90 protein-coding genes and 3 pseudogenes are annotated in these 96,985 nt (G+C 65.9%); 52 read left to right on the top strand and 41 right to left on the bottom strand.

Annotated elements, in window-relative coordinates; genetic code table 11:
• Positions 1-127: 127 nt before the first annotated feature.
• The 7 genes from U5A58_RS34970 to U5A58_RS34940 form a co-directional block, all read right to left on the bottom strand.
• Complete coding sequence (locus tag U5A58_RS34970) at positions 128-682, bottom strand: phosphonate degradation HD-domain oxygenase (RefSeq protein ID WP_321916004.1); 555 nt, start codon at positions 680-682, stop codon at positions 128-130.
• Positions 683-752: 70 nt separating this feature from the next.
• Complete coding sequence (locus tag U5A58_RS34965) at positions 753-1,409, bottom strand: GntR family transcriptional regulator (protein ID WP_321964795.1); 657 nt, start codon at positions 1,407-1,409, stop codon at positions 753-755.
• A 109-nt stretch (positions 1,410-1,518) separates the two neighbouring features.
• Positions 1,519-2,394 (bottom strand): 2-aminoethylphosphonate ABC transport system, membrane component PhnV, encoded by an 876-nt coding sequence (phnV, locus tag U5A58_RS34960; RefSeq protein WP_321964791.1) that lies wholly within the window; start codon positions 2,392-2,394, stop codon positions 1,519-1,521.
• A complete protein-coding gene (locus U5A58_RS34955; protein ID WP_321964790.1) occupies positions 2,384-3,298 on the bottom strand; it encodes a 2-aminoethylphosphonate ABC transporter permease subunit in 915 nt (304 codons plus the stop codon). The genes phnV and U5A58_RS34955 overlap by 11 nt, the downstream gene beginning before the upstream one ends.
• Positions 3,276-4,385, bottom strand: coding sequence for a 2-aminoethylphosphonate ABC transport system ATP-binding subunit PhnT (gene phnT, locus U5A58_RS34950; RefSeq protein ID WP_415764330.1), 1,110 nt, complete (start codon positions 4,383-4,385; stop codon positions 3,276-3,278). The genes U5A58_RS34955 and phnT overlap by 23 nt, the downstream gene beginning before the upstream one ends.
• A gap of 28 nt (positions 4,386-4,413) precedes the next feature.
• A complete protein-coding gene (phnS, locus tag U5A58_RS34945; protein ID WP_321964789.1) occupies positions 4,414-5,496 on the bottom strand; it encodes a 2-aminoethylphosphonate ABC transporter substrate-binding protein in 1,083 nt (360 codons plus the stop codon).
• A 433-nt stretch (positions 5,497-5,929) separates the two neighbouring features.
• Positions 5,930-6,685, bottom strand: coding sequence for a DeoR/GlpR family DNA-binding transcription regulator (locus tag U5A58_RS34940; protein ID WP_028202504.1), 756 nt, complete (start codon positions 6,683-6,685; stop codon positions 5,930-5,932).
• A gap of 213 nt (positions 6,686-6,898) precedes the next feature.
• Between U5A58_RS34940 and U5A58_RS34935 the strand changes: the two genes are divergently transcribed.
• Both U5A58_RS34935 and U5A58_RS34930 read left to right on the top strand, forming a co-directional pair.
• A complete protein-coding gene (locus U5A58_RS34935) occupies positions 6,899-8,473 on the top strand; it encodes an ABC1 kinase family protein (protein WP_321964788.1) in 1,575 nt (524 codons plus the stop codon).
• A 200-nt stretch (positions 8,474-8,673) separates the two neighbouring features.
• Positions 8,674-9,594 (top strand): DMT family transporter, encoded by a 921-nt coding sequence (locus U5A58_RS34930; RefSeq protein ID WP_321964787.1) that lies wholly within the window; start codon positions 8,674-8,676, stop codon positions 9,592-9,594.
• A 47-nt stretch (positions 9,595-9,641) separates the two neighbouring features.
• Here the strand turns inward: U5A58_RS34930 and U5A58_RS34925 are convergent, their stop codons facing one another.
• Complete coding sequence (locus U5A58_RS34925; protein WP_415774339.1) at positions 9,642-10,895, bottom strand: L,D-transpeptidase; 1,254 nt, start codon at positions 10,893-10,895, stop codon at positions 9,642-9,644.
• A gap of 155 nt (positions 10,896-11,050) precedes the next feature.
• On the opposite strand from U5A58_RS34925, the gene nadE reads away from it, so the two are divergent.
• The gene (nadE, locus tag U5A58_RS34920) at positions 11,051-11,941 is read left to right on the top strand and encodes an ammonia-dependent NAD(+) synthetase (RefSeq protein WP_321964786.1); all 891 of its coding nucleotides are present in this window, start codon (positions 11,051-11,053) and stop codon (positions 11,939-11,941) included.
• A 33-nt stretch (positions 11,942-11,974) separates the two neighbouring features.
• Here nadE and U5A58_RS34915 read toward each other — a convergent pair whose 3' ends face one another.
• Both U5A58_RS34915 and U5A58_RS34910 read right to left on the bottom strand, forming a co-directional pair.
• Positions 11,975-12,250 carry an RNA-binding protein gene (locus U5A58_RS34915; RefSeq protein WP_321916012.1) on the bottom strand — a complete coding sequence of 92 codons (276 nt, stop codon included), beginning with the start codon at positions 12,248-12,250 and terminating at the stop codon, positions 11,975-11,977.
• Positions 12,251-12,598: 348 nt separating this feature from the next.
• Entirely contained in the window at positions 12,599-13,195 is a 597-nt protein-coding gene (locus U5A58_RS34910; RefSeq protein WP_321916014.1) for a hypothetical protein, read from the bottom strand.
• Between the two features lie 335 nt (positions 13,196-13,530).
• Here U5A58_RS34910 and U5A58_RS34905 point away from each other — a divergent pair, with 335 nt between their 5' ends.
• Positions 13,531-14,037, top strand: a complete 507-nt coding sequence (locus U5A58_RS34905) for a DUF1993 family protein (RefSeq protein WP_158759413.1) — start codon at positions 13,531-13,533, stop codon at positions 14,035-14,037.
• Positions 14,038-14,112: 75 nt separating this feature from the next.
• Here U5A58_RS34905 and U5A58_RS34900 read toward each other — a convergent pair whose 3' ends face one another.
• Positions 14,113-14,739 carry a LysE family translocator gene (locus tag U5A58_RS34900; RefSeq protein ID WP_201697519.1) on the bottom strand — a complete coding sequence of 209 codons (627 nt, stop codon included), beginning with the start codon at positions 14,737-14,739 and terminating at the stop codon, positions 14,113-14,115.
• A 136-nt stretch (positions 14,740-14,875) separates the two neighbouring features.
• Between U5A58_RS34900 and U5A58_RS34895 the strand changes: the two genes are divergently transcribed.
• From U5A58_RS34895 to U5A58_RS34885, 3 genes are all read left to right on the top strand, one after another.
• Positions 14,876-15,340 (top strand): Lrp/AsnC family transcriptional regulator, encoded by a 465-nt coding sequence (locus U5A58_RS34895; RefSeq protein ID WP_254320690.1) that lies wholly within the window; start codon positions 14,876-14,878, stop codon positions 15,338-15,340.
• A 38-nt stretch (positions 15,341-15,378) separates the two neighbouring features.
• The gene (locus tag U5A58_RS34890; RefSeq protein WP_321916017.1) at positions 15,379-15,612 is read left to right on the top strand and encodes a hypothetical protein; all 234 of its coding nucleotides are present in this window, start codon (positions 15,379-15,381) and stop codon (positions 15,610-15,612) included.
• A gap of 99 nt (positions 15,613-15,711) precedes the next feature.
• Entirely contained in the window at positions 15,712-16,128 is a 417-nt protein-coding gene (locus U5A58_RS34885; RefSeq protein WP_321964785.1) for a nucleotide triphosphate diphosphatase NUDT15, read from the top strand.
• Here U5A58_RS34885 and U5A58_RS34880 read toward each other — a convergent pair.
• Positions 16,125-17,312, bottom strand: a complete 1,188-nt coding sequence (locus tag U5A58_RS34880) for a pyridoxal phosphate-dependent aminotransferase (RefSeq protein ID WP_321964784.1) — start codon at positions 17,310-17,312, stop codon at positions 16,125-16,127. The genes U5A58_RS34885 and U5A58_RS34880 overlap by 4 nt on opposite strands.
• Before the next feature lie 201 nt (positions 17,313-17,513).
• Here U5A58_RS34880 and U5A58_RS34875 point away from each other — a divergent pair, with 201 nt between their 5' ends.
• Positions 17,514-18,260, top strand: a complete 747-nt coding sequence (locus U5A58_RS34875; protein ID WP_321964783.1) for an IclR family transcriptional regulator — start codon at positions 17,514-17,516, stop codon at positions 18,258-18,260.
• Positions 18,261-18,290: 30 nt separating this feature from the next.
• Here the strand turns inward: U5A58_RS34875 and U5A58_RS34870 are convergent, their stop codons facing one another.
• Positions 18,291-19,286, bottom strand: a complete 996-nt coding sequence (locus U5A58_RS34870) for a LacI family DNA-binding transcriptional regulator (RefSeq protein WP_321916021.1) — start codon at positions 19,284-19,286, stop codon at positions 18,291-18,293.
• Between the two features lie 300 nt (positions 19,287-19,586).
• Here U5A58_RS34870 and U5A58_RS34865 point away from each other — a divergent pair, with 300 nt between their 5' ends.
• Positions 19,587-20,420 (top strand): isocitrate lyase/phosphoenolpyruvate mutase family protein, encoded by an 834-nt coding sequence (locus U5A58_RS34865; protein ID WP_321916022.1) that lies wholly within the window; start codon positions 19,587-19,589, stop codon positions 20,418-20,420.
• A 32-nt stretch (positions 20,421-20,452) separates the two neighbouring features.
• Here U5A58_RS34865 and U5A58_RS34860 read toward each other — a convergent pair whose 3' ends face one another.
• On the bottom strand, positions 20,453-21,418 hold the full coding sequence (locus U5A58_RS34860) for a LysR family transcriptional regulator (RefSeq protein ID WP_321964782.1): 966 nt from the start codon (positions 21,416-21,418) through the stop codon (positions 20,453-20,455).
• On the opposite strand from U5A58_RS34860, the gene U5A58_RS34855 reads away from it, so the two are divergent.
• Positions 21,373-22,218, top strand: a complete 846-nt coding sequence (locus U5A58_RS34855; RefSeq protein ID WP_321964794.1) for an NADPH-dependent F420 reductase — start codon at positions 21,373-21,375, stop codon at positions 22,216-22,218. The two genes, U5A58_RS34860 and U5A58_RS34855, sit on opposite strands and share 46 nt — an antisense overlap.
• 195 nt (positions 22,219-22,413) lie before the next feature.
• Here the strand turns inward: U5A58_RS34855 and U5A58_RS34850 are convergent, their stop codons facing one another.
• Together U5A58_RS34850 and U5A58_RS34845 are read right to left on the bottom strand one after the other, a co-directional pair.
• Positions 22,414-22,848 (bottom strand): hypothetical protein, encoded by a 435-nt coding sequence (locus U5A58_RS34850; protein WP_158759403.1) that lies wholly within the window; start codon positions 22,846-22,848, stop codon positions 22,414-22,416.
• Positions 22,849-23,017: 169 nt separating this feature from the next.
• Positions 23,018-24,499 carry a methyl-accepting chemotaxis protein gene (locus U5A58_RS34845; protein WP_321964781.1) on the bottom strand — a complete coding sequence of 494 codons (1,482 nt, stop codon included), beginning with the start codon at positions 24,497-24,499 and terminating at the stop codon, positions 23,018-23,020.
• 264 nt (positions 24,500-24,763) lie between these two features.
• Here U5A58_RS34845 and U5A58_RS34840 point away from each other — a divergent pair, with 264 nt between their 5' ends.
• Positions 24,764-25,345, top strand: coding sequence for a cytochrome b (locus tag U5A58_RS34840; protein WP_321964780.1), 582 nt, complete (start codon positions 24,764-24,766; stop codon positions 25,343-25,345).
• 12 nt (positions 25,346-25,357) lie between these two features.
• Here U5A58_RS34840 and U5A58_RS34835 read toward each other — a convergent pair whose 3' ends face one another.
• Positions 25,358-26,257, bottom strand: a complete 900-nt coding sequence (locus U5A58_RS34835; RefSeq protein WP_321964779.1) for a LysR family transcriptional regulator — start codon at positions 26,255-26,257, stop codon at positions 25,358-25,360.
• Between the two features lie 130 nt (positions 26,258-26,387).
• Here U5A58_RS34835 and U5A58_RS34830 point away from each other — a divergent pair, with 130 nt between their 5' ends.
• Both U5A58_RS34830 and U5A58_RS34825 read left to right on the top strand, forming a co-directional pair.
• Positions 26,388-27,821, top strand: coding sequence for a M20 family metallopeptidase (locus tag U5A58_RS34830; protein ID WP_321964778.1), 1,434 nt, complete (start codon positions 26,388-26,390; stop codon positions 27,819-27,821).
• A 25-nt stretch (positions 27,822-27,846) separates the two neighbouring features.
• Complete coding sequence (locus U5A58_RS34825) at positions 27,847-29,127, top strand: MFS transporter (protein WP_321964777.1); 1,281 nt, start codon at positions 27,847-27,849, stop codon at positions 29,125-29,127.
• A 5-nt stretch (positions 29,128-29,132) separates the two neighbouring features.
• On the opposite strand, the gene argE is transcribed toward U5A58_RS34825, so the two are convergent.
• From argE to U5A58_RS34805, 4 genes are read right to left on the bottom strand one after another with little or no spacing between them, the layout of a single operon-like run.
• Positions 29,133-30,293: an acetylornithine deacetylase gene (gene argE / locus U5A58_RS34820; protein WP_321964776.1), complete on the bottom strand. Its 1,161-nt coding sequence runs from the start codon at positions 30,291-30,293 to the stop codon at positions 29,133-29,135.
• Positions 30,286-30,963, bottom strand: a complete 678-nt coding sequence (locus U5A58_RS34815; RefSeq protein WP_321964775.1) for a DUF1028 domain-containing protein — start codon at positions 30,961-30,963, stop codon at positions 30,286-30,288. Before U5A58_RS34815 ends, argE begins: the two co-directional genes overlap by 8 nt.
• 10 nt (positions 30,964-30,973) lie before the next feature.
• The gene (locus U5A58_RS34810) at positions 30,974-31,405 is read right to left on the bottom strand and encodes a RidA family protein (protein WP_321964774.1); all 432 of its coding nucleotides are present in this window, start codon (positions 31,403-31,405) and stop codon (positions 30,974-30,976) included.
• Positions 31,405-32,745 (bottom strand): NAD(P)/FAD-dependent oxidoreductase, encoded by a 1,341-nt coding sequence (locus tag U5A58_RS34805; protein ID WP_321964773.1) that lies wholly within the window; start codon positions 32,743-32,745, stop codon positions 31,405-31,407. Before U5A58_RS34805 ends, U5A58_RS34810 begins: the two co-directional genes overlap by 1 nt.
• A 172-nt stretch (positions 32,746-32,917) precedes the next feature.
• On the opposite strand from U5A58_RS34805, the gene U5A58_RS34800 reads away from it, so the two are divergent.
• A complete protein-coding gene (locus U5A58_RS34800) occupies positions 32,918-33,844 on the top strand; it encodes a LysR family transcriptional regulator (protein ID WP_321916035.1) in 927 nt (308 codons plus the stop codon).
• Between the two features lie 27 nt (positions 33,845-33,871).
• Here the strand turns inward: U5A58_RS34800 and U5A58_RS34795 are convergent, their stop codons facing one another.
• The gene (locus tag U5A58_RS34795; RefSeq protein ID WP_321964772.1) at positions 33,872-35,281 is read right to left on the bottom strand and encodes a cytosine permease; all 1,410 of its coding nucleotides are present in this window, start codon (positions 35,279-35,281) and stop codon (positions 33,872-33,874) included.
• A gap of 291 nt (positions 35,282-35,572) precedes the next feature.
• Here U5A58_RS34795 and U5A58_RS34790 point away from each other — a divergent pair, with 291 nt between their 5' ends.
• The 4 genes and pseudogenes from U5A58_RS34790 to U5A58_RS34775 form a co-directional block, all read left to right on the top strand.
• Positions 35,573-35,896 carry a metalloregulator ArsR/SmtB family transcription factor gene (locus U5A58_RS34790; RefSeq protein ID WP_321964771.1) on the top strand — a complete coding sequence of 108 codons (324 nt, stop codon included), beginning with the start codon at positions 35,573-35,575 and terminating at the stop codon, positions 35,894-35,896.
• A gap of 114 nt (positions 35,897-36,010) precedes the next feature.
• Positions 36,011-37,072: an alkene reductase gene (locus U5A58_RS34785; protein ID WP_321964770.1), complete on the top strand. Its 1,062-nt coding sequence runs from the start codon at positions 36,011-36,013 to the stop codon at positions 37,070-37,072.
• Positions 37,073-37,334: 262 nt separating this feature from the next.
• Positions 37,335-37,532 (top strand): DUF3562 domain-containing protein, encoded by a 198-nt coding sequence (locus U5A58_RS34780; protein WP_158760939.1) that lies wholly within the window; start codon positions 37,335-37,337, stop codon positions 37,530-37,532.
• Positions 37,533-37,822: 290 nt separating this feature from the next.
• A pseudogene (locus U5A58_RS34775) lies at positions 37,823-38,053 on the top strand (DUF2866 domain-containing protein); the annotation flags it as partial.
• A gap of 179 nt (positions 38,054-38,232) precedes the next feature.
• On the opposite strand, the gene dapA reads toward U5A58_RS34775, so the two are convergent.
• From dapA to U5A58_RS34755, 4 genes are all read right to left on the bottom strand, one after another.
• Positions 38,233-39,087, bottom strand: a complete 855-nt coding sequence (gene dapA / locus U5A58_RS34770; protein ID WP_321964769.1) for a 4-hydroxy-tetrahydrodipicolinate synthase — start codon at positions 39,085-39,087, stop codon at positions 38,233-38,235.
• 322 nt (positions 39,088-39,409) lie between these two features.
• On the bottom strand, positions 39,410-39,859 hold the full coding sequence (locus tag U5A58_RS34765) for a polymer-forming cytoskeletal protein (RefSeq protein ID WP_321964768.1): 450 nt from the start codon (positions 39,857-39,859) through the stop codon (positions 39,410-39,412).
• Between the two features lie 55 nt (positions 39,860-39,914).
• Positions 39,915-40,271: a hypothetical protein gene (locus tag U5A58_RS34760; RefSeq protein WP_321916042.1), complete on the bottom strand. Its 357-nt coding sequence runs from the start codon at positions 40,269-40,271 to the stop codon at positions 39,915-39,917.
• Entirely contained in the window at positions 40,264-41,214 is a 951-nt protein-coding gene (locus U5A58_RS34755; RefSeq protein ID WP_321964767.1) for a M23 family metallopeptidase, read from the bottom strand. The genes U5A58_RS34760 and U5A58_RS34755 overlap by 8 nt, the downstream gene beginning before the upstream one ends.
• 300 nt (positions 41,215-41,514) lie before the next feature.
• Between U5A58_RS34755 and U5A58_RS34750 the strand changes: the two genes are divergently transcribed.
• Entirely contained in the window at positions 41,515-42,807 is a 1,293-nt protein-coding gene (locus U5A58_RS34750) for an aspartate carbamoyltransferase (protein WP_321916044.1), read from the top strand.
• 81 nt (positions 42,808-42,888) lie between these two features.
• On the opposite strand, the gene U5A58_RS34745 is transcribed toward U5A58_RS34750, so the two are convergent.
• Positions 42,889-43,959: a zinc-binding dehydrogenase gene (locus U5A58_RS34745; protein ID WP_321964766.1), complete on the bottom strand. Its 1,071-nt coding sequence runs from the start codon at positions 43,957-43,959 to the stop codon at positions 42,889-42,891.
• Positions 43,960-44,030: 71 nt separating this feature from the next.
• Here U5A58_RS34745 and U5A58_RS34740 point away from each other — a divergent pair, with 71 nt between their 5' ends.
• The 8 genes from U5A58_RS34740 (at position 44,031) to U5A58_RS34705 (ending at position 53,710) form a co-directional block, all read left to right on the top strand.
• Positions 44,031-44,999, top strand: coding sequence for a LysR family transcriptional regulator (locus U5A58_RS34740; RefSeq protein WP_321964765.1), 969 nt, complete (start codon positions 44,031-44,033; stop codon positions 44,997-44,999).
• A gap of 195 nt (positions 45,000-45,194) precedes the next feature.
• Positions 45,195-46,847, top strand: coding sequence for an FAD-dependent oxidoreductase (locus U5A58_RS34735; RefSeq protein ID WP_321964764.1), 1,653 nt, complete (start codon positions 45,195-45,197; stop codon positions 46,845-46,847).
• Between the two features lie 363 nt (positions 46,848-47,210).
• Positions 47,211-47,927 carry a (2Fe-2S)-binding protein gene (locus tag U5A58_RS34730; RefSeq protein WP_321964763.1) on the top strand — a complete coding sequence of 239 codons (717 nt, stop codon included), beginning with the start codon at positions 47,211-47,213 and terminating at the stop codon, positions 47,925-47,927.
• A gap of 17 nt (positions 47,928-47,944) precedes the next feature.
• A complete protein-coding gene (locus U5A58_RS34725) occupies positions 47,945-48,961 on the top strand; it encodes a xanthine dehydrogenase family protein subunit M (RefSeq protein WP_321964762.1) in 1,017 nt (338 codons plus the stop codon).
• On the top strand, positions 48,958-51,189 hold the full coding sequence (locus tag U5A58_RS34720) for a xanthine dehydrogenase family protein molybdopterin-binding subunit (protein WP_321964761.1): 2,232 nt from the start codon (positions 48,958-48,960) through the stop codon (positions 51,187-51,189). The genes U5A58_RS34725 and U5A58_RS34720 overlap by 4 nt, the downstream gene beginning before the upstream one ends.
• Positions 51,190-51,344: 155 nt before the next feature.
• Positions 51,345-51,932 carry a nucleotidyltransferase family protein gene (locus U5A58_RS34715; protein WP_321916051.1) on the top strand — a complete coding sequence of 196 codons (588 nt, stop codon included), beginning with the start codon at positions 51,345-51,347 and terminating at the stop codon, positions 51,930-51,932.
• A 127-nt stretch (positions 51,933-52,059) separates the two neighbouring features.
• On the top strand, positions 52,060-52,209 hold the full coding sequence (locus U5A58_RS34710; RefSeq protein ID WP_167337693.1) for a hypothetical protein: 150 nt from the start codon (positions 52,060-52,062) through the stop codon (positions 52,207-52,209).
• 271 nt (positions 52,210-52,480) lie between these two features.
• Entirely contained in the window at positions 52,481-53,710 is a 1,230-nt protein-coding gene (locus tag U5A58_RS34705; protein WP_321964760.1) for a PepSY-associated TM helix domain-containing protein, read from the top strand.
• Positions 53,711-53,816: 106 nt separating this feature from the next.
• On the opposite strand, the gene U5A58_RS34700 is transcribed toward U5A58_RS34705, so the two are convergent.
• From U5A58_RS34700 to aepX, 3 genes are read right to left on the bottom strand one after another with little or no spacing between them, the layout of a single operon-like run.
• Positions 53,817-54,884, bottom strand: coding sequence for a 2-aminoethylphosphonate aminotransferase (locus tag U5A58_RS34700; protein WP_321964759.1), 1,068 nt, complete (start codon positions 54,882-54,884; stop codon positions 53,817-53,819).
• Positions 54,885-54,894: 10 nt separating this feature from the next.
• Complete coding sequence (gene aepY, locus U5A58_RS34695; protein WP_321964758.1) at positions 54,895-56,094, bottom strand: phosphonopyruvate decarboxylase; 1,200 nt, start codon at positions 56,092-56,094, stop codon at positions 54,895-54,897.
• Positions 56,091-57,779: a phosphoenolpyruvate mutase gene (gene aepX, locus U5A58_RS34690; protein WP_321964757.1), complete on the bottom strand. Its 1,689-nt coding sequence runs from the start codon at positions 57,777-57,779 to the stop codon at positions 56,091-56,093. The genes aepY and aepX overlap by 4 nt, the downstream gene beginning before the upstream one ends.
• 437 nt (positions 57,780-58,216) lie before the next feature.
• Between aepX and U5A58_RS34685 the strand changes: the two genes are divergently transcribed.
• Positions 58,217-59,764 carry a methyl-accepting chemotaxis protein gene (locus tag U5A58_RS34685; protein WP_321916086.1) on the top strand — a complete coding sequence of 516 codons (1,548 nt, stop codon included), beginning with the start codon at positions 58,217-58,219 and terminating at the stop codon, positions 59,762-59,764.
• Between the two features lie 219 nt (positions 59,765-59,983).
• Entirely contained in the window at positions 59,984-61,768 is a 1,785-nt protein-coding gene (locus tag U5A58_RS34680) for a penicillin-binding protein 2 (protein ID WP_321964756.1), read from the top strand.
• Positions 61,769-61,776: 8 nt separating this feature from the next.
• Here the strand turns inward: U5A58_RS34680 and U5A58_RS34675 are convergent, their stop codons facing one another.
• Both U5A58_RS34675 and U5A58_RS34670 read right to left on the bottom strand, forming a co-directional pair.
• A complete protein-coding gene (locus U5A58_RS34675; protein WP_321964755.1) occupies positions 61,777-62,163 on the bottom strand; it encodes a DUF4148 domain-containing protein in 387 nt (128 codons plus the stop codon).
• A gap of 119 nt (positions 62,164-62,282) precedes the next feature.
• Positions 62,283-63,035 carry a Crp/Fnr family transcriptional regulator gene (locus U5A58_RS34670; RefSeq protein WP_321964793.1) on the bottom strand — a complete coding sequence of 251 codons (753 nt, stop codon included), beginning with the start codon at positions 63,033-63,035 and terminating at the stop codon, positions 62,283-62,285.
• A gap of 223 nt (positions 63,036-63,258) precedes the next feature.
• On the opposite strand from U5A58_RS34670, the gene U5A58_RS34665 reads away from it, so the two are divergent.
• The 5 genes from U5A58_RS34665 (at position 63,259) to U5A58_RS34645 (ending at position 69,130) form a co-directional block, all read left to right on the top strand.
• Positions 63,259-64,929, top strand: coding sequence for an acyl-CoA synthetase (locus U5A58_RS34665; RefSeq protein ID WP_321964754.1), 1,671 nt, complete (start codon positions 63,259-63,261; stop codon positions 64,927-64,929).
• Between the two features lie 311 nt (positions 64,930-65,240).
• Complete coding sequence (locus U5A58_RS34660) at positions 65,241-65,558, top strand: hypothetical protein (protein ID WP_321964753.1); 318 nt, start codon at positions 65,241-65,243, stop codon at positions 65,556-65,558.
• Positions 65,559-66,352: 794 nt separating this feature from the next.
• Entirely contained in the window at positions 66,353-66,946 is a 594-nt protein-coding gene (locus tag U5A58_RS34655; RefSeq protein ID WP_321964752.1) for a YigZ family protein, read from the top strand.
• A 157-nt stretch (positions 66,947-67,103) separates the two neighbouring features.
• Positions 67,104-68,543, top strand: a complete 1,440-nt coding sequence (gene fliD, locus U5A58_RS34650; RefSeq protein ID WP_321964751.1) for a flagellar filament capping protein FliD — start codon at positions 67,104-67,106, stop codon at positions 68,541-68,543.
• A 341-nt stretch (positions 68,544-68,884) separates the two neighbouring features.
• The gene (locus U5A58_RS34645) at positions 68,885-69,130 is read left to right on the top strand and encodes a DUF2964 family protein (protein WP_321916061.1); all 246 of its coding nucleotides are present in this window, start codon (positions 68,885-68,887) and stop codon (positions 69,128-69,130) included.
• Between the two features lie 36 nt (positions 69,131-69,166).
• On the opposite strand, the gene U5A58_RS34640 is transcribed toward U5A58_RS34645, so the two are convergent.
• Both U5A58_RS34640 and U5A58_RS34635 read right to left on the bottom strand, forming a co-directional pair.
• A complete protein-coding gene (locus U5A58_RS34640) occupies positions 69,167-69,775 on the bottom strand; it encodes a hypothetical protein (protein WP_321964750.1) in 609 nt (202 codons plus the stop codon).
• Between the two features lie 62 nt (positions 69,776-69,837).
• Positions 69,838-70,236 (bottom strand): hypothetical protein, encoded by a 399-nt coding sequence (locus U5A58_RS34635; protein WP_321916063.1) that lies wholly within the window; start codon positions 70,234-70,236, stop codon positions 69,838-69,840.
• An 808-nt stretch (positions 70,237-71,044) separates the two neighbouring features.
• On the opposite strand from U5A58_RS34635, the gene U5A58_RS34630 reads away from it, so the two are divergent.
• Positions 71,045-71,449: a helix-turn-helix domain-containing protein gene (locus tag U5A58_RS34630; RefSeq protein ID WP_028202557.1), complete on the top strand. Its 405-nt coding sequence runs from the start codon at positions 71,045-71,047 to the stop codon at positions 71,447-71,449.
• 44 nt (positions 71,450-71,493) lie between these two features.
• On the opposite strand, the gene U5A58_RS34625 is transcribed toward U5A58_RS34630, so the two are convergent.
• Complete coding sequence (locus tag U5A58_RS34625) at positions 71,494-73,119, bottom strand: diguanylate cyclase (protein ID WP_321964749.1); 1,626 nt, start codon at positions 73,117-73,119, stop codon at positions 71,494-71,496.
• A 161-nt stretch (positions 73,120-73,280) separates the two neighbouring features.
• On the opposite strand from U5A58_RS34625, the gene U5A58_RS34620 reads away from it, so the two are divergent.
• Entirely contained in the window at positions 73,281-74,870 is a 1,590-nt protein-coding gene (locus tag U5A58_RS34620; protein ID WP_321964748.1) for an inorganic phosphate transporter, read from the top strand.
• A gap of 69 nt (positions 74,871-74,939) precedes the next feature.
• Here U5A58_RS34620 and U5A58_RS34615 read toward each other — a convergent pair whose 3' ends face one another.
• The 5 genes and pseudogenes from U5A58_RS34615 to U5A58_RS34595 form a co-directional block, all read right to left on the bottom strand.
• The gene (locus U5A58_RS34615; RefSeq protein ID WP_415764697.1) at positions 74,940-75,209 is read right to left on the bottom strand and encodes a helix-turn-helix domain-containing protein; all 270 of its coding nucleotides are present in this window, start codon (positions 75,207-75,209) and stop codon (positions 74,940-74,942) included.
• 4 nt (positions 75,210-75,213) lie between these two features.
• A complete protein-coding gene (locus tag U5A58_RS34610; protein WP_415774338.1) occupies positions 75,214-75,483 on the bottom strand; it encodes a type II toxin-antitoxin system RelE/ParE family toxin in 270 nt (89 codons plus the stop codon).
• A gap of 93 nt (positions 75,484-75,576) precedes the next feature.
• Positions 75,577-76,506: a polyphosphate kinase 2 gene (ppk2, locus tag U5A58_RS34605; protein ID WP_321916089.1), complete on the bottom strand. Its 930-nt coding sequence runs from the start codon at positions 76,504-76,506 to the stop codon at positions 75,577-75,579.
• A gap of 110 nt (positions 76,507-76,616) precedes the next feature.
• Entirely contained in the window at positions 76,617-77,000 is a 384-nt protein-coding gene (locus tag U5A58_RS34600; protein WP_321964746.1) for a VOC family protein, read from the bottom strand.
• A 228-nt stretch (positions 77,001-77,228) separates the two neighbouring features.
• Positions 77,229-77,882: pseudogene (locus U5A58_RS34595) on the bottom strand (FadR/GntR family transcriptional regulator); the annotation flags it as partial.
• Between the two features lie 230 nt (positions 77,883-78,112).
• On the opposite strand from U5A58_RS34595, the gene U5A58_RS34590 reads away from it, so the two are divergent.
• From U5A58_RS34590 to U5A58_RS34540, 11 genes are all read left to right on the top strand, one after another.
• Positions 78,113-78,904 (top strand): (Fe-S)-binding protein, encoded by a 792-nt coding sequence (locus U5A58_RS34590; RefSeq protein WP_321964745.1) that lies wholly within the window; start codon positions 78,113-78,115, stop codon positions 78,902-78,904.
• 11 nt (positions 78,905-78,915) lie between these two features.
• Positions 78,916-79,635 carry a LutC/YkgG family protein gene (locus tag U5A58_RS34585; RefSeq protein WP_321964792.1) on the top strand — a complete coding sequence of 240 codons (720 nt, stop codon included), beginning with the start codon at positions 78,916-78,918 and terminating at the stop codon, positions 79,633-79,635.
• Positions 79,632-81,098, top strand: coding sequence for a LutB/LldF family L-lactate oxidation iron-sulfur protein (locus U5A58_RS34580; protein ID WP_321964744.1), 1,467 nt, complete (start codon positions 79,632-79,634; stop codon positions 81,096-81,098). The genes U5A58_RS34585 and U5A58_RS34580 overlap by 4 nt, the downstream gene beginning before the upstream one ends.
• 92 nt (positions 81,099-81,190) lie before the next feature.
• Positions 81,191-82,900 (top strand): lactate permease LctP family transporter, encoded by a 1,710-nt coding sequence (locus tag U5A58_RS34575; RefSeq protein ID WP_321964743.1) that lies wholly within the window; start codon positions 81,191-81,193, stop codon positions 82,898-82,900.
• 187 nt (positions 82,901-83,087) lie between these two features.
• Positions 83,088-83,561 (top strand): carboxypeptidase regulatory-like domain-containing protein, encoded by a 474-nt coding sequence (locus tag U5A58_RS34570; protein WP_321964742.1) that lies wholly within the window; start codon positions 83,088-83,090, stop codon positions 83,559-83,561.
• A 168-nt stretch (positions 83,562-83,729) separates the two neighbouring features.
• Positions 83,730-86,531: a monovalent cation/H+ antiporter subunit A gene (locus U5A58_RS34565; protein WP_321964741.1), complete on the top strand. Its 2,802-nt coding sequence runs from the start codon at positions 83,730-83,732 to the stop codon at positions 86,529-86,531.
• Complete coding sequence (locus U5A58_RS34560) at positions 86,531-86,884, top strand: Na+/H+ antiporter subunit C (protein WP_321964740.1); 354 nt, start codon at positions 86,531-86,533, stop codon at positions 86,882-86,884. Before U5A58_RS34565 ends, U5A58_RS34560 begins: the two co-directional genes overlap by 1 nt.
• Positions 86,881-88,545: a monovalent cation/H+ antiporter subunit D gene (locus tag U5A58_RS34555; RefSeq protein WP_321964739.1), complete on the top strand. Its 1,665-nt coding sequence runs from the start codon at positions 86,881-86,883 to the stop codon at positions 88,543-88,545. Before U5A58_RS34560 ends, U5A58_RS34555 begins: the two co-directional genes overlap by 4 nt.
• 1 nt (position 88,546) lies before the next feature.
• Positions 88,547-89,041, top strand: a complete 495-nt coding sequence (locus U5A58_RS34550; RefSeq protein ID WP_321964738.1) for a Na+/H+ antiporter subunit E — start codon at positions 88,547-88,549, stop codon at positions 89,039-89,041.
• Complete coding sequence (locus U5A58_RS34545) at positions 89,035-89,310, top strand: K+/H+ antiporter subunit F (protein WP_069261755.1); 276 nt, start codon at positions 89,035-89,037, stop codon at positions 89,308-89,310. Before U5A58_RS34550 ends, U5A58_RS34545 begins: the two co-directional genes overlap by 7 nt.
• Positions 89,311-89,322: 12 nt before the next feature.
• On the top strand, positions 89,323-89,706 hold the full coding sequence (locus tag U5A58_RS34540) for a Na+/H+ antiporter subunit G (RefSeq protein WP_321964737.1): 384 nt from the start codon (positions 89,323-89,325) through the stop codon (positions 89,704-89,706).
• Positions 89,707-89,793: 87 nt separating this feature from the next.
• Here U5A58_RS34540 and U5A58_RS34535 read toward each other — a convergent pair whose 3' ends face one another.
• A complete protein-coding gene (locus U5A58_RS34535; protein WP_321916078.1) occupies positions 89,794-90,702 on the bottom strand; it encodes a LysR family transcriptional regulator in 909 nt (302 codons plus the stop codon).
• A gap of 161 nt (positions 90,703-90,863) precedes the next feature.
• On the opposite strand from U5A58_RS34535, the gene U5A58_RS34530 reads away from it, so the two are divergent.
• From U5A58_RS34530 to U5A58_RS34510, 5 genes and pseudogenes are all read left to right on the top strand, one after another.
• Entirely contained in the window at positions 90,864-92,987 is a 2,124-nt protein-coding gene (locus tag U5A58_RS34530; protein ID WP_321964736.1) for a 3-hydroxyacyl-CoA dehydrogenase NAD-binding domain-containing protein, read from the top strand.
• Positions 92,988-93,001: 14 nt separating this feature from the next.
• The gene (locus tag U5A58_RS34525) at positions 93,002-94,198 is read left to right on the top strand and encodes an acyl-CoA dehydrogenase family protein (RefSeq protein ID WP_321964735.1); all 1,197 of its coding nucleotides are present in this window, start codon (positions 93,002-93,004) and stop codon (positions 94,196-94,198) included.
• A gap of 10 nt (positions 94,199-94,208) precedes the next feature.
• Positions 94,209-95,345 (top strand): acyl-CoA dehydrogenase, encoded by a 1,137-nt coding sequence (locus tag U5A58_RS34520; protein ID WP_321964734.1) that lies wholly within the window; start codon positions 94,209-94,211, stop codon positions 95,343-95,345.
• Between the two features lie 57 nt (positions 95,346-95,402).
• On the top strand, positions 95,403-96,617 hold the full coding sequence (locus U5A58_RS34515) for a CaiB/BaiF CoA-transferase family protein (RefSeq protein WP_321964733.1): 1,215 nt from the start codon (positions 95,403-95,405) through the stop codon (positions 96,615-96,617).
• Positions 96,618-96,640: 23 nt separating this feature from the next.
• A pseudogene (locus U5A58_RS34510) lies at positions 96,641-96,985 on the top strand (electron transfer flavoprotein subunit beta/FixA family protein); the annotation flags it as partial.

Raw genomic sequence — 96,985 nt, 5'->3', positions numbered from 1 at the left:
GGGCTTCCCGTCTCCCCGCGCCTTCATCGAAAGCGCGAAAGACCGGAATTCTAGTCATGCAGATGACATCTTGCAAGCGGTTTTTTGACGCTCGTGAATTCCGGAAAAACGCGTAAGCGCAATCGCCTCAAACGTGGCGTTGCATGACGCGTTCGACGAGCTGCAGATAGTGGTCGAGGCCCGGCGTCGGTTTGCCGGCCACCTTCGCGAGATCGTCCCAGCGGCGCAGGCGCACCGCGTCTTCCGCGTGAGGGCGCGCAGCGAAATCGCGCGCCTCATCTGCACTGAAGATGCCGCCCTGCAATTCGAGGCTGCGCACCGAATCTGCCGAGAGGCAGCCGAAATACGCTTCATCGACTGCGCAAAGATAGCGCTTCGCATCGACGTGCAGGCGGATCGGCTCCAGCACGCTATCTGGCAACACCGGCCGCAGGAACGGCAGCGCATAGTACTGGTGCAGATCGTCGATGCCGCGCTCGGTCGGCGTTTCGCCCTGACGATTGAGCAGGTGACCCAGATCGTGCAGGAAGGCCGCCGCGGTCAGTTCTTCACTCGCCCCGTCTTCTTCCGCCAGCGCGCCGCTTTGCAGCGCGTGCTCGAGCTGCGTGACCGGCTCGCCGCTATAGGCCAGCGCGCCGTACGTCTCGAACAGCCCACGAATGTCCGCGAGGCTCAGTGCCATCTTCTACTCCTCAGCTATGTGAATGCGGCGACGGCCCGCACCGGGCCGCCACTCATCGTTCCTGCCGCGCTCAGTCGCCACAGGATTCGCGCATGCGATTGGCCGATTCATCGGCGTCGCGCGAGGCGAGCGCGCTCAACAGCGCCCGATGCCCCGCGTACGATGCGTCCATTGCGCTGTGCGCCGGCGCGGCACACTGCAACGAGAGCCGCAATTCGCTCACGGTGCGCTCATAGGTCTCGCGCAACCTGGCGTTGCCAGCCGCCGTGACGAGCGACGCGCGAAACGCGTCGCGCGCTTGCAAGAAGGCCTCCGCCTTCTCGGCGACCACCGCGTCCCGCATCGCGTTCAGGTGCTCGCGCAACTCGGCGACCTGTGCCGCGTCGATGCGCGGCGCCAGCATCCGGCACGCCGCTTCGCGCAATGCCGCGCACACTTCAGCCAATTCCAGGGCCTCCGCCGCGCCAACGCTGCGCACGAACACGCCACGATGCTTCTCGTTGCGCACGAGGCCCGCCTGCTCGAGCGCGCGGAACGCCTCGCGAACGGGTCCGCGCGATACGGCCAGACGAGCCGCCCAGTCGGCTTCATTGAGCTTGTCGCCGGGCGCCAGCACGCCTGCCGCGATGCGCCGCTCGATCTCGTCGCGCACCAGCGCCGTGAGCGAATGCTGGCGCACCATCGCAAGCGGCGTCGTGTCGGACAACGCCTGAGGATCGCGGCCCATATCGCCCGCAGCGCCACTCCCCTGCTCATTGGTCATCGAATCTTGCACGTCCCGCCTTGCCCGTCTGTTACGCGCCTGCGGCGCATCGAACCGCATGGCATCCACCCACTCAGTCCTGCCGCCGGCGCGGCGCACGCGCTGCGATGAGCAGCAGCGCCGCCAGCGAAACGAGCAACAGGACCAGCGAGAGCGCCGAAGCCGGCAGGTAGTACCCACGCTCGACCGCGCCCACCACGACGATCGGCACCGTCGCAAAGCCCGGCGGATACACCGTGAGCGTCGCGCCCAGTTCGCCGAGCGACAGCGCAAAACCGAGCGCGAGACTCGCACGGATAGCCGGCACGAGTTGCGGCAGCACCACGCGGCGCAGCACCATCGAAGGCGGCGCGCCGAGACTCGCTGCCGCTTCGCGCAGCACGGTCAGCTCGGGACGCAGCGCTGCGGCCGCACACCGATAGCAAAACGGCAGTACGAGTGCGAGCTGCACGAACACGACGATCGCAGCCGAGCTCGATAGATCCACAGGCGCCTTGTGATAGGCGATCAGCACCGCAAGGCCGAGCACCACGCTCGGCACGCCGTTGGGCACCATCGCAAGCGTGTCGACGACCGCGCCCAGTCCACGCCGGTCGCGCCCTTCGAGCGCGAGTGCGAGCCACAGACCGAGCGCCGTGCCGAGCACTGCAACGCCGAAGCCGATTTCGAGACTCGTGGCGAGCGCATCGAAGTCGGAGGAGCCGAGGCGCTCGAACCAGCGCGTGCTGAAGCCATCGGGCAGGATCGTGCCCGACCAGTGCGATGCGACGCTCGACAACGCGACGACGATCACCGGCAACACGAAGAGCCAGAAGCACAACAGCGCCGCGAAGCCAAGCAATGCCGCGCTCGCAAAACGCGCAAAGAGGCTGCGCTCCACGGGCCGCGCACGAAGATGCTTGGGCGGGAGCGCGATGCGTTCGGAACCGGCGGCAGGATTAGTTGACATTGCGCGCGCCTCCATGACTGCGGCGATTCACGCGCCGATACAGCGCATACAGGGAAAGCGACATGGCAAGCATGACCACGGCGCCAGCCGCGGCCGTCGGCAGATCGAGATCGACCGTGGCCGAGCTGTAGATCGCCACCGGCAGCGTGATGAGGTGCGCGCTGCCGAGCACGAGCAAAATGCCGAACTCGTTGAACGTCAGCAGGAAACACAGGATCGTGCCCGCGGCGATGCCCGGCCACGCGAGCGGCAGGATCACGCGCAGGGCGACCATCCGTGTGTTCGCGCCGAGACTGCGTGCGGCTTCGATCAGGCGCATGTCGAGCAGCGCGAACGCAGCGAGCGTCGGGCGCACGACGAATGGCGCGTAAAACACCACTTCGGCGAGCACGACCCCGCCGATGCCGAACAGGAAGTCGAGCGGCGGCGCCTGCAAATGAAAGAGCCGCTGCAGCCCGATGCTTACGGAGCCCTGCGAGCCATACAGAAAGATCAGCGTGAACGCGACGAGAAACGACGGGAACGCCACGAACAGTTCCAGAAAGCGCGTGACGAGCCCTGCGCCCGGAAACGGCTTGAAGAACAGCAGCGCCGCCAGTGCGACGCCAAGCACGGAAGCGAGACCGGCACTCAGAAACAGAATCCACAAGGTCGTGGCGATCACGCCGCGCGAATCGGGATTGCCGAAGAACGTCTCGTACGCGTGGAAGCTCAGGCCGTGCGCGCCCGAAAGACTCAGCAGCACGAGGCGCACGAGCGGATAGACGACGAGCGGCCCGAGCACAAACACGAGCAGAAACGCGATATGCCATTGCGCGCGCCGTTCGCGGCGGCGCACGGCGGCCGCGTGCGCTTCGGCGCCGGGCAGCGCCAGGCGGGAATCAGGGGTTGATAAGGACGACATCGTCAGCCTCGTAACGCAGGGACACACGCATGCCTTTCGCCGGCGTCATGCCGTGGCCGCGCTGCATGGTGACGAGCACCGGTTCGTTCGGCATCGCGTCGAGCAGCACCGGCACCGAAAGCACGGAGCCATACCATTCGACCGATTCGATCGTGCCGTGCAGCGAGCCTTCGCCGAGCGGCACGACGCGCAGGCTTTCAGGCCGCAGGCACGCGAGCTTGTCGCGCACGCCGTGGCGCGCGTCGCCCACCGGGAACGCGACGTTCGGCGGCAGCAGGTTCGCCGCGCCGAGATAACGCGCCACGTAAGCGTCGTTGGGCGTGTCGTAGAGTTCCTGAGGCGTGCCGAGCTGGGCGATATGGCCATCGCGCATCAAGAGCGTGCGGTCGGAGAGCACGAGCGCGTCGTCCTGATCGTGCGTTACGCACACGATCGTCAGATCGGGCAAGCGCTCGTGCAGCGCCTTCAATTCGGAGCGCACCGAAGCACGCAGATTGGCGTCGAGCGCCGAGAGCGGTTCGTCGAGCAGGAGCACGTCCGGCTCGATCACGAGCGCTCGCGCGAGCGCCACGCGCTGCTGCATGCCGCCCGAGAGCTGCGCGGGCATGATGTGCCCCGCGTCGCCGAGCTGCACGAGCTTGAGGGCCTCAGCCACGCGGCGCGCGATGTCGCGCGACGGCACGCGGCGCGCCTTCAAGCCGAACGCGACGTTCTCGAACACCGAGAGATGCGGAAAGAGCGCATAGCTCTGGAACAGCAGACCCAGGTTGCGCTGATGCGGCGGCACATGGGTCAGGTCGCGGCCCGCCACGGTGAGCGAGCCCGCGAGTCCATCGGCTTCGATGAACCCGGCGATGAAACGCAGCAAGGTCGTCTTGCCGCAGCCGCTGCGGCCCAGCACGGTCAGCAGTTCGCCGCGGCGGATCGTGAGCGACAGATCGTCGAGGACAGTGCGCGCGCCGAAGCGCACGCTCAGGTGGTCGATCTGCACGCCCGCGGCGCCGGGCGCGTCCGTGGCATCAGTCAGTCCGGACGCATCCGGCAGCGCGCGGGCCATGCCGGCCGGCGCGAGGCTTGCGGTATTCACCGGGTTCATCTCCTGCAAGTACGGTTGCTTACTTCGGCTTCACGACTTCGAGCTGCTTGTCCGACGAGCCGATCACTTCGCTCTTCCAGCGCGCCGTCCAGTCGGCCTTCTTCGCCATCACCTGGTTCCAGTCCACCGGAATGAGCTTCACACCCTTGATGGCCTGCTTGACCGCTTCGCCGTTCTTGCCCGTGAGCGCCACGTCCGTGCGGCCCGGAATGCCGAAGATGTCCGGGACCTTCGACTGTACGTCCGTCGACATCAGGTAGTCGATCAGCTTCTTGCCTTCCGCCTGGTTCGGGCCGTTCTTGATCAGGCCGATGGCGTACGGCAGCTGGAACGTCGTGGGATGACCGCCAGCGTCGGCCGCGAGGAAGATCGGCTTGAGCGAGAGGCCGCCGTTGGCTGCGTCGTCGAGATCCATCTGCAGGTCGCCGTTGGCCACCGAGATTTCGTTGCGCGAGAGCAGCACGTCGAGGTAGCCCGTGCCCTTGGTGTGGAACTTCGCGCTCTGTTCGAGCTTCTTGAGGTAGTCGAACGCCTTGTCTTCGCCCATCAGCGAGGTCGTGAGGATGATCACGGCCATGCCGTCGCCAGCCGTGGCCGGGTTCGAGTACGCGACCTTGCCCGAGTAGTCCGGGTGCAGCAGGTCAGCAAACGTCTTGGGCTCGTTCTTCACGACATCGGGATTGATCGCGAACGAGAAGTAGTTGTTCACGAATGTGGCCCACGAACCGTCCGTCGCTTTCGCGATCGCCGGCACGTTCTTGTAGTTCACGCTCTGGTACGGCTGCAGCAGGCCGCTTTGCTGCGCCGTCTGGATGAACGGCGGCAGCGTGACGATCACGTCGGCCTTCGGCGAGTCCTTCTCGACGTTCGCGCGGTTCACCACTTCGCCGCTGCCCGCCGTCACGATGTTGACCTTCACGCCTTCCTTCTTTTCGAAGGCCGGCAGCACGTCCTTGTAGAGATTTTCGAGGCCGTCGGCCGTGTACAGCACGACGGCGTCGGCAGCGTGCGCGCTCGCGGCAGCGCCCAGCAGCGCCGCGGCGGCCGCGATCGGCAACAGCTTGCGTGCAAAACCCGCGCGATGGGAATTCGTGTGGTTCATGTCACTCTCCGAAGGCAAAACCAGATGCTCGGGATACCCGATGCGTTTGTGATTGAATGGATCGAACTGAGCTGAACAATCCGAACTTCGGCGGACTGCGCCGCCTGTCATTGCCCGCCTCCCGGTGGTCTCGCGTCGCGGATTGCAGATTGTCTACAATCCGACACTTTCCACCTGAACCAGCTGGCCTGGCGAAGGCTTGGCGTTGCCGCTCGCCTCGCTTTCCGGCCCATCTGGACGGGCCCCGCAAGAATCACAGGTTTTGATGACACGCGCATGACGATTGTGGCGTTTGTCAAAAAATTCCACAATTCGCCAATATTCGACAAGCCACATAGCCGAGCAGATTCCGCCGCTCGCGCGTTGGCGGCTGGCATAGGCTTTGTCTACATGTGCAAAAACAAACGCGGCGCGCGCGGCGCCGCAAGAAGACTCAGGCGATGACGAGTTCGGGCCCGCGCGCCGTGATGGCGCGAGCGACGCTCTTTTCGGGCGCCAGCTCGGTGATGACGTAGCGCGCCTGCTCGAAGCCGTTGATGCGCACGGGCGTCACGCGCCCGAACTTCGAATGGTCCGCGACGACGATCGCGCAGGCCGTGGCCGCGAGCATGCGGCTGCGCACCTCGGCGACCATGCGCGAGTAGTCGGTGAGCCAGCCGTCGGCGGTGATGCCGCCCGCGCCAACGAACGCAAAATCGGCGTGGTACTGGGCGAGCTGCTGCACGGTGTCGAGGCCGAAGGTCGCTTCCTCGTGATCGGACAGCTCGCCGCCGAGCAGCGTGACGCGGTTCTCGTTGCGGCGGCCGAGCAGGAGCGCAATGCGCCAGTCGTTGGTGTAGACCGTGAGCCGATGACGGTCGGTGAGCGCACGCGCGAGCGCATGCGTGGTGCTGCCCGAATCGATGATGACCGAGGCGCCGTCGGGCACGAACTCCGCCGCGCGTTCGCCGATCGCGCGCTTGGCGCTCGCGTTGGCGGCTTCGCGCACGTCGAGATCGGGCTCGCGGCGGTCGCTGGAAAGCGCGCCGCCGTGAGTCGTGACGAGCAGCCCGCGCTCCGCGAGCGTATTGAGGTCGCGCCGGATCGTCTCGCGGGAAACGCGCAGTTCGCGCACGAGATCCGCCACGGAAAGCGCGCCCGTCCGGTTCACTTGCGAGAGGATGTATTGGTGACGTTGTTCGGCGAGCATCTCGGTGGGCGCGGGTCGTGCGTGGATAAAGACGCGGGTAATGAAGTGGATCCGGCGTGCATTCGAAGTGCATCCGACGCGAATCCGGAAAAGCCGCCGTATTGTATTACGCATGCGCGCAACGAGCCTGCGCTGCCATCTCGCTAGCATCCCTGCTAATCTCGTGGAGACCGCGCGCTCACGCGACGCCCGCTTTGCCGACCATTGGAATTCATGCGTTCACGACTTCGTCAATTGCGTCTGCTGTTTTGTGCACTGCGTTATGGCTTCAGGCTGATCTGGCTCGCAGCGCCGGAGCATCACAAGCTGCACTGGTTCCTCACGCTCGCCTCGAGCCTGCACGGCGACCCGCGTCTCGCCTCGCGCCTGCATGGTTCGCTGCCGCGTCTCGCCCCGCTCGCCACGGCCTTCGCGCAAACGCTCGCCACGCGCCCCGAACTCGCGGGCGCGACCTTGCATGACGCGATCGACGCCATCGAGCATTTCGAAGAACCCCTCGCGGGCGAGGCGCTCAACACCACGCTGCGCGCCGCGCTCGGCAAGCCGCCTGAAACGGTGCTCACGTGGATCGACCCCGCGCCGGCCCACAACGGCTGGTGCGAGCAGACGCATCTCGCGCGGCTCGCGCTACCGGTGAACGGACACCAGACCATCACGCTACGCGTGCTGCGCACGAAACAGGTCCAGGAAGTCGACGATGACGCCGCGCTCCTGTGCGGTGTAGCCCGCTGGATCGAGCGCTTTTCGCGCGCCGCGCGCAAGCTGCAGCTGCACGCGCTGGCGCAGGCGCTGCGCGAGGATCTGCAACGGCGCTTCGACCTGCGCGCCCAGGCCGCGAACCTGAGCCAGAGCGGCCATCAGCTCGGCGACGACCCGCGCATCGTCGTGCCCGACGTGATCTGGGACCTCTGCACCCCGCAGACGCTCGCGGTGCAGCACATCGACACCGTTCGCGCGAGCGATATCGCCGGACTTGCCGAGCATCACATCAACGTCACGCAGGTGGCGGCGCATCTGATCGAAGTGGTCACGCGCCAGGCGTTCGAACATGGCTTCTTTCATGCGGCCCTCGACGCAAGGCGGGTTGCGGTGAGCGTCGAGCCCGAGACGCGCGGGCGCCTCGTGCTCGCGGGCGCGGCGCTGATGACGAGCCTTTCCTCGCCTGAACGCGAATTCTTCGTGCACGGCGCAACGGCGTTGTTCGAACAGGACTATGGCCGGCTCGCGACGCTGCATCACGTGGCGGGCCACGTGCCCACGCACGCGCGCACCGAACAGATCGAGGCGGAATTGCGTACGCGCAGCGAAGCGCATTTCGCGAGCGACACCGACGAGCGCAGCGCGGGCGCGCTGTTCCATCATCTGCTGCATTCCGTGCAGCCGTTCGGAGGCGAAGTCTCGCCGCGTCTCGTGGCGGCGCAGCGCGCGTTCGGCCAGGCAGAGGAGCTGGCGCGCTCGATTCATCCGGGCGTGGATGCGTGGGGCATTGCGCGGCACACGCTCGCCGACATCGCGCGCCAGGATCTCGGTCATCACGGCTGGATCCGGCGACTCTCGCAGGAGCTGCCACACCTCGCGCAAATTGCACCGCGCGTGCCGCAGATGGTGTTTCGCTTCCTCGAGCACCACGCGAAGCCCGGGCACGGCAGCGCTGCGGGACACGCCGCGCAGCAGGCCGCGTTGCTCGATGCGTGGCGCCGCGAGCATCGGCGCACGCGCGCACTGCTGCTCGCCTGCGCGGTCTGCGGCGGCTTGATTGGCGTGACGGCGGTGTTGCTTGGAAGCTAGTTGCGGCTAGCGGGTCTGGTTACGCGTGGTTTGCGTTCGCGGTTGCCGATCGGGCCAGGCGGTTAGTTGCATTCGATACATCGATCGGCACGCCCCTAAGCGAGTGCAGTCCTGAACAAGACTGCAACCTGCGCATCGCGCGATACTCCGGGCCTTTCGTGTTTCTCTGGCGTTGCGTCAGCGCGCCCTTTTCGACACCGATGCTCGCCACTCTTGCCCCCGCCCTTTTCGTCGTCCTGTGGTCGACGGGTTTCGTCGTCGCGCGCGCCATTGCGCCTTACGCCGATCCCAACCTCTTCCTGCTGGCGCGCTTCACCGGCACGGCAGCGCTGTTTACGATCGTCGCGCTGGTAATGCACGCGCCCTGGCCGCGCGGACGCGAAATCGGCAAGCATCTCTTCGCTGGCGCGCTGCTGCAAGGCGTGTATCTGGGCGCGGGCTACTGGGCGGTCGCGCAGGGCTTGAGCGCGGGCGTGATGGCGCTCCTCGGCGCGCTCCAGCCGCTCCTGACGGCCGCCATCGCGGCGCGCATGTTCGGCGAGCGCCTGCCGCCGCGGCGCTGGTCGGGCATGTCGCTCGGCCTCGCAGGCGTCGTGCTCGTGCTGAGCCCGAAGCTGTACGCCGCCATGCACGCGGCCGGCGGCGCGATCGCCGACGCCGCTGCGGCTGCCGCTGCCACGCCGCCCCACGCTCACGTGAATCCGCTGCTCGTGGTGGTGGTCGCGGTGGTATCGGTCGGATCGATCACGGCGGGCACGCTTTACCAGAAGACCTCGCTCGCGCAAGCCGACATTCGCAGCGCAAGCGCCGTGCAGAACCTGGGCGCGGCCATTGTGGCCGCGGTGCTCGCGCTCGTGCTCGGCGAGACGCGCTGGATCGCCACGCCGACGCTGTGGTTCTCGCTGGCGTGGGGCATTGCGATGCTTTCCGGCGCGGGCGTGACGTTGCTCGTGTGGATGGTGCGCCACGGCGACGCCGCCCGCGCCACGGCGCTGCTCTTTCTCGCGCCGCCGCTCGCGGCGCTCGAAAGCTGGCTGCTGTTCGGCGAAACGCTCACGCCCATGCAGATGGCGGGCTTCGGCGTCGCGCTCGCGGGCGTGCTGATTGCGCGGCGCGCCTAGCGCGCTTCAATCGTGCGCGGGGGCCGCGCCCCCGCCGGATCGCGCGCTCAGTCTGCGGTGTCGGCGCCGGCTGGCACCTTCGCGCGCGCCTTGCCGCCTGGCGCGGGCGACCACGCCGGGCGCGTCTTGCGCTCCGAATCGACCACGACGATAAAGCGTCCCGCCCACGGCGTGATCTCGCGATCCGAGTGGAGCACCCATAGCGACTTGCCCGAGTCGACCAGCGCCTGGTATTCGGCGTCGATGATCCCGTTGTGGTCGATGAACGCATTGAGCGTGGCCGGAATCCGCACGCAGCCCTTCGAGTGGCGGATGCCGAGCAGCGGCTCGAGGCGGTCGGGGTCGGTGGCATGCATCTGGAAGCGCATCTGCGAATAGCCGCCCTTGCCCCAACCGCGTTCGCCGTCCACCCAGCCGAGGTCATAGATGCGCATGTCGCGCCGGCCGTACCCGCGTATGTTGTTCTGGTTCATGGTGCCTTCCGCGCGGAAGTCCATATTCTGCGGGGTGTGCTCGAACACGCCGAGCGGCGTGAGGAAGTGGTCGAACTCGCCGGGACGTCCGGTCGCGACCGGCGACGCGCCGATCATGAGCCAAGGCTCGTTGGGCATGGCCCGGAAGTAGATGAAGAGCGCCTGCACATTCGCGCTGCGATCGACGAGGATGACGAACTCGCCCGCCAGTGCGCCGAGGTCCTTCTCTTCGAGCGCCGCCTGCAAACGCTGGCCGTAGGCGCGCTGATCGGCGAGCGGCACACGCAGACGCCGGTTGACGTCGCGCGCGAAGCGCTTGCGCATTTCGAGCGCACCGCGGGTTTCTTCGGCGGCCTCCTCCGGCGTGAGCGTCCGGTGAACGGGTAGCACGAGCGCGGGCGGAGCGGATGCAGCCAACGCGGCGGCAGCCGAGGAAGCAGAAGACGCGGTCGACGCGCTCGAAGCGCCCGATGCTGCCGACACAGGCGCTGGCCCCGAAGGGGCGGAAGCGGCTTGGGCAACAGGCCGAGCCGCAGACGCGCCCGACGCCGCAGATGCGCCCGAAGCGACAGGCTTCGACGCTGCCCGCACCGGCGCGCTATGCAAGGTGCCGGAAGCAACGTGCGTGCTGGAGGCCGTCACGCCGTCGGCGGCGTAAGCCGTGCTTGCCGCCAACGCAGCGCAAAACGAGGCGCAGAGCGCGGCCAGCACTGCGCGGTGCGCCTGCGCGCCAAACCACTGCGCTCTATGATGGGGAAGGTTCGAGGCGTCGCCCCGGACGCCGCCTCGCAAGCGAGCGCCCATGCGCCGCAAAAATTCGTCGTTCATCGTGAGTCCGGCTGATTGTGCGTCTTCTATGAAGTCGGATACGTCGAGCGCCGTGCTATGCGGCGTCGCTCACAGCGCCACGACGACCCGACATTAAACCAGACAACGCAGACGGCGCGCGCAAGTCGCGTGCGCAGCCAACTGAGGAACTGCCCATGCCCGCCAAACCGGATGCCAAACCGCACACCAACGCCGAAGCCGACCGCCTCGCCCGCCAGCAACGCATCATCGCCGAACTGGACGTCGCCGAGCATTTCGACGCGCAAGCCGAAGTCGGGCGCCGCGTGCGTTTTCTCGCGCAGCGCCTTCAAGCGAGCGGACTGCAGACGTTCGTGCTCGGCATCAGCGGCGGCATCGACTCCGCGACGGCGGGCCGCCTTGCGCAACTGAGCGTGGAAAGCCTGCGTGCGCAGGGCCAGACGGCCGCACGGTTCATCGCCATGCGTCTGCCGTATGGCACGCAACGCGACGAAGCGGACGCCGCCGCCGCGCTTGCCTTCGTCGCCGCCGACGAAACCCTGACCGTTGACATGCGCCCCGCCGCCGACGCGATGCTCGCCTCGCTCACGGCGAGCGGCCTCGCGTTCGCCGACGAAAGCGCGCAGGACAAGGTTCACGGCAACATCAAGGCGCGCGAGCGGATGATCGCGCAGTACGCGGTGGCAGGCGCGCGCGCGGGACTCGTGATCGGCACGGATCACGCGGCGGAATCGTTGATGGGCTTTTTCACGAAGTTCGGCGACGGCGGCGCTGACGTGCTGCCGCTCGCGGGCCTGAACAAGCGACGCGTGCGCGCGCTCGCGCGTTTGCTCGGCGCACCGGCCACGCTGGTGGACAAAACGCCCACTGCGGATCTGGAAACGTTGCGCCCGCTGCATCCTGACGAAGACGCCTACGGGATCGGCTATGACGAGATCGATACCTTTCTGGAAGGCAAGCCCGTGAGCGAACACGCGTACGAGACGATCTTTCGCTTCTACGAGGCGACGCGCCACAAGCGCTCGCTGCCCTACACGCCGTACGACGCCGAGGACGACGCGCGCTGAAGCACGGTGCGGGCAGCTCAGTTGCGGGGGCGATCAGTTGCGTGGGTGTTTCGGCGGCTCGTCGTCTTCGAACGGCGGCGCGCTCACCTTTAGCGCGACGCCTGCGAGGCGGCGGGACTGAAGTTCGTGCGCCACGGCGTCGGCTACGTAGGGCAAGTCGGAGTCGAGTTCGAGGTCCGCGTGCGCGTTCGGCGTGCCCGCGTCATAAACGGTAATGCCCTTGGCGTACTTGCCGAGTTCGCGCTCGAAAAAGCTGCGCACGTCCTGCTCGCTGCAGGATTCGGGAACATTCCAGACGGTCACGTGCATGGCGACCTACCTCGCGAGAACTTCGGACCTGGCATGCCGCGCTCAGCGGAACCGGCGCGGTTGCGACGCGCGTACGCGTACGGGCTGCAGGCTCGCGCGAGCGCGCGAACGGGTCCACGCCACCTGGCCGAGCACGGCAGCGACGCCAAGCAGTAAAAGGCTGGAAGTAAGCATTGTTGTGACTCCCTTTTTTTGTTGATGAATGTCAGCATAGTCGCATTTGCTGAGCGGTGTGCTGCGGCATATTGTCTGGCAGCGGACGAGCAACGGATTGCCCACCGCGCATGCCCGACCCGGTTCGCAATCAGCGTGCCCGAGGCGGCGCTGATTGCGAATCGGTTCGGCGCTTCAGGACCCGTCGTCGCGGCTCGCCGAGGTCGTGTCGTCGGCGGATCCGCCGCAGTCCATGCGGGTGAGGCGATCGTACTGGTGCACCCAGTTGCCGGTGATTGCAGCCTGCGCCTCGGCGAGCGTCATGCGCCCCGCGCACACGCAACGCTTCAGGCGGACGGTCAGCAGCGACTTGCGCCGCTCGCCGGTATGGCCGCCCCACGGAATCAGGTCGAAATTGGCCGTGGCGTCCGGTGACCCGCCAAGGACGATCGGCACATGCCGGTCGAGCGCGTAGCCCACGCCGTCGTCGGCGTCAATGCCGCGCGCGGCGAGCATGCGGTCCTTCAGCGCCATGGTCTGGTCGAACGGCGGCGCCACGGTGTCAGCATAGCCCGGGCGGCAGATCGTGTCAGTCACCGACTCTTGCGTGACACGTGTATCGAGAAGCCGTGGATCTTGCGCGAATGCGCCCTGCGCCACGCTGCCCGTTGCGAGCGCCAGCAGCGTAATGCGCAGCACTCGTGTGCGCCACTGCGGCGCGCCAGTGCGACAAACAATGCCTTCTGCCATGCGGCGCGCGATGCGGCGTATTGCTGCCTTTTCTGCGTTCATGGTTGAGCGCATCGTGCTGCACGATGCGGAAAGGATGGTTGGTCCGGGGTTATTAGACCACAATCAATATTTGTCGGGGCAATTGCGCACATCGGCAAAGAGGCGCGCAGTGTCGCGCATCGCGCGCCGGCTTGCACGCCCTCCTCGCGAGCGCTCGCAATCTCAACGCTTCACAAGAAATTTTTGATCTGTAATCCCAGGTAATCTATGCGCCCGGCGAAGATGCCCTGGCCGTTAGGCCGATGGCAGCACGCGACGCGATAGCGCATAATGGGCCGCCCGGTCAGCTCCAAAGCGGAGCGCATCGCGCGCATTCGAAGAAACGAGGAAACCCCATGTCCATTTCCATGTATCAAGCATCGGTGCCCGTGCTCGTGCGCGGCCTCACCAATCTGCAGAACATCATCGGCAAGGCGCAGGCACACGCGGCGGAAAAGCAGATCGACCCTTCCGTGCTGACGGGCGCACGGCTCTTCCCCGACATGCTGCCGCTCACGCGCCAGATCTACATCGCCACCGACACGGCAAAGGGCTGCGCCGCGCGCCTCGCAGGCGTGGAGCCCCCGAAGTTCGAAGATGTCGAAGTCACCTTCGACGAGTTGCACGCGCGTATCCAGAAGACCATCGACTATCTGAATACGTTCAAGCCGGAGCAGATCGACGGCACGGAAGCGCGCAGCATCACGCTTAAAATGCGCACCGGTCCGATCGAATTCACGGGCCAGAGCTATCTGCTGGGCTTCGTGCTGCCCAACTTCTTCTTCCATGTCACCACGGCCTACGACATCCTGCGCCACAACGGCGTGGAACTGGGCAAACTCGACTACCTGGGCGCGCGCTAAAACACGAGCCACAAAAATCATGCGGCGCCTTGCGCGCCGCATGCCTTCACACAATCGTCCTGCACACCAGAAGCGTTAATCGAGCGAGAGCCGCAGCGCGAAGCCGATCAACGCGGACGAGAACGCCCACTTCTGGACCGTTTGCGCGAGCGGATGGCGGCGCAGCCATACGGCGATGCGCGCGGCGCCCAGCACGTAGATCACGTCGAAGAGCGCACATACGGCCACCAGCAACACGCCCAGCACCGAAACCTGCAGCCAGACCGAGCCCGCCTCCGGCCGGATGAACTGCGGCAGCAACACCGAGCAGAACAGCAGCGCCTTCGGGTTCAGCAGGTTTGTGAGCAAACCCTTGGTGAAATCGGCACGGCGCGGCCGCGCCACAGCCACCCCTTCCTGTTCCGGCATGGCGAACGCTGGCGCGCGGAAGATCTGCACGGCGATCCATGTGAGATACGCCGCGCCCACGTAGCGCACCACTTCATAAAGCCACGGCGCGTTGCGCAGCAAGGCCGCTAGGCCACAGGCGGAAAGCGTCACGTGGGTCGCGCGTGCGAGCGCGAGGCCGCAGGCCGCGGCGAAGCCACTGCGCGTGCCGCGGCTCATGCTGGTCTGCATCACGAGCGCCATGTCGGCGCCGGGCAGCGCGCAGACAATAATCAGGGCGACGATGAACATCAACAGCAGGTGGGCGGAAATCATGTTGGCCTCGCGTGAAAGAGGCTCTATCTTGCCGCTACATGCAGAGCGATTTCTGGCGTTTTTCATACCGTACACACCAGAGATTAGCGGAATGCGCTAAGATTTCCGAATCCTCACCAGAACTCCCCTCCTCGCCATGAGCGACCTCGACAAACTCGACCGGGCGATACTCGGCGCGCTGCAAACCGACGGTCGCATGCCGAACGCGCGGCTCGCCGAAACGGTCGGCCTGAGCGAAACGCCCTGCGCGCGGCGCCTCAAGCGCCTCGAACAGGACGGCTATATCGAGCGTTACCGGGCCGTGCTCTCGCGCCGTGCGCTCGGCTACGGCGTGGTGGGCTTCGTCTCGGTGCGCTTTGCCGTGCACGACCGCGCGCTCGCCGACCGCTTCGAGCGCGAAGTGCTGGCGATCGAGCGCATTCTGTCGTGCCACAACGTATCCGGCACGGCGGACTATATTTTGCAGGTGGTGGCCCGCGATCTCGACGACTACGGCACCTTCATGCGCGACCAGTTGCGCAGCTTGCCCGGCGTCACGTCGGTCGAATCGGCGCTGTCGCTGCGCGAAGTGAAGGCCGAGGGCGGACTGCCCCTGCCCTGAACACACCCAACATCAAACACGTAAGAACGGAGCTTTCGATGACCCCAGAACAGGCACGAGCCGAAGAAGCCGCCGCCATGGAGCGCGTGCTGACCGCGACCCAGCGCGTGAAGTCGGCGTTTACCTCGCTGCAGTCGCAGTTTCCGCCGGAAGGCGACGGCCGTCCATCGCAATTCGCGCTGCAGACCTTCGATATGGCGCTCCAGGAACTGGAAGACGCCCAGGCCGCCTTCGACGAAATGCTCAACGACCTGCTCGACGGCGAGCGCTGAATCGGCACGGGTTCGCTGCGCGCTCCGCAAGTTTGACGCGTGCGCAGCGAACGATCGATTTCCCAAACAATTCGGATTCCAAATCAATATCCACAAAACATGACTGATGACATCGACGTTGCCGTCACCGTGCTCGGCGTGGGTGTCGTCGTACGCAACGGCGATGCGTGGCTGCTCGGCCTGCGCAAAAGCGCATGGGGACGCGACACGTGGGCCTTCCCCGGCGGCAAGGTCGACCCCGGCGAAGATCCACTCGCCGCGGCCGCGCGCGAGCTGCGCGAGGAAACCGGCCTGGAACTGATCGAGGCGCACGCAGCGGGCTGGGCCAGCGGCTGGCTCGAAGCCGGCCGCGTGCGCCATGTGACACTGTTCGTCGAGGCTGCCGCGGCGGGCACGCCGGTTGTCGCCGAGCCCGACAAGTGCGCGCGGTGGGCGTGGTTCACGCGCGACGCGTTGCCTGCCGAGCTGTTCGAGCCCACCCGCCTGTACTTTGAAACCCGCTTCGAAGCCCGCTAGCGCGCCGCCGCTGCAGCGCGCTCCCGCACAAAGGCCGCGATACGCTCGCAGGCCTCGACGAGCCTCGCTTCGTCCACGACGAAACCAAGCCGCACATAGCCGTTTGCGGTTTCCCCGAACGCGCTCGCGTCGAGCACGGACACCTTCTGTGCCTCGAAAAGCTGCCAGGTGAACGCCTGCGTGTCGAGGCCCGTGCCGCGAATGTCGATCATCATGAACATGCCCGCTTCCGGCAACAGGCACTTGAGTCCCGGCACGCCCGCCAGCCGCTCGTAGACGATGTCGCGCCGGCGGCGATAGATCTCGCGCATCTGCGCGACAATCTGCGCGCGGTTGTCGAGCGCCGTGATCGCCGCCTCCTGAATGAAGCCGGGCAGCCCGTACAGCATACAGAGCGCGAGCCGCGCCAGATGCGCAATCATCGTTTCCGGCGCGATCACCCAACCAAGGCGCCAGCCTGGCATGGCATGCGACTTCGAAAGGCTGCCGAGCGTGACCGTGCGCTCCGCCATGCCGTCGAGCGCGGCTATGCTCACGTGCTCGCGCTCGAACGTGAGGTCGGCATAAACCTCGTCGGAAAGCACCCACAGGTCGTGGCGCCGGGCCAGGTGCGCAACGCGTTCGAGGTGCGCGCGCGGCATCACCGCGCCGGTGGGGTTGCACGGCGTCGCAAAGAAGATCGCGCGCGTGCGCGGCGTGACGGCGGCCTCGAGTCCGTCGCAGTCGAGATGGAAGCCGGTCTCCGGATCGACGGGCACCGGCACGAGCGTGGCGCCCGACGCGCGGATCGCGGCCTCGTAGGTCAGGTACATCGGCTCGGGCACGAGTACTTCGTCGCCGGCCTCCAGCAAACAGAGCGACGAGGCGAACAAACCGTTCTGCGCCCCCGCGCAGAGAATCACGTTCTGCGCACCGACCGCGCGCCCGCTTTGCAGTGCGTGCTCGCGCGCAATCGCCTCGCGCAGCGGCTCGCGGCCCATGATGGCCGAGTAGTGCGTATCGCCTTCGCGCAGCGCGGCCACGGCGCGCTCGACGATGGGCGCGGGCGTGCCGAAGTCGGGGTCGCCCACGCTCAGCACGATCACGTCCTCGCCCCGCGCGGCGGCCTGCACCGCCGCGTGATGGATCTCCCACGCCGTCGTGCGACGGCCCTGCAACCGCTCGACCAGATTCGAATACTTCATCTTCCGCGACTCTCCCGAACATGCGGCGCGCATCGCGCGCCTGGGCGTTCAAACCGTTCCTGTTGATTCGTGTGTGCAACGCGTCTGCAACGATACCAAGGAACGATGCCGCTGAGAAATGTCGACGCGCTCATGCAGGTGTCCAACGTGGTGTTAGTATTTCCAGCCTGCTGGATGATCTAATTTGCGGCGCGCAGCTCCATGTCCTCACCTTACGAAGTCCCGGCGCTGCGGCGCATACACGATATTCTCGACGTGCTCGCGCACGCAAAAGGCCCGATGCGCGCGGCGGCCATCGCGCAGGCCACCGGCCTTTCGCGCAGCACGCTCTACCTGATGCTCGACTCGCTCGAACGCCGGCGCTGGATCGAAAAACGCGCCGACGGCTATATCGTCGGCCTCACGCTGTTCGAACTCGGCAGCGCCTACGTGCGGCACGACCGGCTCCAGGAAGTGTTCCGCCAGGAGGCGACCGTGTTTGTCGCGACGCATAACGAAGTCGTTCAGCTTGCCGTGCTGGATGGCGCCGAAGTCGTGTATCTCGCGCGCGAAGACCCGGCGCGGCCCGTGCGTCTCATCTCCGATCTCGGCTCGCGGCTGCCCGCGCACTGCTGCGCGCTGGGCAAGGCGCTGCTCGCCAGCCTGCCCGATGAAGAGGTCGGCGCGATCCTGCCGCGCCAGCTTCCCGCCGTGACGGCCAACACCATCACGCGCAAGCCGGACCTGCTTGCGGCGCTCGCCGCGATACGCCGCTCCGGCCTAGCGCACGAGCGGGAAGAAGTGACGGCGGGGATTGCGTGCTTCGCGGCGTTCGTGGGCGTGACGGCGCTCGGCAAGCGCGTGGCGGTCAGCGCGAGCCTGCCGCTGGAGCGGCTCGATGCGCGCCGCGAAAAGCGCCTGGCCATCGCGGTGGTCGAGATGGCGCAGCGCATCGCCAAGGGGCTGTGACGCCGCTAACGCTGCCGCGCACTCACATGCTCAAGCGCTCTGGCGCGGCACGACCGTGTATTGAATGCGCGTTTTCACGGGATGCTGCGCGCTCGCACCGTCCGCTGCCGCGAGGGCGGCGACGATCGCCTCGCCCGTGCGCTGGCCAATGCCGTAGGCATCGACCGAAATCGTGGTGATCGCCGGATAGCAGCACTCCGCGATCTCGAAGTTGCCGAAGCCCGCGACCGCCATATCGCGGGGCACGCTCAGGCCGCGCCGCTGGCACTCCATAATCGCGCCGAATGCCGACATGTCGCTCACGCACATTACGGCCTCTGTGTCGGGCCAACGCTCGAGCAGCTCGGCCATGGCAGGCGCGCCGTGGCTCATCGTGACCGGCGAGCCGCCCAGTTGCACGACGCGGTGCCTGTCGAGCCCGAGCGCCTTCATCTCCATCTGATAGCCCTTGAGGCGATCGAGGCCGCGCCGGTCCAGATCGCCCGCGCCACCAAGAAAACCGATGCGGCGATGGCCCTTGTCCGCGAGATAGCGCACCATCTCGCGCGCCGCGCTCACGTTGGAAAAGCCCACGGCCATGTCGATCGGCTCCGCGGGCAAGTCCCACATCTCGACGACCGGCACGCCGGAGCGCTGCAGCAGCGTGCGCGTGGCGTCCGTATGCTGCGCGCCCGTGAGCGCGATGCAGCGCGGCTGATGGCGCAGCATCTGGCGCACGAGTCGTTCCTCGCGATCGAGGAAGTAGTCGGTGTCGCCGATCAGCAGTTCGAGCCCCTGCGGCTCGAGCACGGCCGTGAGGCCGCTCACGGTGTCCGAGAAGTTGGAACTCGAAAGCGACGGCACGAGCACGGCGACAAACGACGAGCGCCCCGAGGAGAGCGCGCCGGCCGCCGCGTCGGCCACGTAACCCAGTTCGTCGATGGCGCGCTGCACGCGCTCGCGTGTCGCCTCCGACGCGCTGCGCCCCGCCATCACACGGGACACCGTCATCTTCGAAACGCCCGCGAGACGGGCGACATCGGACATGCGGGGCGGCGTGGCTTTCGGAGCGCTGGTTTTGGACATCGCGGCTGGACGGCAAAATAAAAAGAACGCATATCATAACGGCTGCGCCTTTCTTTTCCTCGTTTCGCGCCGCCGAATGTGATCGTTTTCGTAGGCGTTCATTTAATTCGCTATCCTGATCTTTACGCGAACTCGCTGTGCAAGCGCGTGCCGCACGACTCGGGGATCCGTAAATTCGGTCACAATCGAAGACCGGCGCGACAGAATGTGCATTCCCGCGCAAACGCCCGCCGCCCACCACGAGCCAGGAGGAGACTTGCCATGTCAGGACCCGCCCGCACCATTGCCGAGAAACGCGCCGAGTTTCGCGCACTCCATGCCGCCGGTTGCTTCGTGCTGCCGAACCCGTGGGACGTGGGCAGCGCGCGCTACCTCCAGGGCCTCGGCTTCAAGGCGCTCGCGACCACCAGCTCCGGGTTCGCATGGTCGCGCGGCCATGCCGACAACACGCTGCCGCGCGACGCGATCCTCGCGCACCTGCGCGAGATCGTCGCGGCCACCGACCTGCCTGTGAACGCCGACTTCGAAAGCGGCTTCGGCGCAGATCCCGCAGGCGTCGAAGCAAGCGTGGGCCTCGCCGTCGAGACCGGTGTCGCCGGGCTTTCCGTTGAAGACTCGACCGGCGACGACGCAGCACCGCTGCTGCCGATCGAGGTGGCTGTCGAGCGCATGCGGGCCGCTCGCCGCGCCATTGACGCACGTGGCGGCGACACCTTGCTCGTTGGCCGCGCCGAGAACTTCGTGGCGGGCGTGCCCGACCTCGACGACGCCATCGCGCGCTTGCAGGCGTATGCGGCGGCGGGCGCGGACTGCCTCTACGCGCCCGGCATCCAGACACGCGAGCAGATCGTGGCCGTCGTGAGCGCAGTCGCGCCGAAGCCTGTGAACGTGCTGATCGGTGCGAAGTCGGCCTTCACGCTGGACGATCTCGCCGCACTCGGCGTGCGCCGCGTGAGCGTTGGCGGCGCGCTCGCCCGCACCGCATGGGGCGCTTTCATGCACGCGGCTCAACGGCTCACCGAAGGGCGTTTCGACGGCTTCGAAGGCGCGGCGCCCGGCGCGACGCTCAACGCCGCCTTCCGCAGCGAGGCCTGACTACGCTGCGTGTGCGATGTGCACGATGTGGGCTATGCGCGCGGCTTGCGCGCAGAACGACGAACGCGAGGTTCCACCGGCGCCGCCCGCGCGCCGGTGGCGTTGGCCGCCTCGCCAAAGCACGCCAGCGCCCACGCCACGAACGCGCGTTGCTTGGGCGCCTGCGCGCGGCGATCCGCGTAAAGCAGATGCATGGGCCGCACCGGCGCGGCATACGCCTCGAGAAGCGGCACGAGCCGCCCCGCCGCCACCGAAGGCGCCAGGTTCGGCTCGCCCGCGAGCACGATGCCCACGCCCGCTTCCGCCGCCGCGATCAGCGCGCGCGTGTCGTTGCTGCGCAGCTGGCCGCGCGGCTCGACTTCGATCTGCGTGTCGCCGTCCTTGAAGATCCACGTTTGGGGCGCCGGAAAGCTGTCGAACGCGTAATCGAGGCACACGTGCTGCGCGAGTTCGCGCGGATGTGCCGGCGTTCCATGCGCGGCGAGATAGGACGGCGCGGCGCACGGCACGAGCCGATAGGGCGCGAGCGCTCGCGCGACCAGTTGCGAGTCGGGCAGCGCGCCAATGCGAAACGCGACATCGAACCCGTCCTGCAAGAGATCGAACTGCCGGTCACTCAGCACGAGATCGACTTTCACGTCCGGGCAATCCTCGAGAAAGGCCTTGATTTCATGCGCAAGCCGAAAAGCGCCGAACGAAACGGGCGCCGTCACGCGCAGCGTGCCTTGCGGGTGGGCGGTTTGCGCGAGCGCGACGGCATCCGCCGCCGCCGCCTCGTCGAGCACACGCCGGCAAGCTTCGAAATAGGCACGGCCCGCTTCCGTAAGTGCGTGCTTGCGCGTCGAGCGCTGGAGCAGGCGCACGCCTAACGTCTTTTCCAGCGCGTCGACGTGCTTGCCCGCCATCTGCGGCGTCATCGCGAGCATGCGCGCCGCCGCCGTGAACGAACCGGATTCCGCCGCCTTCACGAACACGGTCATGCTGGTCAATTTGTCCACGATTAGAAACCCGCCATTTCAAGTGTTTCACCTGGATAGCCGATTATCGCACGGGAGTTTCGGCGCTACGCTGGGGTCTCCATGACGAAACTCGGGGATTTCCCATGAACGAACATCGTGAACATCGATTGGCTGTCGGCATTCTCGGCGCGGGCGAGATCGGCTCGACGCTAGGCAAGCTTCTCGCGCAGGCGGGACATGAGGTGATGCTCTCGTCGCGTCATCCCGAGGCGCGTGCCGGAGAAGCGGCAGCGTTGGGTTGCCGTATCGGCACGCTAGAGGAAGCCGCTGCGTTCGGCGAGATCGTGATCGCGGCGCTGCCGCTGTCCGCGCTAGGCGAAATACCGGTCAACACACTCGCCGGCAAGGTCGTCATCGACACCATGAACTACTACCCGCCGCGCGACGGCGCCATCGCCGTGTTCGACGAATACCGTGCCACTACGAGCGAGCGCGTTGCGCAGCAACTGGAAGGCGCCCGCGTGGTCAAGGCGTTCAATGCGATTCTCGCGTACGACCTGCCGCGCGAAGAGCGCCCGCCTGTGGAGGGTGGACGGCGCGCGCTACCCGTCGCGGGAGACGATGAAGAGGCAAAGGCGCTCGTGGGCGCGTTGCATGCACAGCTCGATTTCGACGTGCTCGACGCAGGTCCGCTTGCCGATAGCTGGCGCTTTGAGCGCGCCAAACCGGCTTATTGCATTCCACTGAACCATACGCAACTGCGCGCCGCGCTTGCCGCGGCCGAGCGCGACAAGGAACTGCCGCATGGCTCATGGCGACGCAAACCGCGGCCGGAATGACGCACGCTGAAGTCTCGACGATTACCTGGCATACCGAATCAAATGACGCGAAGGCGTCATGACCCGTCATGCAGATGACGTCAAGCTCAAGCAGAGAGGAAGTGACGCGCGGGCCAGAACGGCCCGGCGAGCGCCACCGGATGCGGCGGCGCGAAACAACGAGGCGCAGCAGTCGCTGCGCCTTGCAAGCTGTGCTTAGTCGTAGTGACGGTGCTTGTGGCGCTTGCCGTGATAGCCGCGCGAATAGTCGTCGGCGTAGGAGTTCGAACGCGAGACATTGCCGCCGAGCGCCGAGCCTGCGCCGCCGCCCACCGCCGCGCCGATCAGGCCGCCGGTGCGGCCGCCCATGGCGTTGCCCGCCGCCGTGCCCGCGCCGCCGCCGAGCGCGCCGCCGATGATGGCGCCCGTGCGCTCGCGACGATTCGAAGTGACCGCGCCACCCGCGCCGCCACCCACCGCGCCGCCGATCACGGCGCCGGTGCTGCCGCCCACTGCGCCACCCAAAGCCGCGCCGGCAACGCCGCCAAGCGCGCCACCCAGTGCGTTGTTCATATCGCCGGCCAGCGCCGGCAGCGAGGCCGCAGCAGTCAGCGCGGCAACGGCAACCATCTGGATGAGTTTCTTCGACATAGTTGTTCTCTTACGTTTTTGAGACGGAACCGAGTATAGCGGCCAATGTGAAAGGTCTTTGTAACGCCACTGGCCAAGCGCCGTAAGAGGTGTAACAAAATGGTCCGACGGAACGGACTGCTGCTCGCGCGATGGGGTCGCGCCCCGAAAACGCACCGCGATATGACACTCAATCGAGCCTGAACACCTGGACCGCGCTGGCGAGGAGTTCGGTCTGACGATGCTGCTGCCTGACCTGCTCGACGGTGTCGGCAACGTGCGCCGCGTTCTCGCGTATCGCCACGTCGATGCCGGCGATGTTCTCGCCCATCTGGTCGATGCCCGCGCGCTGTGCGCCGGCGGCAGTCGCCATCTCATGAACGATGGAGGACAGGCGCGTGACGCCCTCGAGCACCTGGCCCACCGTGTTGCCCGCGCTTTCGACGAGGCCATTGCCCGTGCGTGCGCGCTCGACCGACTCGCCAATCAGCGCCCGGATCTCCTTCGCTGCGGCGGCGCTGCGCTGAGCGAGCGTGCGGACCTCCTCCGCGACCACGCCGAACCCCCGGCCCTGATCGCCCGCGCGCGCAGCCTCGACCGATGCGTTGAGCGCAAGAATGTTGGTCTGGAACGCGATGCCGTCGATCACGCCGATGATGTCGGTAATGCGGTCGCACGAGCGATAAATGTCACCCATCGTATCGATCACCGCCTTGATCGCCCCGCGCCCCCGGGACGCGACCTCGCTCGCCGAGTCCGCCAGCGCGCTGGCGGCCATGGCGTGATCGACGCTCTCGTGCACGCTTTGCTTGAGTTGCTCCATGGCCGCGACCATGCTTTCGAGCGAACGGCGCTGCTGCTCGGTCCGATCCGAAAGCACGGCATTGCGCGCGCTGGTGCCGGCTACCGACTCCGAAACCTCACCCACGCTGTCACGCACCTGCAGCAGCGTCTTGCGCACGGCCGCGAGCGTGGCGTGAAAAGCGCCGGCCACGTCGCTCGACGGCCGGCTCGCTTGCTCGCCCAGCGTGATGTAGCCCGACGCCTGCCCGATCCCCTCCGACATGGCCGCGAGTTCGCCCGCGATATTGGCGTCGCGCTCCTGGCGCGCCGAAATCGCCGCGATAAACAAGGTTTGAAGCCAGAGAAACGCCCAGTGCTGCGCCACGACGTCGAAACCCGTTTGCGAAAAGACCCTGACAGGCCAGCCCCACGCCTGCAAGTAGTTGAACGCGAGTTGCTGAACGGAGATGAAAGCGGTCGCGAGCAGGACGACCTGCACGTCGCGATACGCGAGCAGCAGCGAAAGGAGGATGAACACCACGAAGTGAAACTCGTCCTGCCCGCCTCCCACGTCGATCAACAGCGCCGCGCCGCCCATGAAGGTCAGTGCGGAACCCATTCTGGTGATCTTGAGGCCTGGCGAGGCAAGCGCGAGCACGGTGGAAACGAGCGCGAGCGGCAGCCCGACGACGAACACGGGCGCGAGTGTGTCGAAGTGCCAACCGACACCCACGGCTCCCGCCAGAAGAATCCAGTTGACCAGCGCGCAAGCGCGATCGGCGCGTTTGCGCGCATTCATGAGCGGGCTCTCGACGACCGCTGCCCGGCGGGCGGCACTGGCCGGAGCGTACGCCCCGTCGAACGGGGCTTCTGCGAAACTGCTGGACATGGGATTCCCGACTCCTGATTGACAATTCAACTTACGATTGGGGCGCAGCAGACAGATCGAATCACATCCTCGCAGTTATCGGCAGGCTAATTGATGTCTATATAAGGGAAATCCATTGAGTATTTATGGTTGACTTATCATCTACTGTCATTTTTGAAGGCGGGCGTTGTAACGGGGCCTAACAAAACCGCACTCGCGGGAGACGCTCCGCAGCGGCATTTTTGTGGCAGGCTTTGTCGATCCGACCTTTAAAAGGCCCCGACCATGTCCCGAACTCCGCACTCCGTTTCTGCGTTTTCCTTCGCAGCCCCGGCATACAGCCTGACGCTACGCGTGCTGCATTGGCTGACCGCGCTATGCATGTTCGTGGTGATCCCGGTGGCGTGGTACATGACGACGATGGACCGCCATGACCCGTCGCGCGGCAGTTGGATGACTTTCCACAAATCGATTGGCATGACCGTCCTGCTGCTCACGCTGATCCGCGTGGTGACGCGGATTTCGGGCACCGCGCCGCCGCTGCCGCAGCGCATTCCAGCCTTTGAGCGGAGGCTCGCGCATATCGGCCATGGCTTGCTGTATTTGATTCTCTTTGCCATGCCGATCAGTGGATATCTCAACTCGTATGGCGGCGGCCATCCGGTGAACTGGTTCTGGCTGTTTCAGGTGCCCGCCGTCGTGCCGGCAGACAAGGCGCTCGGCCATCTCGGCTCGAAGGTTCACTACTGGCTGGCGTATCTCACGTACTTGCTGATCGCCGGGCACGTGCTCGCGGTGGTCTACCATCAACTGGTGCAGCGCGTGGACATCCTCGGACGCATGACGGGGCGTGCCGGAAAGCGCTAAAACCCCGCGTCGTCACAACGCGCGTTCGATCGCCACGATCAGCGCCCTCAATACACCTTCGATCGGGCGCGAAAGCCGCCGCTCGCGCATCGTCATCACGCACAGGTTGCGCTGGTTGAGCGTCGGCTCGTCGAAGCGCTTCGCCACGAGCGAAAGATCGTCCGCGAGGCCCGCAAGCGAAAGCCGGCTGCCGAGCGTGATCGCGCCGGCCAGCGCCGCGAACGCATGCAAGGCGCTCGAATTGTTGCTCGTGAGAATGGGCTCGAGCTTGATGCCATGGCGCGCGCAGCACTCGTCGAATAACTGCCGGGCCGTGTTGCCGCGTTCGAGCAGCGCGACAGGATAGTCGCGCAGGTCCGCGAGCGTCAGCGAGTCGCGTTGCGCGAGCGGATGCCCCGGATCGAGCAGCGCACAGACCGGCGCTTGTGCGCTGTACTGCACGTAGACCTTCGCCGGATCGCCGCTCGAAAACGCCAGCCCCAGATCAGCCTCGCCCATGGCCACCCATTGCTCGACCTGCGAAGGCGTGCCCGAGCGCAGATTGAAATGCACGTGCGGCGCCGTGGCGTGATGTTGCGCGAGCACGTGGGGCAAGAACGAGCGCGTAAAGCCCTCCGTGCAGCCGATGCGCACGATGCCGTGCCCGAGCGCCTTGGCCGTGGCGATCTCGGCGAGCACCGCGTCGCCCTCCAGCAGCGCGCGCCGCGCGTGCTCGGCCAGCCGCTCGCCCGATTCGGTTAGCACCATGCCGCGCGGCATGCGCTCGAAGAGCGCCGTGCCCACGTCCTCCTCCAGCTTGCTGATCTGGCGGCTGATCGCCGAAACGGCGACGTGCAGGTTTTCCGAAGCCGCCGCCAGCGACCCCGTGCGCGCGACCTCGACGAAGTAGCGCAAGGCGATTCCATGAAGCATCGGCGTATCCGTTCAGTGTCCGTTGCGTTGCCATTTTGGCAATGCTATCCGCAAATTTTGAAATTGTTGCGAATTTTTGGCGTTCCTAGACTGCTCTCATTCCCCGCACCCAGGCATGAGAGGAGCCCTTTTGAACGAGACCCGACAAACCGCCATCGACCGCGCCTTGCGCGCTTACGACTCCGGCGCGTTCTTCACCGACCTCCAGCGCCGCGTGGGCTTTCGCACCGAAAGCCAGAATCCCGAGCAGGCCCGCGCGCTCGTCGCCTATCTCGCGGACGAGGTGATGCCCTCCCTCACGCCGCTCGGCTTCACTTGCCGCGTGGTCGAGAATCCCGCCAGCTCGCGCGCGCCGTTTCTGATCGCCGAGCGCATCGAAGACCCCGCGCTGCCGAGCGTGCTGACCTACGGCCACGGCGACGTCGTGCGCGGCTACGACGAACAGTGGCGCGAAGGTCTCGCGCCCTGGAGCGTCACCGTGGAGGGCGACCGCTGGTATGGCCGCGGCACCGCCGACAACAAGGGCCAGCACTCGGTGAACTTCGCGGCCCTCGCCGCGGTGCTGGACGCGCGCGGCGGCAAGCTCGGCTACAACGTGAAGCTGATCTTCGAAACCGGCGAGGAAATCGGCTCGCCGGGTCTCGACGCCGTGTGCGCCGCCAATCGCGAAGCACTCGCGGCAGACGTGTTCATCGCCTCGGACGGCCCGCGCGTGCTGGCCGAGCGGCCCACGCTTTTCCTCGGCTCGCGCGGCGGCGTGACGTTCGAACTGCTCGTCGATCTGCGCAAGGGCGCGCATCACTCGGGCAACTGGGGCGGCGCGCTGCGCAATCCGGGTGTCGTGCTCTCGCACGCGCTCGCGAGCCTTGTCGACCGGCGCGGCGCCATCGTCGTGGACGGGTTGCGTCCGCCGCCGGTGCCGGCCAGCGTGCGCGAAGCACTCGCCGACATCGTGCTCGGCGGCGACGACGACGCCCCCGCGATCGATCCGAACTGGGGCGAGCCCGGCCTCACGCCCACCGAACGGGTGATCGCCTGGAACACGCTCGAAGTGCTCGCGTTCAAGACCGGCAATCCCGATGCGCCCGTCAACGCGATCCCGCCCACGGCCAAGGCCACCTGCCAGTTGCGCTTCGTGGTGGGCACGGACGCCGCGCGCGTGGGCCAGCATCTCGAAGCGCACTTCGCGCGGCTTGGTTTTGACGATGTGCAGGTCCGTGTCACGCAGACCTCCGCTGCAACGCGGCTCGACCCCGACGACGCCTGGGTGCACTGGGCGCTCGACTCGCTGCGCGCGTCGACGGGCAAGAAGCCCGCGCTGTTGCCGAACCTCGGCGGCACGGTGCCCAACGACGTCTTCGCGTACACGCTCGATCTGCCGACGCTGTGGGTCCCGCATTCGTATCCGGCTTGCGCGCAGCACGCGCCGAACGAACACCTGCTCGGCTCCGTCGCGCGCGAAGCGCTCGCGGTGATGGCCGGACTCTGGTGGGACCTCGGCGACGACGCCGCGCGTCTCGCCAGAACGCGCGCATCGGCGCAACCCGCCGACGCCCTCGCCTGAAGACCACATAAAGGTGCCCGCCGCCATGTCAGCAAAGCAACCCGTGAGCCTTGCGAGGCTCGTCATCGCCACCTCCGCCGGCAACGCGCTCGAATGGTTCGACATCGCCATTTACGGGTTCTTCGCGGTGTACATCGGCAAGCATTTCTTTCCGGCCGTCAACGAAACCGTGTCGATGCTGCTCACGTTCGGCACGTTCGGCGCGTCGTATCTCGTGCGCCCGCTTGGCGGCGCGGTGCTCGGCGCCTATGCCGACCGCCGCGGACGCAAGGCCGCGCTGATGCTCTCGGTCAGCCTCATGATGGTCGGCACGGCGATCATCGCGCTGATTCCCGGCTACGAAACGATCGGCGTGACCGCACCGCTTGCGGTGTTCGCGGCGCGGCTCATCCAGGGCTTTTCGGCGGGCGGCGAGTTTGGCGCCTCCACGGCCATGCTGATCGAGCATGCGCCGCACCGGCGCGGCTTTCTCGCCAGCTGGCAGTTCGCCACGCAAGGGCTCGCCACGCTGCTCGCGGCCTCGTTCGGCTATGGTCTCGCCCGCCTCATGGCGCCTGCCGACCTCGCAGCCTGGGGGTGGCGTCTGCCGTTCTTCTTCGGACTGCTGATTGGTCCGGTGGGCCTCTACCTGCGCCGCTACATTGAAGACACCGAGGACTTCAAGCACGCCGAGCGCACCGAAACGCCCGTGCGAGAAGTGCTGGGTCACCAAAAGCGGCTCGTGCTCACGGCAATCGGCTTGATGACGGTCTCGACAGCGGTCAACTACCTGCTGCAGTACATTCCCACGTTCGCCATCCGCCAGTTGCATCTGCCTGCGGCAACCGGATTCGCGGCGACGATGGCAGGCGGCGTGATCCTCACTGTCGTCACGCCGTTCGCGGGACATCTGTCCGACCGTATCGGACGGCGCACTCAGATGACCTGCGTCGCGCTCCTCTTTCTCGTGAGCGCCTACCCGGGCTTTGCCTGGGCGACCAGCCACGCGAGTCCGGTGCCGCTCTTCGTACTGATTGCGTGGCTGGCGCTGCTGAAGTCCATCTATTTCGGCGCCGTGCCCGCACTCATGGCGGAGATCTTCCCGGCCGCGACGCGCGCCACCGGCATGTCGATCGGCTACAACATCGGCGTGACCGTATTCGGCGGCTTCACGCCGGCCATCGTCACGTGGATGCTGAGCGCGACCGGCGACAAGAGCGCGCCGAGCTACTGGCTGATCGCGACCGCCATGATCAGTTTGTCCGCGCTGGCGTACATGAGCCGCGTGAAGGTCGCGACCACGGTTGCACAGCGGGCGACCGCGTAAAAGCGCTACGCGCGCGCGATATGCTCGACAAGCCGCGCCAGCATCGCATCGCAACGGGCGAGTTGATCGACGCTCACGAACTCGTCGGGCTTGTGGCCTTGCTCCATGCTGCCGGGCCCGCATACGACGGTGGGAATGCCCGCGCGCGTAAATAATCCGCCCTCGGTGCCGAACGCGACCGTGCCGAAGTCGCGCAACTCGCTGATCACGGCGAGCAGCTGCGCCGCCTCGCTATCCGGCGGCGTCGCGAGGCCCGGATAAGCGTTCAAGGGCTCGAAGCAAATATCGGTATCGGCGTGAACCTTGCGCATTTTCGGCAGCAATTCCGCCTGCGCATACGACTCGATCCTCTCAGCCACCGTTTGCGCCTCGAAGCCCGGCACCGAGCGCACTTCGAAATCGAACTCGCACTCGGCAGGCACGATATTCAGCGCGCGTCCGCCCGTGACGACGCCCGTTTGCACCGTCGAAAACGGCGGATCGAAACGTTCGTCGTGATGTTCGGGCTGGGCGAGTTCTTCGCCGATGTTCTCCAGCCGATTGATGAGTCGGGCCGCGTATTGAATGGCGTTCACGCCATACGGCGCGTACGCCGAGTGACACGCCGCGCCCTTCACGCGGCAGCGCATGGCGAGCTTCCCCTTGTGGCCGAGCACAGGCTTCATTTCCGTCGGCTCGCCGATGATGCACAAACGCGGCTTGTGCGCGCGCTTTTCGAGCTCCGCGAGCATGGGGCGCACACCGAGGCAGCCCACTTCCTCGTCGTACGAAAAAGCGATATGGACGGGCACGTTCAGCTTGCGCTCGACGAACCTGGGTACCGCCGCGAGCGCGCATGCCAGAAAGCCCTTCATGTCCGCGGTGCCGCGCCCGTATAACCGCCCATTCTTTTCTGTGAGGCGGAACGGGTCGACGGTCCATGCCTGGCCCTCGACGGGCACGACGTCTGTATGACCCGACAGCACGACGCCGCCCTTGTCGCGCGGACCGATAGTCGCATAGAGGCTGGCTTTCGTGCGCCCGGCGTTATGAAACAGCTCGCATTCGACACCAAGATCCGCGAGATAGCGCTGCACGAACGCGATCAGTTCGAGATTCGATTCGCGGCTGACGGTCTCGAAGCCGATCAGCCGTTCAAGCAACGCGCGGCTGGAGCGATCACTCATCGCCTGGCACTCCATAGCTTGGGGCCGCGGTCGGGTTCAACGCGCGCGTGACGTAGTCCTGCATCTGCGGGAGATACGCTTTCCATAGCTGCGCGAGTTGGCCGATGGGATCGTCGTCGGCCCAATCGACTCGCAAATCCACGATTGGCCAGACCTGCGTGTCGACGACCTTGAGCGCGGCCGAATGGACCGGGCCCGCTTCGCCGCCCGCCTCCAGCGCGGCATGCATTGCAGCGAGCAGACGCTCGGCAAGCAGCCCTTGAGTGCGCTCGAATGTACGCACCATCGCATCAATGACTTGCGGTGCGGCGAGCATGTTGCCCGCTGCAACACATTGATCGCCGGACGCCGCATGATGCACCCCAAGCGCGTTTTCGCCTGTGAAGAACGCGGTGCGGCCCTGCGCGTCGATCACCGTGACTTGCCGATACGCGTTGAACGCATCGGCGTCGCGGGCCTGCTTCAACGCGATATGCGGCGCAAGCTCCTGCCGCTCCATCAGATCGAGGATTCGGGGCCCAAGCGCGGGCAGCGTGACATTCTGCGTCGCGACCGCGCCGACGCCTGCCCGCACCCAGGGGCAACGCGCGCCCACGGCAATACTCGAGGAACTGATGGCAATACCCAGTTGGCCGGTTTCCCGGCAACGTCCGACGATCGAGAATGTCATGCGCCGCTCCTTATGCCTCGCGAGGCGTCCAGTTCTCGGGAATCACCGCGATCACGTCGATCTCCATCAGCCATTGCGGCTGGCCGAGCGCACTCACGCACAAGCCAGTCGAAATCGGGTACACGCCTTTGAGCCACTTGCCGACTTCCTGATAGACCGGTTCGCGATAGCGCGGATCGATGATGTACGTCGTCGTCTTGACGATGTGCGACAGGTCGCTGCCCGCTTCTTCGAGCAGCTGCTTGACGTTCTTCATCGCCTGCTCGGCTTGCGCGCGCGGGTCGCCGAGGCCGATCAGCTTGCCGTCGAAGTCGGTGCCGACCTGACCGCGCAAGTAGACGGTGTTGCCCGCGCGCACGGCCTGACACAGATCGTTGTCGAGCGTCTGGTTTGGATAGGTATCCTTCGTGTTGAACATGCGGATACGGGTATGGGTAGGCATCAATTCACTCCAATTTCGTTGAGGGTGCTTGCGTGCGATTCGTCGCACGCCTTCTTCGCGGCGAGCGCCACGCATTCGCGTTGAGTTGCGTCGCGATAGTCGAGGTACTTGCGCTGCGTGCCGATGTGATCGGCAATGTGCTTCGCGTCGTGCCACACGCCCCAGATGAACGACGAGCCTCGGCGCGACAGCCACGGCAAGCCGAGAAAATAAACACCCGGCTCCGTCGAGACGCCGCGCTGATGCTTCGGCTTACCTTGCGCGTCGAACGCGTCGACATGCAGCCAGCTGTAATCGAGCGCATAGCCGGTTGCCCAGATGATCGTCGTCACGCCGGCCGCGGCGAGATCCAGTTCGCGCAGCGGACGCGCGACGCACTCGGGATCGGGCGGGATGTGGCGTGCCTCGGGATCGTTCGGCAAGTCGATGCCGTTGCGCTCGACATAAGCATCGGCAGCGTCGAGCAGCGACATCAGGTTCTCGTCGCCGCGCTTGAGATTGGCCACCAGATCCTGCTCGAACGTCACGACGCCGTTGTCGAACGATTTCGTGACGCCGACGAGCGTCATGCCTTCATGCGCGAGCCGGCGAAAATCGATGGTCTGGCCGCCATATGCGCCGCTCACGGCAATCGTCACGTGCTCGCGCCCGGGCCCTGCCACCTCCTTGTCCCATTCGCCGAGCACGCCGAGCCACCAGCAGAAGTCGCGGTTGCGATAAGCGCGCGGCGGCCGATCGTGCGGCCCGACTGACAGATACACCGTGCGGCCCGCGCGACGCAGTTCGTCGGCGATCTGCGTACCCGAGGAACCGGCGCCAACGACCAGCACCGCGCCTGCGGGCAACTGCGCCGGATTGCGATAGCCGGCCGAGTGCATCTGCGTGAGACGCGGGTCCTTCGGAGCGATGGCAGGAATCACCGGGCGCTGAAACGGCCCCGTTGCCACGACAACCCGATTCGCTTCGAACGTGCCGCTATTCGTCTGCACTGCGAAGCCCGGACGTCCCTGAAGGCGTTCGACGCGCGTCACCTCCACGCCCGTGCGGATGGGCGCATTGAACTTCCTCGCATACGCGACGAAGTAATCGGCGACCTGCTCCTTGCCCGCGAACGCGTCGGGGTCCAGTCCTTCGAATTCCATGCCGGGAAAACGGTCGTGCCAGGCGGGACCGTTGGCGACCAGCGAATCCCAGCGGCCCGTGCGCCAGCGCTCGGCAATGCGATCGCGTTCCAGCACGAGATGCGGCACGCCCGACTTGCTGAGATGCTCGCTCATTGCCACGCCCGCCTGACCGGCGCCTATGACCAGTGTGTCGATGGACACGTTGTCAGCCTTCATGGCTGTTCTCCTTCAAATTTGCGAATGACGTCCTGCTCGTCGAAACAAACTCTACGCGCGACGCAGGATAGGAAAAACTATTAAAATAAAATCCTCTGCATCGGATTTACCTATGCAACCGGGTGTGAACTATCGGCCGCCCAGGTTGCGCCTTCAAGCGAGATTTCTTGAAATGGACGGCGTATCGATTCGCTATTCACTGCGCCAGTTGCGCTATTTCATCGCGACTGCGGAAACCCTTTCGTTCACTGCTGCGGCGAAGCGCCTGCACATCTCGCAGCCTTCGATCTCGACCGCGCTGGCCGAACTGGAGTCGTCGTTCGGCGTGCAATTGTTCATCCGCCATCACGCAAGCGGGCTTTCGCTCACCCAACCGGGCCGCGATCTGCTCGTGCATGCGCGCAGCCTCCTGAAGAGCGCCGAGGAACTACAACTCACGGCACAGGAACTCGACGGCGGCGTATCCGGCACCGTGTCGCTCGGCTGCCTCGTTTCGCTTGCGCCGCCGCTCATGCCGTCGCTCATCAGCGCGTTCCTGCGCGAACATGCGTCGATCACGTTCATGACGAGAGAAGCGCATCAGGATGGCCTGCTGAGCGGGCTCAGCGACGGCTCGCTGGATATCGCGCTCACCTATAGTCTCGACATTGCGGAAGGCATCGCCTTCGTGCCCGTCGTCTCGCTGCCGCCTTACGTGATCCTGCCGAAAAATCACCGGCTCGCGCGCGCGGCGAAGGTCTCGCTGAAGGATTTGCTGCCGGAGCCTTATGTGATGCTCGATCTTCCGCACAGCCGCGAATACTTCTCGACCCTCTTCGACGCCGCAGGCAGCCGGCCTGTCGCCGCGTTCCGCTCCGCGCAGCCCGAAGTCGTGCGCGGCATGGTGGCGAACGGCCTGGGCTACAGCATCCTCAACTTCCCGCTCGAGTCGTGCCGCACCGTGGATGGCGAGGAGTTCGTCGTCAAGCGCTTCAAGGAGGCGGTTCCCGCAACGACGCTCGGCATTGCAACGTCGAGCACCGTGCGGCAACGCGAAGTCGTGAAGCGCTTCGCCGCGTTCTGCGAAAGCTATATCCGGCGCTTGCGCTTCAAGCATTGATCAGTCGAAGGCGGCGATCCGCGCGATTTACTGCACCTGCGCGGACGGCTGGTTGAGCCGGCGGCGGTACGCCGTGTCGCGCGTGGCGAGCCACAAGTAAAGCGGTGTCGTGACGATGATGCCGACGAGCCAGGACAGGTCCGCGCCGTCGAGATGCGCCGAGAACGAACCCACGTACATCGGCGTGTTCATGAACGGAATCTGCACGAGGATCCCGACGGCATAGGCGATCAGCGCTTGCGGATTGAACAGCCCGTAAATGCCGCCGTCGACGCGAAAGATCGACTGAACGTCGTACTCGCCCTTGTGAATCACATAGAAGTCGATCAGGTTGATGGCCGTCCACGGCACGAGCACCACGAGCAGCGCGAGCACGAGATCGACGAAATGCCCGACGAAGTCCTTCGACGCACCGACCGCCGCAAAGCAGCATGCGGTCAGGATGATGATCGAGAGCACCGCGCGCGATTTCGCGGTCGGAATCCAGCGATACGCGAATGTCTGCAGCGACGTGATGACCGAAAGCACAGCGCCGTACAGATTCAGCGCGTTATGGCTGATCACGCTCAGCAGGAACAACACGAGCATGAACGGGCCGATAGCGCCGGTCGAAGCCTTCACGGCGTCCATCGTGTCGGCGCCGGCCGGAACCGCGAGTACGGCCACCGCGCCGAAAACGAACGCGAGCGTCGAGCCGAGCACGCAGCCGAGATACGTCGCCCAGAACGTCGACGCGACGCCCACATTCTTCGGCAGGTAGCGCGAATAGTCGGAGACGTACGGCGCGAATGCGATCTGCCACAGCGCGGAGAGCGACACCGTCGCGAGCCAGCCGGCGAAGTTGAAGCCGCCGCGCGTGAGGAAGTCCGTCGATTGCACGTGCGTGACGATATAGCCAAAGCCCACGGCGATCCCGATGCCGAGCACCCACGTGCCGATGCGGTTCAGCACGTGTATGAAGCGGTATCCGATGATGCCGATGAGCCCCGACCCGAGCGCGCCGATCACGATGCCGGCGGGCACCGGAATCGACGATTGAATGCCGTGCAGCGACTTGCCTGCCAGCACGATATTCGAGGCGAAGAAGCCGACGTACATGATGCCGGCGATGACCGTGACGAGCAGCGCGCCGCGCGAGCCGAACTGCGCGCGGCTCTGGATCATTTGCGGAATGCCCATTTGCGGGCCTTGCGCCGAATGCAGCGCCATGAGAATGCCGCCCAGCGCCTGGCCGACGATGATCGCGACAATGCCCCACATGAGATTGAGGTGATAAAGCTGCACGCCGAGCGCGCCGGTGACGATCGGCAGCGGCGCGATATTGCCGCCGAACCAAAGCGTGAAGAGATCGCGAACCTTGCCGTGCCGCTCGTTCTCGGGCACGTAGCCGATCGTGTGCTTCTCGATCAGGGGAACCGCGTTGCGGTTGTCTGCCATAACAATCTCCATTGGCTCGCCTGCGTGTTTCCGAAATCGGCACGCGCGACGAAGGTGCAAAACAAGTGCAGGGCCAGGGCGAAACGACCGCCCCACTCGAAACGTTGAGCGCATTAACTGACGACAAATTTCGACTGCCAAGCATTGTTTCCCGATGTTTTGCATAGGCGAAAGCTATGCAAAAGCGGGGAAGGAGAGCGAGATATGCAGCGACAACCCTATTGAAAAGAGTGTCATCGCCCATATCGTATAATTCCGATATATGATTCGGACAGTTACGATGCAACCGCAATGAAGAACCGCACAACCCCCGCACCCCTGGAAGTCGACGCGATCTGCAAGGCGCTCTCCAATCCCGTGCGCCGCGAGATCCTCGCGAGCCTGCGTGAGCCGCAGGTGCATTTCGGCGACCAGGAACTGCCGCTCGAAAACGGTGTCTGCGCAGGCAAGATCGACGCGCATTGCCAGCTTTCGCAATCCACGGTGTCCGCGCATCTGGCCGTGTTGCAGAAGGCCGGGCTCGTCACGTCCAAACGCGTGGGGCAGTGGGTGTTCTTCAAGCGCAACGAGCCGGTCATCGAGGCGTTTATCGCCCATATGAACGCGCAGTTGTGACGCCACGGTTGTGATGCTTCAGCGACCCAACATCCGCTGAAGCCGCATCGTCCGTTTCGATTCCTGTATCGCTTTTCAGCCCGCGGGCCGCGCCCGCAGACAAGGTGACCCTACATGGCAACGCTTTTCGACCCCATCCAGATCGGCGACCTCACGCTGCCGAACCGCATCATCATGGCCCCGCTCACGCGTCAACGCGCGGGTGAAGTACGCGTGCCCAACGCACTCATGGCGAAGTACTACGCCGAGCGCGCGACGGCCGGCCTCATCATCAGCGAAGCGACCTCGGTCACGCCGCAAGGCGTCGGCTATGCCGAAACGCCGGGCATCTGGTCGCAAGAGCAGGTGGAAGGCTGGAAGATCGTGACCGATGCGGTGCACGCCGCGGGCGGCCGCATCTTCATGCAACTGTGGCACGTGGGCCGCGTGTCCGACCCTGTGTTCCTGAACGGCGATCTGCCGGTGGCGCCGAGCGCCATCGCGCCGCAAGGCAATGTGAGCCTCGTGCGTCCGCAACGCGGCTTCGTCACGCCGCGCGCGCTCGCAACCGAAGAAATCGCCGGTGTGATCGCCGCGTTCCGCCAGGGCGCGGTCAACGCGAAGGCGGCCGGTTTCGACGGCGTGGAAATTCACGGCGCGAACGGTTATTTGATCGACCAGTTCCTGCAAGACAGCACCAACCAGCGCACTGACGCCTATGGCGGCTCGATCGAGAATCGCGCGCGCCTGCTGCTCGAAATCACCGACGCGTGTATCGACGTGTGGGGCGCGAATCGCGTGGGCATGCATATCGCACCGCGCGGCGACGCGCACACGATGGGCGATTCGAATCCGGCGGCGACGTTCGGTTATGTGGCGCGCGAACTCGGCAAGCGCAAGATCGCGTTCGTCTTTGCGCGCGAATCGATGGGCGACAACCGTCTCGGGCCGCAACTGAAGGCCGAATTCGGCGGTCCGTTCATCGCGAACGAAAAGTTCTCGCTGGAATCGGCTCAGGCCGTGCTCGCGGCAGGCGAAGCCGACGCGGTCGCGTGGGGCCAGCTCTTCATCGCGAACCCCGATCTGGCGCGCCGTTTCGAATTGAACGCGCCGCTCAACGCGCCGAATCCCTCGACGTATTACGCGCGTGGCGAAACGGGCTACACGGACTATCCGTCGCTCGAAAGCGCAGCGTAAACATGGCATGTGTGCGGCTCATGGCCGCACGCTAACTGGCGGCCACGGCGCAGGTATTCTGCCTCGCTGTGGCCGTTTTTCGCTGGAAGGCCTGAAAATGCAGGGGCGCGCGCAAGCCGCCGGTAAAGTTCACACAGATCCCTGAGTCGACACACCCGCGACACTAGCGCCCGATAGGCGGATTCAATTGGTATCCCGCGCGCGGATATCCTTGAATTCAAACCCTGCCTGCCAACCCCTCCTCGCTGACCGGAGCCAAGTCATGACGAAGACCGCCGATGTTGCCGAGATCGTTCATACCATCGCCGAAGAAACCAACACGCCGGAGGAAACGGTCGCGCGCATCTACGCCGACACGCTCAATGAATATCGCGCGCAAGCACGCATCCAGGACTATCTGCCGCTGTTCGCCGCGCGCAAGACGCGAGCGACGCTCCGGCAAAATGGCACGAAGCACTAGTCGCCCATACTAGCGGCGTGCGCTGGCTGCCCGCGCTAGCCACCGTCTTTCAGATTTTCTTTACGCCGGCCGAGCGAGGCCGGCTGCTCCACCCGCGTCTTTCTGAGCGGTGCGCGCCCACACGGGGCACGCACCGCTGCCCCCATTGGCCCTACCCGCCGCACTCGTCGCTCAGCGCCATCTCTTAAGGTTGGTTTAATTCTTTGCTGCAACCATAGGCTCAACCCCTGTTGAGCCGCCGGAACATCGGCGGCGTTTTTTTGTGCGGCAAGCCTAGGAGGAGCGAGGTCATGGTTGAAGACGATGTACTGGTGCACCTGCAGTCCCTGCTGCGCGACGGCGCGGCTTCGACGGTGGCGTCATGCCGGGTCTCCACACCGCTGCAGCATCCGTGGGGCCGCGCCTACCGGCTCGTCGAATGGACGACGCCGCTCGACGACAGCGCGCGCCGCCAGGTCGTGCCCGCCGAGAGCACAGCGCTCGATATCGCTCGCCTCGTCGCGCAGCACGTGCCCGGCCGCCGCATTCTGCTGAACGGCGAACCCGCTGCAGTCGAACGGCCGCGCACGCGCCGCCGCCGTCCATCGAGCGCCACGAACGCACGCGCGGCGCGCTAGAAGCGCCGCTTTCGGGCGGCGCGCACGCCGCATCTCATCCCGCCACGCCGCCGTCCCGCACGGGAAGTGCCGCACGGGGAGTGTCAAATCACGAGCCGCGCGAGCGACTCCGCCAGTTCCCCGCTCACGCGCGTCATCGGCGCGCGCAGTTCATTGCGGATCAACCCGCACGCTGCGAGCCCCGCCTTCACCGGCCCCGGATTCGGCTCCGCGAACGCCGCGCGCACGAGCGGCACAAGCGTGTGCCAGATCGCGCGCGCATCGGCGAGACGCCCTTCCTGCAACGCGCGCGCCATCGCCACGAAACGCTCCGGCCGCCAATGCGCCGACGCCGCGATCGCCCCGCTCGCGCCCGCGCACATCGCGCCGAACATGTCGATGTCCTCGCCGCAGAGCACCTGCAAACGGCCGTCGAGAATCAGCGCGAGCGTCTTGTCGAGCGAGCCGCCACAGTCCTTCACCGCGACGATACGCTCGTGCGCCGCGAGTTCGAGCAGGCTCGGCAGCTCGATGCGCACGCCCGTGCGCGCGGGGATGTCGTAAATGATCAGGGGCTTGCGGCTCGCATCGGCGAGCGCCGCGAAGTGGCCGATCACGCCCGCCTGCGCCGGACGGATGTAGTAAGGCGCCGCCGCCAGCACGCCCGCGATGGGCCGCTCATTGAGCGCTGCGATGCGTTCGCACACCGCCGCCGTGTGATTGCCGCTCACGCCCGCCACGACCGGCAGGCCGCCGGCCGAGGCCAGCACGGTGGCAAGCACGTCGTCGGCTTCTGCGTCGCTTAGCGCGGCGGGCTCGCCGGTCGTGCCGAGCGCGACAAAGCCGGCCACGCCGGCCTCGACGTAATGGCGCACGAGCGTGTCGAGCGCAGCATGATCGACTGCGCCGGCGTTGAACGGCGTAATGAGCGGAATCCAGATACCCGAAAACTCAGACATGACTTTCCTTTGAACTCGACCGTATGGAAGGTCCGCTCAGCGGTGCGCAGGAGGGAAGCAAGCCGGGAGTGAGGCGGAAGGCTGGGCGCCTTCGACTGGCTGTTCCGTCGCACATCTGACGGAACAGCAGACTCCGGTCAGATGAGCGGCTGTTTTTTGGATTTGGCTTTCAGCCACACCGACGCGGCCTGCGCGAGCGACGACACCGCGCGCGTGGCGGCGGTGACATTCGGCAGATCGTAACGGAGCGGGTGACGTGGCATGTCGCGCAGTGTAACCGAGATCGCGCATTTGCGGGCGCGCGGTTCGTACTCACTCGCGCTCATTCGCGCGGCAGGACCTCGAACTGGGGCGAATCGAGCAGCAGGCTCTGCATGTCGCCGCCATCGCTGCTACTGCCGGGGTCGCGCTTGGTGAGCTTGCCGTCCACCGAAGCGCCGCAGTCCATCTGCAACTGCTGGTAGTAGATGTTGCCGACCACGTGCGCGTTCGGTTGCAATTCGACGAAGTGATCGGCGATCACGTCGCCCTCTATGCGCCCGTTCACCACGATGTCGTAGCCGTGCACGTTGCCCTCGATCGCGCCGCGCTCGCTCAGCACGAGCAACGTTTTCGCGCCGGGCTTGCTGGAGACGTTGCCGTGCACGCGACCGTCGAGGCGCAGCCCGTCGGCGTATTCGAGGTCGCCCGTGATGGCGATGTCCTGTGCGATCAGCGTCGCCAGCTTGGTTTGCTCGATGCCGGCTTGCGGCTTTTTCTTGTTGCTGAACATGGAAAGCTACCGTGTGGTGTGAGTGTCGATGAAGATGTGCGGCGCTCGTCGAGGCTCAGCGCGAACCGGCGCCATGGTTTCGCAGGAACACGAGTTCGGCCTGCAGCTTCGCGATGGTGGCCTGCGCGCCTTGCGCCGTGGTTTGCAGCGCGGCGCGCGCGGCGCGCTCCTGCTCGAGCCGCAATTGCGTGTCGCCGAGTTCGCGGCTCAAGGCGTCGGGCGCGACCACGGGACAGCTCGGCTCGGCTTGCGGCTTGAGCAGCCACGCGGTGACGCCCGCGCCGGCTGTCGCGGCAAGCACGGCCCAAAGCGTCGCGCCACCCACGCGCCACGCAAGCGAGCGCACCGGCTGCAATTCGTAAGCGCGATCGGCATTCGTATGCGTGCGCGGGGTACGTCGCGGATCAGCCATTGATGGGCGCAACGAAGAGTGCGAGATAGTCGGCGGGATTGACGGGCTGCCCGTGCACGAGCACTTCGAAGTGCAGATGCGGGCCCGTCGAGCGGCCGGTCGAGCCCACGTCGGCGATATGCTCCTCGGGCAGCACGATCTGGCCCACCCGCACGTCGATCTTCGAGGCATGGCCGTAACGCGTGACGAAGCCGTTGCCGTGGTCGATCTCGACGGCATTGCCGTAGCCCGCTTTCGGACCCGCGAAAATCACGCGGCCACCCGCTGCGGCGAGGATAGGCGTGCCAGTCGGCGCAACGAGGTCCATGCCCGGATGAAAGCTCAGGCGCTGCGTGAACGGATCGATGCGATTGCCGAACGGCGAGCCGTTGCGGCCGCCATCGAGCGGGCGGCGGCCCGGGAACGCGTCCCATGCCGCCTCGTGCTCGGCAGCGGCCTGCTCGAGTGCAGAGAGCGTCGCGGCCATGCAGTCGATCGCGCCGTTGACGGCCTTGGCGTTCGCCTGCGCGGCGGACGCCTCCACGCAGCGGCGCGGCGCGAGCGCGGGGCCGCCCTCGCCGTCGGCGTCGTTGCCTTCGTCGCCCGAGCGCGCGGGCGCGGGTGCCGTTGCAGCGCCGCGAGCCGGTTGCGCGCGCAGCCGCTGGTCGAACTGGCGCAATTGCGCGAGTTCTGCCGCGAGCCGCTCGATGCGCGGATCGAGCAAGGCGATGGAGGCGTCCATGCGCCCGATTTCGCCGACCACGTAGTGATGCTGATTCGCCGCGGCGGGACCGGACGCGACCGGAGCGCGCGCGAAATGGCCAATGGCCACGCCGCCGGCGAGCGCAAGCACGGCCGCCGCGCACGCCGAGGCGATCGCAGCGCGCCGCGCTGTCTCGTGCGTGACGAAGCGGACGTCGCCCTTGGTGAGATCACCGGCAGAGCTGGACCACGGCAATTTCATGTCTGGCTCCGTGAGGATCGTGCGGGTCGCACGCCCACACAACCGGAGCGCAATGAGGGAGGTAAAGCGGACATCTTTGGCTGCCACGGCCGGCGGACGCCGGCCCGGAAAAATTCAAAACGCCGATTATCGTGGCGTCGCAAAAAGCGCTATCCCAAATTAAGGGCCACACGGCTTGACCGGCGATTTTGCGGGCTGGCAACACCCCTCGAGCGCTCTTCCGACAAAAGAACTTGACTTCTCGCACCGTCGAACTAATATACGCACCGCGTACATCAACCAGAACTCACGGGTGCCAGCATGAGCGTTCCGCAACAAGCCTTCCTCCGTGACGCCATGCGGCGTCTGAACATGACCCGCGACGCATTCGCGAGCCGCATCGGCGTATCGCGTCGCGCGCTCGACACCTGGCTCTTGCCCGAGGAGTCGCAGGAATCGCGCGCCATGCCGGAGATCGTCGAGCGCTTCGTTTCGGAAATCGTCGGCAACGGCGAGCCGCGCGAAGACTATACGCAAAGCGTAGATTCGCGTTCGCTCGCGAGCCAGATGCAGTTCGAAGGCAAGCCGCAGCTGCTTTCCGTGGACCAGTTCTCGCGCGACTCCGTCGAAGCTCTGTTCCGCGTGGCCGACATCATGCAGCCCATCGCGCGCCGCCGGAAAATCTCGCGCGTGCTCGAAGGCGCGGTGCTCGGCAACCTGTTCTTCGAAGCCAGCACGCGTACGCGCGTGAGCTTTGGCGCCGCGTTCTGCCGTCTGGGCGGTTCGGTGTGCGACACGACCGGCTTCACGTTCTCCTCGATGGCCAAGGGCGAATCGATCTACGACACGAGCCGCGTCATGGCCGGCTACGTGGACGCGATGGTGATTCGGCATCCTGATCAAGGCTCGGTAGCCGAATTCGCGCGCGCGGTGAACATTCCCGTGATCAATGGCGGCGACGGTCCCGGCGAACACCCGAGCCAGGCGCTGCTCGACCTCTACACGATCCAGCGCGAGTTCTCGCGTCTGGGCAAGATCGTCGACGGCGCGCATATCGCGCTCGTGGGCGACCTCAAGTACGGCCGTACGGTGCACTCGCTCGTGAAGCTGCTCGCGCTGTATCGCGGCATCAAGTTCACGCTCATTTCGCCGCCGCAGCTCGAAATGCCGGCGTACATCGTCGACAAGATCTCGACCAATGGGCACGTGGTCGAGCAAACGCACGACCTGCGCGCAGGTCTGCGCGGCGCGGACGTGGTGTACGCCACGCGCATCCAGAAGGAGCGCTTCGCCGACGAGTCGTTCGAAGGCTACACGCCCGAATTCCAGATCAACCAGGCAACGATGGACGAGTGCTGCAGCCCCGAAACGCTCGTGATGCACCCGCTGCCGCGCGACAGCCGCCCGGGCGCCAACGATCTTTCGACCGATCTGAACCACGATCCGCGCCTCGCGATCTTCCGCCAGACCGACAACGGCATTCCGGTGCGTATGGCAATTTTCGCGGTGCTGCTCGGCGTGGAAAATCTCGTGCAGCACTCGATGCGCGACGCAGTGTGGCGTCCGCCCGCCTACCTCGGCCCGGACGACGCCGTGTTCCACGGCATCGACTAACACTCGTTGCACTCGCAACGAAATCGGCCCGCAAGCGTCAGTCGCGCTTGCGGGCCGATTGGCTTTTGGAGCGTGTGCGCTTTACGACGTGCACACCGCAACGCACGTGAGCCCTTCGGCCTTTTCCGCCGCGTCGATCGCGGTCTCCAGCGCATCGAACGCGTGGCGCTCCACTTCGATCGCATCGAGCGGCAACTGGCCCGACTGCACGAGCGCGATCAGCGCGCGGTAGTCCGCGCCGCTGTACATGAAGTGACCCATCAACTCCCAGTTGTTGATCATCACCTCCCCATACTTGATCGGCAAGTCCACCTCCATGCTGCCCATCAGCACCATGCGGCCGTTGCGGCGCAGACTGCGCAGCGCCGATAGCGTGGCGCCCGGGTCGGTGGCGTGGCCGACCATGTCGAAGGCAAGATCGGCCCCGCCGTTCGCGGCGGCGCGGATGGCCTCCACGTCGCGCGCCATCTCGCCGCTGAGCGCCACCGTCACCACGCGGCCGCCGCCGAGCTTCGCGAGCGGCGCCAGCGCCGCGGCGCGCCGGCCGAGCGCCACGACACGGCCCGCGCCGAGCGCGAGCGCATCGAGCACGGCCGCCGAGCCAAACGCGCCGGCTGCACCGTTCACCACCACGGTTTCACCTGCGGCGAGCCGGCCTCGGCGCAGCCCGCCGAACGGCACCACGAGCTTGCCGAGCGCCGCGAGCCGCGCCGAAGGCACGTGATCGAGGCCGTCGAGCGGAAACACCGTCGAGGCCGGAAACTCGACCGCCTCGCGCAGCGTGCCGTGCGGGAAATCGCCGAGCATGGGCGCACTGTCCGGGCTGATCGCCGTGAGCCCGATCAGCGCCTGAGCGGGCTCGCGCAGCGCTTCGTCGGCAATCCAGTAGGGGCTTAGCGCCACGCGCTGGCCTGCGCGATAGCCATACACGCCTTCACCGACCGCAAGCACCCGGCCAATGCCGTTGGTCCCGGGCGAAAACGGCCCCGGCGGGTAGCCGTAGGGCAGCTTGCCCTGCACGTACTGGCGCGTATAGCTCAGGAGCGGCACGGCCTCCACGCCCACCAGCAGCGCGCCTCGGCGCGGTTCGGGTTGCGGCACCTCGCGCAGCGCGAGCGGCTGGCCCGGTTGATCGAGCATCCATGCTTTCATGACTTCTCCTGGTGGAAAGGGTGTTCACGGCTGATCTGACGGATTGAACTCTAGGCGAGCGAGACGTATTCTTGAAATCAATCGCCGACATTCCACCTATCACCGTGATTGATCTCTCCGGCATCGATCTGAACCTGCTCGTGTCGCTCGACGCCCTGCTCGCCGAGTCGAACGTGACGCGCGCCGCCGCGCGCCTGAATCTCACGCAACCGGCCGTTTCGGCGCAACTCGCGCGGCTGCGCCAGCTCTTCGACGACCCGCTGCTCATTCCCGCCGCCACTGGCCGCGGTATGACGCCCACGGCGCGCGCGCTCGAATTAATGGAGCCGCTGCACGCGGCGCTCAAGACGCTCGAAACCGTGGTGCGCCGCGAGCCGGCCTTCGATCCACACACGGGCACGCGGCGCTTCGTGGTCGCCGCGAGCGACCAGTGCGTGGCCGTGCTCGGCCTGCCGCTGATGATCGAATGGCCGCGCGTGGCTGGGCCCGGGCTGCAGCTGGCGTTCATCGCCATTGAATCCGGTTCGCTCGCGGAGCGTTTCGAGCGCGGCGAAATCGACTTGCTGCTCGGTTCCGCGCAGCAGGTGCCGCCCACGCTGAAGGCCAGAAAGCTCTACGACGAACGTTTCGTCGTGGCGCAGCGCAAAGGGCACCCGCGCGGCGGCACCGCCTTCGACCTGGACAGCTATTGCGCACTCGAGCACGTGCTCGTTTCAACGAGCGGCGCGAGCTTCTTCGGCTTCATGGACGAGCATCTCGAAGCGCTCGGCCGCCGCCGCCGCGTGGCGCACTCGGTGCAGCACTTCACGCTCGTGCCGGAGGTGCTTGCACGCACGGATTACGTGGCGACGCTGCCTTACCGGCTCATCGCGCGCTACCGGGACCGCGTGGACCTGTTCGAGCTGCCGTTCGAGGCACGCGGCTTTTCGATGCATGCGGCATGGCATCCGCGCAATCACGCCGACCCCGCGCTCGTGTGGCTGCGCGAAACCGTGGCCGCGTTGACTACCGGCGGCATGGTTAGCGATCCTCTCGATTGAAACGCGTGCACAATTCGTCAGTCGATTGCTTCGACGAACAACCAGGCGAACCCAGGAAACCCCAGGAAAGCGACCGCATGCGCGCCAGCTATACTGCATGAGACGTCAAAAAAACGGCCGCGCCGCCACACCCAAGCACGGTCCTCGCGCCGCTGTCCCATCGTCGTTTCCTGCCTGCCCGCTACTTGCGAAGCCATGCTGACCCCAGACGAAATCCGCGCGGTCCCGCTTTTCTCCACGCTCCCCGAAGCCGAACTCGAACGCCTCGCCCAAACCTCTGCGGATCTGCATCTGAATCCCGGCGAATACGCCGTGCATGAAGGCGGCGAGCGCGCGCTGTATGCCGTGCTGTCCGGCAAAATGGAGGTCGTGAAGCTGTTCGACGGCGTCGAGCGCACGCTTGGGTGGCGCTTGCCCGGCACGATCTTCGGCGAGGTGCCGCTCGCGCTCAGCTCGCCCTTTCCGGGCGCGTATCGCGCGGCCCTGCCCTCGCGCGTCATGCGCGTGGATGCGCAGCACTACTACTCGCTGGCCGCCGCCTCGTCCGACGTCGCCACGCGCATGGGCGCGCTCGCGCGCGAACGCATAGGCGGCCTGCAGGGCCTTTCCGCTGAGCCGCCGAAAACGCGGGTGACGCTCGTGGGCGCGCGTTGGGATCCGGCCTGCGCGAATCTGCGCCAGTTCCTCGCGCGCAACCAGATCAGCTGCGAGTGGATGACGCCCGATGCGCCCGAACTCAAAGCGCGCTGGAGCGGGCCGTGCCCCGAAGAGCAGGACTGCCCGACGTTGCGTCTCGCCGACGGCGCGCTGCTAAGCCGCCCCGCGACGCGCGACCTCGCGGAACGCCTCGGGCTGCAAACCCAGCCACGCCTCACGGAGTACGACACGCTGATCATCGGCGGCGGCCCGGCCGGGCTTGCCGCCGCTGTCTATGGTGCGTCGGAAGGACTCCGTACCATTGTGGTGGAGCGTGAAGCGCCGGGCGGCCAGGCCGGCACCTCATCGCGCATCGAGAATTATCTGGGCTTTCCTGGCGGCATTTCCGGCGACGAACTGGCGAGCCGCGCATTGCAGCAGGCAAGGCGGCTCGGCGCGGAGATCCTCGTCACGCGCGCCGTCGCGCGTGTCGATACCGCCTCGCGCGAAGTCCATCTCGACGGCGGCGACATGGTGCGCGCGCACACACTCATTCTCGCGACGGGCGTCACGTGGCGGCGCCTGGCAATCGAAGGCTTCGACCGCTTCATCGGCAAGGGCATTTATTACGGCGCGGCGCGCAGCGAAGCGAGCGGAACGCACGGACTCGACGTGTATCTGATCGGCGGTGGCAATTCGTCGGGACAGGCCGCGCTGTACTTCGCCAATCATGCGCGCGCCGTCACGCTCGTCGTGCGTGGCGAATCGCTCGAGAACAAGATGTCGCGCTATCTCGTCGAGCAGCTGGCCGGCAAGGAGAATGTGCGCGTCGTGCTGAATTCCGAAGTGGTCGGCGTGCATGGGGAGACGCATCTCGACGCCATCGACGTGCTCAACACGGCCAGCGCAAGCGTGAGCCGGCGCGAATGCGGCGGCCTGTTCGTGTTCATTGGCGCCGACGCGGAAACGGGCTGGCTGCCGCCCGAGATTGCCTGCGATAAACGCGGCTACGTGCTGACCGGCGACGACGCCGTGAAAGCCGGGCGCTGGTCGCACCGCCGCGATCCTTACCTGCTCGAATCGAGCGTGCCCGGCATCTTTGCCTGCGGCGACGTGCGGCTGAGCCCGGTCAAGCGCGTGGCCTCCGCCGTTGGTGAAGGCAGCATGGCGATCGCCTTCGTGCATCGCTACCTCCAGGAAGACCGCGCGTAGTATCTCGCAGAACAGATCGCCGCTCGCGATCTTTCAATACGCTTTTTTCCTCTTGCAGCACGGCATTTCTGTCCACTGCGCCAGCTTCGCGCCGGGCTGGCGTCAGTCATGGGACAGCGTTGCGCCATCAAGCAATGTGCAGCGAAAAATTCACACGCAAGCGCTTTACTTTCGGGTTCGAGAAGTGCAATTTGCAGTTCTGCCATGCCCGGGCGAGCGGCCGCGGCATTGGAATTGCTGCACGAAAGAGGCGCCCTGCTGCGCGAAAAAGCCCTGCGCAACCCCGCGCGGCCAGCGCCTGAAGTCCCGCGTTTGAAGTCCCCGGTTCACGTTCCGTCTTCATCCTGGAGTCCGCAGAACGCCATGTCCAACGAACGTCCCCTCGATGCGCCGTGCGATAGCGACGACGCCTCCCAGGCTTCCCCCTCGCGCGCGCCCGCCGACGTCACGCGCCGCCGCTTCCTGCAATCGGCCGCTGCCGCCGCCGCACTGAGCGCAACGCCTCATCTGCATGCGCAGAACGCGCCACCGGCCACCGCCCCAACGCAAGCTCCGCCGCCTGCACCCGCGCAACCGGTCAGGCTCGATATCAACGGCCGCGAATATGCGCTGCATATCGAACCGCGCGTCACGCTGCTCGATGCACTGCGCGACTATGCGGGCCTCACCGGCACGAAGAAGGGTTGCGACCGCGGCCAGTGCGGCGCATGTACGGTGCTCGTGGAAGGACGGCGCATCAACAGTTGCCTCACGCTCGCGGTGATGCACGAAGGTCAGCGCATCACCACAGTCGAAGGGCTCGCGGGCGCGGCAGCGCTGAGTCCTGTGCAGCGTGCCTTTATCGAACACGATGCCTTCCAGTGCGGCTTCTGCACGCCGGGCCAGTTGTGCTCGGCCACGGCATGCCTGAGCGAATTCACAGCAGGTACGGCGAGCGCCGCCACGCCCGACGTGCGCACACGCCCCGCGCAACTGAGCGACGCCGAAATACGCGAGCGTATGAGCGGCAACATCTGCCGCTGCGGCGCCTATGTCAACATCGTGGCCGCCGTGCGCGACGCGCACACGGCCAGCGCCTGAGTCACGGAGGCACGAACATGGATGCCATCTCGTATCAGCGCGCCGCCGACGTGAACGGCGCGATCGCCGCCGCGCAGCGACCCGGCGCGGTGTTCATCGGCGGCGGCACGAATCTGCTCGATCTCATGAAAGGCGGCGTCGCGCATCCGGTGACGCTCATCGACATCACGCGCATCGAGACGCTCGATCAAGTCGAAACGCTGCCCAACGGCGGCCTGCGCATTGGCGCGCTCGTGCGCAACAGCGACGCGGCCAATCACACGCTCGTGCGCACGCAATACCCGCTGCTCTCGCAGGCGCTGCTCGCAGGCGCTTCGCCGCAACTGCGCAACATGGCGACCGTGGGCGGCAATCTCATGCAACGCACGCGCTGCGCGTACTTTTACGACACCGCTTTCTCCCAATGCAACAAGCGCGCGCCCGGCAGCGGCTGCGCGGCGGTTGGCGGCTTCAACCGCATGCATGCGATCCTCGGCGCCAGCGCGCAATGCGTGGCCGTCAATCCATCCGATATGAGCGTCGCGCTCGCGGCGCTCGACGCCACCGTGCAGGTGAGCGGGCCGCGTGGTCAACGTTCGATTCCATTCGCGTCATTTCATCGCTTGCCCGGCGACCGGCCCGATCTCGACACGACGCTTCAGTCAGGTGAACTGATCACTTCGGTCGACTTGCCCCCGCCCTTGTTCAGTGAGCACTCGCACTATCTCAAGGTCCGTGACCGCGCGAGCTATGCATTCGCGCTCGTCTCCGTCGCGAGCGCGCTGCAACTCGACGGCCACCGCATACGCACGGCGCGCATCGCGCTGGGCGGCGTCGCGCATCGGCCCTGGCGCGCGAGCGTGGCGGAGCAGCATCTCGCAGGAAAAACACTCAGCGCGACGACGCTACGCGAAGCCGCAGCGGCGGAACTCGCCCAGGCGAGACCGCTGAGCGGCAATGCCTTCAAGGTCGGGCTCGCGCAGCGCGCGATCATTCGTTCGACGCTGCTCGCCGCAGCCGGCACGCAAGGTCAAAACACCGGAGAAGTCGCATGAGCACGCTGACCGGACAACCGATGGACCGCATCGACGGCGTGCTCAAGGTCACGGGCGGCGCCCTCTACGCGAGCGATTTCCCGCAAACGCGGCTTGCCCATGCCGTGCTCGTCACCAGCACGATGGCGAGCGGCACGATCGCGTCGATCGACGCGAGCCGTGCGCAGTCCATGCCCGGCGTGCTGCTCGTCATGACGTACCAGAACGCGATGCGCCTGCCCAACGGCGGGCGCTCGCCGCTCAAGCCACCCGCCGGACGCCACCTCACGCTGCTGCAGGACAACGTCGTGCGCTACAGCAACGAGCCTGTCGCGGTCGTCGTGGCCGACACGCTCGAACACGCGACGGATGCCGCGCGTCACCTCGACATCGCCTACTCGCCGACGCAGGCCACGCTCGACTTCAACCGTGCGAAGGGCGACGCGCACGCGCCTCCAAGCCCGATGGGCCGCCCGGTTGAATCGACGCGCGGCAACGTCGAGGCCGGCATGAACGAGGGTGCGGTGCGGCTCGACGCGGTCTACACGACGCCCACGCAGTTCCACAACCCGATGGAGCCGCACGCGACCATGGCCCACTGGGACGGCCCCGACCTCACGCTCTACGACGCCACCCAGGGCGTGAGCGGCGCGCGCAACGCAGTGGCGGCCGTGTTCGGCATCGCGCCGGACAACGTGCGTGTGATCTCGCCGTTCCTCGGCGGCGGCTTCGGCTGCAAGGGGTCGTCGTGGTCGCACGTGAGCCTGTGCGCAATGGCCGCGAAGCAGACCGGGCGCCCCGTGCGCCTCGCGCTCGCGCGCCCGCAAATGTTCGGCTCGGTCGGCTCGCGCCCGCACACGGAGCAGCATCTCTCGCTCGCCGCGCGCGCGGACGGCACGCTCACGGGCGTGCGCCACGACACGCTCGCCCACACGTCCTCGTTTGAAGACTGGCTCGAGATGTCCGGCCTCATCACGCGCATGATGTACGCGGTGCCCAATTGCAGCACGAGCCATCGTGTCGTACCCCTGAATGTCGGCACGCCGACCTTCATGCGCGCGCCCGGTGAAACCACGGGCTCGTTCGCGCTCGAATCCGCCATGGACGAACTGGCGTGGCAGCTGAAGATGGACCCGGTTGCGCTGCGCCTGAAGAATTACGCCGAAAGCGAGCCGCAGGACGGCAAGCCGTGGTCGTCGAAAGCGCTGCGCCAATGCTATGAAACGGGCGCGCAACGCTTCAACTGGTCGCGGCGCATCGCCACGCCGCGCGCCATGCGCAACGGCAATACGCTCATCGGCCTTGGCATGGCCAGCGCGACCTACCCCGCGAATCGCAGCGAAGCCGCCGCCGTGGCGCGTATCTTGCCCGACGGCACTGCGATGGTCGCGTCGGGCACTCAGGACATCGGCACCGGCACTTACACGGTGATGACCCAGGTGGCCGCCGACGCGCTCGGCTTCCCGCCCAGTCGCATCCACTTTGCGCTGGGCGATTCGACCTTGCCGCAAGCACCGGTTTCGGGCGGCTCGCAGTCGGCGGCGAGCGTCTCGCCCGCCGTGCAGGCCGCGTGCACCGCCGTGCGCGACAAGCTCGTCGCGCTCGCGCGCGCGGACCGCGGCTCGCCCGTCTACGGTCTCGCCGCCGAGGACGTGAGCGTGCAGGACGGCTGGGTCGTGAGCCGCAGCGACCGCTCGCGCCGCGATCCGGCCGCCGCCGTCATCGCACGCGCGGGCGGACAGCCTTTGGAGGCGCAGGTCGCGACCAGGCCCGGCGCGGAAAAGCAGCAGTACGCGTTTCACTCATTCGGCGCGGTGTTCGCCGAAGTGCATGTCGATGCCGATACGGGAACCATACGCGTGGCGCACATCGTCGGCGCGTACGACGTAGGGCGCGTGCTCAACGAAAAGACCGCGCGCAGCCAGTTGATGGGCGGCATGGTGTGGGGCGTGGGCACGGCCCTGCACGAAGAGGGGCTTTTCGACACGCGCATGGGCCGCATTGCGAACAACAATCTCGCGGAGTATCACGTGCCCGTGAACGCGGATATCCGCGAGCTGGACGTGCTGTTCGTGGGCGAGCCGGATCTGCGCTTCAATCCGCTCGGCGTGCGCGGCATCGGCGAGATCGGCATAACCGGCGTGCCTGCGGCCATTGCAAACGCCGTGTATCACGCCACCGGCGTGCGCGTGCGCGATTTGCCGATCACGCTCGACAAGGTCGTTCCGCAGATGAATTCGCTCGTATGACCGGCACTGTGCGGCCTGCAATGACGATCCTGCACCCGCATAGTGCATGAGCGGCTAATCCTTGCGGCGCAAGGCAAATAGCGCGGGCGGGGCTTGCCTCGCGCGCGCTTGCGCCGCACAATCACTGCTCCCCCTCTTCGCGGGCGTTCACACCCATGGCCTATGCTTCGTTCGCCACCGGCGTGTTGCTCGCCGCCGGCACCGGCTCGCGCTTCGATCCCAACGGTCTGCGCAACAAACTCCTCGCCCCTCTCCCGGAAGGCACATGCGTCGCGCGCGAGTCCGCGCAACGGCTGCTGCGTGTCGTGCCCAAAGTGATCGCCGTGGTGCGTCCCGGGGCGGAAACGCTCGCGCACGTGCTCAACGACGCGGGCTGCGACGTCGTGTTCGCGCCCGACGCCGCGCGCGGCATGGGCGCGAGCCTCGCTGCCGGCGTGGAAACCGATCATGACGCGGAAAGCTGGATCGTCGCGCTGGCCGACATGCCCTGCATTGCCGTCGCATCGATCGAAGCTGTGGCGCGTGCGCTGGACGACGGCGCATCGCTCGTCGCACCGTTCTATCGCGGGCAGCGCGGACATCCCGTGGGCTTCGGCTACCCGCATCGCGCAGCGCTCGTCGCGCTCGATGGGGACGCGGGCGCACGCGCCCTGCTGAATGCGCACCCGCTCACGCGCGTCGAAGTCGACGACCCCGGCATTCTGCGCGACGTCGACACGCCAGCCGACCTCAACGGGCTTTGATCCGGCGCACCACGCGCTGAGATGGTTCGATTGTTCAATTGCGAGTGCCTGGCATGCAAACGATCGCCTAGGCTATAAGCTGACGCGCACCTTCCAGCCGTCCGCTTTAGCGCAAGAGGACCTCGCGATGATCTGCTCGCACACGAATCCGCTTCCCGATCCGCTCGCCGATCCGACACGGGACCCCGAACGCGACCCGCTCAGCCCGCCGGCGCCGGGCCATCACAACGACGAACCCCAGCAGCCCGAGGGCCCGCCGGACAAGGACCCCGTCTGACCGGCTGATGGCACACCCGGCCGCCAGCGCCGGGCATCTCACCTCACGGCCGTAGCGGCGCTCGCGACGACGGCTCGCACGCGCCGCGGCGCTTCCTGCGCACCCCGCCCTTCTTCCGTCCCCATATCCCTGCCTTTCGCAAAGCTTGCGCCTTCGACGGTCGATCCGTAGAATGCAAACGATTCCTATTTGCAGTATTTTTCAAGATTTCCGTGAGCCCAATCGTCATCGCGTTCGCCCGCGCACGCTGGCGGGCGAACCGAGGTTTCGCATGAGACCGCTGCTGGTCCGCCTGCACCGCTGGTTCGGTCTTGGCACCGCCGCCTTCCTGTTCCTCGCCGGACTCACCGGCGCGGTGATCGCGTGGGACCACGAACTCGACGCGCTGCTCAACCCGTCGTTCTTCCGTAGCGCGACGCCTGGCACGCCGCTGCCTGCGCTCGAACTCGCCAAGCGCCTCGAGGCCGAGGAACCGCACGCGGTCGTAACCTTCATGCCGCTTGCCGTCGAGCCCGGCCATACCTGGATCGCGCTGGTGGCGCCGCGCGTCGATCCTGCAAGCGAGGCGCCCTACGCGCTCGACTTCAACCAGGTCGCACTCGACCCCGTAACGGGTCAAGAGCAAGGGCGCCGCATGTGGGGCAAGGCATCGCTTGCGCGCCAGAACCTGATTCCGTTCCTCTACCAGCTCCACTACACGCTGTTCATGCCGACGAAGATGGGCATCGACTTCGGCGTCTGGACGATGGGCGTGGTGGGGATCGTGTGGCTGCTCGACGGCTTCATCGCAATCGTGCTCGCGTTCCCGAGCCTGAAAAGCTGGCGCAAGTCGCTCGCGTTTCGCGTGAAGCGCGGCGGTTATGCGCTCACCTTCGACCTGCACCGCTCGGGCGGCGTGTGGCTCTGGGGACTCCTGATCGTGGTGGCTGTCACGTCCATTTCGATGAATCTCGGCGCGCAGGTCGTGCGCCCGGTGGTGTCGGTTTTCTCGACGCTCGCGCCGGACCCGTTCCGCATCGTGGCGCCTGGCCCCGCGCTCACGCCCGCAGAGGCCACGACCGCGCGCGAACGTATCGTGAGCGAAGCCGCCGACGTGGGGCGCCGCGAAGGCATCACGGCGCCGCCCGGCGGACTCTTCGGGCTGCCCACGTCCGGCGTGTATGGCGTGGGCTACTACGCACCCGGCATGGATCACGGCGACGCGGGCCTCGGCAACGCCTGGCTCATGATGAACGCGCGCACGGGCGAAGTGCTCGGCAGGCAGATTCCCGGCAAAGGCAGCGCTGGCGACATCTTCCTTCAGGCGCAGTTTCCGTTGCACTCGGGACGCATCGCCGGGCTGCCGGGCCGTATCGCCGTCAGCTTCACCGGTCTCGTCGTGGCGATGCTCAGCGTGACCGGCGTGCTCATCTGGCTCAAGAAAGCGCGTGCGCGGCGCAAGCCCGCGAAGCAAACCAGGACGGCCAGCACGATCGGCACGCGCGAGCGCGCCACGAACTGATCCGCAAACAAACGTGCGTGACAAAACAAAAGGCCTTGCAACGATCACTCGCTGCAAGGCCTTTTTTGCGGACGGGCTCGAAACCGCTAGCTCGCCATGCTTACGTTCAGCGCGTCACTTCATCGAACGCCGCGAGCAAGCGCTCGACATCGGCGGCGTGAATGTCACCCATCGTCGAAATGCGGAACAGTTCCGCCGATAAGCCGCCCTGCCCTGCATAGATCACGAAACCGCGCGCCTTGAGCGCGTCATGCAGCAACGGATAATCGACGCCTGCGGGCAGGCGGAACGCGCGCAGCACGACCGACGATTCATCTTTCGGCAGCACGCTCTCCATGCCGCGCGCGGCGAGCCCCGCACGCACTTGCTCCGAAAGCGCCGCATAGCGCGCGTGACGCGCCTGCCAGCCGCCCTCATCGGCGAGTTCGCGCAGCGCCTCGACGAGCGCGTAATACGCGTGCACGGAAGGCGTGAACGGCGTGTTGCGCTGATCCTGCAGCGTGGCAAGACGCTTGAGGTCGAGATAGTACGTGCGGCTATGCGCCTGTGCGAGCGCCGCGCGGCGCACCACCACGAAGGCCGCGCCCGGCACGCCGTGCAGGCACTTGTTCGCCGTCGCGGCCACCGCCGCGATGCTCGCGTCGCCGAAATCGATCGCTTCGGAACCGAAGCTGCTCACGCCGTCCACGAGCATCTGCACGCCGCGCGCGCGGCACGCTTCGCCCAACGCGCGCAGATCGTTCAGGCGGCCCGTGGTCGTTTCGTGATGGATGATCGCAACGTGCGTGATCGCCTTGTCGGCGTCGAGCGCGGCCGTGATGCGCGCGAGGTCCGGCGCCCGCATCCAGTCGTGCTTGACGACCTCATGCGCAATGCCGTACTGCTTCGCGATGGCCGTAATGCGCTCGCCATACACGCCGTTTTCGACGATCAGCAGCTTGCCGGTCGCAGGCACGAGTGTCGAGATCATGCTTTCGACCGCAGCCGTGCCGGAACCCGTCATGAGCACGGCCTGCCACTGCGCGGGGTCGAGATCGTAGACGCCCACAAGACGCGTGCGCGCCTCTTCCTGCACGTCGAAGAACTCGCTTTCGCGATGGCACAGGTCTTCCTGGAGAAGGCTCTGGCGCACGCGTTCGGTCAGCGTGACCGGGCCGGGGTTGAGCAGCAGCATCGTGAATTCCTTATTTGGCAGACTCGTAAGCGAGCGCGCCGATGTGGCGCATGAGGCGCGTCTTCACATCGGGCGGCGTGATCGTGGGGCGCGGCAGGCCGTCGGGCGTGCCGCGGCGAATCGTCAGGCCTACGAAGCGTGTGCCTGCGACACCCGAAGCGCCCTTCGCGCGTTCGCGCGCGGCGGCGAGCACGCTGTCGAGCGTCGCGAGGTCGTCGCCTTCCACGGCGTCCGCGTAACCGCACGCGGCAGCCACGTTCGCGAACGACACCTGCCCCGACACGGTGGCCTGGCCACCCGTCGAGTCGTGCGCGCCGTTGTCGAGCAGCACGTGCGTGAGGTTCGCGGGGCCATAGGCGCCGAGCGTGGCGAACACGCCCATGCGCATGAGCGCCGCGCCGTCGCCGTCTAGCGCGACCACGTTCAGGTCGGGCCGCGCGAGCGCGAAGCCGAGCGCGAACGGCGTGACGCAGCCCATCGAGCCCACCATGTAAAGCTGGTTCGAGCGGTCGTCGAGCGCGTAGAGTTCGCGGCCGCAGAAACCCGTCGAGGCGACGACCACCGTCGACTCGGCAGGCGTCGCGGCGATCACGCGCTCGAGCGCCTGCTGACGCGTGGCCAGTTGATCAGGCGTCCTTCCGGTCCACTTTGTCTGCGCGACGGGCAGCGCATGCTTTGCCGGCATGGCGCCGCCGCCCTTGAGTTCGTAGGGCGCCACACTACCCTTCTGCATGACGAGCGCATACGGGCGGCCCGTTTCGTCCATGTGCCTGATGGCGCGGTCGAGCGCCGCCGCGATCTGATCCGCTTCCGTGGGGAACGTCTCCCACGGAATTTCCATCGTTTCCAGCATCTGCGGCGTGACAGGGCCCATCAACGCGTGCTGCGGTTCGTCGCTGACGCCCGGCTGGCCGCGCCACGTCACGATCAGCAGTTGCGGCAAACGGAACGTCCACGTGAGCGAAGTGAGCGGGCTCACGGCGTTGCCGAGGCCCGAGTTCTGCATCATCGTGATGCCGCGCTTGCCCGCGAGCGCCACGCCCGCGATGACCGCGACCGCGTCGCCTTCGTTGGCCGCGCTCACGTAGTGCAGCGAGTCGTCTTGCAGCACGTAGTTGATGAACGGCGTGAGGTACGAGCACGGCACGCCTGCGTACCACTCGAAGCCGCGCGAGCGCGCCGCTTCGACGAACTGTGCGGCTTCGATCATGCCTGGCCCTCCGCGCCCAGCGGCGTTTGCGCATGGGCGAAATCGCCCGCGCGGCGGAAGTCTTCGAGGTCGTTCACACCGCGCCAGTGGCCGTGCACGTATTGCACTTCGACTTTCTCGCCGTCTGCGATCAGCGCGTTGAGCAGCGCAGGCATGTCGAGCGTGTCGAAATCGGCGCGCGTTTGCAGTTGCGCGAGCTTCTTCGCGAGCTTCGCGCGGCCCGCGCCGCGCACGTTCACGAGACCGATCCAGCGGCCATGCGCCGCCGAGCCGTTCGCGGCCGGTTCGCTCGCCACCCGCTCGAGGAACACCTTGTTGCCGAACAGGTCGCGTTCGTCGGCGGCCGAGCACCATGCGAAGTCGCGCGTGCTGCTGTTCTCCGAGTCAGGCGACGAATCCACCACCACGCTGAAGTCCGCTTCGCTTTCCACGAGATCGCGCAGGATGTAGCTGCGGAACACGAGGTCGCCGTACGAAATCACCGTGTCGTTGTCGAGCGCGCCAACCGCGCACGCGAGCGAAGCGAGTTCGTTCGTTTGCGCGTAGCGCTCGTTGCGCACGAGCTTGATGCCCGCGGTGTCGATGGCTTCGGCCTTGTAGCCGCCCACCACGGTGATGTCGTTGACCGACTGCTTCTTGAACGCATCAACGAGCCAGCGCAGCAGCGGCTTGCCCGCCACGGGCAGCATGACCTTGGGCTTGTCTTCCGTGTAGGCGTCGAGGCCCGAACCGCGGCTCGCGGCCAGCACGATCGCCGAGCCCGCGCCGCGCGACGAAGCGGAAAGGTAACGGTCCTCGGCTTCCGAGTATTCGTCGGCGTCCTGCAATCGGAAAATTTCGTTGACCGTAGCAATCCGGTCTTCGACATCGACGAGCGTTTGCGTTTCGTAAATCGTCTTCGTGACGGCCTGCATGGCCGAAACGGCCGCGCGGATCTGATGGTTCGCCCAGATCACCGTGCTGATGCCCGCCTTGCGGAACACGTCGGTCGGCGTGCTGTAGTACTTGGTCGGCACGATCACGAGCGGGCCGCGGCCCGCCCACTCGCGCGCGAACGTGAGAATCTCGTCAGCTTTCGAAAGCTTGCTGTGGATGAGGATCGCATCCGCGCCAGCCTGCCGATACGCTTCGGCGCGCTTGAGCGCTTCGTCCATGCCCCAGCCCGCGATCAGCGCCTCCACACGCGCGACGATCGAGAAGTGCTCGTCGGTTTGCGAGTCCTTGCCGGCCTTGATCTTGCCGCAGAATTCGTCGATGTCGGCGAGCGGTTGCGCTTCGCCGCCGATGAAGCTGTTGGTCTTCGGGAACACCTTGTCTTCAATGCAGACACCGGCGATGCCGCGCTGCTCCAGCTTGCGCACGAGACGGCGCACGTTGTTGAAGTTGCCGTAGCCGGTGTCGCCGTCGAGCAGGATCGGCAGGTCGCTGGCGTCGGCCATGAATTCGAGGTTGTCGACCACCTGGGTCCAGCTCGCCTCGTTGTTGTCCCGCACGCCGAACTGCGCGGAGATCGAGAGGCCCGAGCCCCAGATCGCCTTGAAGCCCGCCTCGCGCGCGATGCGTGCGGAAAGGCCGTTGTGCGCTTCCATCAGGAATTCGAGTTCGTTGCTGGTCAGCATCTGGCGCAGCCGCGCGCTGCGCGAGGTGGCTACAGCGGCGGGGACCAGGGGTTCGCGTGCGTTCATTCTTGTTACTCCAGTGGACGTCATGAGGGCGGCAGCGGGGGCTGCGCCGTGCGCGTCGCATCGTTGGGAAAAGTCCTTCATCCCGGCCTCATCGCAGGCCTCGAAGTCGGGCCGGCCGGGTGCAAAGTCGCGACTATATCGGAAATGATTCCTATCCGCAGTCGATCACCACAAAGAGTGGCAAATCATGGAGATACAGTGAAATTTGTGGCTTTTGTCGGCGTTTTCGCGTGGGTTTCAGCGCGGCGTCACATGCGCGCTTATGAGCCAGATCAAAGATCGTTGATTTGTATGAAGAAACACTGCCTAAGCAGGGTTCCCCCTGGGTCTCGCGCACGTTTGCGGGGGCCGTAAACACACACAGACGGCCTCGTTTCTCCCCCTGCGTTGTGCCCGCCGTGCAGCCTCTCTGGAATACCCGACCGACCATGCAGAAGATGACACTCAACAAGAAGCTCCGCTCGATGATCGCGATCCTCTGGATCGGCCTGCTGCTGATCGTCGCCTTTGGCGCCTGGCAAAGCCGCGAGGCGATGGTCCGCGAGCGGCGCGCGCAACTCACGACGCTCGTTGAAGAAGCGATGAGCGTGACGAACTACTACTACGGCCTCTCGCAACGCAACGTCATGCCCGAAGCCGACGCGCAAAAGCAGGCGCTCGCCGTGATCGGTTCGATCCGCTACGGCTCGGACGGCTATCTGAGCATCAACGACTCGAATGCGGTCATGCTGATGCACCCGATCAAGCCGGAGCTGAACGGCAAGAAGCTCACCGACTTCACCGACCCCGCCGGCACCCACGTCTTCACCGAACTCGTGAGCGCGGCGAGCGGCCCGAATGGCGGCTTCCTCGACTACCTGTGGGCCAAGCCCGGCCACAGCGAACCGGTGCCCAAGACGAGCTACGGCCGACGCTTCGCGCCGTGGGACTGGGTGATCGTGACGGGCATGTACATGGACGACGTACGCGCCGAGTTCTTCGACAGCCTGCTGCGCTGGCTTGGCGTGACCTTCCTGCTGGGTGCCGCCGCCACCGCGGTGATGGTGCTCGTGGTGAAGAGCGTGCGCAGCAGCATCGGCGGCGAGCTGGAAGGCGCAGTGGACGCAGCCAACCGTATCGCCCAGGGCGACCTCACGCTGCGCCTGCAAGTGCAGGGCACGAACGAGGCGAGCCTGATGCGTGCGCTCGCAACGATGCAGACGGCGCTCGTGCAAACCGTCTCGCGCGTGCGCAGCGGCGCGGAAAACATCAACGTGGGCGCCAACGAGATTGCGGCGGGCAACACGGATCTCTCGCAGCGCACCGAGGAACAGGCGGCGGCGCTCGTGCAGACCGCATCGAGCATGGATCAGATGACGGCGAACGTGCGACAGAACGCGGATAGCGCCCAGCATGCGGCGTCGCTCGCGAGCCAGGCCGCCGACGTCGCCACGCGCGGCAGCGCCGTGGTCGACGACGTGGTGCGCACCATGGGCGACATCACGACGAGCTCGCAGCAGATCGGCGACATCATCGGTGTGATCGACGGCATTGCGTTCCAGACCAACATCCTCGCACTGAACGCGGCCGTGGAAGCGGCGCGCGCCGGCGAACAGGGCCGCGGCTTCGCGGTGGTGGCCGCCGAAGTGCGCAGCCTCGCGCAGCGCTCCGCCACCGCCGCCAAGGAGATCAAGGCGCTGATCGAAAAGTCGACCGGCACCGTGACCGAAGGCCAGCAGCTCGTGACCAACGCGGGCTCGACGATGACCGAGATCGTGCAGTCGGTGCGACGCGTGCACGAGATCCTCGAAGAGATCAGCAACGCGTCGCGCGAGCAGAGCGCCGGCATCGAGCAGGTCAACCGCGCCGTGGGCGAGATGGATCAGGTGACGCAGCAGAACGCGGCGCTCGTGGAAGAGGCCGCCGCCGCCGCCCATTCGCTCAAGGATCAGGTGAGCGTGCTGCGCGAGTCGATCGCGAGCTTCCGCTTGCCGATGCACGCTTAACTCGTTCTGCCCGCCGCGGCGCGACTTCGCCGCCGCGCGCTCCCCCTTCCCTCCGGGCCGCTTTCGCGGCCCGGTTTGCTTTACGCCCCTCCCGCTCCCCCGCGCCGCATGACGGCGCGCAACGCGCGCCCAGTCGTCTCGCGGCCGCGCGCACCTATCATTTCAATTCAATTACATCATGTTTACAATGTAATTCTGCCAAGCCACCCCGCCTTGCCGATGATCCGCTCCAGGAAACCGCCGCGCGACCCGCACGCGGCCGCGACCCGCCACCCGATGCTTGCGCCGCGCCTGCCCGCGTGGCGCTCGAAGTTCATCGTGTTCATCACGTTCGCGGCGTTCGCTGCGCTGGCCGGGCGCGCGTTCTGGATTCAAATCGCCAATCACGGCTTTTACGTGAAGCAGGGCCAAAAGCGCTACCAGCGCACGCTGGAGCTCGACGCCATGCGCGGGCGCATCGTCGATCGCAACGGCGCGCTGCTGGCCGTGAGCCTCGCGACCTTCGAAGTCTGGGTGAACCCGCGCGTGCTCGACGCCGCCGCGCACGCGCCGCTCGCGCGCCTGCTCGACATGCCGCTCGCGGAAGTGGAGCGGCGTGTGGCCGGCGACCGCTCCTTTGTGCTGCTCAAGCGCCAGGTGGACGCTAGCACCGCCGAGCACATCGACGAGATGGGCACGGGCGGCATCACCCTGATCGCCGACTCGAAGCGCTATTACCCCGAAGGCGAATCGGCCGCGCACGTGGTGGGCTTCACCGATATCGAAGACGCCGGCCAGGAAGGCATCGAACTTGCGGCGAACGCGCGCCTGCGCGGCACGCCGGGGCAGCGCGAGGTGATCCGCGACCGGCTCGGGCGCGTCGTCTCCGAGCCGCGCGAACGTGTGCAGCCGCGCAACGGCGACACCGTGCAACTCACCATCGACCGTCGCGTGCAGCAGCTCGCGTACACGCAGCTCAAGGCTGCCGTGGCGAAAAACCATGCGGAAGCGGGCAGCGTCGTCGTGCTCGACGCACAGAACGGCGAGATCCTCGCGCTCGCGAACTGGCCGTCGTTCGATCCGAACGACCGCGCGCGTCTCACGGGCAAGCAGCTGCGCAACCGCGCCGTGGTCGACACGTTCGAGCCCGGCTCGACCATCAAGCCCGTGGTCGTTTCGCTGGCCATGGACCTGCGCAAGGTCAACGCGAACACGATCATCGACACCTCGCCGGGCACCTACCGCATCGGCCCCGCGACGGTCCACGACACGTCCAACCACGGCCGCATGACCGTGGCCGAAGCGATCCAGAAGTCGAGCAACATCGCACTCGCCAAGCTCGCGCTGAATCTTCCCGCGCAAACCATCTGGGACAAGTATCAGGAGTACGGACTCGGGCAGAAGCCCGGTGTCACGTTCCCGGGCGTGGCGCCTGGCCGCGTGCGGCCGTGGGCGCGCTGGCGCCCCATCGAACAGGCGACGATGGCATATGGCTACGGCCTTTCCACTTCGCTGCTGCAGATGGCGCAGATCTACACGGCCTACGCCGGCGACGGCACGCTGCATCCGGTCACGCTGCTGCGCGATGCGCCAGCGGGCGCGGGCAGTTCAACGGCGTTGGCCACGCGCGCGGTCACGACACCGGCCACGGCCGCCGCCATGCGCAAGATGCTCGAAATGGCGACGAGCGACGGCGGCACGGGGCGCGCCGCGAACGTGGATGGCTATCGGGTGGGCGGCAAGACGGGCACCGCGCGCAAGCAGATCGGCGCGGGCTACGCGAAGAACCGCTATCGCGCGCTCTTCGTGGGCATGGCGCCGATGAGCGCGCCGCGCGTGATCGTGGCGGTGATGATCGACGACCCTGCGGGCAAGGCGTTCTATGGCGGCACGGTCGCGGGACCGGTGTTCTCCGGTGTGACGGCAGGCACGCTGCAACTGCTCGGCGTGCCACCCGATGTCGCGGCCGCACCCGAGAGCGCCAAGGGCGCGAACGGCGCGAAGCCTGGCTCTGGGCGCGGTTAGCGTCGCAATCAATGGTGGCGATAAGCGGGCGGCGGCTCGCTGCCTGACACCGCGGCGGCCGCACCGGCTTCGCCGTTCTGCGCGGGCGGCGCACCGTAACCCGACTGCGCGACCTGTTCTTGCTGCTGGCGCGCCTGCGCGAGGCGCGCTTCGTTGGCGCGCTTTTCGGCAAGCCTGTGCATGGCGCTTTGCACATCTTCCGGATAGTTGACGTCATTCGCCGAAGCCGGGTTGTAGCCCACCGACTCCAGATCGACCAATTCCTGCAGTACCTGGGCGCGCGTCACCGGGCCGTTTTGCGCGGCGTTTTGCGTACTGTTGGCCTGGGCAAACGACACCGCCGGAACGATCGCCATCATCGAAACCAGCGCCGCGCGTAGCATTACGTTCTTCACCTTGCTCTCCGTATGAACTCGATGAGCAAAGTCTACGTAGCGCGGCCACGCATAAAAACCGGCTTACGCAGGAGAGAGTCTTCTATTCCTCGCAAGATTGATAAGGACTTCTGCGGTCCTCAAATCTGGTCGCGGCCAAACGCGCGCAGCCCGTCGAGATCGAGCACGTCCACGCGGTTATAGGAGAGCGCGACGAGCCCCTGGCGCTCGAGCGTCTGCAGGGCCTGGTTGATCCGTTGCCTCGACGCGCCCGCCAGCATGCCGATCTCCTCCTGCGAGATGTCGAGCGCGCGCCCCGTTTCGGGGTAAAGGTCGGGATTGAACATCTGCGCGAGCGACTGCGCAACGCGCGCATCGACGTCGAGCAGACGGCTGTTCTGGATCAGCGCAATGAACTCGCCCATGCGATTGTTGAGCTGATGGATCACGAAGCGGTTGAACGGCAGGCTGCAGTCCATGAGGCGGTGGAACGTCTCGGTGGCGACGGCCATGACGAGCGAAGGTTGCAGCGCGATCACGTCGTACTTGCGCGGCTCGCGCTTGATCACACTCCCCTCGCCGAACCAGCCGCCATGCGGCACACCCGAAAATGTGCAGCCGCGCCCTGAAGCATTGAAAATCGCCAGCTTCACGAGGCCCGAACTCACGCCGAGCCACCAGTCCGAGGGAGCTTCGCGCGCGGCGACGATCGCGCCCGCGGCATAGCCCTGGGCATGCGAGGACGCCAGCACCCACTCGCGATGCTCGGGCGCGAGCGCGCGAAACCACACGCAGCGCTCGAACAAGGCGGCGAGACGCGCGATATTCGCTGCGTCGATGCGCTCGCCTTCGCGCCACGAATCGCGGGCGGGCGGTGTCCCGTCCGGGGGCATAATGGATTGCGACATCGCGCTTTCCTGGAGTTAGGTCAATCTTTGGGTCGATATTGTCGAGCGGACCGTGAGTTGCAGCGCTCTCGCGGCCCGCTCTGTCGCGCCGGCGACAGACTGGCGTGCGCGGCCCTGCTACGGTAGCGCGAATCATACCTACAAACCTGCGACACGCCGCGGCACGGCTTTCGAGCCGGCATCGGCGATCGACACCGGAGACACCGCCATGTTGCACCCGTACGAAGAAGGGCTCGCACAACGCGAAGCCAACTATGTGCCGCTCACGCCAATCGATTTCATCGCCCGCGCGGCCGAAGTCTATGGCGAGCGCCTCGCCGTGGTCCATGGCGACGTCCGCCGCACCTGGCGCGAAACGTATGCGCGCACGCGGCGGCTCGCGAGCGCGCTCGCGCAAGCGGGCATCGGCCGCGGCGACACGGTGGCGGCGCTGCTGCCCAATATCCCCGCAATGGTCGAGGCGCATTTCGGCGTGCCCATGCTCGGTGCGGTGCTCAATACGCTCAACACGCGGCTCGATGTCGCAACCATGCTGTTCATGTTGCGCCATGGCGAAGCGAAAGCGCTGATCGTCGATACCGAATTCGCGGCGCTCGCGCAACGTGCGGCGCTCGAATTCCCCAACCTCAAGATCATCAGCGTGGCCGACATCGCGCCCGCCGACCCTGAGTTCTTCCCGCGCGCGACCGACTACGAAGCGTTCCTCGAACAGGGCGATCCCGAGTATGCCTGGGTGACGCCGAGCAACGAATGGGACGCGATTGCGCTGAACTACACCTCGGGCACGACGGGCGACCCCAAGGGCGTGGTCTATCACCATCGCGGCGCGTACCTCAACGCGGTGAGCAACATCCTCGAGTGGGACATGCCCAAGCACGCCGTGTACCTCTGGACGCTGCCGCTCTTTCACTGCAACGGCTGGTGCTTCGCGTGGACCGTCGCCGCGCGCGCAGGCGTCAACGTATGCCTGCGCAAGTTCGACGCGAAACTCGTGTTCGACCTCATTCGCAGCGAGCGCGTCACGCACTATTGCGGCGCGCCCATCGTGCAGGGCGCGCTCGCCGACGCCCCCGCCGAGTATCGCGAGGGCATCGCACACACCGTGCGCACGATGGTCGCCGGCGCGCCGCCCCCGCCGGCCGTGATCGCGAAGATGAAGGCGATCGGCATCGAGCTTACGCATGTGTACGGTCTGACCGAGGTGTACGGTCCCGCTGCCGTGTGCGCGGTGCAGGAGCGCTGGCAGACGCTGCCCGAAGAGGAACAGGCGCGCCTCGCCGCCCGCCAGGGCGTGCGCTATCACCTGCAAAGCGGCGTGAGCGTGCGCAATGCGCAGACAATGGAGCCCGTGCCCGCCGACGGCGAAACGCTCGGCGAGATCATGTTCCGCGGCAACATCTGCATGAAGGGCTATTTGAAAAACGAGCGCGCGACCGAAGAGGCGTTCCGCGGCGGCTGGTTCCATACGGGCGACCTCGGCGTGATGACGCCCGACGGCTACGTGCGCATTACCGATCGCAGCAAGGACATCATCATCTCGGGTGGCGAGAACATCTCGAGCATCGAAGTCGAGGACACGCTGTATCGCCACCCTGCCGTCGCGCTCGCCGCCGTCGTGGCGATGCCCGACCCGAAGTGGGGAGAAGTGCCTTGCGCGTTCGTCGAATTGCGGCCTGGCGCGAGCGTCACGGCCGAGGAAATCATCGCGCACTGCCGGCTCTTTCTCGCGCACTTCAAGGTGCCGCGCGCCGTGCGCTTTGGCGAACTGCCGCGCACGGCCACGGGCAAGATCCAGAAATATGAGTTGCGCGCGCAACTAGGTTCGCAAAGCGCCATCGATCTGGCCGGCACGCAAGACGCGCCGAAAACACCTCGGTAAAAACGACACCGGCACCCGCCGGCCGGTACAGGTGACGCATTCGGGCGGCCCGCGCCGCCCGAATGTAACGCCAGTTGACAACGCGACCGTGCGGGACCGGTTTGCGATTGTCAGGCGCGGCGCTTAATCCTTTCTGCATCAAGGGCCAACTGTCAATACGGCCCTTCGGGCATGAAGAATCGTATGAAACGAAAGCTTACAAGGTGTCACGTTTTCCTCCGCTTCGGGCCGATAAGCTTTGATCCGTGGTCGCAACACAAAGGCATCCCGATGCCGCGTGACTGACGACGCAACCAAAGAGGAGGTAACTCATGAATACCAAGAGCTGGAAGACCCCCGCCCGCGCCATCGCCGCAGCACTGATCGCCGGCGGCGCATTGATGGGCGCATCGAGCGCCTTCGCTCAATCCGCACCGTATGGGCTGCGTGCCGAATCGGCGCCGCAATACGGCCAACCGCACATGATGCCGGTGGACGCGCATGTCTCGATCGGCTGGCACGATGACCGTTATTGGGACGGCCACCGTTACTGGGCGCACGACGAGTGGATGCACCATCATCCGCACGATCCGGGCCCCCCGCACTATCGTGACGGCGACCATCGTCCGCCGCCCCCGCCGCGTTACTGATCCGCGTGACGTACGCGTGATCGACGGGCCGCCTTCCCTGGCGGCGCCGAAGGTGGCACACCGAGGCCGGTCTTCCCCAGGGGAGATCGGCCTCGGCGCATTTCAGCACCTTACTCAGCCATCTGCGTACTCAGGCACAAATATCGTTCGGCATGCGAAATAATATATTCACAATGCCCGTCACACGGCCATTCCAGCCCGCCGCGCCGTGCGCGGGGCGCAGCCAGAAAGCCATACGTCAGTAATTGAAGGTAATGCGAAAGTGTTGCCGGTCGCACGGCCCGCTAGTAACGTTGTCGGGCGTTTCGTTCCCCGGAGCGCACGGTGTATTCTCATTGCCCGGCCAGCGATGGCCGGGATTTTTTTTGGCACCCGTGAGAACACTAGCGCGCGTCGAACGCGAAGCGCACCAGGTTTTTTTTCCGATTGCGGACGCAATTTTGCGGACGTAATGTGGGATTGCCTCTTGAGAACAGGCGAGCCTTGTGACCCCCGGTCGTGACTCAGTCCGACCGGGGATTTTTTTGGCTTCTGGGCGCTTGGGGATTCGCGTCGGCCGCAACGGCGCCGCGAGAGAAAGGACTATGACGGATCACCGAATGAGGAGTTCGGCTTCGCTCCAGCCAGAGCTAGATCCGTCATGCCGAGCATTATCCGGCCTGAAAGCCAGGGCGTCACTAGCATCCCGCGCAAAGCACCATTACACAAACTGGCAAGATATGGGGCCGGACGTCGAAATCCGGTCGGTGCGCATCGGCTAACATGGTGGTTTCGCCTGCCGTGCCAACCCGCCTGTGCCGACCTTCACCCTCGCCCATCCCGTCACCGCGGAACTCGAGATCCGCAAGAGCCACTTCATCGCGCACGCCATTCCCGTGGCCGACCGTGAAGCGGCCATGGCTGAAATCCGCCTTCTGCGCGACGAACATCCCACTGCCACGCACGTTTGCTGGGCCCTGCTCGCGGGCGGCCAGTCCGGCATGTCCGACGACGGCGAGCCCTCCGGCACCGCCGGGCGCCCAATCCTCGAAGTGCTGCGCCATCACGACCTGGACGGCGTGCTCGCGGCCGTGGTGCGCTACTACGGCGGCGTGAAGCTCGGCGCGGGCGGCCTCGTGCGCGCCTATACCGACGCCATCGCCACTGCCCTGCAGGGGGCCGCGCGCGTCGAGCGCATCGCGCAGGCGCGCCTCACGGTCGAACTCGGCTACCCCGACGAAACCCGCGTGCGTCACTGGATCGATCAGGCGCAGTTCACGCTCGTGGAAAGCCAATACGCCATGACCGTGCGCCTCACGATCCAGCTGCCCGCCACCGCCGTGGACGCCGCGCGCAGCACGCTGACCGATCTCACGCAAGGCCGCTCGGGCTTCCCCGAGCACGTCTGAGGCGGGCGGCCGGCCGCCGCCGCGAGGACGAGGCAAATCTTTTCAAATTCTTTTCAATTCTTTCATTAAGTTTCATGAAAGCTTGCCGTAATGAAAGCATGGCTGCGCATTCGCGCGCTCCGTCGACTCGACGCACCGGAACGAACGGACTTCTTTCATGGCAAGCACGATCACGAACACCACCGCCAGCGCAAACAGTGCGCTGAGCGACGCCGCCCAGTCGATCATCAGCGGCGCGACCAACTCCACGCTCGACGTCAACCAGCTCGTCAAGGCGCTCGTCAACGCGAAGATCGCGGGCCCAAGCGCCATCCTCAGCGCGAAGCAAACGGCCAGCAACACGACGCTCTCCGCGCTCGGCACGCTGAAGTCGGCGCTCGCTTCGCTCCAGAGCGCACTCGAGCCGTTCAAGGACGGCGCCGCGCTGCAACGCTTCACGGTCGCGACGAGCGAAAAGGACAAAGGGTTGAGCGCGGTTGCCGGCAAGAGCGCGGTGGCGAGCAGCTTCACGGTCGAGGTCGATCACCTGGCGAGCGCGCACAAGCTCACCTCGGATAGCTTCGCCACGGGCGAGACGCTCGGCGAGGGCAGCCTCGACATTTCGATGGGCGGCAAGTCCATGCATCTGACGATCGCCGCGGGCAGCAACAAGCTCACCGATGTCGCCGCGGCGATCAACCGGGCGAAGGACAACCCCGGCGTCACGGCGTCGATCGTCAATGGCGCCGACGGTCAGCACCTCGTGCTGAGCGCGAACAAAACCGGCGCGGCCAACGCGATCGACGTGCAGGCGGGCGCAGGCGTCGACACGCGCCTCGCTTCCTCGCAGATGCGCGAAGTCGAGCCGGCTGGCGACGCCGAGCTGCGCATAGACGGTACGCGCGTCACGAGCGCGAGCAACACGCTCGAGGGCGTGGTGAGCGACATCACGATCAAGCTCGAAAGCGCCTCGGCGGGCACGAAGCAAACGCTCACCATCGCCCCCGACACCGAAGCGACAGGTACATCCATCCGCGACTTCGTGAAGGCGTACAACAGCTACGTGGACGCCCTGAACGGGCTGACCTCCTACACGGCCGCCACCGGTACGAGCAGCGCACAAGCGGGCGCGCTGCTCGGCAACTCGATCGCGCGCACGCTCGCGTCGAGTTTGCCTGCCGCCGTATCGGCGGGCGTGAAGGGCAACGACGGCGTAACCCACTCGCTGGGCGAGATCGGCATCAAGCTCGACAAGAGCGGGAAGCTGGAAATCGACGACGATACGTTCAAGAAAGCGCTGCAACCGGGCAATCGCGCGATTGCAGCGCTGTTTGGCAGCAGCGGCACGACCGCGAAACTGAGCAGCGCCATCACGCCCTACGTGCAGTCGAGCGGCATCATCGAGCGGCGCAGCACTGCCATCAACAAGGAACTCGACGACATCAAGAAGCAGTCGTCGTTGCTCGAGGCGCGCGCCACCCAGCTCACTGGGAAATTCAACAGCCAGTTCACCGCGCTCAATAACCTCATGTCGATCATGAACAACAACCAGCAATATCTGACGCAGCTTTTCGGCGGCGCGAACAGCGCGGGCGCGCTCGCGACCAATCACAAATAAGGCTTGAATGCGCGCGGCTCGACGCTAGCAAACGTCGAGGGCAGGCAAAAAAAAGGCCGCCGAACGAATCGGCGGCCAACAGGGGACGTGAAGAACAACCGCGAATCGAACTATCAAATCGACCCGACGGCTCCATCATCGCGAGCGAAAATTAAGCCAAACTTAAACCTGCGCAAAAAGCGATCGGGTATTCCGGCGCGATAGCATGCAGGCAAATGAAAGAACGCGTAATAATGGGCTGGCTATACTTGAACTGTGCTTGCACTGTGCGTGAACTGGTCAGGGCCGCTCATTCAATCGTGCCCGCATGACCGACTTCTACCCAACCCGGAAGAGCCGCCATGTTTGATCGACTGCATCGATTTATGGAAGGCGCAGGTCCCGAGCGGCGCCATCGCGTCTGGAGCAAGATGCGCATTTTCGTGGCCGCAATGGGCACGCTCGGCTCCGCCGCCGGCATCGCCATCGCGGTGGTCGGCCTCATCAACTTCGACCACCAGAAGGTGATTACCGGCGTGGCCGTCATCATCGTCTGCACGGCGATCTACGTCACGATCCTCGTGCGCGACCGCAATCGCGTGGACTAGCGCCCTTGCCTGGCACGCCGCCCACGCGTCATTGCCTCACTGCAGTTTCTGACCGTCGCGCGTGACCTGCACCGCCGTCGCGCTCACATAGTCAGCGCGAATGCTGTCGCCCACCTTGATCGATTCGAGCGGCACGTCCGGCGGCGCGACGACCACGACCGTGCGGGTCGGTCCGCGCAACGCGACCTTGCGGCTCTTGCGGTCGATCTTCTGCACCGTCGCAACCACCTGAACGCTGTGCGCCGTGGCCGCCACGCCTCCGGAAGCGGGCGTGGTAGCGACCGTATCGACGCGCGAACGGATACCCCTCGTCGCCACCTTTTCGGCGCGCAGCAGCAACGCCTCCTTGTAGAGGATGTTCACGTGATCGCCCGGCTTGAGCTTGCTCACGTCGCCGATGGTGGGATCGACCGCGACCGTCACCAGGTTGCGCCGCGCACCGCGCAGCGTGACCGAATTGGTGGCGGCGTCGATACCCACGACCGTGGCTGTGGTCTGAACCTCGCCGATCTGCAGCTGGGCGTTCGGCGCGCTTTCAGGCGCGGCATCGGATGCCGTCTGCGCAAGCAGCGGCGCCGACACGCCGAGGGCAAACACGAGAACAGCGCCGAGCAGCGGCGCGGAAGAACGATTGCGCGTGGACATGTGGCAACTCCTTTTCGTGGATCGTCAATGGCAAGAGAACGACGCGGCACCGCTCGCGCGGATCACACGCCGTTCATGCAGGCTTCTTCGGCAGCACAGCGCAGATAGTGGGCATACACGCGCTCGCGTTCCTCGTTCGCAAGCTGGCGTTTTTCGGCGAGCCGCAGCATCCGGTGCCGGTCCGCGCCGAGCGTCGCGTAGTAACGCTCGGCATGCAGGCGCTTGAAGCGCGTATAGAAGTCCGGCCCGGGCAGGCCCGAATCGGTCGAGAGCAGCGACGCATAGTCGGCCTCGCTCGGCTCGCACAACGCAGCCGCGGCCGCCTCGAGCTTTTCGTAACGCTCGCGCAACGGCACGTCGCCCGCGAACAGGGCGTGAAACGCGCCATACGGCACGAGCGAGCGGCGGCTCGCGGCGCGGCGCAACAAACGACCTACTTTTTCATCGAGTTCTTTATTCATCCGCAGCGGCCAGAGAGCGGGCCGCCGCCCATGCCGCGCGTCGCTTGACGAAAAGTGCGCGCATTTGGCGGCCCGACAGGATTCAGGGACCCGTTTCGCTACGCGATACGTTGCGCGGCAAATCCGGCATTCTGCATTCGTTCATTCGAATCCAATCCGCATTCGAATCGATTCGAAATGTTTGCGAAAAACATTCTGCACAAAAAAATCAAATCACTCCCTGAAATTGCCCCGCTGACTTCGTCACTCATGCCGGGTGGCGGTGACTTTTACCGGACAGCAGCCTGAAACGCTAACAAACATCTCTAGATGCCACTTCCGCGATTTAATCCATATTGAATAGAGTCGATCCGGCGAAATATCCGCCGAACGGTGAATTAATCATACAAAACAGCGCACAATGTTGCTTTTCAATGATTGAGCAAATAAGTCAGGTTATCTTGCTGCAATGGGAGCAAACTGCGCATTGCGGGATCAATGCGAAATGCCAGCCCCCATTGTTGAGCAACGCGAACCGGTTGTTTTTTCCCGTTAGTTCAGGATTATCCACAAGTCAAGCAGACTATTTTTCCGCTAGCTATACACATTCCCTACAAAAACAATTATTAATATCCGCTGCGGAACACCGAGGCGTTTCGCAACAAGCGCCCTTCACCGGGCGTCGATTTCGCCGTCCGTCATGGCTCTCGCGTCACCGCACCGGCGCCGGGGTTCATGGCAAGCGACAAGACCCGCTTGCAGGAAGGGTTACAGGAGCGGCACATCCGCAATGCCGCGTGTCCGGAATCTTTCGTCGACGAGTGAACACATGCTTACCCGAACCGAGAACCTGCCGAGCGTCGCGAGAAGAATGGCCGCCGGCCAGATGTTGATGGAAGGCGCGACCGTGAATAGCGTCGCCGACTCACTCCACCTCTCCGCCCAGACGGTGAGGCGCTACAAGTCCATCGTCGAGGACGGCGGACTGGCCGCGCTCCAGCAGATGAGCGTGGGCGGCCGTCCCTCTGTGCTCGATCAGGCCGCGCTAGGCTGGATCGCGAGCGCCCTGCACGGCTCCGCTCGAGAGCATGGCTTCGCGAGCGATGCGTGGACCAACAGCCGCGTGCGCGAGTTGATCGGCCGGCAGTTCGGCGTGCATTATTCGCGCGTCTATACGTGGCAGATCGTCTCGAACCTGGGCCTCGGCCACCGGCTGTCGAAATCCGCGCGCTGAGCGGCATGGAGGGCGTTGCGCGCCGCACGAGATGCCGGCGCGCTTCAGCCCCGGGTTGCGGGCGCATCACGGCCTCGGGTTCCGGCCTCGGAATCCACCAGCGGCTGCGCTCCCTCTCCCGTCCATTGCTGCGACCGGACCTGATTGCGGCCGGCTTCCTTGGCCTCGTACAGCAGGCGGTCGGCGGCGGCCAGCAGCTTCGCGCTGCTGCCGCCCTCCGGCGGATTGCAGCTCGCACACCCCGCGCTCACCGTCACGCACCCATGGTGCGTACCACTTAGCGTGAGATTGTCCGACTCGATGCGTTTGCGGATCTTCTCCGCAACGCGCGTTGCGGCGTCGAGCGCCGTGCCCGGCAGCACCACCGCGAACTCTTCGCCGCCAAAGCGCGCGGCGAGGTCGGTTGCGCGCCGCGACCCCGAAGCAATGCGCCCGGCCACGAAGGCCAGCACCTCGTCGCCCGCGGCGTGCCCATAGGTGTCGTTGAAGAGCTTGAAGTGGTCGATATCGAAGAACAGCACGGAAAGCGGCGTGCGCTCGCGCACCGCGTGATGCCATTCCGCCGCGAGCCGGCTGTCGAGCGCGCGCCGATTCGCAAGACCCGTGAGCGGGTCGGTTACCGCCAGGCGCATGAGTTCGCCCTCGGCCACCACCTTGTCGCGCAGCGCGAACGCAAGCACCCAAGACACGGCGACCCACGCGCCGCCGAACACCGTGGTCACCACCAGCGCGATATAGCTGCGCCGCCGCCAGCCGGCGAGCACATCGTCCACGGCGGGCGCCACGACGACGATGAACGGCGAGTCGCCTACGTGCGCAAATGTGTAGATGCGCTCCACGCCGTCGAGCGCCGAGCGCAGCGTATCGCTGCCGGCGGCGCGACGGGAAAAGACCGCGAAATTCGGCAGGTCCGCATAGTTCGATCCGGCGCCGCCCAGCGACGGCGGCTGACTCGCGAGCACCGTGCCGTCGCGCATCAATATGAAGAGGTGACCGCCCGGCCCCAGATTGATGCGCTCCAGAAGGTGCTGAAAGTAGTCGAGACGCACCCCGAGCAGCGCGACGCCCGCGAACGAGCCGTCGGGCGCATTGATGCGGCGCGTGAGGCCGAGGGTGAGCACGCCGCCGCGCAGGCGCGAATGATACGGCTTCGAAAAGAACAGGCCCGCTTGCGGGTTGTGCTGCTGCGCGATGAAGTAGTCGCGGTCGGCAAACGAAATGCTGGTGTCTGCCGCCTCGAAGGCGTTGCTACGCGCGGCCTTCACATGGCCCGTGGCGTCAATCACATAAGCGCCGCCCAGCCTCGACGCCGCCGTCGCGCGGTCGAACAGCACGCGCTGGCGCAGCGCCTCGGGCAAATTCCAGGTTTGCGCCTGCTGCGCGGCCGTGACCACGGCCTGCAGCGACAGGTCGTAAATCTCGACGTTGCGGGCGATGTCGTTGCTGATGAGTTGCACGAGGTTGTGCGAATTCTCCTGCGCGTGGCGCAGTTCTTCGGCGCGGCCCTCGTAGAGCGCCGCGTAGGTCAGGATCGCCATCGCCGTCGCGATGAGCGTGCCGGATAACCCTGCGAAAAAGGGATAGTTGCCGATCAGGCGTGTCGCCGCCTTCGCCCGAACGACGGCCCAGCGGCGCACCCGCAGGCGCAACGAAAGAACCCGTTTTTGCATCAACGCAATCCTCTTACCGATAGCGCGTGTGGACAGGGCGCCGATTCATCGGACATGCGTCGGGCATGGCTGGCACAAAACCGTCATCAAACGGACACCTGGGCGGTTCAGGATCGAAGGCGAAACCTCTGCCCCCTCCCTCCCCCAGGAGCCCGCCCGCCATGCCAGAATTTTCCCTGTCACCGCAACCGGGCACTGCCCCCGCGCGAGGGCGCAATGTCAGCCTGCTCGCATTTCTCATTGTCATCGCCATCGGCGCCGTGTACGTGGGGATGCATCTCGCCGACGACCTCTCGCCGGTGCGCGAAAGCTCGGCGATGCCCTGGGTGCTGCTCGGCATCGCGCTCATCATCGCGCTCGGCTTCGAGTTCGTGAACGGCTTCCACGATACCGCGAATGCGGTCGCAACCGTCATCTATACGCACTCGCTTTCACCCAATATCGCGGTGATCTGGTCGGGCGCCTGGAATTTTCTCGGCGTGCTCACCTCCACCGGCGCGGTGGCCTTCGGCATCCTGCAGTTGCTGCCCGTCGAACTGATCCTGCAGGTGGGCAGCAGCGCGGGCTTCGCCATGGTGTTCGCGCTGCTCATCGCCGCGATCATCTGGAACCTCGGCACGTGGTACTTCGGCTTGCCTTCGTCGAGCTCGCATACGCTGATCGGCTCGATCATCGGCGTGGGTCTCATGAACCAGCTCATGCACGGCGCCAACGGCACGAGCGGCGTGGACTGGAGCCAGGCGCTCGGCGTGGGCAAGTCGCTGCTCTTTTCGCCGATCGTCGGCTTCTTGCTGGCGGGCCTCCTGCTGCTCATCCTGAAGGCGGTCGTGCGCGTGCCCGAGCTCTACTCCGAGCCAAAGGGCAAGGAGCCGCCGCCGTTCTGGATCCGCTCGCTGCTCATTCTCACCTGCACGGGCGTGTCGTTCGCGCACGGCTCCAACGACGGCCAGAAGGGCATGGGCCTCATCATGCTGATCCTGATCGGCACGGTGCCCACCGCCTACGCGCTGAACCGCGCCGTGACGGCCGAGCAAACGCAGACCTTCATCGCCGTCGCGCACGACGCCACGCGCGCGCTCGAACGCTACACGAACGGCGTGGCCGCGCCCGCCGTGCCGCGTACCGAAGTCGAACGCTTCATCGGCAGCCGCACGATCTCGAGCACGACGGTGCCCGCGCTCGCCGCGCTGTCGAACCAGGTGGCCGACCAGGTCCACGGCTATGGCTCGCTCGCGGCGGTGCCGCAATCGGTCGTCGATAACGTGCGCAACAACATGTACGTGATTTCCGAAGCGATCCGCCTGCTCGACAAACAGAAGGCCGTGGCCTTTTCTGCCGACGACGCGAAGGCCATCAACAACTTCCGCAGCCAGATCGACCACGCGACGAAATTCATCCCGACGTGGGTGAAAGTGGCCGTGGCGATCGCGCTGGGCCTCGGCACGATGGTGGGCTGGAAGCGCATCGTGGTCACAGTGGGCGAGCGTATCGGCAAGCAGCACCTGAGCTACGGCCAGGGCGGCTGCGCGGAAGTCGTGGCGATGGTGACGATCGGCGCGGCCGACGTGTACGGCCTGCCGGTCTCGACCACGCACGTGCTCTCCTCGGGCGTGGCAGGCACGATGGCCGCGAACGGCTCGGGCCTGCAATGGAACACCGTGCGCAGCCTCGTGATGGCGTGGGTGCTCACGCTGCCCGCATCGATCGTGCTGGCGGGCGCGCTTTACTGGGTGTTCAAGCACCTGTTCTGAGTGCGAACGGACATGAAAAAGCCGGGCTCCCCTTGGGGAGTCCGGCTTTTTTTCATCGAATGCCTGAATTCAGACGATCGAGATGATCAGCGTCTTGCCGCACGCCTGCGCGTATTTGCGCAATGTGTCGATCGAAGGCGAGTGCTCGCCTGATGCCAGTGCGCGTTCGAGACGTGTGATTGCCGGCGCTTTCGTACCCATGCGCTCGGCGACCTGTGCCTGGCTCAATCCTGCTTTATGGCGGGCAGCCAACATCTGGTCGAGCAGCGCAAATTCTTCGCGATTCAACCGGTCGTATTCCGCCCGCGCCTCGGGATCAGCGAGGACTCGCTCGCGCATTTCCCTAAAGGTTCCCACTTCTTACCTCCCGGTGCCGCTTGCGCGCAATTTCCAGTTCCTTGTGCGGGGTCTGCTGCGTCTTCTTCACATAGCAACGAAGCATCACGACACGACGATCCACAATTGCGCAGTAGAACACCCTTGCAAGACCTTCCGCCGCTTTGAGGCGGAGTTCGAACAAGCCGTCACCCATCGCTTTGGTGTGCGGCTCTCCAAGGTTCGGACCGTGTTGCTCCATGCGCTCGGCAAGCGACACGAAGCGCACCGCGAGCATTTTCGGCAGGCATAGAACAAATATGTTACTTCGCCATGGGCGCCCCAAAATCGTCGCGTTTGCTTTCGATCAGGCCCAAAGCGGGGCAACCCGTCAATAAATCTCCGGAATGATCATTTGCTCTGCGACCGGCTGGCGAATGTAATCCGGATGATGCACGCGCGCCGGCAGCGTGACTTGCGGATGCTCGATCTCGTGATACGGCACCTGGCTCAGCAAGTGGTGGATGCAGTTCAGGCGCGCGCGCTTCTTGTCCACGCCCTGCACCACCCACCACGGCGCCTCGGGAATATGCGAGCGCTGCAGCATCACTTCCTTCACGTGCGTATAGGCCTCCCAGCGGCGGCGGCTTTCGAGGTCCATGGGCGAGAGCTTCCACTGCTTGAGCGGATCGTCGATACGGCTCTGGAAGCGCACTTCCTGCTCGTCGTCGGTAATCGAGAACCAGTACTTGACGATCTGGATGCCGCTCCTCACGAGCATTTTTTCGAATTCCGGCACCGAGCGGAAGAATTCTTCGTATTCGTCGTCGGTGCAGAAGTTCATCACGCGCTCCACGCCCGCGCGGTTGTACCAGCTGCGGTCGAACAGCACCATCTCGCCGCCCGCCGGCAAATGCTGCACATAGCGCTGGAAATACCATTGCGTGCGCTCGCGGTTGTTCGGCGCGGGCAGCGCGGCCACACGGCACATGCGCGGGTTCAGGCGCTGCGTGATGCGCTTGATGACGCCCCCCTTGCCCGCTGCGTCACGCCCTTCGAAGATCACGACGAGCCGGTGCCCCGTGCTCACGATCCAGTCCTGCAGCTTGACGAGCTCGCCCTGCAGGCGGATCAGCTCGCGGAAATAGACGCGTCGCAGCGCGCGCGCCTCGTCGCTGATCTGCAGGCCGCTTTCCTGCAACCGGTCGTCGACCTCCATTTCGAGCTCTTCGTCGTAGGCGTCGATGAGTTCCTCATCCAGACGGCGGCGGCGATGCCGTTCGGCTTCCTGCTGCTGCGCATCCTGTTGTTCGGCGTCCATCGTGCGGTCGAATTCATTCATGGCGACTCTCTCCTTGGTCGATATGCTGGCAACTCGCGCCACTATCGGCGCAGCGAGTGTCACGAATATTTCAAATGCATTGTGCCGCCTCACGCGAGCGGCTTTGCGAAGCTCAACTCGTGGCCGTCCGGATCGACGAGATGAAAATAGCGCTCGCCCCACGGCGCGTCGCGCGGCGCGAATTCGGGCTTCGCGCCGGCCGCCAGCGCGTGGGCGTAGAAGGCGTCCACGTCGGCGACGTAGAGAATCACGCGGCCCCAACCGTTCACCACGCCGTGCGGCCCCTCGAGCAGATTCAGATAGCAAACGCCCGCCGCACCGCCGCCCAGCTCGAACGACGCGAAGCCCGGTATTGCGGCTCCGGCTTTCTGCACGAAGCCGAGCGCCTCGTAAAACGGCACCGATCGCGCGATATCGCTGACGGTCAGCGTCACGGCGCTCAACGCCACGATTTGCGCGGCACTCTCGTTCATCGGCTCCTCCTGCTCTGGTGGCCAGGCACTGCGTGATACCCGCACTGCGGCCCGTCGACCCAATCAGCCGACTTTAGCAGCGTTCGCCCGCCGTGCGCGAGCCGTTGGCTTTTTCTCTGCGCTGCCCGGCGCCTTGCGAGTGGTGTTGCGCAGGGTCTTGCCCGCTGGCGCGGCGCGCTGCGCATCGCCACTGGTTGGACCACTTTCCGGCCAGCCGATCTCGTCGCCCACCCGCGTGCGCACGAAGTCGATATGCGTCTGCATGGCCGTGCGCGCCTCCTCGGGACGCCGCGCGACGATCGCGTCGCAAAGCGTTCGATGCTGCAGCAGCAACTGGTCCGGCGCGTCCTCGTTCTGCACGCGCAGCCCCGTGCCGTTGATCGTGATGTGCTCGCGCAGCACGCCCAGCACGCTCGTGTGCAGATGCAGGAACATCGCGTTGTGGGAAGCCTGCGCGATCACTTCGTGCAGCTTCGCGTCGGTGTCGGCTTCCGCGGCCTTGTCGTCCACTTCGCGCGTGCGCTCCAGTTCCTGCATCAGCGCGCGAATGCGCGCGAGGTCCTCGTCGCTCGCGCGCAGCGCCGCGAAATACGCGGTCGCGCCTTCCAGCACGCGGCGAAACTCGAGGATGTCTTCGCGCAAGGCCGGATGATCGGCCACGAGTTGCCCCCAGGGCGACGCAAAGCCCGTGCGCAGCTGGTCGGTCACGAACACGCCCGCTCCCGGCCTGCTTTGCACGAGGCCGCGCGCTGCCAGGCGCTGGATCGCCTCGCGCACCGTGTTGCGCGCCACTTCGTACTCCAGCGCGAGCACTCGCTCGGAGGGCAGCTTCGCTCCCGCGCGCCACGTGCCGTCGAGCAGCGACGTCTCCATGCGGCGCATCACGGTTTCCACACGCCCGCGCGTACCCGCCCTGTCCCTGATTGCCATCCCCGTGCCACCCCCATGCCGTCCCGAGTCTCGTTGTCGCTTGCGGCGGGTGGTCCAACCAGTTTGAACCGCTCGCCCGAAGCGGGAATTATGCGCCCAAACCCGCGCTTGTCTTCAACCTTCACGGCCACCCGGGCCCGCGAGGGCAGATCGCGAAAGCGCGCAAAGACACCGAGCGAGACATGAAGCCACGGCAATACCCCACCGAGCGCCCCACCGACGTCTATCTGTTCGCCACCTGCCTCGTCGACCTGTTCGTGCCGCAAGCCGGCCTCGACGCGGTCAAGCTGCTCGAACGCGAGGGCCTCACGGTCCATTTCCCGCGCAGCCAGAGTTGCTGCGGCCAGCCCGCGTACAGCAGCGGCAACCCGCGCCAGGCGCGCGAGGTCGCGCTCGCGCAGCTCGGCCTCTTCGAAAAGCCGTGGCCCGTGATCGTGCCTTCGGGCTCGTGCGCGGGCATGATGCGCCACCACTGGCCCTCGCTGTTCGACGACGACGCCGCGAACGCCGCGCGCGCCCAGGGACTCTCGGAGCGCGTGTACGAACTCACGGAATTCCTCGTGCGCGTGCTGAACGTCGATTTCAATGCCTATGGCGCAAAGGCTTCCGACCGGCAGCCCGAAGAGCGCGTCGTGCTGCATACCTCATGCGGCGCGCGGCGCGAGATGGGCACGCGCGTGCACGGCGTCGAAGTCGTCGATGCGCTGCCGGGCGTCACGCGCATCGACCACGAGCGCGAATCGGAATGCTGCGGCTTTGGCGGCACGTTCTCGCTCAAGCACCCCGACATTTCCGGCGCGATGGTCGCCGACAAGATCGCCTCCGCCTGCGCCACGGGCTGCGAGCGCCTCGTTTCCGCCGACTGCGGGTGCCTGCTCAACATCGGCCACGCGGCGGCGCACAAGGGCGCGCCGCTCGCCGTGGAGCACCTGGCCTCCTTCCTCTGGCGCCGCACCGGCGGGGAGGCCGCATGAGCGTCGATTCGATGAGCGCGCGTGCGCGCATGCTGCAACGCCTGCGCGCCCATGCACCCGCCACGCCCGCCACGACGGCCGATGCGCTCGATGCCCGCATCGACGCGCATTTCGCGGAGCGCCGGGCACACGCGCCGCTTGCGCTGAACGAACGCGTCGCGCAGTTCCAGCGCATGCTCGAAGCCGCGCACGCCGAGGTGATCTGCGCGAGCGCCGCCACCTGGGCCGCCGATCTCGCCGGGCGCCTCGCAGCTGCCGGCGTGCGCAGCCTGTTGCTCGACACCGCAAGCGCCGAAGGGCACGCGCTCACGGCAGCACTCCCGCCTGCCGTGCAGGCGCGCAGCTATGCGCAGCCGATCGAGCAGTGGAAGAGCGAACTCTTCGACACCATCGACGCGGGCTTCACGGTCGCGCGCTCTGGGCTCGCGGCGACGGGCACGCTAATAGTCGTGCCCGACGCGAACGCGCCGCGCACAGTCTCGCTCGTGCCGCCTTTGCACGTCGCGCTGATCCACGCGCGCACGCTGCACGCCGACCTGCACGCCGCTGTGGCGGCCGAACGCTGGAGCGGCGGCATGCCCACCAATCTCGTGATGATTTCGGGGCCTTCGAAGACCTCGGACATTCAGCAGACCACCGCATATGGCGCGCACGGCCCGCGCGCGCTGTGGGTTGTCGTCGTAACGGATGAGGATCACGCAACGCGCGCGCAGCACGGAGCCGCCCAATGAGCACGATCACGCAAACGCCCCAGGAAAACACGCTGCATTTCGTCCCGACCGCGCAATTCCGCCAGCGTGCACGCACGGCGCTCGACGACCCGCAGTTGCGCAAGAGCTTTCGCGGTGCGATGGACTTCCTGCAAGGCAAGCGCGCCGCACAGTTTCCTGAAGCGGACGAGCTCGAAGCCCTGCGCGACCTCGGCGAAGCCGTGCGCCAGCACGCGCTTGCGCGCCTGCCGGAATTGCTCGAACAACTGGAAACGACACTGCGCGCGAACGGCATTCAGGTGCATTGGGCCGAGACCGCCGACGAAGCCAACCGCATCGTCCACGACATCGCGCAGCGGCATGCGGCTACGCGCGTGATCAAGGGCAAGTCGATGGCGAGCGAGGAAATCGAGCTCAACCATTACCTCGCGGCGCGCGGAGTCGACTGCATCGAATCGGACATGGGCGAGTACATCGTGCAGCTCGCGGGCGAAAAGCCCTCGCACATCGTCATGCCCGCGATCCACAAAACGAAGGGGGATATCGGACACCTGTTCGAAGAACACATTCCCGATACGCCATTTACGGAAGACGTCGACACGCTCATTCAAACGGGCCGCCGCGCGCTGCGCCGTGCCTTCGTGGATGCACAGATCGGCCTCTCCGGCGTGAACTTCGCCGCCGCCGACACGGGCACGCTCTGGCTCGTGGAAAACGAAGGCAACGGCCGCCTTTCCACCACGGTGCCCGACGTGCATATCGCGATCATGGGCATGGAGAAGGTGGTGGCGAAGCTCGAGCACATCGTGCCGCTTTCGAGCCTGCTCACGCGCTCGGCCACGGGCCAGCCCATCACGACGTATTTCAACCTGATCAGCAGCCCGCGCCGCGAAGGCGAGAAAGACGGCCCGCGCGAAGTGCATCTCGTGCTGCTCGACAATGGCCGCAGCCAGGCTTACGCCGACGAGCAATTGCGCGCCACGTTGCAATGCATTCGTTGCGGCGCGTGCATGAATCACTGCCCGGTGTACACGCGCATCGGCGGGCATGCGTATGGCACGACGTACCCGGGGCCGATCGGCAAGATCATTTCGCCGCATCTGCTCGGGCTCGACGCGACCGCCGAGTTGCCCACGGCTTCGAGCCTGTGCGGCGCGTGCGGCGAAGTCTGCCCGGTGCGCATTCCGATTCCGCAACTGCTCGTGCGCCTGCGCACCGAAGCGAACCGCGAGCCCGAGGAAAGCGTCGCGCATCCGCTTCGCGGCCAGGGCGCGAATCACAGCAGAAGCGAGCAATTCATCTGGCGCTTCTGGAGCGGCGCATTCGCGCATCCGCGCGCATACCGCGCGCTGCGCTGGGCCGTGACGCGCCTGCGGGGCCTCGCCCCCACACAGCAGATGGGCTGGACGCAGCATCGCACGCCGCTCAAGCCCGCGCCGCGCAGCCTGCACGACCTGCTGCGCGAACGCGATCAGCCGCAATAGCACTCATGTCGTCAGGCATGCGAAATAAATCGTAAATGCGCGCCTGACGAACTGACATAAATTTTCTACCCGTATCGTCGGAGGAGACCGTAGTGCAACCCTGGTATCAGATCTACACACCGCTTGGCAGTTTGTGGCTATCCGCGCTCGTCGCCGCCATTCCCATTCTGTTTTTCTTCGTCGCGCTCGCGGGCCTGCGCATGAAGGGCCATGTCGCCGCCGCGATCACCCTCCTGCTCGCGCTCGCCGTGGCAATCTTCGAGTACGGCATGCCCGTGCGCCAGGCGCTCATTTCCGCGGGCTTTGGCTTTGCCTATGGCATCTGGCCGATCGCGTGGATCATCGTCACCGCGGTGTTCCTCTACAAGATCGTCGTGAAGACGGGGCAATTCGAAATCATCCGCGCCTCGGTGCTCTCGATCACCGACGACCAGCGCCTGCAACTGCTGCTAATCGGCTTCTCGTTCGGCGCGTTCCTGGAAGGCGCGGCGGGCTTCGGCGCGCCGGTGGCGATCACCTCGGCGCTGCTCGTCGGCCTCGGTTTCGAGCCGCTCTACGCCGCCGGTCTGTGCCTCATCGCCAATACCGCGCCGGTCGCGTTCGGCGCGATGGGCATTCCCATCATCGTCGCGGGCCAGGTCACGGGCATCGATCCGTTCCTGATCGGCGCGATGGCTGGCCGCCAGTTGCCGTTGCTTTCGCTCTTCGTGCCGTTCTGGCTCGTCTTCATCATGGACGGCAAGCGCGGCGTGAAGGAAACGTGGCCCGCCGCGCTGGTGGCCGGCGGCAGCTTCGCTGTGACGCAGTACTTCACGTCGAACCACATCGGGCCTGAGCTGCCGGACATCACCTCGGCGCTCGTGAGCCTCGTTGCGCTCGCCGCGTTTCTCAACGTGTGGCAGCCGCGCCGGGCTGCGCAAGGCACGAGCGTGAAGGTGAGCGGCGGTGCGGCTGCGCTGGGCGGTTTTGGCGGCGGCGCAGGCGGTTCGCGCGCGGCCGCTTCGGGCCGCAAGGCTTCGCCGTACAGCATCGCGCAAACCGTGCGCGCGTGGTCGCCGTTCATTCTGCTCACGGCCATCGTGACCGTGTGGAGCGTCAAGCCGTTCAAGGCGCTCTTCGCGGCGAAGGGTCCGCTCGCGGACACGATTCTGAGCCTGCACGTGCCGGGTCTCGATCAACTCGTCGTGCGCACGGCGCCGATCGTCGCTACGCCCAAGCCCTATGAAGCCGTATTCAAGCTCGACTGGCTCTCTGCCGTGGGCACCGCGATCATGATCACTGCGATCCTCTCCGTGATCCTGCTGCGCATGAAGCCGCGCGCCGCCGTGGCCGCTTTCTTCGAAACGCTCGGCGAACTGCGCCGCCCCGTGCTTTCCATCGGCCTCGTGCTCGCCTTCGCGTTCGTCGCGAACTACTCGGGTATGTCGTCCACGCTCGCCCTCGCGCTTGCGGGCACCGGCGCCGCGTTCCCGTTCTTCTCGCCGTTCCTCGGCTGGCTCGGCGTGTTTCTCACGGGCTCCGATACCTCGTCGAACGCGCTGTTCTGCTCGCTGCAGCACACCACGGCGCATCAGATCAACGTGTCGGACACGCTGCTCGTCGCGGCCAACACCTCGGGCGGCGTAAGCGGCAAGATGATCTCGCCACAGTCGATCGCGGTGGCTTGCGCGGCAACGGGGCTTGTCGGCAAGGAGTCGTCGCTGTTTCGCTTCACCGTGCGTCACAGCCTGTTCTTCGCGGCTGTGGTGGGCGTGGTGACGCTGATTCAGGCTTACGTGCTGACGGGCATGATTCCGCAGTGACGATGTAAGCGCCGTCATGAAATCACGAAGGCCGTTTTCCGCCGCGCGCGGGCAACGGCCTTCTTTGCATCCGGCGTGAAAAGCGCTGGCTTTAAGCGACTTTTAAGCCGCCCTGCCTACCCTCGATTCGTCCGGCACACGCGACACGCGCGCCGGCATCCGGTCAACGAATCGATGGAGGTGGAAAATGAAAGCACGCTCAACTCCGTGGATCGGCGCGGCGCTCGCGCTCGCTGTGGTGTTCGGCGCGCCGGGTGCGTGGGCGGCAACCCCGGCAACAGGCAAGGCGGACATCACGACTGCAACGGCGGGCATGCTGCCGCCTGCCCAGCACAGCGGCGATATTGCGTATCTGACTGGCGGCGTCGGCAGCGACCAGGCGGCGGCGTTCAAAGCCGCGATGCATCGCTATCCGCTCTCGCTCGAATTCGCGCGGCAATCCGCCGACGGCAATGAATATCTCGCGGACGTCCCCGTAAAGATCGCCGACATGCACGGCACGCCGCTTCTTTCCACGCGCACGTGCGGCCCGTTCATGCTCGTTTCGATTCCGGACGGCCGCTATGTGATCACCGCGAGCCATGGCGGCAACACGGAGCGGCGTACAGTGGACATCGGCAACGCGACACGCGCTCACGAAACCTTCGTCTGGCCGATGTGAAGGTCATTGACGAGCCCTCCAGTCAGAGGCGCTGACGCACATGTCTTTCGCATGACACCCCGCGGGTGCATTCATGCCACATGAATGAACTCCGTCCCCGTTTGCGGCTATGATCGTGAACTGCGGCGCGCCGGCCCGGCGCCCAGCCGGATTCACGGGGAGTGTCGAATGGCAATGGGGTGGCTCGTCGTCTTACCGTTCGTCGCCGCGGCGCTCGTCGCGTTCGCGGGGCGTCACGCGCCCGCCTCCGGCACCTGGATCGCCTTCGCGGCCGCGCTCTTCGGTCTCGGGCTGCTGGGCAGCGAACGGGTGGGCATGGCCACCCACGGTGTGCTGTACTGGCAAGCCGACTGGATCCCGCAGCTCGGCCTCTCGTTCGCGCTGCGTCTGGATGGCCTCTCGTTCATGTTCGCGCTGCTCGTGCTCGCGATCGGCCTGCTCGTTTTCATCTACGCGCGCTACTACCTCGCCGGCAGCGAGTCGCTGCCGCGCCTTTACGCGCTGCTGCTGCTTTTCATGGGCGCGATGCTCGGCGTCGTGCTATCGGACAACCTGCTGCTGCTCGTGATCTTCTGGGAACTCACGAGCATCGTGTCGTTCCTGCTGATCGGCTTCTGGCCTTCACGCCCCGAAGCGCGGCGCGGGGCGCGCATGGCGCTCACCATCACGGGCGCGGGCGGCCTCGCGCTACTGGCCGCCGTGCTGCTGCTTGGCCACGTCTGCGGCAGCTATGACCTCGACGTCGTGCTCGCGCATGCGGGCTTCGTGCAGCGCGATCCGTTGTATCCCGCCATTCTCCTGCTCATTCTTTTCGCGGCCTGCACGAAGTCGGCACAGTTCCCGTTTCACTTCTGGCTGCCGCATGCCATGTCGGCGCCCACGCCGGTTTCGGCGTACCTGCATTCGGCGACGATGGTAAAGGCCGGCATCTTCCTTATCGCGCGCTTTTACCCCGTGCTCGAAGGCACTGGCTGGTTCTTCTACGTGACGAGCCTGATCGGCCTCGTCACGCTCACGGGCGGCGCGGCCATGGCGCTCGTGCAGCGCGATCTCAAGGGGCTGCTCGCGTATTCCACCATCAGCCATCTCGGACTCATCGTGCTGCTGTTCGGCCTCGACACGCAGCTCTCCACCGTCGCCGCGCTCTTTCACACCTTCAATCACGCGGTCTTCAAGGCCTCGCTCTTCATGGCCGCGGGCATCATCGACCATGAAACGGGCACGCGCGACCTCGGCCGTCTGCGCGGCCTGCGCCGCTTCATGCCGCATACCGCCGCGCTAGCCGCCGTGGCGTCGCTCGCCATGGCGGGCGTGCCGCTCCTCAACGGCTTCCTCTCGAAGGAAATGTTCTTTGGCGAAACGCTCGCGCAAGGACTGCTCGGCGACTTCAACTGGATCATTCCCGCGCTCGCCGTCATTGCGGCGGGGCTCTCGGTGGCGTACTCGCTGCGCTTCGTGTGGGGCGTGTTCTTCGACGGCGAAACGCCGCACGACCTGCCGCACTACCCGCCGCACGAGCCGCCGCGCTTCATGAAGCTGCCTGTCGAGATTCTCGTCGTGATCTGTCTGCTCGTCGGGCTCGTGCCGGAGCAGACCATTGGCAAGATGCTCGAATCGGCGGCTTGGTTCGCACTGGGCGGCGTCGTGCCCACTTACAGCCTGAGCTTGTGGCACGGCATCAATCTGCCGCTGCTGATGAGCTGCGTGTCGTTCGTGGGCGGCGCCCTGCTGTTCTTCTATCGCCGCGACGCGTTCCGCCACCATCGTTCGGTGCTCTCCGAAATGAACGCGAGCGAAGGCTTCGACCGTTTCGTACAGCAGCTCGAAAAGGCCGCGGGTTACGTGGTGAATCTCTTTGAAACGCGTTCGCTGCCGTCGTATCTCGCGTGGATGGTTGCGGCAATGCTGATCGTGCCCGGCGCGGCGCTGCTCGCCCTGCCGGCGCTCGACGGCGCGTACCGCTCGGCGCCTCTCGATGCGATGACGCTCGTCGGCCTCGTGCTGATGGCGCTGATGGCGGTGGGTGTCGTGCTCGTACGGGCCAATACGCTCTATGCACTCGTGATGCTGAGCACATGCGGGCTGCTCGTCACGCTCGCGTTCGTGCGTTTTTCCGCGCCGGACCTCGCGCTCACGCAAATCTCCGTGGAAGTGGTCACGGTGCTGCTGCTCGTGCTCGCCATCTACTTTCTGCCGGTCGTGCAGCGCGCGGAACAGCCTCCGTTCACGCGGGCGCGCAATGCGGCGCTCGCACTCGCGGGCGGCGCGCTAATCGCTGGCGTGGCATACGCGGTGATGACGCGCGCACCCATTGAAGGCATCGGCCAGTACTTTCTCGCGAATGCGCTGCCGGGCAGCGGCGGCCACAACGTCGTGAACGTCATCCTCGTGGACTTCCGGGGTTTCGACACGATGGTCGAGATCAGCGTGCTGGTGGTCGCGGGGCTCGCCGTGAAGGCACTGCTGCGCGGCCTGCGCCTGAAGTCGCCCGACACGGGGCCGGGCGGCCTGCCGTGGTCGTCGCAATCGCATCCGTTGCTGCTGGCCATTCTTGCGCGCCTCATGTTGCCGCTCACCATCCTCGTCGCCGTATTCATCTTTTTGCGCGGCCATAACTTGCCGGGCGGCGGCTTCATCGCCTCGCTCGTGATCTCCATTGCGCTCCTGCTGCAGTACGTGGCGAGCGGCGTGCTGTGGACCGAGTCGCGCATCCGCATCAACTATCGAGCGCTCGCGGGCTTTGGCATTCTCGTTGCGGCCGCAACGGGCGTGGGCGCGATCGTGTTCGGTCAGCCCTTCCTTACCAGTGCATTCGGCCATTTGCATGTGCCGCTGATCGGCGAAATCGAATTGAGCACGGCCATGCTGTTCGACCTCGGCGTGCTCGGCGCCGTGGTCGGCACGACGCTCACGATCGTCTCGCACCTCGGCGTACGCGACAAGGACATGCAATCCGTGGAGAAAAGCTGATGGAAGCCGCCTTCGCCATTACGCTCGGTGTGCTCTGCGCGAGCGGCATTTACCTGCTGCTGTGCGCGCGCGTGCTGCCGGTGATACTCGGCATCACGCTATTCTCTTACGCGATCAACCTGTTCCTGCTCGGCATGGGGCGGCTCTCCACCGGCCGGCCGCCCGTGATCGTGCCGGGCGCCCAGTATGCGGACCCCGTGCCGCAGGCACTCGTGCTCACCGCCATTGTGATCGGCTTTGCCATGACGGCCTTCACGGTCGTGCTCGCGCTGCGCGCGCTCGCGATCGACGGCACCGACCACGTCGACGGCGACAAAGCGCACCGCAACGGCCTGGAGATGCGCGGCGAATGAACCACGCTCTCATCCTCCCCATCCTCATTCCGCTCTTCGCGGCCGGTGCGATCGTCGCGCTGCCGCTGCGCGCGAAACGCCTGCAGCGCGCGATCAACGTGATCGCCACGCTCGCGCTGCTGCCAATCGCGGTGGCGCTCGCCGAATTCGCGGCGCAGGGGCAGATTGCGAGCTATGCGCTCGGCGCGTGGCCCGCGCCGTTCGGCATCGTGCTGCAGATCGACCGGCTCGGCGCGCTCATGCTCGTGCTGACCGCGCTGCTCGCGTGCTGCTGCCTGCTCGGCACCACGAGCGCCGACGCTCGACGCGGTCGCTACTATCGCGCGCTCGTGCAGTTCGAGCTGATGGGCCTGAACGGCGCGTTTCTCGCCGGCGATCTCTTCAACCTGTTCGTGTTCTTCGAACTGCTGCTGATCGCCTCTTACGCGCTTCTACTGCACGGCGGCGGACGCCGCCGCGTGCGCAACGGCCTGCACTACATGCTGCTAAACCTCGTGGGCTCGTCGTTCTTCCTGATCGCGCTGGGCGTGCTCTATGGCCTCACGGGCACCCTCAACATGGCCGACATGGGCGAGCGGCTCGCGCATCTGGACGCCGCATCCCTGCCGCTCGCGCAGTACGCGGGCGCAACGCTCATGCTCGTATTCGGCCTCAAGGCCGCCGTGTTCCCGATGTCGTTCTGGTTGCCGCAGGCATATCGCAGCGCAATCGGTCCGGTGGCCGCGCTGTTCGCGATCATGACCAAGGTGGGCATCTACGCGATGCTTCGCTGCGACGCGCTCGTGTTCGGCGCGGCGGGCGGCGTGCTCGACGCGTTCCTGCATCAATGGGCGTGGTGGCTCGCCATTGCAACGATTATCTATGGCGCGCTCGGCGCGCTTGCGGTATCGAGCCTCAAGACCACGACAGGCTTTCTCGTGCTGGTCTCGGTCGGTCTGCTGATTGCCGCCGTCACGCTGCAAACCGTGCTCGCGTGGAGCGCGCTGCTGTACTACCTCATCAGCACGACGTTGTGCACGGGCGCACTGTTCATGCTCGCCGATACACTGGAGTCCGAAACAACCGAATCCCCGACCGCGCCCGCTGCAGCCGAAACGCGCGAGCCCGCCTCGCTCGAATCGCTCGACGACGCCACCGCGCCCGCCATCACGCCCGAAGCGGATGGCGAGCCGGTCGCAACGCCTTCCAAGGCCGCGCCCCCTGAAAAGCGTCCCGCGCCCTGGCCTTCGAACCTCGCTGGCGTGCTCTATCTCGCGGCAGCCGTGGGCGCGGTTGGACTGCCGCCGCTCTCGGGCTTTCTCGGCAAGGCCATGGTGCTCGCCGCCACGCCGCTTTCGCAGGCCGTCGTCCTCTGGCCCGCCGTGCTGATCGCGGGACTGTTATCGATCGTCGCATTGAGCCGCACGGGCACGCGTTTGCTGTGGGCGATACCTGCCGCCCGCGCCTACGACGGCGCGCCCGCCGCCGCGCCGCGCGGCAGCCGCGCCAAGCTCGCCGCGTGCGCGCTGCTGCTCGCGGGCGTCGTGGCCGCTACGGTGTTCGCGGGACCGCTCAAGCAGTATCTCGACGCCACCGCCGCACAGTTGCTCGATCGCGAAGCCTACGTTCATGCGATCCTGCCCGCGCAAACGCCGCAAACATCACAGGGCGGAGGAAGCTGACATGCTCAAGAGGCTCTTTCCGCACCCCTGGCTCACGATCGTGCTGCTCGTGTGCTGGGTATTGCTGATGAACGACGCAACGCCTGGCAACCTGCTGCTTGGCTTCGTACTCGGCACTGTGATCGCTTTCGCCGTGGGCGAAGGGCTGTGGCTCGCACCCGTGCGCTTCGGCAAGCCGTGGCTGCTCGTGCGGCTCTTTGGGCACGTGCTTTACGACATCCTCGTGGCGAATCTCGAAGTCGCGCTGCTCGTGCTCGGCCCGATGAAGCGCCTGCGCCCCGCCTTCATCGAAGTGCCGCTCGACAGCACCCACGAAATCGCGCTGGCGTCGCTCATCAGCATCGTCTCGCTGAGCCCCGGCACGCTGTGCGCCGAACTCTCCGACGACCGCACGCGCCTCGTCGTCCACGTGCTCGATCTCGAAGACGAAGCCGCGCTCGTCGCCCTGATCAAGTCTCGTTACGAAGCCCCGCTCATGGAGATCTTCGCATGCTAGCCATCGTCATTCCGGTGTCGTTCGCGATCCTCGGGCTCGCGTTCCTGCTCACGCTCGTGCGCCTCGTGCGCGGGCCTTCGCTGCCCGACCGCCTCGTCGCGCTCGACACGCTCAACATCAACGCGATCGCGCTGATCGTCGTCTACGGCATCATGCTGCGCTCGACGGTCTTCTTCGAAATCGCGCTGCTCATCGCGGTAATGGGGTTCGTGGCGACCGTTGCGTTCACGAAGTACCTGCAGCGCGGCGACATCATCGAATTGAACTAGGGCGAGTTCGTCATGCAAACGGTTATCGAAGCGATTGTCTGTGTGCTGCTCCTGCTCGGCAGCGCGTTCACGCTGATCGGCGCAATCGGTCTCGCGCGCCTGCCCGACTTCTACATGCGCCTGCACGGGCCGACCAAATCGACCACGCTTGGCGTGGGCGGCGTCGTGCTCGCTTCCGTGGTCTACTTCAGCGTGCACAACAATTTCGCGAGCCTGCATGAAGTGCTGATACCTGCGTTCCTGTTTCTTACCGCGCCTATTAGCGCGCATATGCTCACGAAGGCTGGAATTCAGCAACGCGTAGCCGTTTCGTCCGCGACACGCGGAAGGCCGGACGCCACCGTCAACCGCGCGCAAGACGCGAGCCCAAACAACAACGCCGCACAGGATTCTTGAATATAGGCGTGGACTTTTACGCAGGTAAAAGCCGCCATCGAACGTCGCACACGGCGCGTGGGGCGTGATCGATGCGACATGCGCCTCTCACGCGTCCGCACCGCGCCCCGTCTTGCGTGCCTCGCCCAGCACATAGTCGATGAAGGTGGACGCCGCCCGCGTGTGATGCCGGTTCGGCATGTAGAGCATGTACATGTGCGTGCCGAAAATGCTCAAACGCCACGCGTCGAGCGACGTGACAGCAGCGCCCTGGCGAATGTCGTCGTGCATCACATAGTCGGGCACGATGCCCACGCCGAGTCCCGCCAGAATCGACTGCCGCAAAAATAGAAAGTTTTCCGAAATGATCGAAGGCTCGAGCAACACCTCGTGCCGGTCCTCGTTCAAATAGCCTGCCAGCCGCAATTGCCGCCCCACCACGGTTGCCGTGATGACGGGTGCGCGCGCCAGGTCTTCCAGCGTTTGCGGCATACCGTGCCTTTCGGCCCACTCCGTGCACGCGCACGCGATGTACTTCACCGGCCCCATGTCGCGCGCCACGAGGTTCTGCGGCGGCTCGTGCATCACGCGCACGGCGATATCCACTTCGTCGCGCAGCAGGTCTTCCACGCGATTTTCAAACATCACGTCGAGCACGATGCCGGGGTACATGCGCTTGAACTGGATGAGCCAGTCCGACATGACGAGCTGCCCGTAGCCGCTCGGCACCGAGAGCCGCACGCGCCCTTGCAGGCTCTGGCCGAGCGTGGAGACCGACTCGCGCGCCGCGAGCAGCGCGTTCTGGATCGAGCGGCCGTGCTCGTAAAGCTTCAGGCCGATTTCGGTCGGCTCGACACGGCGCGTGGTACGGCGCACGAGCTGCAGGCCGATCGACTTCTCGAGGTGATTGAGGTGGTAGCTGACGTTCGCACGGCTCATCTTGAGCCGGCGCGCCGCCTCGCTCAGGTTGCCCGCGTCGAGAATCTCGACGAGCAGGGTCAGCGCATTGACGTCCATGGCAACTTCCACTGTCAAAGATATTTTGACAGTCTGTCAACGAGCGATGGGATTGTCAATTGCTCCTGACGCGCTGAGAATCGACGCGAACATGAAACATTGCCGCCCGGGCCACCAGCACGGCCCGCCAGTCCGGCCCTCATTATGGAGACAGCACCCCCATGGCATCCGATCCCGTGAACGCCTCCCCCGTCACTCACGAACTGCGCGGCAAGGTGCTGCTCGTCACCGTGGACAATCCGCCCGTGAACGCGCTGGGCGTGGACGTGCGCCGCGGCCTCGCCGCCGCCATCGAGCACGCCGAAGCGAACGACGCCGTGCAGGCTGTGCTGATCGTCGGCGCGGGGCGCAATTTCATCGCCGGCGCGGACATTCGCGAGTTCGGCAAGCCGCCGCAGCCGCCCGCGCTGCCCGACGTGTGCAACCGCATCGAGGCCTGCAACAAGCCGGTGATCGCCGCCATTCACGGCGCGGCGCTCGGCGGCGGCCTCGAAGTGGCGCTCGCGGCGCACTACCGCCTGGCCGTTGGCGGCGCGAAACTCGGCCTGCCCGAAGTGCAACTCGGCCTGCTGCCCGGCGCAGGCGGCACGCAGCGCACGCCGCGCCTGATCGGCGCGGAAGCCGCGCTTTCGCTCATGTTGAGCGGCCGTCACGCTAGCGCGCAGGAAGCGCACAAGCTCGGCCTCGTCGATCGCGTGGGCGCGAGCGACGACATTCTCGCCGAAGGCCTCGCCTACGCGCAGGAACTGCTCGCTGGCCATGCGCACGTGCGCCGCACGCGCGACGCCCAGGCGCTCGCGGACCGCGCGCAAGCGCAAGCCGCAATCGATGCCGCGCGCACCGACACCGCGAAGAAGTCGCGTGGTCTCTTCTCGCCGCTGAAGATCGTCGATTGCGTGCAGGCTGCGCTCGATCTTTCGTTCGACGAAGGCCTGCGCTTCGAGCGCAAGCAGTTCCTCGAATGCCTCGAAAGCCCGCAGCGCGCGGGCCTCGTGCACGCCTTCTTCGCCGAGCGCGAAGTGCAGAAAGCCCCTGAAACGAAGAGCGCGAAGCCGCGCGCAATCGAAACCGTCGGCGTGATCGGCGGCGGCACGATGGGCGCGGGCATTGCCGTGGCCGTGCTCGACGCGGGCCTGCCCGTGACGATGATCGAACGCGACGACGCCTCGCTCGCTCGCGGCCGCGCACATGTGGAAAAGGTCTACGACGGCCTCATCGCCAAGGGCCGCATGAAGCCCGAAGCGAAAGAACAGATCCTCGCGCGCTTCAGCGGCAGCACCTCGTACGATGCGCTCGCGAACACCGATCTCGTGATCGAAGCCGTGTTCGAGGACATGGCTGTGAAGCAGGCCGTGTTTGCCGAACTCGACCGCGTGTGCAAACCCGGCGCCGTACTCGCGACCAATACGTCGTATCTCGACATCGACGCCATTGCGGCCAGCATCAAGCGCCCGCAGGACGTGGTGGGCCTGCACTTCTTCTCGCCCGCCAACATCATGAAGCTGCTCGAAATCGTGGTGCCGAAGCAGGTGAGCGCCGATGTGGTCGCCACTGCATTCGAGCTGGCGAAGAAGCTGCGCAAGGTACCGGTGCGCGCGGGGGTGTGCGACGGCTTCATCGGCAACCGCATTCTCGCGGTATTCCGCACGGCTGCGGACCATCTGATGGAAGACGGCGCCTCGCCGTATCAGATCGACAAGGCCGTGCGCGACTTCGGCTTTCCGATGGGCCCGTACCAGGTCGTCGATCTCGCAGGCGGCGACATTGGCTGGGCCACGCGCAAGCGCCGCGCCGCCACGCGCGACCCGAAGGCGCGCTACGTGCAGATCGCCGACCGCATTTGCGAGCGCGGCTGGTTCGGCCAGAAGACCGGACGCGGCTTTTACCTCTACCCCGAAGGCGCGCGCGCGGGCACGCCCGACCCCGAAGTCGAATCGATCATCCGCACTGAGCGCGAGCGCGCCGGCGTCGAGCCGCGCAGCTTCACCGACGAAGAGATCATGCGCCGCTACATGGCCGCGATGGTGAACGAAGGCGCGAACGTCGTGTTCGAGAAGATCGCGCTGCGCCCGCTCGACGTGGACGTCACGCTGCTCTACGGCTACGGCTTCCCGCGCTATCGCGGCGGCCCGATGAAGTACGCCGATACCGTGGGCCTCGCCAACGTGCTCGCCGATATCCGCACGTACGCGAAGGAAGATCCGCTGTTCTGGCGTCCTTCGCCGCTGCTCGTCGAACTCGTGGAGCGCGGCGAGAATTTCGCGAGCCTCAATCAAACGGTCTGAAGGAGCTTTCACACATGGACCTCAAATTCACCGCCGACGAAGAGGCGTTTCGCAGCGAAGTGCTCGCGTTCCTGAAGGAGCGCCTGCCGCAGCGCGTCGCGAACAAAGTGAGCAACGGCCGCCACCTCACCCGCGACGACATGACGCAATGGCACGCCATCCTGCACGAAAAAGGCTGGCTCGCGAATCACTGGCCGAAGGAATACGGCGGCCCCGGCTGGAGCGCCGTGCAGAAGTTCATCTTCGAGAACGAATGCGCGATTGCCGGTGCGCCGCGCATCGTGCCGTTCGGCGTGAACATGCTCGGGCCCGTGCTCATCAAGTACGCGAGCGAGGCGCAAAAGCGCTACTGGCTGCCGCGCATTCTCGACGGCTCGGACTGGTGGTGCCAGGGCTATTCGGAACCGGGCGCGGGCTCCGACCTCGCCTCGCTGCGCACCACAGCGGTTCGCCACGGCGACCATTACGTGGTGAACGGGCAGAAGACATGGACCACGCTCGGCCACTACGCGAACATGATCTTCTGCCTCGTGCGCACCGCAACCGACGTGCGCAAGCAGGAAGGCATCAGCTTCCTGCTGATCGACATGAACACGCCGGGCATCGAAGTCCGCCCGATCGTCACGCTCGACGGCGAACATGAGGTGAACGAAGTGTTCTTCACCGACGTGCGCGTGCCCGTGGAAAATCTCGTCGGCGAAGAAAACAAGGGCTGGACCTACGCGAAATATCTGCTCACGTACGAACGCACGAACATCGCGGGCGTGGGCTTTTCGGTGGCGGCGCTCGCGCGCCTGAAGCGCGCCGCGCAGAAAGTCACGCGCAACGGCAGGCCGCTTGCCGACGATCCGCAGTTCGCCGCACGTCTTGCGAAAGTCGAGATCGATCTGGAAAACATGAAGACGACGAACCTGCGCGTGATCGCAGCCGTTGCGGGCGGCGGCGTGCCCGGTGCGGAAAGCTCGATGCTGAAGATTCGCGGCACCGAGATCCGCCAGGAGATTTCGTCGCTGCTGCGCCGCGCGATGGGGCCGTATGCGGCGCCGTTTGTCGAGGAAGCGCTCGAGGAAGGCTATGCAGGCGAGGCAATCGGCCCGGACGAAGCCGCCAGCGCCGCCGCGCAATACTTCAACAACCGCAAGCTGTCGATTTTCGGCGGCTCCAACGAAATTCAGAAGAACATCATCTCCAAGATGATTCTCGGTCTTTGAGAGGCACGCCATGGACTTCCAGCACACAGAAGACCGCCGCATGCTTGCGGATACGCTCAACCGCTTCGTCGCGGAGCAATACGGCTTCACTACGCGCGATACAATCGCGCGCTCCACGGAAGGCTTTAGCGCAGACATGTGGCAGCGCTTCGCCGAACTCGGCGTGATCGGCGCGCTGTTCGACGAGGCCGACGGCGGCTTTGGCGGCGCGGGCTTCGATATCGCGGTGGTGTTCGAAGCGCTCGGGCGCGCTCTCGTGGTCGAGCCGTTCCTCGATACGCTGATCGTCGGCCGTGCGCTCGCGCATGCGGGCAGCGAGGCGCAGCGCGCTCGCATTGCGTCGTTCATCGACGGTACGCAAATCGTCGCGCTCGCGCACGACGAGCCGGGTTCGCATTACGAGGACGCGCGCGTGACGACGCGTGCGGAGAAAAGTGGCGATGGCTGGGTTCTGCAAGGCGCGAAGGGCGTCGTGCAGCATGCGGAACACGCAAACATGCTGCTCGTTTCGGCCCGCACCTCTGGCAGCGAATTCGACGAAGCGGGCATCTCGCTCTTTCTCGTGCCGCGCGATGCAGCGGGCGTGAGCGTGCGTGGCTACCTCAAGATCGACGGCGGCCGCGCAGCGGAAGTGACGCTCGACAACGTGAAAGTGAACGCCGACGCGCTCGTCGGCGCGCAAGGCAGCGGCTTCGCGACGCTCGAACACGCACGCGGCTACGGCATCGTGGCACTCGCGTCGGAAGCGGTGGGCGCGATGGAGATCGCACGCGACTTCACGCTCGAATACCTGCGCACCCGCAAGCAGTTCGGCATGCCCCTCGGCAGCTTCCAGGCGTTGCAACATCGCATGGCGGACGTGCTGCTCGAAATCGAGCAGGCGCGCTCGGCGGTCATCAACGCGGCGGCGGCAATCGACGCACCGCGTACGCAGCGCGAGCGTGCGCTTTCGGCGGCGAAGTACACGATCGGGCGCATTGGCGCGCGCGTGGCCGAAGAAGCGATCCAGCTGCATGGCGGCATTGGCATGACGTGGGAGTTGCCGCTCGCGCACTATGCAAAGCGGCTCGTGATGATCGATCATCAGCTCGGCGACGAGGATCATCATCTCGCGCGCTACATCGCATTGGGGCACGAGGCGGCGTGAGCCATGAAGGGGCGAGCGCGAAGCGCCGCCCCAACAACGAATCAGGAGTGCCTGTTGATGGAGACGGACAAAAGCAGCTTGCCGCTATCGGGCGTGCGCGTGCTCGATCTTTCGCGCGTGCTGGCCGGGCCGTGGAGCGCGATGGTGCTCGGCGACCTCGGCGCGGAAGTCATCAAGATCGAGCATCCCGACCGCGGCGACGACACGCGCGACTGGGGCGTGCGAGTCGGCAAGACCGAGACGGCGTATTTCAACAGCGTGAATCGCAACAAGCGTTCGATCACGCTCGATCTGCAAACGCCCGAAGGCCAGCAGATCGTGCGCGATCTGGCGAAAACCAGCGACATCGTCGTGCAGAACTTCAAGTTCGGCGGCATGGAAAAACTCGGGCTTGGCTATGAGCAGTTGAGTGCTGAGAACCCGCGTCTCATCTATTGCTCGATTTCGGGCTACGACCGCACGGGACCGGAAGCAAAACGCCCGGGCTACGACCTCGTCGTGCAGGGCGAAACGGGCCTCATGGCGATGAACGGCGAGGCCCACCAGCCGCCGCTCAAATTCGGCGTGGCGGCCGTGGATCTTTTCACGGGCATGTATTCGGCGCAGGCGATGCTCGCCGCGCTGTACGAGCGCGAGCGCACGGGACGCGGACGCCATATCGAAATGGCGCTGTTCGACTGCGGCCTCATGATTACCGCTTACTACGGCCTCGAAGCGCTGCTGATCGGCGAAGACCCGCCGCGCTACGGCAACGCACATCCGTCGATCGTGCCGTATGGCGTGTTCGATGCGGCCGATGGTCCGCTCGTCATCACCGTGGGCAACAACGCGCAGTTCGAGCGCTTCTGCCGCGAAGTGATCGAGCGCGCCGATCTCGCCGACGACGCGCGCTACAAGACCAACATCCTGCGCGGTCAGAACCGCGACACGCTCGTGCCGGAACTCACGCGCGAGCTGGGCAGCCGTGGGCGCAAGCTCCTGCTCGAACGCCTCGCGCGTGCGGGCATTCCGTGCGGCGAAGTGGCGGGCTTGCGTGAGGCGCTGCTTTCGCCGCGCGCGACGCAGGGCGGGCTCGTCACGCAGCAACCGCATCCGCATACCGAAAGCGGCACGACGCCCGTGCTCGCGCCGCCGTGGCGCTTCGACGGCGAACGCCTGCCCGTGCGGCACGCGCCGCCGCAACTGGGCGAAGGCACACAGGAGGTCCTGCAGTCGCTGCTCGGTTATTCGGCGGAGCAGGTGGCCGGGTTGAAGGATAAAGGCGTTATCTAGTTCCATGTGGATGGAGGCATGAAGTGAAGATACTTGTACCTGTCAAACGCGTAGTCGATTACAACGTGAAGGTTCGTGTGAAGTCGGATGGCACGGGCGTCGACATCGCCAACGTGAAGATGTCGATGAACCCATTCGACGAAATCGCCGTGGAAGAAGCGGTGCGTCTGAAGGAAGCGGGCGTGGCGACGGAAGTCATCGCCGTTTCGGTGGGCGTGACGCAAGCGCAGGAAACGCTGCGCACGGCGCTGGCGATCGGCGCGGACCGCGCGATCCTCATCGAGTCGAACGAAGACCTGCAGCCGCTGGCTGTCGCCAAGCTGTTGAAGGCGCTGGTCGACAAGGAACAGCCGCAACTGGTCATCCTC

It is taken from the genome of Paraburkholderia sp. J7 (assembly GCF_905220155.1).
Taxonomy (GTDB): Bacteria; Pseudomonadota; Gammaproteobacteria; order Burkholderiales; family Burkholderiaceae; genus Paraburkholderia.
The sequence above is the reverse complement of the archived record's forward strand: the minus strand, read 5'-3'. Positions and strand labels throughout refer to the sequence as shown.

What these genes read in the sequence shown, in the direction of transcription:
- U5A58_RS34970 (WP_321916004.1), bottom strand. Translation starts at nt 682, where the DNA reads ATGGCACTGAGCCTCGCGGACATTCGTGGGCTGTTCGAGACGTACGGC.
- U5A58_RS34965 (WP_321964795.1), bottom strand. Translation starts at nt 1,409, where the DNA reads ATGGGCCGCGATCCTCAGGCGTTGTCCGACACGACGCCGCTTGCGATG.
- phnV (WP_321964791.1), bottom strand. Translation starts at nt 2,394, where the DNA reads ATGTCAACTAATCCTGCCGCCGGTTCCGAACGCATCGCGCTCCCGCCC.
- U5A58_RS34955 (WP_321964790.1), bottom strand. Translation starts at nt 3,298, where the DNA reads ATGTCGTCCTTATCAACCCCTGATTCCCGCCTGGCGCTGCCCGGCGCC.
- phnS (WP_321964789.1), bottom strand. Translation starts at nt 5,496, where the DNA reads ATGAACCACACGAATTCCCATCGCGCGGGTTTTGCACGCAAGCTGTTG.
- U5A58_RS34940 (WP_028202504.1), bottom strand. Translation starts at nt 6,685, where the DNA reads ATGCTCGCCGAACAACGTCACCAATACATCCTCTCGCAAGTGAACCGG.
- U5A58_RS34935 (WP_321964788.1), top strand. Translation starts at nt 6,899, where the DNA reads ATGCGTTCACGACTTCGTCAATTGCGTCTGCTGTTTTGTGCACTGCGT.
- U5A58_RS34930 (WP_321964787.1), top strand. Translation starts at nt 8,674, where the DNA reads ATGCTCGCCACTCTTGCCCCCGCCCTTTTCGTCGTCCTGTGGTCGACG.
- U5A58_RS34925 (WP_415774339.1), bottom strand. Translation starts at nt 10,895, where the DNA reads ATGAACGACGAATTTTTGCGGCGCATGGGCGCTCGCTTGCGAGGCGGC.
- nadE (WP_321964786.1), top strand. Translation starts at nt 11,051, where the DNA reads ATGCCCGCCAAACCGGATGCCAAACCGCACACCAACGCCGAAGCCGAC.
- U5A58_RS34915 (WP_321916012.1), bottom strand. Translation starts at nt 12,250, where the DNA reads ATGCACGTGACCGTCTGGAATGTTCCCGAATCCTGCAGCGAGCAGGAC.
- U5A58_RS34910 (WP_321916014.1), bottom strand. Translation starts at nt 13,195, where the DNA reads ATGAACGCAGAAAAGGCAGCAATACGCCGCATCGCGCGCCGCATGGCA.
- U5A58_RS34905 (WP_158759413.1), top strand. Translation starts at nt 13,531, where the DNA reads ATGTCCATTTCCATGTATCAAGCATCGGTGCCCGTGCTCGTGCGCGGC.
- U5A58_RS34900 (WP_201697519.1), bottom strand. Translation starts at nt 14,739, where the DNA reads ATGATTTCCGCCCACCTGCTGTTGATGTTCATCGTCGCCCTGATTATT.
- U5A58_RS34895 (WP_254320690.1), top strand. Translation starts at nt 14,876, where the DNA reads ATGAGCGACCTCGACAAACTCGACCGGGCGATACTCGGCGCGCTGCAA.
- U5A58_RS34890 (WP_321916017.1), top strand. Translation starts at nt 15,379, where the DNA reads ATGACCCCAGAACAGGCACGAGCCGAAGAAGCCGCCGCCATGGAGCGC.
- U5A58_RS34885 (WP_321964785.1), top strand. Translation starts at nt 15,712, where the DNA reads ATGACTGATGACATCGACGTTGCCGTCACCGTGCTCGGCGTGGGTGTC.
- U5A58_RS34880 (WP_321964784.1), bottom strand. Translation starts at nt 17,312, where the DNA reads ATGAAGTATTCGAATCTGGTCGAGCGGTTGCAGGGCCGTCGCACGACG.
- U5A58_RS34875 (WP_321964783.1), top strand. Translation starts at nt 17,514, where the DNA reads ATGTCCTCACCTTACGAAGTCCCGGCGCTGCGGCGCATACACGATATT.
- U5A58_RS34870 (WP_321916021.1), bottom strand. Translation starts at nt 19,286, where the DNA reads ATGTCCGATGTCGCCCGTCTCGCGGGCGTTTCGAAGATGACGGTGTCC.
- U5A58_RS34865 (WP_321916022.1), top strand. Translation starts at nt 19,587, where the DNA reads ATGTCAGGACCCGCCCGCACCATTGCCGAGAAACGCGCCGAGTTTCGC.
- U5A58_RS34850 (WP_158759403.1), bottom strand. Translation starts at nt 22,848, where the DNA reads ATGTCGAAGAAACTCATCCAGATGGTTGCCGTTGCCGCGCTGACTGCT.
- U5A58_RS34845 (WP_321964781.1), bottom strand. Translation starts at nt 24,499, where the DNA reads ATGTCCAGCAGTTTCGCAGAAGCCCCGTTCGACGGGGCGTACGCTCCG.
- U5A58_RS34840 (WP_321964780.1), top strand. Translation starts at nt 24,764, where the DNA reads ATGTCCCGAACTCCGCACTCCGTTTCTGCGTTTTCCTTCGCAGCCCCG.
- U5A58_RS34835 (WP_321964779.1), bottom strand. Translation starts at nt 26,257, where the DNA reads ATGCTTCATGGAATCGCCTTGCGCTACTTCGTCGAGGTCGCGCGCACG.
- U5A58_RS34825 (WP_321964777.1), top strand. Translation starts at nt 27,847, where the DNA reads ATGTCAGCAAAGCAACCCGTGAGCCTTGCGAGGCTCGTCATCGCCACC.
- argE (WP_321964776.1), bottom strand. Translation starts at nt 30,293, where the DNA reads ATGAGTGATCGCTCCAGCCGCGCGTTGCTTGAACGGCTGATCGGCTTC.
- U5A58_RS34815 (WP_321964775.1), bottom strand. Translation starts at nt 30,963, where the DNA reads ATGACATTCTCGATCGTCGGACGTTGCCGGGAAACCGGCCAACTGGGT.
- U5A58_RS34810 (WP_321964774.1), bottom strand. Translation starts at nt 31,405, where the DNA reads ATGCCTACCCATACCCGTATCCGCATGTTCAACACGAAGGATACCTAT.
- U5A58_RS34805 (WP_321964773.1), bottom strand. Translation starts at nt 32,745, where the DNA reads ATGAAGGCTGACAACGTGTCCATCGACACACTGGTCATAGGCGCCGGT.
- U5A58_RS34800 (WP_321916035.1), top strand. Translation starts at nt 32,918, where the DNA reads ATGGACGGCGTATCGATTCGCTATTCACTGCGCCAGTTGCGCTATTTC.
- U5A58_RS34795 (WP_321964772.1), bottom strand. Translation starts at nt 35,281, where the DNA reads ATGGCAGACAACCGCAACGCGGTTCCCCTGATCGAGAAGCACACGATC.
- U5A58_RS34790 (WP_321964771.1), top strand. Translation starts at nt 35,573, where the DNA reads ATGAAGAACCGCACAACCCCCGCACCCCTGGAAGTCGACGCGATCTGC.
- U5A58_RS34785 (WP_321964770.1), top strand. Translation starts at nt 36,011, where the DNA reads ATGGCAACGCTTTTCGACCCCATCCAGATCGGCGACCTCACGCTGCCG.
- U5A58_RS34780 (WP_158760939.1), top strand. Translation starts at nt 37,335, where the DNA reads ATGACGAAGACCGCCGATGTTGCCGAGATCGTTCATACCATCGCCGAA.
- dapA (WP_321964769.1), bottom strand. Translation starts at nt 39,087, where the DNA reads ATGTCTGAGTTTTCGGGTATCTGGATTCCGCTCATTACGCCGTTCAAC.
- U5A58_RS34765 (WP_321964768.1), bottom strand. Translation starts at nt 39,859, where the DNA reads ATGTTCAGCAACAAGAAAAAGCCGCAAGCCGGCATCGAGCAAACCAAG.
- U5A58_RS34760 (WP_321916042.1), bottom strand. Translation starts at nt 40,271, where the DNA reads ATGGCTGATCCGCGACGTACCCCGCGCACGCATACGAATGCCGATCGC.
- U5A58_RS34755 (WP_321964767.1), bottom strand. Translation starts at nt 41,214, where the DNA reads ATGAAATTGCCGTGGTCCAGCTCTGCCGGTGATCTCACCAAGGGCGAC.
- U5A58_RS34750 (WP_321916044.1), top strand. Translation starts at nt 41,515, where the DNA reads ATGAGCGTTCCGCAACAAGCCTTCCTCCGTGACGCCATGCGGCGTCTG.
- U5A58_RS34745 (WP_321964766.1), bottom strand. Translation starts at nt 43,959, where the DNA reads ATGAAAGCATGGATGCTCGATCAACCGGGCCAGCCGCTCGCGCTGCGC.
- U5A58_RS34735 (WP_321964764.1), top strand. Translation starts at nt 45,195, where the DNA reads ATGCTGACCCCAGACGAAATCCGCGCGGTCCCGCTTTTCTCCACGCTC.
- U5A58_RS34730 (WP_321964763.1), top strand. Translation starts at nt 47,211, where the DNA reads ATGTCCAACGAACGTCCCCTCGATGCGCCGTGCGATAGCGACGACGCC.
- U5A58_RS34725 (WP_321964762.1), top strand. Translation starts at nt 47,945, where the DNA reads ATGGATGCCATCTCGTATCAGCGCGCCGCCGACGTGAACGGCGCGATC.
- U5A58_RS34720 (WP_321964761.1), top strand. Translation starts at nt 48,958, where the DNA reads ATGAGCACGCTGACCGGACAACCGATGGACCGCATCGACGGCGTGCTC.
- U5A58_RS34715 (WP_321916051.1), top strand. Translation starts at nt 51,345, where the DNA reads ATGGCCTATGCTTCGTTCGCCACCGGCGTGTTGCTCGCCGCCGGCACC.
- U5A58_RS34710 (WP_167337693.1), top strand. Translation starts at nt 52,060, where the DNA reads ATGATCTGCTCGCACACGAATCCGCTTCCCGATCCGCTCGCCGATCCG.
- U5A58_RS34705 (WP_321964760.1), top strand. Translation starts at nt 52,481, where the DNA reads ATGAGACCGCTGCTGGTCCGCCTGCACCGCTGGTTCGGTCTTGGCACC.
- U5A58_RS34700 (WP_321964759.1), bottom strand. Translation starts at nt 54,884, where the DNA reads ATGCTGCTGCTCAACCCCGGCCCGGTCACGCTGACCGAACGCGTGCGC.
- aepY (WP_321964758.1), bottom strand. Translation starts at nt 56,094, where the DNA reads ATGATCGAAGCCGCACAGTTCGTCGAAGCGGCGCGCTCGCGCGGCTTC.
- aepX (WP_321964757.1), bottom strand. Translation starts at nt 57,779, where the DNA reads ATGAACGCACGCGAACCCCTGGTCCCCGCCGCTGTAGCCACCTCGCGC.
- U5A58_RS34685 (WP_321916086.1), top strand. Translation starts at nt 58,217, where the DNA reads ATGACACTCAACAAGAAGCTCCGCTCGATGATCGCGATCCTCTGGATC.
- U5A58_RS34680 (WP_321964756.1), top strand. Translation starts at nt 59,984, where the DNA reads ATGATCCGCTCCAGGAAACCGCCGCGCGACCCGCACGCGGCCGCGACC.
- U5A58_RS34670 (WP_321964793.1), bottom strand. Translation starts at nt 63,035, where the DNA reads ATGCCCCCGGACGGGACACCGCCCGCCCGCGATTCGTGGCGCGAAGGC.
- U5A58_RS34665 (WP_321964754.1), top strand. Translation starts at nt 63,259, where the DNA reads ATGTTGCACCCGTACGAAGAAGGGCTCGCACAACGCGAAGCCAACTAT.
- U5A58_RS34660 (WP_321964753.1), top strand. Translation starts at nt 65,241, where the DNA reads ATGAATACCAAGAGCTGGAAGACCCCCGCCCGCGCCATCGCCGCAGCA.
- fliD (WP_321964751.1), top strand. Translation starts at nt 67,104, where the DNA reads ATGGCAAGCACGATCACGAACACCACCGCCAGCGCAAACAGTGCGCTG.
- U5A58_RS34645 (WP_321916061.1), top strand. Translation starts at nt 68,885, where the DNA reads ATGTTTGATCGACTGCATCGATTTATGGAAGGCGCAGGTCCCGAGCGG.
- U5A58_RS34640 (WP_321964750.1), bottom strand. Translation starts at nt 69,775, where the DNA reads ATGTCCACGCGCAATCGTTCTTCCGCGCCGCTGCTCGGCGCTGTTCTC.
- U5A58_RS34635 (WP_321916063.1), bottom strand. Translation starts at nt 70,236, where the DNA reads ATGAATAAAGAACTCGATGAAAAAGTAGGTCGTTTGTTGCGCCGCGCC.
- U5A58_RS34630 (WP_028202557.1), top strand. Translation starts at nt 71,045, where the DNA reads ATGCTTACCCGAACCGAGAACCTGCCGAGCGTCGCGAGAAGAATGGCC.
- U5A58_RS34625 (WP_321964749.1), bottom strand. Translation starts at nt 73,119, where the DNA reads ATGCAAAAACGGGTTCTTTCGTTGCGCCTGCGGGTGCGCCGCTGGGCC.
- U5A58_RS34620 (WP_321964748.1), top strand. Translation starts at nt 73,281, where the DNA reads ATGCCAGAATTTTCCCTGTCACCGCAACCGGGCACTGCCCCCGCGCGA.
- U5A58_RS34615 (WP_415764697.1), bottom strand. Translation starts at nt 75,209, where the DNA reads ATGCGCGAGCGAGTCCTCGCTGATCCCGAGGCGCGGGCGGAATACGAC.
- U5A58_RS34610 (WP_415774338.1), bottom strand. Translation starts at nt 75,483, where the DNA reads ATGCTCGCGGTGCGCTTCGTGTCGCTTGCCGAGCGCATGGAGCAACAC.
- ppk2 (WP_321916089.1), bottom strand. Translation starts at nt 76,506, where the DNA reads ATGGACGCCGAACAACAGGATGCGCAGCAGCAGGAAGCCGAACGGCAT.
- U5A58_RS34600 (WP_321964746.1), bottom strand. Translation starts at nt 77,000, where the DNA reads ATGAACGAGAGTGCCGCGCAAATCGTGGCGTTGAGCGCCGTGACGCTG.
- U5A58_RS34590 (WP_321964745.1), top strand. Translation starts at nt 78,113, where the DNA reads ATGAAGCCACGGCAATACCCCACCGAGCGCCCCACCGACGTCTATCTG.
- U5A58_RS34585 (WP_321964792.1), top strand. Translation starts at nt 78,916, where the DNA reads ATGAGCGCGCGTGCGCGCATGCTGCAACGCCTGCGCGCCCATGCACCC.
- U5A58_RS34580 (WP_321964744.1), top strand. Translation starts at nt 79,632, where the DNA reads ATGAGCACGATCACGCAAACGCCCCAGGAAAACACGCTGCATTTCGTC.
- U5A58_RS34570 (WP_321964742.1), top strand. Translation starts at nt 83,088, where the DNA reads ATGAAAGCACGCTCAACTCCGTGGATCGGCGCGGCGCTCGCGCTCGCT.
- U5A58_RS34565 (WP_321964741.1), top strand. Translation starts at nt 83,730, where the DNA reads ATGGCAATGGGGTGGCTCGTCGTCTTACCGTTCGTCGCCGCGGCGCTC.
- U5A58_RS34560 (WP_321964740.1), top strand. Translation starts at nt 86,531, where the DNA reads ATGGAAGCCGCCTTCGCCATTACGCTCGGTGTGCTCTGCGCGAGCGGC.
- U5A58_RS34555 (WP_321964739.1), top strand. Translation starts at nt 86,881, where the DNA reads ATGAACCACGCTCTCATCCTCCCCATCCTCATTCCGCTCTTCGCGGCC.
- U5A58_RS34550 (WP_321964738.1), top strand. Translation starts at nt 88,547, where the DNA reads ATGCTCAAGAGGCTCTTTCCGCACCCCTGGCTCACGATCGTGCTGCTC.
- U5A58_RS34545 (WP_069261755.1), top strand. Translation starts at nt 89,035, where the DNA reads ATGCTAGCCATCGTCATTCCGGTGTCGTTCGCGATCCTCGGGCTCGCG.
- U5A58_RS34540 (WP_321964737.1), top strand. Translation starts at nt 89,323, where the DNA reads ATGCAAACGGTTATCGAAGCGATTGTCTGTGTGCTGCTCCTGCTCGGC.
- U5A58_RS34535 (WP_321916078.1), bottom strand. Translation starts at nt 90,702, where the DNA reads ATGGACGTCAATGCGCTGACCCTGCTCGTCGAGATTCTCGACGCGGGC.
- U5A58_RS34530 (WP_321964736.1), top strand. Translation starts at nt 90,864, where the DNA reads ATGGCATCCGATCCCGTGAACGCCTCCCCCGTCACTCACGAACTGCGC.
- U5A58_RS34525 (WP_321964735.1), top strand. Translation starts at nt 93,002, where the DNA reads ATGGACCTCAAATTCACCGCCGACGAAGAGGCGTTTCGCAGCGAAGTG.
- U5A58_RS34520 (WP_321964734.1), top strand. Translation starts at nt 94,209, where the DNA reads ATGGACTTCCAGCACACAGAAGACCGCCGCATGCTTGCGGATACGCTC.
- U5A58_RS34515 (WP_321964733.1), top strand. Translation starts at nt 95,403, where the DNA reads ATGGAGACGGACAAAAGCAGCTTGCCGCTATCGGGCGTGCGCGTGCTC.